The organism is Bacillus sp. FSL M8-0166 (assembly GCF_038008825.1).
GTDB classification, from domain to species: Bacteria; Bacillota; Bacilli; order Bacillales; family Bacillaceae; genus Bacillus; species Bacillus safensis.
In genome coordinates this window covers 2,010,839-2,126,181 of the sequence record NZ_JBBOZZ010000001.1, presented here as the reverse complement: position 1 = coordinate 2,126,181, position 115,343 = coordinate 2,010,839, and the positions used below count along the sequence as shown (strand labels likewise).

At 42.7% G+C, this 115,343-nt stretch carries 104 protein-coding genes and 1 pseudogene (2 of these 105 running past the window's edge); 70 read left to right on the top strand and 35 right to left on the bottom strand.

Annotated features, from left to right (window positions below):
* The 10 genes from purS to ablB all read left to right on the top strand — a co-directional run.
* On the top strand, window positions 1–106 hold the 3' end of the coding sequence (gene purS / locus NSS92_RS11145; protein ID WP_003214349.1) for a phosphoribosylformylglycinamidine synthase subunit PurS. Its footprint begins 149 nt before the window's first position; the window shows 106 of its 255 coding nt (coding positions 150–255); the start codon falls outside the window, past its left edge; its stop codon occupies window positions 104–106.
* On the top strand, window positions 103–786 hold the full coding sequence (purQ, locus tag NSS92_RS11140; RefSeq protein WP_024424510.1) for a phosphoribosylformylglycinamidine synthase subunit PurQ: 684 nt from the start codon (window positions 103–105) through the stop codon (window positions 784–786). Before purS ends, purQ begins: the two co-directional genes overlap by 4 nt.
* Window positions 770–3,001, top strand: a complete 2,232-nt coding sequence (purL, locus tag NSS92_RS11135) for a phosphoribosylformylglycinamidine synthase subunit PurL (RefSeq protein ID WP_025092621.1) — start codon at window positions 770–772, stop codon at window positions 2,999–3,001. Before purQ ends, purL begins: the two co-directional genes overlap by 17 nt.
* Complete coding sequence (gene purF / locus NSS92_RS11130; protein ID WP_340867956.1) at window positions 2,977–4,407, top strand: amidophosphoribosyltransferase; 1,431 nt, start codon at window positions 2,977–2,979, stop codon at window positions 4,405–4,407. Before purL ends, purF begins: the two co-directional genes overlap by 25 nt.
* A 96-nt stretch (window positions 4,408–4,503) precedes the next feature.
* Window positions 4,504–5,544: a phosphoribosylformylglycinamidine cyclo-ligase gene (gene purM, locus NSS92_RS11125; protein ID WP_048240010.1), complete on the top strand. Its 1,041-nt coding sequence runs from the start codon at window positions 4,504–4,506 to the stop codon at window positions 5,542–5,544.
* The gene (gene purN / locus NSS92_RS11120) at window positions 5,541–6,110 is read left to right on the top strand and encodes a phosphoribosylglycinamide formyltransferase (RefSeq protein WP_340867954.1); all 570 of its coding nucleotides are present in this window, start codon (window positions 5,541–5,543) and stop codon (window positions 6,108–6,110) included. The genes purM and purN overlap by 4 nt, the downstream gene beginning before the upstream one ends.
* Before the next feature lie 15 nt (window positions 6,111–6,125).
* Window positions 6,126–7,664 carry a bifunctional phosphoribosylaminoimidazolecarboxamide formyltransferase/IMP cyclohydrolase gene (gene purH, locus NSS92_RS11115; RefSeq protein ID WP_323649527.1) on the top strand — a complete coding sequence of 513 codons (1,539 nt, stop codon included), beginning with the start codon at window positions 6,126–6,128 and terminating at the stop codon, window positions 7,662–7,664.
* 12 nt (window positions 7,665–7,676) lie between these two features.
* Complete coding sequence (gene purD, locus NSS92_RS11110) at window positions 7,677–8,951, top strand: phosphoribosylamine--glycine ligase (RefSeq protein WP_340867950.1); 1,275 nt, start codon at window positions 7,677–7,679, stop codon at window positions 8,949–8,951.
* A gap of 111 nt (window positions 8,952–9,062) precedes the next feature.
* Window positions 9,063–9,263, top strand: coding sequence for a hypothetical protein (locus NSS92_RS11105; protein WP_340867948.1), 201 nt, complete (start codon window positions 9,063–9,065; stop codon window positions 9,261–9,263).
* A 15-nt stretch (window positions 9,264–9,278) separates the two neighbouring features.
* Complete coding sequence (gene ablB, locus NSS92_RS11100; RefSeq protein WP_340867946.1) at window positions 9,279–10,124, top strand: putative beta-lysine N-acetyltransferase; 846 nt, start codon at window positions 9,279–9,281, stop codon at window positions 10,122–10,124.
* Here ablB and NSS92_RS11095 read toward each other — a convergent pair.
* Window positions 10,119–11,777 carry a PucR family transcriptional regulator gene (locus tag NSS92_RS11095; RefSeq protein WP_267587922.1) on the bottom strand — a complete coding sequence of 553 codons (1,659 nt, stop codon included), beginning with the start codon at window positions 11,775–11,777 and terminating at the stop codon, window positions 10,119–10,121. The two genes, ablB and NSS92_RS11095, sit on opposite strands and share 6 nt — an antisense overlap.
* A gap of 191 nt (window positions 11,778–11,968) precedes the next feature.
* Between NSS92_RS11095 and NSS92_RS11090 the strand changes: the two genes are divergently transcribed.
* Genes NSS92_RS11090 through NSS92_RS11075 form a run of 4 tightly spaced genes read left to right on the top strand, consistent with a single transcriptional unit; the run spans window position 11,969 to window position 15,953 of the window.
* Window positions 11,969–13,333 (top strand): aspartate aminotransferase family protein, encoded by a 1,365-nt coding sequence (locus tag NSS92_RS11090; RefSeq protein ID WP_340867944.1) that lies wholly within the window; start codon window positions 11,969–11,971, stop codon window positions 13,331–13,333.
* A gap of 12 nt (window positions 13,334–13,345) precedes the next feature.
* Window positions 13,346–14,032 (top strand): CoA transferase subunit A, encoded by a 687-nt coding sequence (locus NSS92_RS11085; protein WP_340867942.1) that lies wholly within the window; start codon window positions 13,346–13,348, stop codon window positions 14,030–14,032.
* Window positions 14,008–14,673, top strand: a complete 666-nt coding sequence (locus NSS92_RS11080; RefSeq protein WP_268428398.1) for a 3-oxoacid CoA-transferase subunit B — start codon at window positions 14,008–14,010, stop codon at window positions 14,671–14,673. Before NSS92_RS11085 ends, NSS92_RS11080 begins: the two co-directional genes overlap by 25 nt.
* 14 nt (window positions 14,674–14,687) lie before the next feature.
* Window positions 14,688–15,953: a peptidase gene (locus NSS92_RS11075; protein ID WP_340867937.1), complete on the top strand. Its 1,266-nt coding sequence runs from the start codon at window positions 14,688–14,690 to the stop codon at window positions 15,951–15,953.
* 32 nt (window positions 15,954–15,985) lie between these two features.
* Here the strand turns inward: NSS92_RS11075 and NSS92_RS11070 are convergent, their stop codons facing one another.
* Window positions 15,986–16,207, bottom strand: a complete 222-nt coding sequence (locus tag NSS92_RS11070) for a YgaP family membrane protein (protein ID WP_267587926.1) — start codon at window positions 16,205–16,207, stop codon at window positions 15,986–15,988.
* 125 nt (window positions 16,208–16,332) lie between these two features.
* Between NSS92_RS11070 and NSS92_RS11065 the strand changes: the two genes are divergently transcribed.
* Together NSS92_RS11065 and NSS92_RS11060 are read left to right on the top strand one after the other, a co-directional pair.
* Entirely contained in the window at window positions 16,333–18,075 is a 1,743-nt protein-coding gene (locus NSS92_RS11065) for an adenine deaminase C-terminal domain-containing protein (protein WP_197198120.1), read from the top strand.
* A gap of 560 nt (window positions 18,076–18,635) precedes the next feature.
* The gene (locus NSS92_RS11060; RefSeq protein ID WP_024424524.1) at window positions 18,636–18,950 is read left to right on the top strand and encodes a YerC/YecD family TrpR-related protein; all 315 of its coding nucleotides are present in this window, start codon (window positions 18,636–18,638) and stop codon (window positions 18,948–18,950) included.
* Window positions 18,951–19,206: 256 nt separating this feature from the next.
* On the opposite strand, the gene NSS92_RS11055 is transcribed toward NSS92_RS11060, so the two are convergent.
* On the bottom strand, window positions 19,207–20,787 hold the full coding sequence (locus NSS92_RS11055; RefSeq protein ID WP_340867929.1) for an FMN-binding glutamate synthase family protein: 1,581 nt from the start codon (window positions 20,785–20,787) through the stop codon (window positions 19,207–19,209).
* Between the two features lie 139 nt (window positions 20,788–20,926).
* Here NSS92_RS11055 and NSS92_RS11050 point away from each other — a divergent pair, with 139 nt between their 5' ends.
* Window positions 20,927–21,157 (top strand): hypothetical protein, encoded by a 231-nt coding sequence (locus tag NSS92_RS11050; RefSeq protein ID WP_046314118.1) that lies wholly within the window; start codon window positions 20,927–20,929, stop codon window positions 21,155–21,157.
* A 45-nt stretch (window positions 21,158–21,202) separates the two neighbouring features.
* On the opposite strand, the gene NSS92_RS11045 is transcribed toward NSS92_RS11050, so the two are convergent.
* On the bottom strand, window positions 21,203–21,553 hold the full coding sequence (locus NSS92_RS11045; protein ID WP_340867925.1) for a DUF2283 domain-containing protein: 351 nt from the start codon (window positions 21,551–21,553) through the stop codon (window positions 21,203–21,205).
* 274 nt (window positions 21,554–21,827) lie between these two features.
* Here NSS92_RS11045 and NSS92_RS11040 point away from each other — a divergent pair, with 274 nt between their 5' ends.
* The 5 genes from NSS92_RS11040 to NSS92_RS11020 all read left to right on the top strand — a co-directional run bounded on the left by NSS92_RS11040 (window position 21,828) and on the right by NSS92_RS11020 (window position 29,199).
* On the top strand, window positions 21,828–22,520 hold the full coding sequence (locus tag NSS92_RS11040; protein ID WP_056767551.1) for a heptaprenylglyceryl phosphate synthase: 693 nt from the start codon (window positions 21,828–21,830) through the stop codon (window positions 22,518–22,520).
* Window positions 22,521–22,577: 57 nt separating this feature from the next.
* Window positions 22,578–24,800, top strand: a complete 2,223-nt coding sequence (gene pcrA, locus NSS92_RS11035; RefSeq protein ID WP_340867921.1) for a DNA helicase PcrA — start codon at window positions 22,578–22,580, stop codon at window positions 24,798–24,800.
* 44 nt (window positions 24,801–24,844) lie between these two features.
* The gene (gene ligA / locus NSS92_RS11030; protein WP_046314111.1) at window positions 24,845–26,851 is read left to right on the top strand and encodes an NAD-dependent DNA ligase LigA; all 2,007 of its coding nucleotides are present in this window, start codon (window positions 24,845–24,847) and stop codon (window positions 26,849–26,851) included.
* Window positions 26,852–26,866: 15 nt separating this feature from the next.
* The gene (locus NSS92_RS11025; protein WP_411353446.1) at window positions 26,867–28,063 is read left to right on the top strand and encodes a CamS family sex pheromone protein; all 1,197 of its coding nucleotides are present in this window, start codon (window positions 26,867–26,869) and stop codon (window positions 28,061–28,063) included.
* Window positions 28,064–28,191: 128 nt separating this feature from the next.
* Window positions 28,192–29,199 carry a phosphotransferase enzyme family protein gene (locus tag NSS92_RS11020; protein WP_267587931.1) on the top strand — a complete coding sequence of 336 codons (1,008 nt, stop codon included), beginning with the start codon at window positions 28,192–28,194 and terminating at the stop codon, window positions 29,197–29,199.
* Window positions 29,200–29,242: 43 nt separating this feature from the next.
* Here NSS92_RS11020 and NSS92_RS11015 read toward each other — a convergent pair whose 3' ends face one another.
* Both NSS92_RS11015 and putP read right to left on the bottom strand, forming a co-directional pair.
* The gene (locus NSS92_RS11015; RefSeq protein WP_024424547.1) at window positions 29,243–29,935 is read right to left on the bottom strand and encodes an MgtC/SapB family protein; all 693 of its coding nucleotides are present in this window, start codon (window positions 29,933–29,935) and stop codon (window positions 29,243–29,245) included.
* Window positions 29,936–30,102: 167 nt separating this feature from the next.
* On the bottom strand, window positions 30,103–31,584 hold the full coding sequence (putP, locus tag NSS92_RS11010) for a sodium/proline symporter PutP (RefSeq protein ID WP_251181374.1): 1,482 nt from the start codon (window positions 31,582–31,584) through the stop codon (window positions 30,103–30,105).
* A 421-nt stretch (window positions 31,585–32,005) separates the two neighbouring features.
* Between putP and gatC the strand changes: the two genes are divergently transcribed.
* From gatC to gatB, 3 genes are read left to right on the top strand one after another with little or no spacing between them, the layout of a single operon-like run.
* A complete protein-coding gene (gene gatC / locus NSS92_RS11005) occupies window positions 32,006–32,296 on the top strand; it encodes an Asp-tRNA(Asn)/Glu-tRNA(Gln) amidotransferase subunit GatC (RefSeq protein ID WP_024424549.1) in 291 nt (96 codons plus the stop codon).
* A gap of 14 nt (window positions 32,297–32,310) precedes the next feature.
* The gene (gene gatA / locus NSS92_RS11000; RefSeq protein WP_034282808.1) at window positions 32,311–33,768 is read left to right on the top strand and encodes an Asp-tRNA(Asn)/Glu-tRNA(Gln) amidotransferase subunit GatA; all 1,458 of its coding nucleotides are present in this window, start codon (window positions 32,311–32,313) and stop codon (window positions 33,766–33,768) included.
* Between the two features lie 13 nt (window positions 33,769–33,781).
* Window positions 33,782–35,212, top strand: coding sequence for an Asp-tRNA(Asn)/Glu-tRNA(Gln) amidotransferase subunit GatB (gene gatB / locus NSS92_RS10995; RefSeq protein WP_048239988.1), 1,431 nt, complete (start codon window positions 33,782–33,784; stop codon window positions 35,210–35,212).
* 179 nt (window positions 35,213–35,391) lie between these two features.
* Here the strand turns inward: gatB and NSS92_RS10990 are convergent, their stop codons facing one another.
* Complete coding sequence (locus NSS92_RS10990; RefSeq protein WP_340867912.1) at window positions 35,392–36,237, bottom strand: TetR/AcrR family transcriptional regulator; 846 nt, start codon at window positions 36,235–36,237, stop codon at window positions 35,392–35,394.
* Between the two features lie 131 nt (window positions 36,238–36,368).
* Between NSS92_RS10990 and NSS92_RS10985 the strand changes: the two genes are divergently transcribed.
* The gene (locus NSS92_RS10985; protein ID WP_340867910.1) at window positions 36,369–39,593 is read left to right on the top strand and encodes an efflux RND transporter permease subunit; all 3,225 of its coding nucleotides are present in this window, start codon (window positions 36,369–36,371) and stop codon (window positions 39,591–39,593) included.
* A 31-nt stretch (window positions 39,594–39,624) separates the two neighbouring features.
* Here NSS92_RS10985 and NSS92_RS10980 read toward each other — a convergent pair whose 3' ends face one another.
* A complete protein-coding gene (locus NSS92_RS10980; RefSeq protein WP_260775421.1) occupies window positions 39,625–40,578 on the bottom strand; it encodes a nucleoside hydrolase in 954 nt (317 codons plus the stop codon).
* Window positions 40,579–40,759: 181 nt separating this feature from the next.
* On the opposite strand from NSS92_RS10980, the gene NSS92_RS10975 reads away from it, so the two are divergent.
* Window positions 40,760–41,668 carry a diacylglycerol kinase gene (locus NSS92_RS10975; RefSeq protein ID WP_024424554.1) on the top strand — a complete coding sequence of 303 codons (909 nt, stop codon included), beginning with the start codon at window positions 40,760–40,762 and terminating at the stop codon, window positions 41,666–41,668.
* A 61-nt stretch (window positions 41,669–41,729) separates the two neighbouring features.
* Entirely contained in the window at window positions 41,730–43,109 is a 1,380-nt protein-coding gene (rlmD, locus tag NSS92_RS10970) for a 23S rRNA (uracil(1939)-C(5))-methyltransferase RlmD (protein ID WP_340867902.1), read from the top strand.
* A 700-nt stretch (window positions 43,110–43,809) separates the two neighbouring features.
* On the opposite strand, the gene NSS92_RS10965 is transcribed toward rlmD, so the two are convergent.
* Window positions 43,810–44,382, bottom strand: a complete 573-nt coding sequence (locus NSS92_RS10965) for a hypothetical protein (protein WP_340867900.1) — start codon at window positions 44,380–44,382, stop codon at window positions 43,810–43,812.
* Window positions 44,383–44,900: 518 nt separating this feature from the next.
* Here NSS92_RS10965 and NSS92_RS10960 point away from each other — a divergent pair.
* Window positions 44,901–45,875 (top strand): tRNA dihydrouridine synthase, encoded by a 975-nt coding sequence (locus tag NSS92_RS10960; protein ID WP_041108655.1) that lies wholly within the window; start codon window positions 44,901–44,903, stop codon window positions 45,873–45,875.
* Between the two features lie 107 nt (window positions 45,876–45,982).
* A pseudogene (locus NSS92_RS10955) lies at window positions 45,983–46,432 on the top strand (SMI1/KNR4 family protein); the annotation flags it as partial.
* A 143-nt stretch (window positions 46,433–46,575) separates the two neighbouring features.
* Here the strand turns inward: NSS92_RS10955 and NSS92_RS10950 are convergent.
* Entirely contained in the window at window positions 46,576–47,340 is a 765-nt protein-coding gene (locus NSS92_RS10950) for a MurR/RpiR family transcriptional regulator (protein WP_340867896.1), read from the bottom strand.
* A 148-nt stretch (window positions 47,341–47,488) separates the two neighbouring features.
* Here NSS92_RS10950 and NSS92_RS10945 point away from each other — a divergent pair, with 148 nt between their 5' ends.
* Window positions 47,489–49,078: an alpha-glucoside-specific PTS transporter subunit IIBC gene (locus NSS92_RS10945; protein WP_340867894.1), complete on the top strand. Its 1,590-nt coding sequence runs from the start codon at window positions 47,489–47,491 to the stop codon at window positions 49,076–49,078.
* A gap of 17 nt (window positions 49,079–49,095) precedes the next feature.
* Window positions 49,096–50,421, top strand: coding sequence for a 6-phospho-alpha-glucosidase (locus NSS92_RS10940; RefSeq protein WP_324290934.1), 1,326 nt, complete (start codon window positions 49,096–49,098; stop codon window positions 50,419–50,421).
* A 116-nt stretch (window positions 50,422–50,537) separates the two neighbouring features.
* Here the strand turns inward: NSS92_RS10940 and NSS92_RS10935 are convergent, their stop codons facing one another.
* A complete protein-coding gene (locus tag NSS92_RS10935) occupies window positions 50,538–50,909 on the bottom strand; it encodes a hypothetical protein (protein WP_046314086.1) in 372 nt (123 codons plus the stop codon).
* Window positions 50,910–51,099: 190 nt separating this feature from the next.
* On the opposite strand from NSS92_RS10935, the gene NSS92_RS10930 reads away from it, so the two are divergent.
* Window positions 51,100–51,537 (top strand): Rrf2 family transcriptional regulator, encoded by a 438-nt coding sequence (locus tag NSS92_RS10930; RefSeq protein WP_034623077.1) that lies wholly within the window; start codon window positions 51,100–51,102, stop codon window positions 51,535–51,537.
* 64 nt (window positions 51,538–51,601) lie between these two features.
* Entirely contained in the window at window positions 51,602–52,513 is a 912-nt protein-coding gene (locus tag NSS92_RS10925; RefSeq protein WP_340867885.1) for an NAD(P)/FAD-dependent oxidoreductase, read from the top strand.
* Between the two features lie 10 nt (window positions 52,514–52,523).
* Here NSS92_RS10925 and NSS92_RS10920 read toward each other — a convergent pair whose 3' ends face one another.
* Window positions 52,524–52,730 carry a hypothetical protein gene (locus NSS92_RS10920; protein ID WP_340867883.1) on the bottom strand — a complete coding sequence of 69 codons (207 nt, stop codon included), beginning with the start codon at window positions 52,728–52,730 and terminating at the stop codon, window positions 52,524–52,526.
* Between the two features lie 113 nt (window positions 52,731–52,843).
* Between NSS92_RS10920 and NSS92_RS10915 the strand changes: the two genes are divergently transcribed.
* Window positions 52,844–53,491, top strand: a complete 648-nt coding sequence (locus tag NSS92_RS10915; RefSeq protein ID WP_340867881.1) for a DUF3885 domain-containing protein — start codon at window positions 52,844–52,846, stop codon at window positions 53,489–53,491.
* 32 nt (window positions 53,492–53,523) lie between these two features.
* Here NSS92_RS10915 and NSS92_RS10910 read toward each other — a convergent pair whose 3' ends face one another.
* Window positions 53,524–54,852 (bottom strand): 6-phospho-beta-glucosidase, encoded by a 1,329-nt coding sequence (locus tag NSS92_RS10910; RefSeq protein WP_041116119.1) that lies wholly within the window; start codon window positions 54,850–54,852, stop codon window positions 53,524–53,526.
* Window positions 54,853–55,049: 197 nt separating this feature from the next.
* On the opposite strand from NSS92_RS10910, the gene NSS92_RS10905 reads away from it, so the two are divergent.
* Window positions 55,050–55,781: a MurR/RpiR family transcriptional regulator gene (locus NSS92_RS10905; protein WP_039177027.1), complete on the top strand. Its 732-nt coding sequence runs from the start codon at window positions 55,050–55,052 to the stop codon at window positions 55,779–55,781.
* A 17-nt stretch (window positions 55,782–55,798) separates the two neighbouring features.
* On the opposite strand, the gene NSS92_RS10900 is transcribed toward NSS92_RS10905, so the two are convergent.
* Window positions 55,799–56,998: an MFS transporter gene (locus tag NSS92_RS10900; RefSeq protein ID WP_340867876.1), complete on the bottom strand. Its 1,200-nt coding sequence runs from the start codon at window positions 56,996–56,998 to the stop codon at window positions 55,799–55,801.
* A 145-nt stretch (window positions 56,999–57,143) separates the two neighbouring features.
* Here NSS92_RS10900 and NSS92_RS10895 point away from each other — a divergent pair, with 145 nt between their 5' ends.
* Entirely contained in the window at window positions 57,144–57,623 is a 480-nt protein-coding gene (locus NSS92_RS10895; protein WP_024424568.1) for an aminoacyl-tRNA deacylase, read from the top strand.
* Between the two features lie 34 nt (window positions 57,624–57,657).
* On the opposite strand, the gene NSS92_RS10890 is transcribed toward NSS92_RS10895, so the two are convergent.
* Window positions 57,658–58,566, bottom strand: a complete 909-nt coding sequence (locus tag NSS92_RS10890; RefSeq protein WP_340867872.1) for a LysR family transcriptional regulator — start codon at window positions 58,564–58,566, stop codon at window positions 57,658–57,660.
* 103 nt (window positions 58,567–58,669) lie between these two features.
* Here NSS92_RS10890 and NSS92_RS10885 point away from each other — a divergent pair, with 103 nt between their 5' ends.
* Window positions 58,670–59,872 carry an MFS transporter gene (locus tag NSS92_RS10885; RefSeq protein ID WP_340867870.1) on the top strand — a complete coding sequence of 401 codons (1,203 nt, stop codon included), beginning with the start codon at window positions 58,670–58,672 and terminating at the stop codon, window positions 59,870–59,872.
* 63 nt (window positions 59,873–59,935) lie between these two features.
* On the opposite strand, the gene NSS92_RS10880 is transcribed toward NSS92_RS10885, so the two are convergent.
* Together NSS92_RS10880 and NSS92_RS10875 are read right to left on the bottom strand one after the other, a co-directional pair.
* Window positions 59,936–61,015, bottom strand: a complete 1,080-nt coding sequence (locus NSS92_RS10880) for a DUF3900 domain-containing protein (protein ID WP_142946400.1) — start codon at window positions 61,013–61,015, stop codon at window positions 59,936–59,938.
* 200 nt (window positions 61,016–61,215) lie between these two features.
* On the bottom strand, window positions 61,216–61,365 hold the full coding sequence (locus tag NSS92_RS10875; RefSeq protein WP_072367870.1) for a DUF1540 domain-containing protein: 150 nt from the start codon (window positions 61,363–61,365) through the stop codon (window positions 61,216–61,218).
* Window positions 61,366–61,719: 354 nt separating this feature from the next.
* Here NSS92_RS10875 and rfbF point away from each other — a divergent pair, with 354 nt between their 5' ends.
* The 5 genes from rfbF to NSS92_RS10850 are packed head-to-tail and all read left to right on the top strand — an operon-like array spanning window position 61,720 to window position 66,501.
* Window positions 61,720–62,484 carry a glucose-1-phosphate cytidylyltransferase gene (rfbF, locus tag NSS92_RS10870; RefSeq protein WP_267587947.1) on the top strand — a complete coding sequence of 255 codons (765 nt, stop codon included), beginning with the start codon at window positions 61,720–61,722 and terminating at the stop codon, window positions 62,482–62,484.
* A 4-nt stretch (window positions 62,485–62,488) separates the two neighbouring features.
* On the top strand, window positions 62,489–63,460 hold the full coding sequence (locus NSS92_RS10865; RefSeq protein ID WP_025092661.1) for a GDP-mannose 4,6-dehydratase: 972 nt from the start codon (window positions 62,489–62,491) through the stop codon (window positions 63,458–63,460).
* A gap of 12 nt (window positions 63,461–63,472) precedes the next feature.
* Window positions 63,473–64,384: a putative nucleotide-diphospho-sugar transferase gene (locus NSS92_RS10860; RefSeq protein ID WP_340867864.1), complete on the top strand. Its 912-nt coding sequence runs from the start codon at window positions 63,473–63,475 to the stop codon at window positions 64,382–64,384.
* Entirely contained in the window at window positions 64,381–65,571 is a 1,191-nt protein-coding gene (locus NSS92_RS10855) for a glycosyltransferase family 2 protein (RefSeq protein WP_340867861.1), read from the top strand. The genes NSS92_RS10860 and NSS92_RS10855 overlap by 4 nt, the downstream gene beginning before the upstream one ends.
* Window positions 65,572–66,501 (top strand): putative nucleotide-diphospho-sugar transferase, encoded by a 930-nt coding sequence (locus NSS92_RS10850; RefSeq protein WP_267587950.1) that lies wholly within the window; start codon window positions 65,572–65,574, stop codon window positions 66,499–66,501. It abuts the gene before it with no gap.
* Between the two features lie 31 nt (window positions 66,502–66,532).
* On the opposite strand, the gene NSS92_RS10845 is transcribed toward NSS92_RS10850, so the two are convergent.
* Both NSS92_RS10845 and pbp4 read right to left on the bottom strand, forming a co-directional pair.
* A complete protein-coding gene (locus NSS92_RS10845; protein WP_111291767.1) occupies window positions 66,533–67,771 on the bottom strand; it encodes an MFS transporter in 1,239 nt (412 codons plus the stop codon).
* A 147-nt stretch (window positions 67,772–67,918) separates the two neighbouring features.
* Window positions 67,919–69,961 (bottom strand): penicillin-binding protein PBP4(5), encoded by a 2,043-nt coding sequence (gene pbp4 / locus NSS92_RS10840; RefSeq protein WP_267587951.1) that lies wholly within the window; start codon window positions 69,959–69,961, stop codon window positions 67,919–67,921.
* 238 nt (window positions 69,962–70,199) lie between these two features.
* On the opposite strand from pbp4, the gene NSS92_RS10835 reads away from it, so the two are divergent.
* Complete coding sequence (locus NSS92_RS10835) at window positions 70,200–71,645, top strand: SLC13 family permease (RefSeq protein WP_340867854.1); 1,446 nt, start codon at window positions 70,200–70,202, stop codon at window positions 71,643–71,645.
* Window positions 71,646–71,650: 5 nt separating this feature from the next.
* On the opposite strand, the gene NSS92_RS10830 is transcribed toward NSS92_RS10835, so the two are convergent.
* Window positions 71,651–72,007, bottom strand: a complete 357-nt coding sequence (locus NSS92_RS10830; protein ID WP_445661641.1) for a hypothetical protein — start codon at window positions 72,005–72,007, stop codon at window positions 71,651–71,653.
* Window positions 72,008–72,090: 83 nt separating this feature from the next.
* Between NSS92_RS10830 and NSS92_RS10825 the strand changes: the two genes are divergently transcribed.
* The gene (locus NSS92_RS10825; RefSeq protein ID WP_039177063.1) at window positions 72,091–72,318 is read left to right on the top strand and encodes a hypothetical protein; all 228 of its coding nucleotides are present in this window, start codon (window positions 72,091–72,093) and stop codon (window positions 72,316–72,318) included.
* Here the strand turns inward: NSS92_RS10825 and NSS92_RS10820 are convergent.
* Entirely contained in the window at window positions 72,299–72,778 is a 480-nt protein-coding gene (locus NSS92_RS10820; protein ID WP_024424582.1) for an Hsp20/alpha crystallin family protein, read from the bottom strand. The genes NSS92_RS10825 and NSS92_RS10820 overlap by 20 nt on opposite strands.
* Before the next feature lie 65 nt (window positions 72,779–72,843).
* On the opposite strand from NSS92_RS10820, the gene NSS92_RS10815 reads away from it, so the two are divergent.
* Both NSS92_RS10815 and NSS92_RS10810 read left to right on the top strand, forming a co-directional pair.
* Window positions 72,844–73,101, top strand: a complete 258-nt coding sequence (locus NSS92_RS10815) for a hypothetical protein (RefSeq protein ID WP_003213975.1) — start codon at window positions 72,844–72,846, stop codon at window positions 73,099–73,101.
* Between the two features lie 6 nt (window positions 73,102–73,107).
* Window positions 73,108–73,341, top strand: a complete 234-nt coding sequence (locus NSS92_RS10810) for a hypothetical protein (RefSeq protein ID WP_034282744.1) — start codon at window positions 73,108–73,110, stop codon at window positions 73,339–73,341.
* Between the two features lie 35 nt (window positions 73,342–73,376).
* Here NSS92_RS10810 and NSS92_RS10805 read toward each other — a convergent pair whose 3' ends face one another.
* Both NSS92_RS10805 and NSS92_RS10800 read right to left on the bottom strand, forming a co-directional pair.
* Entirely contained in the window at window positions 73,377–74,768 is a 1,392-nt protein-coding gene (locus NSS92_RS10805; protein WP_340867845.1) for an amino acid permease, read from the bottom strand.
* 180 nt (window positions 74,769–74,948) lie between these two features.
* Window positions 74,949–76,022, bottom strand: a complete 1,074-nt coding sequence (locus tag NSS92_RS10800) for a tetratricopeptide repeat-containing glycosyltransferase family 2 protein (protein WP_267587956.1) — start codon at window positions 76,020–76,022, stop codon at window positions 74,949–74,951.
* Between the two features lie 132 nt (window positions 76,023–76,154).
* Here NSS92_RS10800 and NSS92_RS10795 point away from each other — a divergent pair, with 132 nt between their 5' ends.
* A complete protein-coding gene (locus NSS92_RS10795) occupies window positions 76,155–78,038 on the top strand; it encodes an ABC-F family ATP-binding cassette domain-containing protein (RefSeq protein ID WP_340867842.1) in 1,884 nt (627 codons plus the stop codon).
* Window positions 78,039–78,070: 32 nt separating this feature from the next.
* Here NSS92_RS10795 and folE2 read toward each other — a convergent pair whose 3' ends face one another.
* Complete coding sequence (gene folE2 / locus NSS92_RS10790; RefSeq protein WP_340867840.1) at window positions 78,071–78,967, bottom strand: GTP cyclohydrolase FolE2; 897 nt, start codon at window positions 78,965–78,967, stop codon at window positions 78,071–78,073.
* A gap of 143 nt (window positions 78,968–79,110) precedes the next feature.
* Between folE2 and NSS92_RS10785 the strand changes: the two genes are divergently transcribed.
* Both NSS92_RS10785 and NSS92_RS10780 read left to right on the top strand, forming a co-directional pair.
* Entirely contained in the window at window positions 79,111–79,536 is a 426-nt protein-coding gene (locus NSS92_RS10785) for a MerR family transcriptional regulator (protein WP_142946385.1), read from the top strand.
* Window positions 79,537–79,792: 256 nt separating this feature from the next.
* Complete coding sequence (locus NSS92_RS10780) at window positions 79,793–80,983, top strand: MFS transporter (RefSeq protein ID WP_340867836.1); 1,191 nt, start codon at window positions 79,793–79,795, stop codon at window positions 80,981–80,983.
* A gap of 46 nt (window positions 80,984–81,029) precedes the next feature.
* Here the strand turns inward: NSS92_RS10780 and NSS92_RS10775 are convergent, their stop codons facing one another.
* Window positions 81,030–82,583: an ABC-F family ATP-binding cassette domain-containing protein gene (locus NSS92_RS10775; protein ID WP_024426645.1), complete on the bottom strand. Its 1,554-nt coding sequence runs from the start codon at window positions 82,581–82,583 to the stop codon at window positions 81,030–81,032.
* A gap of 152 nt (window positions 82,584–82,735) precedes the next feature.
* Here NSS92_RS10775 and NSS92_RS10770 point away from each other — a divergent pair, with 152 nt between their 5' ends.
* Window positions 82,736–83,878 (top strand): DEAD/DEAH box helicase, encoded by a 1,143-nt coding sequence (locus NSS92_RS10770; protein ID WP_024426644.1) that lies wholly within the window; start codon window positions 82,736–82,738, stop codon window positions 83,876–83,878.
* A gap of 35 nt (window positions 83,879–83,913) precedes the next feature.
* On the opposite strand, the gene NSS92_RS10765 is transcribed toward NSS92_RS10770, so the two are convergent.
* Together NSS92_RS10765 and NSS92_RS10760 are read right to left on the bottom strand one after the other, a co-directional pair.
* Window positions 83,914–84,918, bottom strand: a complete 1,005-nt coding sequence (locus NSS92_RS10765) for an NADP-dependent oxidoreductase (RefSeq protein ID WP_041108604.1) — start codon at window positions 84,916–84,918, stop codon at window positions 83,914–83,916.
* A 121-nt stretch (window positions 84,919–85,039) separates the two neighbouring features.
* On the bottom strand, window positions 85,040–85,417 hold the full coding sequence (locus NSS92_RS10760; RefSeq protein ID WP_039177083.1) for a YfmB family protein: 378 nt from the start codon (window positions 85,415–85,417) through the stop codon (window positions 85,040–85,042).
* 221 nt (window positions 85,418–85,638) lie between these two features.
* Here NSS92_RS10760 and NSS92_RS10755 point away from each other — a divergent pair, with 221 nt between their 5' ends.
* From NSS92_RS10755 to NSS92_RS10700, 12 genes are all read left to right on the top strand, one after another.
* Entirely contained in the window at window positions 85,639–85,986 is a 348-nt protein-coding gene (locus tag NSS92_RS10755) for a general stress protein (RefSeq protein WP_034282732.1), read from the top strand.
* A 971-nt stretch (window positions 85,987–86,957) separates the two neighbouring features.
* A complete protein-coding gene (locus NSS92_RS10750) occupies window positions 86,958–87,614 on the top strand; it encodes a class I SAM-dependent methyltransferase (RefSeq protein WP_087978292.1) in 657 nt (218 codons plus the stop codon).
* 281 nt (window positions 87,615–87,895) lie between these two features.
* Entirely contained in the window at window positions 87,896–88,621 is a 726-nt protein-coding gene (locus NSS92_RS10745; protein ID WP_034282729.1) for a GTP cyclohydrolase II, read from the top strand.
* 32 nt (window positions 88,622–88,653) lie between these two features.
* A complete protein-coding gene (locus tag NSS92_RS10740) occupies window positions 88,654–89,457 on the top strand; it encodes a formylglycine-generating enzyme family protein (RefSeq protein WP_251217055.1) in 804 nt (267 codons plus the stop codon).
* A gap of 4 nt (window positions 89,458–89,461) precedes the next feature.
* Window positions 89,462–91,219 (top strand): WD40 repeat domain-containing protein, encoded by a 1,758-nt coding sequence (locus NSS92_RS10735; RefSeq protein ID WP_340867820.1) that lies wholly within the window; start codon window positions 89,462–89,464, stop codon window positions 91,217–91,219.
* A 283-nt stretch (window positions 91,220–91,502) separates the two neighbouring features.
* Window positions 91,503–92,585, top strand: a complete 1,083-nt coding sequence (gene ribD, locus NSS92_RS10730; protein ID WP_267587960.1) for a bifunctional diaminohydroxyphosphoribosylaminopyrimidine deaminase/5-amino-6-(5-phosphoribosylamino)uracil reductase RibD — start codon at window positions 91,503–91,505, stop codon at window positions 92,583–92,585.
* Window positions 92,586–92,697: 112 nt separating this feature from the next.
* Entirely contained in the window at window positions 92,698–95,232 is a 2,535-nt protein-coding gene (locus tag NSS92_RS10725) for an exosporium glycoprotein BclB-related protein (protein WP_340867818.1), read from the top strand.
* 140 nt (window positions 95,233–95,372) lie between these two features.
* Window positions 95,373–96,968 (top strand): sensor histidine kinase, encoded by a 1,596-nt coding sequence (locus NSS92_RS10720; RefSeq protein ID WP_340867816.1) that lies wholly within the window; start codon window positions 95,373–95,375, stop codon window positions 96,966–96,968.
* 3 nt (window positions 96,969–96,971) lie between these two features.
* The gene (locus NSS92_RS10715) at window positions 96,972–97,667 is read left to right on the top strand and encodes a response regulator (protein WP_025092679.1); all 696 of its coding nucleotides are present in this window, start codon (window positions 96,972–96,974) and stop codon (window positions 97,665–97,667) included.
* 3 nt (window positions 97,668–97,670) lie between these two features.
* The gene (locus tag NSS92_RS10710) at window positions 97,671–98,648 is read left to right on the top strand and encodes a tripartite tricarboxylate transporter substrate-binding protein (protein WP_340867815.1); all 978 of its coding nucleotides are present in this window, start codon (window positions 97,671–97,673) and stop codon (window positions 98,646–98,648) included.
* Between the two features lie 191 nt (window positions 98,649–98,839).
* Entirely contained in the window at window positions 98,840–100,138 is a 1,299-nt protein-coding gene (locus tag NSS92_RS10705; RefSeq protein WP_340867813.1) for a citrate:proton symporter, read from the top strand.
* A 177-nt stretch (window positions 100,139–100,315) separates the two neighbouring features.
* Window positions 100,316–101,947: a M14 family metallopeptidase gene (locus tag NSS92_RS10700; protein ID WP_340867811.1), complete on the top strand. Its 1,632-nt coding sequence runs from the start codon at window positions 100,316–100,318 to the stop codon at window positions 101,945–101,947.
* Between the two features lie 72 nt (window positions 101,948–102,019).
* Here the strand turns inward: NSS92_RS10700 and NSS92_RS10695 are convergent, their stop codons facing one another.
* The gene (locus NSS92_RS10695; protein ID WP_008341777.1) at window positions 102,020–102,505 is read right to left on the bottom strand and encodes a phenolic acid decarboxylase; all 486 of its coding nucleotides are present in this window, start codon (window positions 102,503–102,505) and stop codon (window positions 102,020–102,022) included.
* Between the two features lie 112 nt (window positions 102,506–102,617).
* On the opposite strand from NSS92_RS10695, the gene NSS92_RS10690 reads away from it, so the two are divergent.
* Both NSS92_RS10690 and NSS92_RS10685 read left to right on the top strand, forming a co-directional pair.
* The gene (locus NSS92_RS10690; protein WP_267587969.1) at window positions 102,618–103,175 is read left to right on the top strand and encodes a PadR family transcriptional regulator; all 558 of its coding nucleotides are present in this window, start codon (window positions 102,618–102,620) and stop codon (window positions 103,173–103,175) included.
* Between the two features lie 104 nt (window positions 103,176–103,279).
* Entirely contained in the window at window positions 103,280–104,386 is a 1,107-nt protein-coding gene (locus NSS92_RS10685; protein WP_267587970.1) for a nitric oxide synthase oxygenase, read from the top strand.
* Between the two features lie 16 nt (window positions 104,387–104,402).
* Here the strand turns inward: NSS92_RS10685 and NSS92_RS10680 are convergent, their stop codons facing one another.
* The gene (locus tag NSS92_RS10680) at window positions 104,403–104,675 is read right to left on the bottom strand and encodes an acylphosphatase (protein WP_267587971.1); all 273 of its coding nucleotides are present in this window, start codon (window positions 104,673–104,675) and stop codon (window positions 104,403–104,405) included.
* 122 nt (window positions 104,676–104,797) lie between these two features.
* Here NSS92_RS10680 and NSS92_RS10675 point away from each other — a divergent pair, with 122 nt between their 5' ends.
* Window positions 104,798–105,448, top strand: coding sequence for an MOSC domain-containing protein (locus NSS92_RS10675; RefSeq protein ID WP_340867806.1), 651 nt, complete (start codon window positions 104,798–104,800; stop codon window positions 105,446–105,448).
* 42 nt (window positions 105,449–105,490) lie between these two features.
* Here the strand turns inward: NSS92_RS10675 and NSS92_RS10670 are convergent, their stop codons facing one another.
* From NSS92_RS10670 to map, 3 genes are all read right to left on the bottom strand, one after another.
* A complete protein-coding gene (locus NSS92_RS10670; protein WP_064497716.1) occupies window positions 105,491–105,628 on the bottom strand; it encodes a YflJ family protein in 138 nt (45 codons plus the stop codon).
* Window positions 105,629–105,762: 134 nt separating this feature from the next.
* The gene (locus tag NSS92_RS10665) at window positions 105,763–105,924 is read right to left on the bottom strand and encodes a hypothetical protein (protein ID WP_087976421.1); all 162 of its coding nucleotides are present in this window, start codon (window positions 105,922–105,924) and stop codon (window positions 105,763–105,765) included.
* A 124-nt stretch (window positions 105,925–106,048) separates the two neighbouring features.
* On the bottom strand, window positions 106,049–106,798 hold the full coding sequence (gene map / locus NSS92_RS10660; RefSeq protein ID WP_267587973.1) for a type I methionyl aminopeptidase: 750 nt from the start codon (window positions 106,796–106,798) through the stop codon (window positions 106,049–106,051).
* Between the two features lie 186 nt (window positions 106,799–106,984).
* Here map and nagE point away from each other — a divergent pair, with 186 nt between their 5' ends.
* On the top strand, window positions 106,985–108,352 hold the full coding sequence (nagE, locus tag NSS92_RS10655) for an N-acetylglucosamine-specific PTS transporter subunit IIBC (protein WP_340867800.1): 1,368 nt from the start codon (window positions 106,985–106,987) through the stop codon (window positions 108,350–108,352).
* An 18-nt stretch (window positions 108,353–108,370) separates the two neighbouring features.
* Here nagE and NSS92_RS10650 read toward each other — a convergent pair whose 3' ends face one another.
* Window positions 108,371–109,129 (bottom strand): DUF817 domain-containing protein, encoded by a 759-nt coding sequence (locus NSS92_RS10650; protein ID WP_340867798.1) that lies wholly within the window; start codon window positions 109,127–109,129, stop codon window positions 108,371–108,373.
* Window positions 109,130–109,324: 195 nt separating this feature from the next.
* On the opposite strand from NSS92_RS10650, the gene NSS92_RS10645 reads away from it, so the two are divergent.
* On the top strand, window positions 109,325–109,831 hold the full coding sequence (locus NSS92_RS10645) for a DoxX family protein (protein WP_340867796.1): 507 nt from the start codon (window positions 109,325–109,327) through the stop codon (window positions 109,829–109,831).
* Window positions 109,832–109,871: 40 nt separating this feature from the next.
* Here the strand turns inward: NSS92_RS10645 and NSS92_RS10640 are convergent, their stop codons facing one another.
* Both NSS92_RS10640 and NSS92_RS10635 read right to left on the bottom strand, forming a co-directional pair.
* Window positions 109,872–110,459 carry a YjgB family protein gene (locus NSS92_RS10640; RefSeq protein WP_340867794.1) on the bottom strand — a complete coding sequence of 196 codons (588 nt, stop codon included), beginning with the start codon at window positions 110,457–110,459 and terminating at the stop codon, window positions 109,872–109,874.
* Between the two features lie 98 nt (window positions 110,460–110,557).
* Entirely contained in the window at window positions 110,558–112,540 is a 1,983-nt protein-coding gene (locus NSS92_RS10635) for an LTA synthase family protein (protein ID WP_340867792.1), read from the bottom strand.
* Between the two features lie 579 nt (window positions 112,541–113,119).
* Here NSS92_RS10635 and NSS92_RS10630 point away from each other — a divergent pair.
* Together NSS92_RS10630 and NSS92_RS10625 are read left to right on the top strand one after the other, a co-directional pair.
* Window positions 113,120–114,778: a pyridoxal phosphate-dependent decarboxylase family protein gene (locus NSS92_RS10630; RefSeq protein ID WP_267587979.1), complete on the top strand. Its 1,659-nt coding sequence runs from the start codon at window positions 113,120–113,122 to the stop codon at window positions 114,776–114,778.
* Window positions 114,779–114,809: 31 nt separating this feature from the next.
* A protein-coding gene (locus NSS92_RS10625; protein WP_340867789.1) for a methyl-accepting chemotaxis protein crosses the window boundary here: on the top strand, window positions 114,810–115,343 show its 5' portion. Its footprint extends 1,191 nt past the window's final position; 534 of the gene's 1,725 nt are visible here — the first part of the coding sequence; its start codon is at window positions 114,810–114,812; the stop codon falls past the right edge of the window.

Here is a 115,343-nt window from a genome sequence, read left to right as displayed (position 1 = left end):
AGATCGTGATTTAGACACAGTCGTCAAAGAAATGTGCGAAAAATTACTTGCCAACACGGTGATTGAAGATTACCGCTATGAGGTGGAGGAGGTTGTCGCACAGTGAAGTTTGCAGTGATCGTCTTGCCTGGCTCTAACTGTGATATCGATATGTACCATGCGATTCAAGATGAGCTAGGTGAACAAGTTGAATATGTATGGCACGACGAAACGAGTCTTGACGGATTTGACGGTGTACTCGTACCAGGCGGTTTCTCTTATGGGGATTACTTAAGATGTGGTGCGATCGCCCGCTTCTCAAACATCATGCCGGCGGTGAAAAAAGCAGCTGAGGAAGGAAAACCTGTTCTTGGTGTTTGTAACGGGTTCCAAATTCTTCAGGAGCTTGGCATTCTTCCGGGTGCGATGAGACGAAATAAAGACTTGAAGTTTATCTGTCGTCCAGTTGAACTCATTGTAGAAAACAACGAAACGCAATTTACAAGCGGTTATCAAAAAGGCGAATCCATTACGATTCCTGTAGCGCACGGTGAAGGCAACTTCTACTGTGACGAAGACACTTTAGCGAAGCTCATTGAACGCGGCCAAATCGCTTTCACTTATGGAGACGATATTAACGGCAGTGTGAATCGTATTGCAGGTGTAACGAATGAAGAGGGCAATGTACTCGGCATGATGCCGCACCCTGAGCGCGCGGTTGATTCATTACTAGGCAGCGCAGACGGACTTAAATTGTTTCAATCTATCGTGAAAAATTGGAGGGACACTCATGTCACTACTGCTTGAACCAAGTCACAAGCAAATTAAAGAAGAGAAATTGTATCAGCAAATGGGATTGAGTGATGAAGAATTCGCTTTAATCGAATCCATTATTGGCAGGCTGCCAAACTACACAGAAACGGGCATTTTTTCTGTCATGTGGTCAGAGCATTGCAGTTATAAAAACTCAAAGCCTGTTTTAAGCAAATTCCCGACAAAAGGAGAGCACGTCCTTCAAGGTCCTGGGGAAGGCGCTGGCATCGTTGATATTGGAGACAACCAAGCGGTTGTATTTAAAATCGAATCACATAACCATCCATCTGCGATTGAACCGTATCAAGGAGCGGCGACAGGTGTCGGCGGAATTATCCGTGATGTATTCTCCATGGGTGCGCGTCCAATTGCTGTATTAAACTCTCTTCGTTTTGGTGAACTGACTTCACCGCGTGTGAAGTACTTGTTTGAAGAAGTAGTGGCAGGGATCGCAGGCTATGGAAACTGTATCGGAATTCCAACAGTCGGCGGAGAGGTTCATTTCGATCAAAGCTATGAAGGCAACCCGCTTGTGAATGCGATGTGTGTTGGATTAATCAACCATGAAGACATCAAAAAAGGGCAGGCAAAAGGTGTCGGCAACACGGTCATGTACGTTGGTGCCAAAACGGGACGTGACGGGATTCACGGTGCAACATTTGCATCTGAGGAATTTTCTGATGAATCAGAAGAAAAACGCTCAGCTGTTCAAGTCGGTGATCCGTTCATGGAAAAACTGCTGCTTGAAGCGTGCCTTGAAGTCATCAAAAACGATGCACTCGTTGGAATTCAGGATATGGGAGCGGCTGGCTTAACAAGCTCAAGTGCGGAAATGGCGAGCAAAGCAGGTTCTGGTATCGAGATGAATCTAGACCTTATCCCGCAGCGTGAAACAGGCATGTCAGCATATGAAATGATGCTGTCTGAATCTCAAGAGAGAATGCTTTTGGTCATTGAAAAAGGCCGTGAACAAGAAATCATTGATATTTTTGAAAAATACGATCTTGAAGCAGTATCAGTCGGTCATGTGACAGACGACAAAATGCTTCGTTTACTTCACCAAGGTGAAGTGGTATGTGAGCTTCCTGTTGATGCACTTGCAGAAGAAGCACCGGTTTATCACAAACCGTCAAGTGAGCCTGCCTACTACCGTGAGTTTTTAGAAACAAAAGTGGAAGCACCTGCTATCACAGATGCAGCCGAAACGTTAAAGCAGCTCCTTCAGCAGCCAACAATTGCAAGTAAAGAATGGGTTTATGATCAATATGACTACATGGTTCGGACAAATACAGTGGTTGCACCAGGCTCTGATGCGGGCGTACTAAGAATCCGTGGAACGAAAAAAGCCCTTGCGATGACAACCGATTGTAACGCACGTTATCTGTACCTTGATCCAGAGGTTGGCGGGAAAATTGCAGTCGCAGAAGCAGCTCGTAACATTGTGTGCTCAGGCGCTCGTCCGCTTGCAGTAACAGATAACCTAAACTTCGGTAATCCAGAAAAACCAGAAATTTTCTGGCAAATTGAAAAATCTGCTGACGGTATTAGCGAAGCGTGCCGCAAGCTAAGCACACCGGTTATCGGTGGGAACGTCTCTTTATATAACGAATCAAATGGAACAGCCATTTACCCAACACCGGTCATTGGGATGGTTGGTTTGGTTGAAGACACAGCTCATATTACGACGCAGTCGTTCCAGCAGGCTGGCGATGTGATTTTCGTCATTGGTGAGACGAAGGAAGAATTTGCAGGCAGTGAGCTTCAAAAGATGACAGAAGGCCGTATTTACGGAAAAGCACCAGAAATTGATTTGGATGTAGAGCTCACGCGTCAGGAAGCCCTTCTTGCTGCGATTCAAAACGGACTTGTTCAATCAGCTCACGATGTGTCTGAAGGCGGTCTTGGTGTAGCACTTGCTGAAAGTACATTTGGAACAGACGGCCTTGGCGCTCATATCCAAATTGATTTAAACAGCGAAGCTTCATTATTTAGTGAAACACAGTCACGTTTTGTCGTCACAGTGAAACCAGAGCACCGCGAAGCGTTTGCTGCGGCTGTCAAAGATGCGAAAGAAGTTGGAACGGTTACAAATGATGGTGTATTCACTGTCAAAAATCAAGAAGGACAACAATGGATTCATGCAGCGGTCAACGAGCTTGAACGCGCATGGAAAGGAGCGATCCCATGCTTGCTGAAATCAGAGGCTTAAACGAAGAGTGTGGCGTCTTTGGGGTTTGGGGACACGAAGAAGCCTCGCAAATCACATATTACGGATTGCATAGCCTTCAGCACCGCGGACAAGAAGGTGCGGGAATCATTGCAACAGATGGTGAAAACCTGACGGCACATAAAGGCCTTGGACTGATTACGGAAGTCTTTCAAAACGGTGAGCTAAAGGATTTGAAAGGAAAAGGTGCAATCGGACACGTTCGGTATGCGACAGCAGGCGGAGGCGGCTTTGAAAATGTGCAGCCCCTCTTCTTCCGCTCGCAAAACAATGGCAGCCTTGCCCTTGCTCATAATGGAAACTTAGTGAATGCAACACAGTTAAAGCAGCAGCTAGAGAACCAAGGGAGTATTTTTCAGACCTCTTCTGACACTGAAGTGCTCGCTCATTTAATTAAGCGCAGCGGCTATATGGAATTGAAAGAGCAGATCAAAAATGCCCTGTCCATGCTTAAAGGAGCCTATGCTTTCTTAATTATGACGGAAACAGAAATGATTGTGGCGCTTGATCCGAACGGCTTACGTCCGCTTTCACTTGGTATGCTTGGGGACGCGTATGTTGTTGCTTCTGAAACATGTGCATTTGATGTTGTCGGTGCCACGTATTTACGAGATGTGGAGCCTGGCGAAATGCTGATCATTAATGATGAAGGCATGAAATCTGAACGCTTCTCCATGAACATTAACCGCAGCATGTGCAGCATGGAGTACATTTATTTCTCAAGACCTGACAGCAATATCAACGGCATCAACGTGCATAGTGCGAGAAAGAACCTTGGCAAAAAGCTTGCTGAGGAAGCGCATGTTGAAGCAGATGTTGTGACAGGTGTACCAGATTCGAGTATTTCTGCAGCGATTGGTTATGCCGAAGCAACAGGTATTCCATATGAGCTCGGTTTGATTAAAAACCGTTATGTCGGACGTACCTTTATTCAGCCGTCTCAAGCATTGCGTGAGCAGGGCGTGCGCATGAAGCTGTCTGCTGTGCGCGGGGTCGTCGAAGGAAAGCGTGTCGTAATGGTAGATGATTCCATCGTACGCGGAACAACGAGTCGCCGCATTGTGACGATGCTAAGAGAAGCGGGTGCGACGGAAGTCCATGTCCGCATTAGTTCGCCGCCAATCGCACATCCGTGTTTTTATGGAATTGATACGTCCACACATGAAGAGCTGATTGCTTCTTCTCATTCAGTGGAAGAAATTAGACAGGAAATCGGAGCAGACTCCATTGCATTTTTATCTGTAGACGGTTTAATGGACGGGATTGGCAGGAAGTATGATGATCCGCAGCGCGGTCAATGTTTAGCATGCTTTACTGGGAAATACCCCACTGAAATTTATGAAGATACGGTTCTTCCGCATGTGAAGGAAACAGCACTGACGAAATAATCGAATAAAGGAGCAGCAGTCAAGATGATTTGATATGCTGCTCTTTCATTCTGCTGAAAATAAATGGAAGAGAAGCAGCTAAAAGGAGTGAATGGGATGTCAGAAGCATATAAAAACGCCGGTGTCGACATCGAAGCAGGATACGAAGCCGTCAAACGAATGAAAACACACGTAGAACGTACAAAAAGAGCAGGCGTCATGGGTGCTCTAGGCGGATTTGGCGGTATGTTTGATTTATCTGAGCTGCCATACAAAAAGCCCGTTCTTGTCTCAGGAACAGATGGTGTCGGAACAAAATTAAAGCTTGCCTTTTTAATGGATCAACACGATACGATCGGTGTTGATGCCGTGGCGATGTGTGTCAACGATGTGCTGGCACAAGGGGCAGAGCCGCTCTTTTTCTTAGATTACTTAGCAGTTGGTAAAGCAGATCCTTTGAAAATTGAATCTATTGTTAAAGGTGTGGCTGATGGCTGTGAGCAGTCTGGTTCAGCACTTGTCGGCGGAGAGACAGCAGAAATGCCGGGTCTTTACACCGAAGATGAATATGATATTGCTGGTTTTTCAGTAGGCGTCGTTGAAAAGGATGAAATCGTGACAGGAGAGAGCATCAAAGAGGGGCACTTGCTCATTGGACTCAGCTCAAGCGGAATTCATAGCAATGGGTACTCTCTCGTTCGTAAAGTATTGCTGGAAGACGCTGGTCTGGATCTGCATCAAACGTATGAACCTTTTACAAGACCGCTTGGAGAAGAGCTTCTTGAACCGACCAAAATTTATGTGAAGCCCGTCCTCAAACAAGTGAAAGCCGGCAAGATTGACGGTATGGCACATGTGACAGGCGGCGGCTTTATTGAAAATTTACCACGTATGCTGCCTGAAGGGCTTGGCGTTGAGATTGATAACGGCTCATGGCCAGTACCGCCAATTTTCTCCTTTATTCAAGAAAAAGGACAGTTAAAGGCAGAAGAAATGTTCAACGTGTTTAATATGGGTATTGGTTTTGTCTTAGCGGTAAAAGAAGATGACCTTGTCGAAGTGATCAGAGGACTTGAAGAAGACGGAGAGAAAGCATTTCTCATCGGTCGTGTTCAAAAAGGAGAAGGTGTCACATTCGGCGGTGGAAGCCTCTCATGAAGAAGTTTGCGATCTTCGCCTCTGGAAGCGGGACGAATTTTCAAGCCATTATGGATACATTAAAAAAAGAACAGTGGCAGGCAGAGGCCGCCATTGTGATTTGTGATAAACCAGGTGCAAAGGTGCTGGAGCGTGCTGAGAAAGAGGGCATTCCCTCCTTTGCATTTACCCCGAAGGCTTTTCCGAATAAAGCCGCTTTTGAACAAACGATCATTGAACAGCTTAGGCTGCATGAAGTGGAATGGGTTTTCCTTGCTGGGTATATGAGACTGATTGGTCCGACATTACTTGAAGCATTCAAAGGGAAAATTGTTAATATCCATCCGTCCTTGCTGCCAGCCTTCCCAGGGCTGGATGCCATTGGCCAAGCCTATCAAGCAGGTGTCAAAGTGGCGGGCATCACCGTCCATTTTGTCGATGAAGGCATGGATACAGGTCCGATCATTGACCAAGCGTCGATTTACATCGAACAAGGGGAAGAGCTTGAATCGATTGAAAAAAGAATGCATGAACTAGAACACACACTATATCCAAAAGTGATCAAATCACTTTTAGAATTATCTTAATGAGGTGACGAAGACATGACGATCAAACGCGCATTAATCAGTGTTTCCGATAAAACGAATCTTGTACCTTTTGTGAAAGAATTAACAGAACTTGGCGTTGAAGTGATTTCAACTGGAGGTACACACAAGCTTCTTCAAGAGAACGGCATCAATGTCATTGGGATTTCTGAAGTCACTGGATTCCCTGAAATCATGGACGGACGACTCAAAACACTTCACCCGAACATTCATGGTGGACTTTTAGCAGTGAGAGAAAACGATGAGCATATGGCACAGATTGAAAAGCATGGCATTCAGCCGATTGATCTTGTTGTCGTGAACCTTTATCCATTCAAAGAGACGATTTCAAAAGACGATGTGACGTATGAAGAAGCGATTGAAAACATTGATATCGGCGGACCGGGAATGCTTCGTGCAGCATCAAAAAACCACCAAGACGTAACCGTGATTGTCGATCCTCGTGACTATGATACAGTCATTCAGCAAATCAAAGACGGCGGCGTGTCATTAGAGAAAAAACGTGAGCTTGCTGCCAAAGTCTTCCGTCATACGGCTGCTTACGATGCTCTGATTGCCGATTACTTAACAAACTTTGTCGGCGAAACAGAGCCAGAACAGTTCACTGTCACGTTTGAGAAAAAACAATCCCTTCGTTATGGCGAAAACCCGCACCAAGCGGCGACTTTCTATGAAAATGCTCTTCCAGCCAAAGGTTCTTTGGCTACTGCAAAGCAATTACATGGAAAAGAACTTTCCTACAACAATATCAAAGATGCAGATGCCGCTCTTCAAATTGTACGTGAATTCACGGAGCCGGCCGCTGTCGCTGTGAAGCATATGAACCCGTGCGGCGTTGGTACAGGAGAAACGATTGCAGAAGCATTTGACAGAGCATTCAAGGCAGATGAAACTTCTATTTTTGGCGGCATTGTGGCACTTAACCGTGAAGTAGACAAACAAACGGCTGAGGTGCTGCATACGATTTTCTTAGAAATTGTCATCGCCCCATCGTTCAGCCAAGAAGCACTTGACGTGTTAACGGCGAAAAAGAACCTTCGTCTATTAACATTAGATGTAGAAGCGGATCTCGGGAAAAAAGAAAAGCAGCTGACAAGTGTCCACGGTGGATTGCTTGTTCAGGATATTGACACGTATGGCTTAGAGGAAGCAACGATCTCTATTCCAACGAAAAGAGAACCAACAGAGGACGAATGGAAAGACTTAAAGCTTGCTTGGAAAGTGGTCAAGCATGTGAAATCAAATGCCATTGTCCTTGCGAAAGATCAAATGACGGCAGGGATCGGTGCTGGTCAAATGAACCGTGTCGGCTCAGCTAACATTGCCATTGAACAAGCAGGTGAAAAGGCAAAAGGAAGCGCACTAGGCTCTGATGCATTCTTCCCAATGGGCGATACAGTGGAAGCTGCTGCAAAGGCAGGCGTCACAGCGATTATTCAGCCAGGCGGATCTATTCGTGACGAAGAATCGATTCAAAAAGCAGATGAATACGGCATCGCCATGGTCTTCACTGGCGTTAGACATTTCAAACATTAAGGGGGTGACAGTGTGAACGTATTAATTATCGGCAGAGGCGGAAGAGAGCATACCATCGCTTGGAAAGTGAATCAAAGTGAACTTGTCAGCCAAGTATTTGTCGCACCCGGAAATGATGGAATGACAGATGCTGCGAAGCTTGTACCAATCGACGAAGGTAATCACGAGGCATTAATTCGTTTTGCAAAAGAAAACGAGATCGGCTTAACCATTGTTGGTCCAGAGGTTCCTTTAATTGCAGGTGTCGTTGATGCATTTGAAGAAGCAGGTCTGAAAGTATTTGGACCAAATGCAAAGGCAGCGGTGATTGAGGGCTCAAAAGAATTTGCAAAAGACTTAATGAAGAATTACGATATCCCGACGGCTGCCTATGCTGCTTTTACATCGTTTGAAGAAGCAAAGGCGTATGTGGAAGAAAAGGGTGCGCCGATTGTTATTAAAGCAGACGGGCTTGCCGCAGGAAAAGGTGTGACAGTGGCCATGACGCTTGAAGAGGCGGTCGATTGTCTGCATGATTTCTTAGAGGATGAAAAGTTTGGCGATGCAAGTGCATCTGTCGTCATCGAAGAATTTTTAACAGGCGAGGAATTTTCACTCATGGCCTTTGTCAACGGAGAAAAGGTGTACCCGATGGTGATTGCGCAGGATCACAAACGGGCCTTTGAAGATGACAAAGGGCCGAATACAGGCGGAATGGGCGCTTATTCACCAGTTCCGCAAATTTCAGATGAAGTAGTTCAGAAAGCGGTGGAAGATGTCGTCAAACCGGCAGCGCGTGCGATGGTGCAGGAAGGGCGTCCGTTTACAGGCATTTTATATGCAGGTTTAATGCTGACACCAGAAGGCTCAAAGGTGATTGAATTCAATGCACGCTTTGGCGACCCTGAAACGCAGGTGGTTCTCCCTCGTCTTGAATCAGATCTAGTCCAAGTATTCCTCGATATTCTAGATGGAAAAGATGTGGACTTACAGTGGAAAGACACTGCGGCTGTCAGTGTGGTTCTTGCATCAGAAGGGTACCCAGAAGACTATGCAAAAGGGACGCCGATCGGTGCTTTGCAAACGACTGTCACTGATGTTGTGACCTTCCATGCAGGAACAAAAAAAGAAAACGATCAATTCGTCACAAATGGCGGCCGTGTAGCGAATGTGACCGCATTTGACGATACATTTGAAGCGGCAAGATCAAGAGTGTATGAAGCGGTTGAAGAAATCATACAGCCAGGTCTATTTTATCGCCGTGACATCGGTGCCCGTGCGCTGAAGGCTGCGGGGAAAAACGTTTAATCAAAACACCTTTCTATCTGACGAGATGGAAAGGTGTTTTTTGTTCATGAGAAGGGATGATGCTCGAATATGAAGAAGTAGTATGGGATGACGAGTTTATGAGGAGGCAGCATGATCATTCAAGGAATCATTCTATTTGCAATCATATTACTTATTTTATTTATACTGTTCTCAAATCTCATCATGTATGAAGCGGGAAAGCAAAACAAAGCCAAAAAAGGCTCAGCCATTAGGTATATGATCATGTCGATTTTTTCTGGTATCGTCATTGTTTCATTTTCCATTTGGATTTTTTTGTTAGCTGATTTATAAAGAGAGGATGAGTATATGGTGCAATTGAAGGAACTTGCGAACGAGCGTTTTTCTGCCTCGATCTGTATTGATTCATTTAATGAGCGAATTCGTTTAGATGACTACAGCGGCAGTGTGCGGGATGTGATTCTGTCGGTTCTAAAGGAAGCGGCGGACTGCAAGGCTTCTAAGGTCATTGTGAAAGTCAGGCGTGAGCATATGCCTCTTTTTTTAGAAAAAGGCTTTCGGCTTGAAGGCGTGTTTTCTCATTATTTCCTTGGAAGTGATGCGTATGGCATGTCTCTCTTTCTGACGGAGGATCGCATGAACAGCCCGTATTGGCTGAAGGAAGATGAAATTGTTGCGTCTATTCAAGAAAAGCCTCTCAAAAAAGATCAAGGCACGTGGCAGGATGAGTATGTGATGAGGAAAGCGGATACGCAGGATATTCACAAGCTGGCAAAGCTCTATGATACCGTCTTTGAAACGTATCCTACGCCAATGAACGAGTCAGATTATATTCAAAAGGTAATGGAGGAAGGGACAGTCTTTTATGCCGTTGAACATGACGGGCACATTGTGAGTGCGGCATCCGCTGAAATCAATGCGCCATATGGTCATGCGGAATTAACAGATTGTGCGACCCTTCCATCATACAGAAAACTAGGATTCATGCATCATTTGATTCTAGCACTCGAAAAAGAACTTCAATCCATGCACATTTATGTCTTTTATTCTCTCGCACGTGCACTGTCCTATGGAATGAATCAAGTGTTTTATCAGCTCGGCTATACGTATACCGGCCGTTTCCAAAACAACTGCTATATTTTTGACAAAATTGAAGATATGAATCTATGGGTGAAAACGCCGAATGAATCATGAAATGGTTCTCATCTGATCAAGCAGACCAGATAGGCGGTACGCCATAATACTGAGCTGCAGCTTCATCCGATCATCCGTGGATTTGAGGCTGCAGCCTGTTCTCGTTTCAATTTGTTTCAGCCGGTAGCTTAATGTATGCCTGTGAATAAACAATTCCCCCGCAGATTTTTGAATATTTTCATTGTGTGCCAAATACACTTCGAGTGTATGGATCAGGTCAGCCCCCTGTTTTTTCGTATAAAGCAAGGGACTTAACAGCTCCACGTAAAAGTCATGCAAATTCATACCCGCTTCATTCATTTCAAGAAGCATCCCGTATAAGCCGAGCTTCTGATAATGAATGATGCATTCGTCTGTTTTTAAAAGCGGAAGAAGCCTTGCTGCATACTGCGCTTCCTTCGCGCTTTTTGAAAAGAGACCGATCTGGTCATAGGCTCTCCCAATGCCAATCACAATCGGATGGACGGGAAAAAAATAAGACCATGTGCTCCGGCACTCCTCTGCTGCACGATACCACTCCGCTTCTTGAAACGGTTTTTTTCCTGCTGGTGTAAGAACAAAAATGGAATCGAGCCTTGTCTTAAGTAAAAAAGGAATATGTCTGCGTTCAAATATCGACGTGAGTAATTGAGATAGGCGCTGCATCATTTGGTGATCGAGCTGTGTGTGCTGATGCTGAAATTGAAAGTAGATGACCACCTGCTCATCGCTCATATCATATTGCAGCTTTGTTGCTTGTTCGACCACATAGCTTTCTTCTGTGTATTGCTGCTGCAAAATATCATCTAACAAATGACCTTGCATTTGGTTTTCTGTATCTTGAATGGCTTTTTGCTTCAGCCATTCAATCGCATACACCGCCCCGGCATGCTCGATGGCAATCGCGTCGAGATGATGCCACGCATCCTTTTTCTTTAAAGATACAATAAATCCGAAAATATCGCCCATCGCAATCACCGGACATGCAGCGAGGACAAACGCACCGCACGTGTCATAAACGAGCCGTCCTTTCTCCTCAGCCTGCTTGAGAAGAGGCGTCGTTTCGATTGGTTCATGATCTGTTTGAAAGCCAAAGGCAGGAGAATACATTACTTCCTCTGTTTCGAAGTGAGCTGCTGTTTGATGTAAAAAAACATCAAGCACGACGATGTTTGCCGAAGTGAGATGTGCCAGCTCATCTGTAATTTGTGTGACATTTTTATTGCTGACATTTAAATGAGTCAGTCTTTGATGAATGGCTGAAGAATATTTAAGCTGATGGAGCTGGCTGCTGACGATTTGCTCTAGGACGGCTTTTGTAATGTCTGAGAAGTTGACATGTGAAGGAATCTCGATAAGTGGAATGCCGCTGTTTTTGGCAGCTTCGATCAGTGATGCAGGAATTTCCGTTAAGTATACGCCTTTATAAATCGCAATGGCCGATAGACGATGAGATTGAATCAGCTCCTCAAGCCGGGTGCGCCTTTCCCTATTGTCTGCAAGTCCAAAGCCGGTTGTGACGAGCAGCTCCCCTTCTGAAAGCCTTGAAGTATCTTCGATAATTTCCACAATGGTCACCCACTGAATGAGGCGGTCCAGTCCATTTTCCCCAGCAAGCAGCTTTGTTTCCTTCATGATATCGAGCGAGAGTGCATCTTTGACGAGAATCGCCATAGACTCATGACCTCCTTTTGAACACTCTTATACACGATGTATAAAAAATGCGTGTGAAATTCGGGCATGTGGCGAATGGAGGATGACTGCCCTCTTGATTAAGCTAATCTTATAACAAGTATACAAAATTTTCTTGCGATTCATGAAAAAAGAAAGATGCAGCTGCTGACGAGAGAGGGAGGAATGACAAAGTGGAGACCCGGGATTACTTAATCAAACCGATGTTGAATCAGCATTATCCTGTGGCTGTGAAAGGAGAGGGGATTTATTTATATGATCGGAACGGGAAAAAATATTTAGACGGCTCATCGGGTGCTGTCACGGCAAGTATTGGACATGGCATACGAGACATCATTGATGCCATGACAGAGCAAGCGGAAAAGGTGAGCTTTACGTACAGATCACAATTCACAAATGAACCAGCAGAAGAACTTGCCTATGAATTGAGTACGCTCTGCCCAGGGAACCTGAACTGGTCTTTTTTTGTCGGAAGCGGATCAGAGGCAACAGAGACCGCCATGAAAATTGCCATTCAGCATTGGCAGGAGCAGGGGAAGGCTGAGAAGAATCACATCATTTCAAGATGGATGAGTTATCACGGCATCACACTCGGTGCGCTGTCGATGTCAGGTCATATTGCAAGGAGAGAGCGCTTTGAACCACTGCTCGAAAAACACCCGGTGCTGTCTCCGCCATACAGCTACCGTTCGTGGCTGCCAAAGGAAGAAAGCAAGCAGGTCGAATGGTATGTACAGGAATTTAAAACCGTCATCCAGCGTATAGGAAAAGAGAGGATTGCGGCTTTTATTGCAGAGCCGATTGTTGGAGCAGCGGGCGCGGCGCTTGTTCCGCCAGATGGATATTTTGAGGCGATGAAGCGAGTTTGTGAGGAAAACGATATTTTAATGATTGCAGATGAAGTCATGACAGGCTTTGGACGAACTGGGAAAATGTTTGCCATGGAACATTGGGGCGTCGTACCAGATATTATGGTACTCGGAAAAGGCATGAGCGCCGGCTATTCACCGATTGCGGCAGCTGTCTCAGCAGATCATGTGATTGCACCGATTCTCAGCGGTTCGGGTTCTGTGATGGCGGGCCACACTTATAGCGGCAATCCGCTTTCAGCAGCTGTCTCACTGGCTGTCATTCGATATATGAAAAAACACCAGCTTTCAGAACGGGCTGATTTGTCTGGCCGATATTTAATGAATGCTTTAAAGAATTTGCAAACAAATCATTCCATCATAGGAGATGTGAGAGGAAAGGGACTGCTCATTGGCATTGAGTTTGTCGCAGACCGATTATCGAAAACACCATTTCCTGCCCATGCTCAAATGACGCACTTAGTTGTGGAGACGGCCAAGCAAAATGGTTTGCTTGTTTACCCAGCAAGCGCTGGAGAGGATGGTGTGGGAGGTGCAGCGGTCATGATCGCACCGCCGCTTTCTATTACGCAGCAGGAGATGGATGAACTGATTCATTTATTCGGGCAGACAATGACGCAGGTCGAGCAAGAAGTCATCAATCGAGGGTTTTTCCCATCTGCCATGTAGGGAGGAAAGATGATGAACAAAACAGCGAACTTTGATCAAGTCATCACGCATTTTAGAGACGGAATGACCATCATGTTTGGCGGCTTTGGCGGTGTGGGGTCCCCGCCATCATTGATCGATGCCATCCTAGAAGCCAATATCAAAGACCTGACATTGATCGGAAACGATGCAGGCTTTCCGCAAATCGGTGTTGGTAGGCTGATCACAGAAGGAAGAGTGAAGAAAATCATTGCTTCTCATATTGGCTCAAATCCAATTGCCGGGCAGAAAATGCAGGCGGGTACACTAGACGTTCTTTTTTACCCGCAGGGCATCCTAGCAGAAAAGATCCGAGCAGGCGGGATGGGTTTAGCAGGCATTGTGACAGATGTCGGCATGGATAGCCTCAATCTTGATGAGAAACAATTGGTTCGGCTGGATGGAAAGAAGTATATTCTTGAGCCTGCACTGACTGCGGATATCGCGATTGTGAATGCCCTCAAAGCAGATGAAGCAGGGAACCTGATTTTTGATAAAAGTGCGCGGAATACAAACCCGATTGTGGCGATGGCAGGAGACTGGACCATTGCGGAAGTAGAAGAGATTGTGCCTGTTGGCGGGCTTCATCCAGAGGAAATCGTCACACCAGGCGTATTTGTGAACCAGATCGTGCAATCAAAAGGAGTGAACTGGACATGGGCATGGGAGACATCGATTTAAGACACCGCATAGCCAAACGCGCGGCACAGGAAATTGAAGATGGGATGATCGTCAATCTTGGGATCGGCATCCCGACCCTTGCAGCTGAATACATCCCAGCACATTACGAGGTGTGGCTGCATGCAGAAAACGGCATTATGGGGGCAGGCGGTTCACCAGTACAAGGGGAAGAAGATCCGAATTTGTGCAATGCCGGCGGTTTTCCCATTACGTTAACAAAAGGCGGCTCATATATGGATAGCACAACCGCTTTTGGCATCATTCGCAAAGGGATGCTGGATATGACCATTTTAGGTGCACTTGAAGTCAGCAGTCATGGTGATCTTGCCAATTGGATTGTGCCAGGGAAACGAGTGCCGGGTATGGGTGGAGCGATTGAACTCGCGCAAAAAGCGAAAAAGGTGGTGGTCGTGATGAGCCACCTTGATAAACAAGGAAAATCTAAGGTGAAAGCAGCCTGCACGCTGCCTTTAACAGCAAAGTCTTGTGTGGATCTGATTATTACAGATATGGCAGTCATAGAGGTCAAGTCACAGCTGCTCATTTTGCGTGAAGTCATGCCGCCGTTTCAGCCGGAAGATGTCATGAGGGCGACAGAGGCACCATTAATTTTAGCGCCTGATGTCAAATCTGTTGTGTAGAAAGGATGACCGACTTGCAGCCAACCACACGTATCAGAAACTGGATGAAAGAGCATAAGGAGGAAGCCGTGACGCTTCTTCAGCAAATGGTGCAATGTGACAGCACACAAGGAAATGAGCAAGAAGTACAGCAAATTGTAGCAAATAAACTTTCTGCCATTGGCTTTGATGTTGACGTATGGGACATTGGCGGAGATGACTTGCTGAACCACCCGTATTTTTATTCCCCAAGGCGTTCTTTTGAAGGAAGTCCCAATGTCGCCGGACGATTGAAAGGAAAAGGGGGCGGCAAATCTATTTTATTAAATGGGCATGTGGATGTTGTCCCAGCAGGAGATCACAAACAATGGACATATCCGCCTTACAGCGGGCATATCATAAACGGGAGACTTTATGGACGCGGGGCAACAGATATGAAAGGTGGAAACGTTTCTTTACTCTTTGCACTTGAGGCACTGCATGCGCTTCAGATTCCGCTGAAGGGAGATGTCGTGTTTCATAGTGTTGTCGAAGAAGAGAGCGGCGGTGCAGGCACCCTTGCAGCCATACTAAGAGGATATACCGCAGATGCAGCCATCATTCCAGAGCCAAGTCATATGAAAATCTTTCCGATTCAGCAAGGATCTAAATGGTTCAGACTGCATATTAAAGGAAGGGCTGCTCATGGCGGAACAAGATATCACGGCGTTTCTGCTATTGAAAAGAGCACGATTGTCCTTTCACATATAGCGGCACTTGAAGAAGAAAGAAATCAGCGAATCACTGAGCCGCTGTTTCAGCATATCCCAATCCCGATCCCAATCAATATCGGGAAAATTCAAGGCGGTGATTGGCCATCCTCCGTAGCAGACCTTGTCACAATGGAAGGCAGGCTCGGGGTGATGCCGGGTGAAACGGTAGAACAGGCAGAGAAGGAATTAGAAAATTGGATGGCAGGACTCGGAGAAAAAGATGAATGGTTCCAAGAGCATCCTGTTGAGGTCGAATGGTTTGGTGCAAGATGGCTTCCGGGGTCAATCGATACGGATCATCCGCTTTTAGGTTTATTGAAGGAACAATATGAAGCGGTCATGAAGCAGCCGCCGAAGATCGAAGCCGCCCCTTGGGGAACGGACGGCGGATTACTGTCACAGGCGGCTGGTATTCCGATCATCGTGTTTGGACCTGGAACAACGGAGCTTGCCCATTTTCCGAATGAATCCATCGACATTGAGCATGTGATTGAAGCAGCAGAAATTATTGCAGGGACAATGGTCGAATGGTGTGGAGCAGCGGAATGAGATGAAAATGATCACAAAAAAAGAAGGCTGCCTTACTCAGCCTTCTCTTTATGTGTGTTCTGCTGCTCACACATATATGTCACTGGACAAAAACGAAGAATGCCAGATCCCAGTTTCATACCGCCAAACATGATGCTGAAAAGCAGCATTTTACTCCATGGTTTTCTAGCATATAAGGATCCAGCCACAGTACATATTGTCATTCCGCAGGCAATTCTAATGAGCGCTTCCATTAAGCCGAGATTAGGTTTCATTGAAGGTGAATCTCCTTTTTTAAATTATTTTAAGTGTGATTTCAAGAAATTGTAACGTTTCATTAATGCGTAACGTGGTTCGTTATGTTACGATAGGGCTAATACAAATGAAGGAGAGTATGTGAATGTCCGAACGTACTTTTAATTGGAGAAACAATGACATCCGCACACAAATCGATGTAGTCGACTCAAAAATAGTTCCAACACTCCTTTTAACGAATGGACTCGTGCTTAACCCGTTTTTGAAGCAATGGGTGAAGGCAAATATTTGGATACATGATGATCGAATTGTTTATGTCGGAGCAGAGCTTCCTCAAAATAAATCAGCTAAACGTGTGATTGATTGTGAAGGGAAATACATTGTGCCTGGGTATATAGAGCCTCACGCGCACCCGTTCCATATTTATAATCCCCAATCACTTGCAGAATATGTGTCTCAATTTGGCACAACAACAATGGTCAGCGATAACTTATTTCTTCTTTTGCAAAGCAATGAAAAGAAAGCGCTTTCCACTCTATGTGAATTAAAAAAGCAGCCATTTCAGTATTTCTGGTGGTCCAGATATGATCTTCAAACGGAAGTCAGATATGAAGATGAGATGCTGCCAGTCAACTACCGGAAGGAATGGATTGATCATCCTGACGTCCTCCAAGGCGGAGAATTAACAAGCTGGCCAAGATTGATGGACGGTGATGATCTCATTTTATATTGCATGCAAGAAACAAAGAAGCAGAGAAAACGAATTGAAGGGCATTTCCCTGGAGCTTCTGAGAAAACGCTAACAAAAATGAAGCTGTTTGGCGCGGACAGTGATCATGAAGCGATGAATGCGGATGATGTGTTAAAACGCTTGTCCCTTGGCTATCATGTTTCATTGCGGCATTCTTCCATCCGTCCAGATTTAGTGAACATTTTAAGAGAACTGCATGAGCGTGACTTTAGACATTATGACCACTTTTTCTATACAACAGATGGTGCTGCCCCTCACTTTTATGAGGAAGGCATGATTAACCGCTTGATTTCAATTGCCCTTGAAGAAGGCGTGCCGATCATTGATGCGTATAATATGGCGACATTTAACATTGCAAAATACTATCAAATTGATGATTTATTAGGCGTTGTTGGCCCAGGCCGTCTGGCTTCATTGAATATTTTAGATGATCCAATGAACCCAAACCCTGAAACGGTCATATCTAAAGGGGTTATTCTCAAATTAGATGGCGAGAACCAGCATCAATTCCAAGAAACAAAATGGGAAAATGGCGGGCTGGCTCCATTAGATTTAGGCTACGACCTCACGATGAGTGATTTACAATTCTCTATGCCGCTAGGTGTCAAGATGAGAAATGCCGTTATTATGGAGCCTTATACAGTGGAAATTGATAACTCAATTAACCAGCTGTCATGTGACCATGATCAAAGTTTCTTTAGCCTGATTGACCGAAAAGGCGAGTGGCGTGTGAATACGATGCTAAAAGGGTTCGCAAACAAAGTGCAAGGCTTTGTCAGCTCATTTTCGCTCACGGGTGACATTTTAGTGATCGGGAAAAATAAAGAGGATATGATGCTTGCACATAAGCGGATGAAAGAAATTGGCGGGGGAATCGTACTCACAGAGAACGGGAAAATTTTGCACGAAATCCCGCTGCAATTATCAGGCTGTGCATCGGCTGAACCGTTTGAGACTGTTCTTCAGCAGGAACAAACATTACGTGAGCTGCTCATTGAGCGCGGCTATCCATTTGACTGCCCAATTGATACACTTGTCTTTTTTCAAAGTACACATTTGCCGTATATTCGAGTGACACCAAGAGGAATATTTGATGTCATGAAAAAAACTGTACTCTTTCCGTCTATAATGCGTTAAAATATAACAGAGTGGAGCTGTATCATCTTTGCCACATTTCTGACTGCTGTTATAGGGCAGAAGTGAGCCATGGTTCTCTTCACTGCCATTTAAGTGATCATGATCTTATGTGGAGCTGTTGACAAAGCAGAGGGCTTTGACATGACGAATGAAGTACTCTAATTGTAAAATGATTCTGTCGGTTACGCTGACCGGCCAACATATTTTGAATGATCGAGCAAGGCGGGGCGCATTTTTGTGGTCTCGCCGAGCTTTCCGCAAAGCCTGTATATGAGGGCAGAAGACCTAACCAAGCAGAAGTCATCTTTATACCGGAAGCAAACAAGTTTGTCAGATTGTCATACAAGGAAAATGACAGAACTTGTCGAATTTGTTTACGATAAAGAAGCTTCGGCTCACGAAAGAACCTGACGGCATTTTCAGCGTAGAAACAAACCTGTCATGATCTGTTCAAAGCTCATTGCTGAGGTTTTAAAAAAATTAGTCAGGAAAGATACCGCTTTCTCAGAAGAATATTGTGCGAAGCGGTGTGGCAATAGTAAAGGAGAAGATGTATTAAGATGCAAATTGATAAATTAAGGGGCAAAAGCTTAGATCAGTTATTCAACTCCATCTTATCCCTTAAAGACCTGGAAGAATGCTATCGATTCTTTGATGATTTGTGTACCATCAATGAAATCCAATCTTTATCACAGCGTCTTGAAGTAGCGCGTATGCTTCGCGAGGGAAACACGTATCATAAAATTGAGACGGAAACAGGTGCAAGCACCGCAACCATCTCACGTGTCAAACGCTGCTTGAACTACGGAAACGATGCCTATACGATGGCTCTTGACCGCGTAGCCGAACAGCAGGAAAATAACGAAACAAAATAAAGCAGCTTTCACTGTAAACAATCCTTTTCACAAAAAATGGACTTGTTTGCAGTTTTTTTATGAAAAGGCGGGCAGGGGCTGATAAAGTGTCCCTGTCTTTTTTACTTTAGCTCGCCCATAAACCATTCTTTCTCCTTCATAGAAGATGCCATCTTCGCTTGAGATGATTTCCTTAAACTCTACTGTTTGCAAATTCTTTGAAGTTCTTTATAGCGAAAATATCAACAAAAAAGGCGCGTTTCCGCACCTTTTCGAGCTAGATAGATGGCTGTGTGCCTGAGAACATCGGCACTTCGCTTGTTTCGCCATTCTCTTGTCTAAAGATAATATGTTTTTCATTAAAATGAATAGGCGATTCTATTCCCGCAGCTGCGGATAAGTTAAACAAGCCTTCTCTTAGAGACAGGATATAATTGCATACTCGGTATTTTTTTTCTTCAATCGATAAACCCTTTTGCAGCTTTGGATCAGTCGTGGCGACCCCGACTGGGCATTTATTCGTGTGGCAGACTTGTGCGCGAATGCATCCGACTGAAAACATGAGTCCTCTGGCAATATTCACAAAGTCAGCTCCCATTGAAAGGGCAATCGCAATTTTATCAGGCGAGAGAAGTTTGCCAGAAGCAAAGAGCTTCACTTGATCTCTGACACCGTATTCTTTCAATATTTGATGAACCATTGGGAGTGCCGTGAAAATGGGAAGCCCGGCAGAATCCGCCAATTCATGAAAGGACGCGCCTGTACCGCCTTCTCCGCCATCAACTGTAATGAAATCAAGGTGTTTCCCGCTTTTTTTCATATAGCTGGCAAGCTCTTCAATATTTTCTTTATGTCCGACAACAAGTTTGATTCCAACTGGCTTTCCGCCTATACTCCGCAGCTCCTCAATGAAATTAAACATGTCAGGAATGGAGTGGAACATCTCAAATCGGTTGGGGCTGTCAATGGATTGGTGAGGCGGTAATTTACGGATATTCGCAATTTCTTCCGTCACTTTTTCGCCGTCAATATGACCGCCGCGTGTTTTTGCTCCTTGTGCCAGCTTGAGTTCAAAGGCTTTGACTTCCTCGTGTTCGCTTTTTTTCTTGAATTCTTCAAAGGAAAATGCGCCATCCTCTGTTCTGACGCCAAATAAACCGGGCCCAATCTGGCAAATGATATCTGCGCCGCCTTTGAGGTGATAAGGAGAAAGACCGCCTTCACCTGTGTTCATCCACGTACCGCCGGCCATTTTTAATCCTGAGGATAGAGCTGTAATCGCCCTGTCGCCTAAGGAGCCGTAGCTCATGGCAGATTGACCGATCAGTCCTTTTACATGGAAAGGCTTTTGACATGTGTGTTTGCCAATGACTTGTACATCCTCTTGATGGAGAAAGTAAGGATTTGCTTCGACTTCTTTGACATGTTCACTTCTTCGCAGTAAATTGTCTTGATCAATCTGATATACTTTTGTTTTGATTTTTTCAGATTGATCAATGCGAAGTTCATTTCGCTGCTTTGGAAACAGGACGTTTCGAATGTAATAGCCTGGCTTGTCAAAATCACGTTTTGATCCAAAGCCCATCGTCCGGCTTTTGTATTTTCCAGACATGACCGCCTGCTCGTATTCTCTTCTTGAGAAGGGCAGCTCCTCTCGGTCATTCAGAAACAGATATTGGCGAAGCTCAGGTCCTATTTTTTCAAAGATAAACCGCAGCTTTCCAATGACCGGATAATTCCGCAGAACTGAATGTTCTTCTTGTTTTTCATCTCTCATCCAAATCCAGATCAATAGAATGATTGGGATGATCAAAAAAATGATTAGCAATGTGCCGATGATAATTAAGGTTGTGGTCATGAAGTTCCCCTCTTTTCTCTTTCGTTGCTGTTGTTATTCCACTTTTTAATGAAAGAGAAACCACATCAACATATTGTGACGTTTAGAAATGAAAAGGCGGGGTAACTTACAAATAAGATCATAAGGGGAGGGAACATACATGAATAAGCGTCCAAATGCGTATGTACTTGCAGGATTAGGGGTTGGAGGAGCTGTGTTATTAGCGGTAAAAAACAAACAGCATCTGAAAAAATGGGCAGGCATGTTCCGGTCAGATGAAAAGGTTCCTGAAAAAGCCGGCCACCCAGATCCATTAGATATCCAAGACAACAAGATGGTCGACGAAGGGGCCATGACATCCGTCCATTATTTTAATGAAGTGAGACAATAGTTTGGAAAACCGTTTTGAAAGGTCAAAACGGTTTTTTCTTGTTTATCATTTGATGTTATATCGAAGAGGATCGACAATGGTAAAACCGATCAGCCCATTGTGATCAGGTGTAGAGAATTGGAATTCAACGCCTGACAGATGATAGGTTGAGAGAACTTCCTGATCCGTCAAACGTAAAGAAAGCTCATCCTCATAAACCGGTACGTTCCGCAGGACTTCGGATTCTTCCGCAAATAACTCCAAGCCAGCCACTCGGTCCTCTTGATCGATATCTACATTGACACATTCATTGACATCTAATTCAATGGTTTCATTGATTTTCATATGCTCCGCTTGCGGGGTAATATAGATGTATCCGATGTTTATATTTTGTTCATATGTAATCGTTCTTTTCAACTGAGTCACCTCTGCTCAATAGATGGTTTTTAAATATATAGTAAAATATTCCTTTATTGTATAATAGCATGTGACAAAGTGCCAAAATATCAACCTCTTTCAGCTCCTCTTCAAGTGGATTTTTTCATCTATTCTCCAGCAATTTTATGTAAAGTCACGATCACCCATTTTCAAAAGAATGAAACTTTTAGCTGAAGGAGGTTACCCATTTTTTGCAGTCACTGATTTTGTTATAATATTTAAATGGAATGAAACGAATGGAGGAACATTTTTCATGTATGATGTTACCGAGTGGAAGCATGTCTTTAAACTCGATCCAAATAAAGAAATTTCCGATGAACAGCTAGAAGCAATTTGCGAATCTGGGACGGATGCCATATTGATTGGCGGAAGTGATCATGTGACAGAGGACAACGTGCTTCAATTGATGTCAAAGGTCCGCCGGTTTCTTGTGCCTTGTGTGCTCGAAATCTCCACACATGAGATGATTGTGCCTGGCTTTGATCTGTATTTCATCCCGACTGTCTTAAACAGCTCTCACCCTGACTGGATTGTTGGGCTCCATAAGGACGCAATGAAGGAATTCGGTGATTTGATGTCAATGGAAGAGATTGTGCCTGAAGGCTATGTCATCTTAAATGAAGATTGTAAAGCGGCCAAGCTCACAGAGGCAAATACAGCGCTGGATATTGATGACGTCAGGGCATATGCAAGAGTGGCAGAGCATTTGATGAAGCTGCCCATTTTTTATCTGGAATACAGCGGAACGCTTGGAGACATAGAGCTTGTCAAAGAAACAAAAGCAGTGCTTGATGAAACAGTTCTTTTTTATGGCGGCGGCATCGAGAACGCTAAGCAGGCAAAAGACTTCTCCCAGCATGCAGACGTCGTGGTTGTAGGAAACGTTATTTATGACAATTTCAAAGAAGCATTAAAGACAGTGGATGCAGTCAAAAAGTCATCATAGTCAAATAAGACGAAACGGGTTAAAATAGAACATAAGTTCGAATTGGCGGTGAATGGAATGAATGAAATATCGAATCATCTATTAGAAGGGCTGAATGACGCACAGAAAGAAGCAGTCAAAGCAACAGACGGTCCTTTATTGTTGATGGCAGGAGCAGGAAGCGGGAAGACACGGGTGCTCACACATCGAATTGCCTACTTAATGGCAGAAAAGCATGTGGCGCCGTGGAACATTTTAGCGATTACATTTACAAATAAAGCAGCACGTGAAATGCGTGAACGTGTTCAGGCTATTTTAGGGCCTGGCGCAGATGACATCTGGATCTCTACGTTCCACAGCATGTGTGTCCGTATTTTAAGACGCGATATTGACCGCATTGGTGTGAATCGCAACTTCTCTATTTTAGACACATCTGACCAGCTTTCAGTCATTAAAAACATTTTAAAAGAACGGAATATCGATCCTAAAAAGTTTGACCCACGCAGCATTTTAGGCTCCATCAGCAGTGCGAAAAACGAACTCATTGACGCAGAGGAATACGCCAAAACAGCCGGTGATTTCTATGATCAAGTGGTCAGCGACGTCTATACAGATTATCAAAAGCGTCTACTCAAAAATCAATCACTCGACTTTGATGATTTAATTATGATGACGATTCGTCTGTTTGAGCGCATCCCTGAAGTATTAGAACACTATCAGCGGAAATTCCAATATATTCATGTGGATGAGTATCAGGATACGAACAGAGCGCAGTACATGCTTGTGAAACTGCTCGCGCAGCGTTTTCAAAATATATGTGTTGTCGGTGACTCGGATCAGTCTATTTATCGCTGGCGCGGAGCGGATATTACAAACATTCTCTCCTTTGAAAAAGATTATCCATCCAGTGAATTGATTCTGCTTGAACAGAATTACAGATCGACGAAACGCATTTTGCATGCCGCAAATACGGTCATTCAAAACAATGCAAACCGGAAGCCGAAAAATCTTTGGACAGAAAATGATGAAGGGGCGAAGATTGCCTATTATCGCGCAGATAATGAATTTGGTGAGGGTCAATTTGTCGCTGGAAAGATTCATCAGCTTTATCAGAGCGGTAAGCGCAAATTATCCGATTTTGCGATCCTTTATCGGACCAATGCCCAATCTCGTGTCATAGAGGAAACATTATTGAAGTCAAACATTCAATACAACATTGTCGGCGGCACGAAGTTCTATGACAGAAAAGAGATCAAGGACATTTTGGCATACTTACGCCTCGTGGCAAACCCAGATGACGATATTAGTTTTGCACGAATTGTCAACGTACCAAAGCGTGGAATCGGTGCGACATCTGTTGATAAAATTGCAGCATATGCGGAGATGAATGACCTGTCTATGTTTGAAGCACTTGGTCAGGTGGATTTCATTGGACTGAGTGCAAGAGCAGCCAATGCGCTTGATGAGTTCAAACAGCTCATTGATCAAATGACGAACATGCAGGATTATTTATCTGTCACTGAATTAACAGAAGAAATTCTAGAGAAAACAGGCTATCGTGAAGCGCTGAAGCTCGAAAAAACGATTGAAGCACAAAGCCGCTTAGAAAATATTGACGAGTTTTTATCCGTCACTAAGAACTTTGAAGAACAGAATGAGGACAAGTCACTTGTGACCTTCCTGACAGATCTCGCCCTTGTCGCAGACATTGATAAGCTGGATGAGAATGAAGAAGAAGATCAGGATGCCGTCATCTTAATGACTCTTCACGCCGCAAAAGGTCTAGAATTCCCTGTTGTTTTCTTAATGGGGATGGAGGAGGGTGTCTTCCCGCACAGCCGTTCATTAATGGAAGATGCGGAGATGGAAGAAGAGCGCCGCCTCGCTTATGTAGGCATCACACGGGCTGAAGAAGAGCTTTATTTATCAAGTGCAAAAATGAGAACACTTTTCGGCCGGACGAACATGAACCTTGAATCAAGATTCATTCGAGAAATACCAGCCGATTTATTGGACAACCTAAATGAGAAAAAAGAAACAAAAACACCGTTTGGCCAAACAAGAGAAAGACCGCAACGACGGGGTCCTGTCTCACGTCCACAAACACAAACGATTCAAAACACAGGCGGCGGCAGTATTGGCTGGGCTGTGGGCGATAAAGCGGCCCATAAAAAATGGGGCGTTGGTACGGTTGTGAGTGTGAAAGGCAGCGGAGACAGTACAGAGCTTGATATTGCCTTCCCAAGCCCTACAGGCATTAAGCGTCTTCTCGCAGCATTTGCACCAATCGAGAAGCAATAAACTGATAGGACTGACAAAACGGATGAATTGAAAGGAAGAAGCAGATGGATAAAGAAGCAGCGAAACGCCGGATCGAGGAACTGCACCAGATTTTGAATCAATACAACTACGAATATCATACACTTGATCGTCCAAGTGTTCCTGACGCTGAATATGATGCGCGGATGCGTGAGCTGATTTCTCTGGAGGAAGAGCACCCTGATTTAAAAGCAGCGGATTCTCCTTCACAAAGAGTAGGCGGTGCTGTTTTAGACGCTTTCCAAAAAGTGCGTCACGGCACACCAATGCTCAGCCTTGGGAATGCGTTTAATGAACAGGACCTTCTTGATTTTGACCGCCGGGTTCGTCAAGCAGTCGGTGACGATATCGCATACAATGTCGAGCTGAAGATTGATGGACTCGCTGTTTCTCTCCGTTATGAAAATGGCGTGTTTGTCCGAGGAGCTACCCGCGGCGACGGAACAACGGGTGAGGATATTACTGAAAACCTCAAAACGATTCGTTCCATCCCGCTTAAAATCAAACGCCCTCTGTCGATTGAAGTGAGAGGCGAGGCATTTATGCCAAAACCTTCTTTTGAAGCATTAAATGAAAAAAGAATACAAAACGAAGAAGAGCCTTTTGCAAACCCGCGTAATGCGGCTGCAGGTTCACTTCGTCAGCTTGATACGAAAATTGCAGCGAAACGAAACCTTGATATATTCGTCTACAGTATAGCGGAGCTTGATGAAATTGGTGTTGAAACGCAAAGCGCAGGACTTGATCTTCTCGACGAACTTGGCTTTAAAACAAACAAAGAAAGACGGATGTGCCAAACGATCGAAGAAGTCATCGACCTCATTGAAACATTAAAAGTAAAGCGTGCCGATTTTTCATATGAAATCGATGGAATTGTCATTAAAGTCGATTCACTCGCTCAGCAGGAAGAACTCGGCTTTACAGCAAAAAGCCCGCGCTGGGCGGTTGCGTACAAGTTTCCGGCTGAAGAGGTCGTAACGAAGCTGCTTGATATTGAACTAAGCGTCGGGCGAACAGGCGTGATTACACCAACAGCGATTCTTGAGCCTGTCAAAGTAGCAGGGACGACAGTGCAGCGTGCGTCTCTTCATAATGAAGATTTGATCAAAGAAAAGGATATTCGCTATTTTGATCAGGTGATTGTGAAAAAAGCCGGCGATATTATTCCTGAAGTCGCAGGTGTCCTTGTCGATCAGCGTACAGGTGAAGAAAAGCCGTTTCACATGCCAACTGAATGTCCAGAGTGTCATAGTGAACTGGTGCGAATCGAAGGCGAAGTGGCCTTGCGATGCATCAATCCAGAATGTCCTGCCCAAATACGTGAGGGACTCATTCACTTCGTTTCCCGTAATGCAATGAATATTGATGGGCTTGGCGAGCGGGTCATTACACAGCTCTTCAAGGAACAGCTCGTCTCTCGTGTGTCAGACCTTTACCGATTAACGAAAGAAGAGCTGATTCAGCTTGAACGAATGGGCGAAAAATCTGTCGACAATTTACTGCGTTCGATTGAGCAGTCGAAAGAAAACTCTCTTGAGCGTTTACTATTTGGACTCGGCATTCGATTTATTGGCTCAAAAGCGGCAAAGACCTTGGCAATGCATTTCGAAAACATCGATCAATTAAAGCAAGCGACGAAAGAACAATTACTTGAAGTCGACGAAATTGGTGAAAAAATGGCTGATGCCGTCGTCACGTACTTTGAGAAAGAAGAAATACTCGATCTGCTGAACGAACTAAAAGAGCTTGGAGTCAATATGACCTACACAGGGCCAAAGCCGGTAAAGGCAGAAGAGAGTGATTCCTACTTTGCAGGAAAAACCATTGTGCTGACAGGAAAATTAGAAGAAATGGCTCGAAACGATGCAAAAGCAGCGATCGAAGCGTTAGGCGGCAAGCTGGCAGGTAGTGTGAGTAAAAAAACAGATCTAGTCATTGCCGGAGAAGCAGCGGGAAGCAAGCTGACAAAGGCAGAAGAACTCAATATTGAAATTTGGGACGAAGCTAAAATGCTCGAGGAGCTAAAGAAATAAGAGGAGTGTTTTCTATTGAAAAAGTTGTTATTGCTGCTGACAATGCTCACACTGGTATTGTCAGCGTGTGCACCTTTTGGGGGAAAGGAAGAGGAAGAGGTCACACAAAAAACGGATGAAACGAAGGAAACAAAGGAAACAGCCATCATCCCGATGTACAATATCTCAGACTCCTATTACAAAATGGTGCTGCCGTTTAAACAAGGAGCTGCGAGAGGTTTAACAGCGGAGCGTCTCAACACACGCTTGGACATTGATGAATTTGAAACAGGACTCATGCGCCTCGCAACAGAGTCATTTAATACAAACGACTATCTTTTCCAAGAAGGACAGCATTTAGATGAGGACACCGTTCTCAGCTGGCTGGCACGCAAAAAAACAGGCAGTGATCTGAAAAAGGCAGAAAAAGAAGATAAAGACTTTAAGAATCTAGGCTTAAATCCTGCTCTTCCAAACTCAGGTTCAACAAAGTCTAAAAATGAAAATAGTCCAATTTACTTAGCTTCAATGCTAGAGCATAATTACTTGATTCGAAAAGACAAAAACAGCTTACAGCTTGGCGGAGTTGTCATTGGTCTTGCGCTGAACTCTGTTTATTATTACCGTGAAAAGATCGGTGACCCGCAGCAAGAGGTGACCATCGATTCATCGAAAAATTCAAAGAAACTTTTGGCAGAGGGTGAAAAAATCGCTGAACAAGTGATCAAGCGCATTCGTCAAATGGACGGACTGCAAAAAGTGCCTGTCATGATTGCCCTTTATAAGCAAGCACCAAAATCATCTATCGTTCCAGGTAACTTTATCGCCAAAACGGATGTGAAAGCAGGCTCCGCTGATATCGGAAATTGGGATACGATCAAAGAGGAGAATGTATTCTTCCCTTCAGATAATGCGAAAAGCAGCTACAAAGATGATTCAGAGCGATTTGACCGCTTCAAGACAAAGGTCGAAGACTACTTCCCGAATTACACTGGTGTTGTAGGAAAAGGTTTTTACAAGAACGGCAACCTGCAAAAAATGAAAATCGAAATTCCAATGCAGTTCTATGGAAAAACGGAAGTCGTAGCCTTCACACAATATTTAACTGGGGAAGTTATGGATTACTACAAGAGTACCAATATCGAAATCAACATCACATCTTCTGATCAACAAGAAGCCCTGATCACGAAAAATGCTGAAGACAAAGAACCAACTGTTCATATATATGACTAAATAAGAGGGATTTCCAAACTCTTGTCAAAATATTAGTAGAAACCAAGAAGAAAGGCAGGTATGTTGATGCTCGTATAATGCTGATTACCGTCAAAAACATGTAAAAAGACGATAAAAGGAGAATCAGCATGCATAAAGAAGTAAAAGCACGATACGATGAACAGAAAGTCTTAAAGAAAGCGGCTCATTTGTATGACTTTCAGCTTGACCAAGTCACATTTCTAGCCGATGCAGAAAATTATGTGTATGAATATAAGGCAATGAATGGGGAGAATTATATATTAAAAATCACCCATACCATTCGTCGTTCACCCACATATATTTTAGGAGAAATGGACTGGATTCGATTCCTGTCTCATCATGGTATTTCCGTAGCAAAGCCGATTTCATCAGCTAGAGGAAAAGACGTTGAAACCATTCCTGATCAAGCCGGAGGCGCATTTTTACTCCGTGTGTATGAAAAAGCACCGGGGAGAAAAGTGAATGAAGGAGATTGGAATGGGCAGCTGTTTGAAGCGTTAGGGTCCTATACAGGTCGAATGCATCAAATAACAAAACGATATCAAGTAAAAGATCCTCGCTGTAAGCGTCAAGAGTGGTATGAAGAGGAGCAATTAAAGCTTGATCAATATATTCCATCTGATCAAACGGTTGTGTTGCGAAGAAAAGATGAACTGATGCAAAAGCTTCACCAGCTCCGAATTTCGAAGGATGTGTATGGGCTGGTGCATGCCGATTTGCATCACGGGAACTTTCATTATCATCAAGGAGAGATTATCGCATTTGATTTTGATGATATTGGATATCACTGGTTTATCAATGATATTAGTATTTTGCTATACAATGTTCTTTGGTATCCAGTGATTCCATATGATGATAAAGCTGAATTTACGGCAGAATTTATGAGTCATTTTCTAAAAGGCTATCGACAGGAGAATGAGCTTGATGACGCGTGGCTGGCAACAATCCCTGATTTTCTCATGCTGCGTCATATGCTTATTTATGGGCTTTTACATCAAGCATTTGATCTCCAAACATTGACTTCTGACGAAAAAGCCATGCTGTCATGTTTTCGAAAGGAAATTGAGCAAAAAACACCAATTACTCCTTTTGACTTTCAACAGCTGGCACGATAAAAGAAACCCCTTGCTATGTCAAACAGCAAGGGGTTTTTTATGACTACACCGTATCACACTTCACGCCAACGACGCCTTCTAGATCTTTAATATCAAAGTACACATCGGTTGTATAGCGGTCTTTATGCACGCGTACGCGTACTTCCATAATCGGATAGTCCTTTTCTTTTAAATCATCAATTCGTACAGAATGAATGCGGATATTGAGGGCTTTCATTTCTTTTAAAATATCGGTCATGCGGTTTCGGTCAGAAAGAGACATTCTGATGCGGATTTCTTTTTCCTGCAGGCGAATCGGTCCGATTCGCTGGAAGAGCCATGGTAGAAATTCGACACTAATCAGAATAAAGAAAAGACTGAGGAAGGCTTCTTTATAAAATCCTGCACCTGTTGCAACCCCAAGTCCTGCTGCTCCCCAGATCATCGCAGAAGTCGTGAGTCCTGAGATGACATCATTGCTTTTTCGAAGAATCACACCTGCTCCAATAAAACCAACACCAGATATAATTTGCGCCGGTAACCTGAGTGGGTCCATTTGAAGCTTAGAGACTCGAGGGAAATTGTAGGCTGCATCAATGCTGATGATGGTTAAGACGCAGGAGCTGACAGCAATGACAATACACGTTTTTAAGCCGAGGGGCTTTTTCTTCAGCTCTCGTTCAAGCCCGATAATCAGACCGATTAAGGTGGCCACGGCTAATTTTAAGACTGTATCCCATTCAATTGTCCAAAACATGCGTATCGCTCCTTCACTTCATGTACGTTTCACAACATGTATATGATCTTCTCACAGCCCATATGGCTGCACAACTCTTATTTTATTCAGTTTCTGGAGAAAGAAAAGCTTTTTATTTTATTTAAAAAGAGAGTCATCCGCATAGGGCAGATGACTCTTCATGTTCTTTATTTTGTTTCTTCTTCAAGATGATCTTCCATTTTGTGAAATAGCTGTTTTGATGCTTTTGACGGCTTACTTGTCAATAAGCTCACAATAATGGCAGCTAATCCGCTTAGCGTAAAGCCTGGAATCATTTCATAAATACCTGTGGCATGGTTGAGGCCTGTCGTAATCCATGTGAGAACGACAACCGCACCAACGATCATTCCTACTAGGGCACCATGATGATTCATTCGTTTCCAGTATAGGCAAAGCAAGATGACTGGACCGAATGAAGAACCAAATCCTGCCCAAGCATAACCGACAAGGTCAAGAATGGTGTCACTTGGGTTAAGTGAAAGGCATAAGGCAATCACAGCGACAACGAGTACAGACATCCGGCCAATCATGACGAGCTCTTTGTCTGATGCTTTTTTTCTAAAGAACGTTCTGTATAAATCCTCTGTCATCGCACTTGCTGTGACAAGCAGCTGAGACGAAATTGAACTCATAATCGCAGCTAAAATGGCAGAAAGTAAAAATCCAGTGATATATGGGTGGAACAATACTTTCGAAAAGACGATAAAGATGGTTTCAGGGTCAGCAAGGTTCATACCCGTTTCATGAACATATGCAACACCAACTAAACCGACAGACAGTGAACCAATCACTGAAATAATCATCCAGCTCATTCCGATTCGGCGTGCTGGTTTTAAATCTTTTACAGACGTAATGGCCATAAAGCGCACGATAATATGCGGCTGTCCAAAGTAACCTAGTCCCCAAGCAAGGAAGGAAATAATGCCAATGACGCTCGTTCCTCTAAAAATATCTAGCAATTTAGGGTCAATCTGTTGAATATCTTGGAATGTAGCAACAGGTCCGCCTAATTGTGTAAAGGCAACGATCGGCACGAGCACTAATGCTAAAAACATGATAGCTCCTTGGACAAAGTCCGTTAAGCTCACTGCCAAAAATCCGCCGAACAATGTATACAAAATGACAATACTTGATGTCAAAATCAGTCCAAACATGTAGTGAGCACCGAATGCTGACTCAAATAAACGTCCGCCTGATACCATCCCAGACGATGTATACAGCGTAAAGAAAATTAAAATGATGACGGCTGAAACAGCTTTTAATAAAGCAGAAGATCCTTTGAATCGTTTATCAAAGAAATCAGGAATCGTAATCGCATCATCCGCAATTTCTGTATAAGAACGTAAACGAGGTGCAAGAATGAGGTAGTTCAAGTAAGCACCAACGATTAAACCAATGGCAAGCCAGGCTGTCGATAAACCGGTTTTATACATTTCACCTGGAACACCCATCAGCATCCAGCCGCTCATATCCGCAGCACCTGCTGAAAGGGCTGTAACGAATGGGCCAAGCCCGCGTCCACCAAGCATATAATCATTTAAATCATGTGTTTTCCTGAATGCATACCAGCCAATGGCAAGCATTCCGATAAAATAAATAGATAAGGAAATTGTAACTTCAATACTCATTTTGTGTTCTCACCTTTTTCGTATTAATTTGACATCACCTCAATCAAAATATACAGAAGTGCGATGGCAGCATTTTGCTTGACTGTCCAGCTCACTGCTATGGTTACTTAACCTAACAGAGTATTCCCAAGTGATCAACCTGCCTAAACCTCTTCATTTTGAAGAAAAAATGTAAAGATTGGTGATAAGAATCAATGTGTAAACGTTTACAAAAATAAACAAAAGTAAAAATTTTCTGAAAAATAAAAGTCACCTGATGAATATTTCCTTTATCGGTTTGATAATAAAGATATTTCAATAGAATGGCCCTTTCACTGCACCTGCGTAAAGTTGCTTTAGAACAGTAAAATTTGATATGATAAAGTGTATATGACTTATGATCATGACCACGAGCACGCATCATTTTTGGAGGTGAACCTGCATGTCAAGAATTTCAATAGAAGAAGTCAAGCACGTTGCGCATTTAGCAAGGCTTGCCATTACAGAAGAAGAAGCTGAGATGTTTACAGAACAGCTTGATAGCATCATTTCATTTGCAGAGCAGTTAAACGAGGTAGATACGGAAAACGTTGAACCTACTACACACGTATTAAAAATGAAAAACGTCATGAGAGAAGATGTTCCGAATAAAGGTCTTTCCATTGAGGCAGTCGTCAAAAACGCGCCTGATCATAAAGACGGCTATATTCGTGTGCCATCAATTTTGGACTAAAGGAGGCCCGAGACATGTCACTGTTTGATCACAAAATTTCTGAATTAAAAGAGCTTTTACATAAAAAGGAACTGTCTGTTTCTGATTTAGTGGACGAGTCTTATAAACGAATCAATGAAGTAGACGGGAAAGTACAAGCATTCCTTGCACTGGACGAAGAAAAAGCACGTGCGTATGCAAAGGAATTGGACGAGGCAGTTGGTGAAAAGGACGAGCTTGGTCTATTGTTTGGTATGCCGATCGGTGTGAAAGATAACATTGTTACAAAGGATTTGCGTACAACAGCTTCAAGTAAAATCCTGCAAAACTTTGATCCGATTTATGATGCTACCGTTGTGAACCGTTTAAGAGAGGCTGAAGCAGTCACAATCGGTAAATTAAACATGGACGAATTCGCAATGGGATCTTCTACGGAGAACTCAGGCTACAAAGCGACGAAAAACCCATGGAATTTAAACACCGTTCCAGGCGGATCAAGCGGTGGATCAGCAGCTTCTGTTGCAGCAGGTGAAGTACCGTTCTCACTTGGTTCAGATACAGGCGGTTCTATTCGTCAGCCAGCATCTTTCTGCGGGGTTGTGGGTCTTAAGCCGACATATGGCCGTGTATCCAGATACGGATTAATCGCATTTGCTTCATCATTAGATCAAATTGGTCCGATTACACGTAATGTAGAGGACAACGCCTATGTTCTTCAAGCGATTGCTGGTGTCGATCAAATGGACGCAACAAGCGCAAATGTCGATGTTCCAGATTTTCTTTCTTCATTAACTGGCGACATCAAAGGTCTGAAAATCGCTGTGCCGAAAGAATATCTAGGAGAAGGCGTTGGCGAGGAAGCAAAAGAGTCTGTTCTTCAAGCGTTAAAAGTATTAGAAGGACTTGGTGCTTCGTGGGAAGAAGTGTCTCTTCCGCATTCTAAATATGCGCTTGCGACTTACTACTTGCTGTCTTCTTCAGAAGCATCTGCAAACCTTGCACGTTTTGACGGCATCCGCTATGGCTACCGTACAGATAATGCAGACAATCTCATTGATTTATACAAAAATACTCGTTCTGAAGGTTTCGGAGACGAAGTGAAGCGCCGCATCATGCTTGGTACATTCGCGCTAAGCTCAGGGTATTACGATGCGTACTATAAAAAAGCGCAAAAAGTCCGTACATTGATCAAAAAAGACTTTGAAGATGTTTTCGAAAAGTATGATGTCATTGTAGGACCAACAACACCAACTCCTGCATTTAACATTGGTGAAAAGACAAGCGATCCGCTGACCATGTATGCAAACGATATTTTAACGATCCCTGTTAACCTTGCAGGCGTTCCAGGAATCAGTGTGCCTTGTGGATTTGCAAATGGCCTTCCGTTAGGACTGCAAATCATCGGCAAGCACTTTGACGAAGGAACAGTGTACCGCGTGGCTCACGCTTTTGAGCAAGCAACAGATCATCATAAAGCAAAACCTGAACTGTAAGGGGTGAATTAGAATGAACTTTGAAACGGTAATTGGACTTGAAGTCCACGTAGAGCTAAAAACACAATCGAAAATTTTCTCAAGCTCGCCGACACCTTTTGGTGCAGCTGCCAACACGCAAACAAGTGTCATCGATCTTGGGTATCCTGGCGTACTGCCTGTACTGAACAAAGAAGCGGTGAACTTTGCGATGAAAGCGGCCATGGCGCTGAACTGTGAAATCGCAACAGATACAAAATTTGACCGTAAAAACTACTTCTATCCTGATAACCCAAAGGCGTATCAAATTTCTCAATTTGATAAACCGATCGGTGAAAACGGCTGGATTGAAATTGAAGTAGAAGGCAAAACAAAACGAATCGGTATTACGCGTCTCCATTTGGAAGAGGATGCAGGGAAACTGACGCACACAGGCGACGGTTACTCACTCGTCGATTTCAACCGTCAAGGCACACCGCTTGTTGAAATCGTATCTGAGCCAGACATTCGTACTCCAGAAGAAGCGTATGCTTACTTAGAAAAATTAAAATCCATTATTCAATATACAGGCGTTTCTGACTGTAAGATGGAAGAAGGCTCACTTCGCTGTGATGCCAACATTTCTCTTCGCCCAATTGGCCGTGAAGAGTTTGGTACAAAGACAGAGCTCAAAAACTTGAACTCATTCGCTTTCGTACAAAAAGGCCTTGAATTCGAAGAAAAGCGTCAAGAGCAAGTATTGCTTTCTGGCGGATTGATCGAACAGGAAACCCGCCGTTATGACGAAGCGTCTAAAAAGACGATCCTGATGCGTGTCAAAGAGGGCTCTGATGATTACCGCTACTTCCCAGAACCGGATTTGGTGGAGCTGTACATTGATGACGAGTGGAAAGAACGCGTAAGAGCATCTATCCCAGAGCTTCCAGACGAGCGCCGCAAACGCTACATCGATGAGCTTGGACTTCCTGCATACGATGCAATGGTACTCACGCTGACGAAAGAAATGTCTGATTTCTTTGAAGCGACCATTTCAGAAGGTGCAGAAGCGAAGCAAGCATCGAACTGGCTCATGGGTGAAGTATCTGCTTACTTAAACTCTGCTCAAAAAGAGCTGGACGATACAAAGCTAACGCCGCAAGGACTTGCTGGCATGATCCAACTCATTGAAAAAGGAACGATTTCCTCTAAGATTGCGAAAAAGGTATTCAAAGAGCTCATTGAAAATGGGGGAGATGCAGAAACAATCGTCAAAGAAAAAGGACTTGTCCAAATTTCTGACGAAGGTGCGCTGCTCAAACTTGTCACAGAAGCACTTGATAACAACCCGCAATCAATTGAAGACTTTAAAAATGGTAAAGACCGCGCGATTGGTTTCTTAGTCGGACAAATCATGAAAGCATCGAAGGGCCAAGCTAACCCGCCGATGGTGAACAAGATTCTCCTTGAAGAAATCAAAAAACGTTAAATAGCAAAAAACCGCCTGATGAAATAGGCGGTTTTTTTTGCTTGAAATGACAGGGTCTTATCATAGATTCAGACCACCGCCGTATATCAATTTAGAGAATCTTTTCTTATAATGAAGCATAAGCGAAAGTGCACATTCGAAGGGGAAAGGTGAGCTAAATCAAAAAACAGCACGTCATGTTACTGAAGAAACAGCTTCAATTGCTCCACTGCTCTTAGAACAGCAGGCTCCTCACACTTTTCTAAATTCGTCAGCATTCCTTGGATGACTGGCTTACGAGGTTCAGCTTTTGCCAGCTCTTCTTCAATCACTTCAATGGATACAACAGTATCTTCAGAAAGCAGATGCTTCAGCTTTAACAAACGAAGCTCCTCTTGAAGGGAAGCAGCACTCGGCGCTTCATCGTCCCAAATGGTTTTCTTCAAAATTGGCTTCGTCTGAGAACGAAGCAAGCCTTGGACCAGATCATCAAACCGTTCGAGTATAAAGGATGATAGCTCATCAAATGATAATTGCATTTGATCCTGTAAAAGCAGAACCTGCACATACGATTGAATAATTCCTTGAATCATGACTGACAGGTCAGTTATATATGGTTCGATCTCCTGTCCATAAGTGGTCAAGATAGAAATTTGAATTTCATCGTTCATTTGCTTTTTCACAGTTTTTGAATACTTTTTAATTTGCTGGTTTTCCGGAATAATGTTCTCGCTGAGGATCAGAATGATAAAATCCTTGTTCTCAGCAAAGTGCTGAAACTGTTCAGAGATTTGTTTCTGAAAGATCTCTCTCGGCGCGAGATGCTGATTCTCTTTTCGAATCATTTCGATAGTTTGCATCGAACTGTCGATATAATATTCAAACGCTCGGTTGAAAAGCTGTTCTTTTGATTTGAAATGTAAATAAAATGCGCCTTTTGATATTCCGCATTCATCTGCAATTTCCTGAATGGTCGTAGAAGAAAAACCCTTTTTCGCAAACAATTGGATGCTCGCTTTAATGATTTTTTCTTTTTTTTCGTTCATGAAATAAGGCCCCTTCAGCTTTAGAATGTTACGTCAAACGCAAGTGAAATGGTTGACGGCATTGTATATCACCGTTTATTATGATATAGAATGACCAGTCAGTCAATACATAAAGGAAAATGGAGGACATAATGAATTCGATCATCAATTTTGTATTAAAGAATAAGTTCGCTGTATGGCTCATGACGATTATCGTAACAGTTGCTGGTCTATATGCCGGATTGAATATGAAACAAGAATCAATCCCAAATATCAACACTCCAGTCATTACGGTTTCTACAACGTACCCTGGCGCAACGCCGGACGAAGTATCAGATAAGGTGACAGATCCAATTGAAAAGTCGATTCAAAACCTCAATGGGGTCAACGTGGTCACTTCTAATTCTTTTGAAAATGCATCATCCATTCAAATCGAGTACGATTACAACAAAGACATGGATGAAGCAAAGAAGGAAATCGAAGACGCTATTAACAATATCGATTTTCCTGAAAATGCAGAAAAACCTAAAATCGCACGCTTTAGTATTAACGCGATTCCAATTTTAGCTCTTAGTGTCTCTGGTGATAAAGAATCATTACAAGACCTTACACAAAAAGTAGAAAATGACCTCGTTCCTACACTTGAAGGATTAGACGGTGTCTCTTCTGTCGAAGCTTCAGGACAGCAAATCAAAGAAGTGGAATTTTCGTTTAAAGAAAAGAAACTAAAAGAATACGGTTTAGATGAAGAAACCGTCCAAAACATGATCAAAGGCTCTGATGTGAATGTGCCATTAGGTTTATACACATTTGGCAACAAACAAAAATCAGTTGTCGTGGACGGCAATATTTTAAGCGTCAAAGATTTGAAAAACATGCGAATTCCAGTCACACCAAGTGCAGGCGGCGGTGCGGGAAGCGCTGGAGCTGGAGCACCTTCTAGCGGTTCAGAAAACGCAGGTGCGCAAGGTGCGGAGCAGCAGGCTGGAAGTGCAAGTCAGCAGCAAGCAGCAGCTCAGCAGCCAACAGGTGGAGGTGCAGCAAGCAGTCAATCTGTAGAGCTGCCGACGATCAAGCTATCTGAGATAGCAGATATTAAAGTCGTAAAAGATGCAGAATCGATCTCTAGAACGAATGGTAAAGACAGTATCGGTCTGCAAATTGTCAAAGGCTCTGATGCCAACACAGTGAGTGTAGCAGAAGAAGTCACAAAAGAGCTTGAGAAATTCAAAAAAGACAACAAAGGCATCAAAGTAAGCACCACATATGATCAAGCAGAGCCGATTAAAGAGTCTGTTAGCACAATGCTGAACAAGGCGATCATCGGAGCAATCTTTGCGATCATTATCATTATGTTGTTCCTTCGAGATATCAAATCAACATTAATTTCGGTCATTTCCATTCCGTTATCTCTGTTGATTGCTGTTTTATTATTAAATCAGTTGGATATTACATTAAATATCATGACACTTGGTGCCATGACCGTCGCCATCGGGCGTGTGGTCGATGACTCGATAGTGGTCATAGAAAACATCTATCGACGAATGGCGTTAAAGGATGAACCTTTAAAAGGCAAGGCACTCGTCAGAGAAGCCACAAAAGAAATGTTTATCCCAATTATGTCTTCGACGATTGTGACTATTGCAGTATTCTTACCGTTAGCATTAGTAGGTGGAATGATTGGTGAACTATTCATCCCATTTGCCCTAACAATTGTGTTTGCGTTGCTTGCTTCACTGCTAGTCGCTATTACAATTGTTCCAATGATGGCACACACTCTATTTAAAAAGAACCTGTACGGCACAGCGAAAAAGGTAAAAGAACATAAACCAAGCAAGCTTGCTGGCGGTTATAGACGTGTACTTAATTGGACACTCAACCATAAATGGATCACATCAGGAATTGCCATTCTTATGCTTGTCGGAAGCTTATTCTTAGCACCACTTGTCGGTGTCAGCTTCTTACCACAGGAAGCAGAGAAAACGGCCATGGTGACATACACGCCAGAGCCTGGACAAACGAGAGAACAAGCAATTGATGAAACGAAAAAAGCTGAAGAATATTTGATGAAACGGGACCATGTCAATACAGTTCAGTATTCACTAGGCTCTTCAAATGCCATGACAGCAAGTGTTGGCGGTAACTCTAACGGTGCATTATTCTTCGTACAATATGATGATGACACGCCAAACTTTGATAAAGAAAAAGATCGCGTGGTCAAAGCTCTGCAAGATAAAGCATCTAAAGGGGAATGGAAATCACAAGACTTCTCATCTGCTGGTGCAAGCAATACTGTGACGTACTATGTGTACGGGGATAAAGCAAGTGATATTGAAGGCACAGTAAAAGATGTTGAGAACATCTTAAAAGATGAGAAAAACCTGAAAAATGTCAGCACAAGCTTATCAGAGAAATACGATGAATATACGTTTAATGCAGATCAAGAAAAACTAGCGAAACTAGGTCTAACTGCTTCACAAATCGCTCAAGCGATTGCACCTCAAAATAGTGAAACAACACTGACGAAAGTCACAGAGGACGGCAAAGAACTTGATGTGAAGCTTCAAACGGAAAAAGATGAATATAAGAGCAAAAAAGATTTAGAAAATAAAAAGATCACCACACCAACAGGGCAAGAAGTCCGAATTGGTGATGTCGTCAAAGTAAAAGATGGTACGACAGCAAATACGGTGACAAAACGTGATGGGAAAATCTACGCAGAAGTGTCTGGTGACATGACAACAGACAACGTCTCAAGTGTAACGCAGGATGTTCAGAAGAAAGTCGACAAGCTTGATCTGAAATCTGGCGTAACGATTGACACAGGAGGCGTAAGTGCGGATATTGAGGAATCCTTTACACAGCTTGGTCTCGCAATGCTTGCAGCAATTGCCATTGTGTACCTCGTTCTCGTCATCACATTTGGCGGAGGTCTTGCACCATTTGCGATTCTATTCTCACTACCATTTACGGTAATTGGTGCGCTGCTTGGATTGTTTATAGCAAAAGAAACCATCAGCTTAAATGCCATGATTGGATTGCTTATGCTGATCGGGATCGTTGTGACCAATGCCATTGTCTTCATTGACCGCGTCATTCATAAAGAAAACGAAGGTCTTTCAACAAGAGAAGCATTACTGGAAGCAGGTACAACAAGATTACGACCAATCTTAATGACGGCACTTGCAACGATTGGTGCACTGCTGCCACTCGCATTAGGATTTGAAGGCGGAAGCCAGATCGTATCAAAAGGACTTGGTGTTACCGTAATTGGCGGTTTAACAAGTTCTACACTTCTCACATTGGTTATCGTCCCAATCGTGTATGAAATGTTAAGCAAGTTTAGACGTAAGAAAAAGTACGCAGATGAAGAATAAGAGGAAGCCCCGCCAATGAGCGGGGCTTTTTTTATTTTGAAATCTGACAAACAGCTTTTCTCATAAGCTCTTCAAATGCGTGGAAAAAGGCATCACGATCGACATGGTCAATCACTTGAATTGATTTTCCATCTGGATGCTCTTCAGTGCGACCTTGCTTTGGCGTCTCGGTATAAACGATCGCATTAACTTCTTTTGAACGGGTAAATGATGTAGATGCAAGAGTAATCGTTGTCAGCACATCCCATAAGTAATACGTTGAATTGGTTTCATGATGAATGAGCGGCGGACAAAAGGCGTAGCACTGTCCGATAAAATCTATTCCAATATGAGAACGAAGGGAAGCCCAGCGCTGACGTACATCAAGTGTAAGCGGGACTTGATTTGTACTTTCAAGTGCAACCATTTCAATAGGAAACGGTTCCTGAAAGACAGTGCTCACAGCATAAGGGTCCCAAAATGCATTCCATTCTGCTGTCCCGTCATGCTCGGGCTCTTCAACATTGCCTTTTTTAAGGAACGTGCCGCCCATCCACACCAATTTCTCAATTTTATTAGAGATAGAAGGATCTTCTTCTAAAGCGCGTGCAAGGTCTGTGAGCGGACCAGTAAAGAGCAGGGTGACAGGTTCTTTTGCCTTCTTAACGGTTTCAATCAGGTGAAGGTGTGCTGGCAGCTTGGACACCTTTGTATCAACAGTGCCTTTTTCGTTTAAAATTGGCAGAGCATCTACATAAAAAGCATGCATGCGCCACTCCTTCGGAAATGGATTGACGCCTCTAGAAGTTGAAGCAGCGACTTCAATTTCATAAGGGCTGAATCGATCAATGATTTTTTGAGATGCACTGAGAGCAGGCTCTAAATAACAATCAGCAGGAATCACAGACATTCCGATGACTTTCAGATGTTCCATTTGAAGGAGAAGAAATAAAGAGACGAGGTCATCAACACCGCCGTCATGATTAAAATAGACAGGCTTTTTCATCGCATATCATCCTTTACAGCGTTTTCTTTTATCTTATCAGAATGCTTTCTTGCTGCGGGAAATGTGGTAGGAGATTTCACATATTAGGTGGTTGTTTTGTTGCCATTTTCAAATCTCATAGTATAATTAAAGGTTGTTAGTGGTGAAAATAGATTGCATAATGAATATAGGATGATGATGAATGAAACGTGCTCGAATTATATACAATCCGACATCTGGGCGTGAACTCTTCAAAAAGAATTTGCCGCAGGTTTTGCAAAAATTTGAACAAGCTGGCTATGAAACTTCTTGTCATGCGACGACATGTGCAGGAGATGCCACGCAAGCAGCAGAAAAAGCCGCACAGAGAGATTTTGATTTAATTGTAGCAGCAGGTGGAGACGGCACGATCAATGAAGTCGTCAACGGACTAGCACCGCTTGAAAAAAGACCAAAACTAGGAATTATTCCAGTTGGAACAACAAATGACTTCGCAAGAGCACTTGGAATTCCACGAGAAGGTGTTTTGAAAGCGACAGATGCCATTATTGAGGGTGTAGCGAAGCCGCTTGATATCGGTAAAGTCAATGGCCATTATTTTATTAATATTGCTGGCGGCGGCCGGTTAACAGAGCTCACCTATGAGGTGCCTAGTAAACTGAAGACCATGCTTGGACAGCTTGCTTATTATTTAAAAGGCATGGAGATGCTTCCTTCTATCCGCCCGACAGAAGTCGAAATTGAATATGACGGCAAATTGTTTCATGGAGAAATCATGCTGTTTCTTGTTTCACTCACAAACTCAGTAGGCGGCTTTGAAAAACTAGCGCCAGATTCCATTTTAGATGATGGGATGTTTGACCTGATCATTCTAAAGAAGGTCAATCTAGCAGAAGCCATTCGAGTGGTCAGCCTTGCACTGCGAGGCGAGCATATTCATGATAACAATGTCATCTACGCAAAAGCGAATCGCGTGAAGGTAGATGTAAAAGATAAAATGCAATTGAATTTAGATGGTGAATACGGCGGCATGCTGCCAGGTGAATTTGAAAACCTGTATCGCCATATTGAATTTATTGTGCCAAAAGCAACAGCTGAAAAAATAGGGTGAAGACTGAACTTGGTTCCTTATGGCGGCCAAGTTTTTCTTTGCAAATGAGGTGATAAAATTGGTGAAAATGAAACCGCCTGTTGAAAAGAATGAATACTACAATGTAACCTTCGAAGACTTAACGCATGAAGGTGCAGGTGTAGCAAAAATTGAAGGATTCCCTGTCTTTGTACCGAATGCCCTTCCCGAGGAACAAGGGAAAATCAAAGTCACACGAGTCAAAAAAGGATTTGCTTTTGGACGACTCATGGAGCTGACAAAGGAAAGTCAGCACAGGCAAGATGCGCCATGTCCCATTTACAAGCAGTGCGGCGGCTGTCAAATTCAGCATATGAGCTATGAAGGCCAGCTGCTATTTAAACAGAAACAAGTAAAGGACGTTTTAGAGCGGATCGGCAAGCTTGATATGAGCCGTGTAAAAGTTCATCCTGTACTCGGCATGGAAGACCCTTGGAATTACCGAAACAAAGCACAAGTTCCAGTTGGTGAACGAGAAGGCGGACTTGTTGCAGGATTTTATCAGCAGCGTACCCATGAAATCATTGATATGGAAAAATGTTTGATTCAGCAGTCAGAAAACGACGAAGTGGTACAGGCAGTAAAAGACATATGCAATGCGTTTGGCATCAAAGCATATAACGAAGAGCGGCACAAAGGCTGGCTGCGTCATGTGATGGTTCGCAACGGTATTACAACAGGTGAAATGATGGTTGTGTTTGTGACTAGAACGGCTGACTTTCCGCAAAAGCAGCAGGTGATTGAGCAGATTATAGCACGCTTCCCACATGTTCGGTCAATTGTACAAAACGTGAATTCAAAGAAAACAAATGTCATTTTCGGTGACGAAACAACCGTTTTATGGGGCGAAGAATACATTTATGACACGATTGGCGACATCAAATTTGCCATTTCAGCCCGCTCATTTTATCAAGTGAACCCCGCCCAAACAAAGGTGCTTTACGACAAAGCGCTTGAATATGCAGAGCTGCAAGGCGAAGAAACCGTGATTGATGCCTACTGCGGAATCGGTACGATTTCCTTATTTCTCGCACAAAAAGCAGGCAGAGTATATGGGGTTGAAATTGTCCCAGAAGCAATTGAAGATGCAAAACGCAACGCTGCCTTAAACGGAATCAATAATGTTGAATTCGCAGTCGGCGAAGCAGAAGCCGTCATCCCAAACTGGTACAAAGAAGGCATCAAAGCAGACACCCTCGTCGTCGATCCGCCAAGAAAAGGCTGTGACGAAGCACTGCTTGACACCATTTTAAAGATGAAACCAAAACGAGTTGTTTACGTCTCCTGTAACCCAGGAACGCTAGCTCGTGATTTGCGCATTCTTGAAGATGGCGGGTATGTTACAGAGGAAGTGCAGCCTGTGGATATGTTTCCGCATACCTCACATGTGGAATGTGTAGCAAGTCTTGTGATTAATCAGTAATTGAGACATCCCGATTTCGTGAAAAACATCGATATCGGGATGTTTTTATTTTTGCTTTCCCTCCGTTAGAATGAAAAATTCACTCCTATAATTTGAAGAGTCAAACAGAAATTTGGTAAAACAAATTCTCTTTGAAAAGTAGTTTTATCTAAATTACGTAATTTGTAACGTTCCAATAAAGGCTTTATATGTTTTTCAATTGTAATTTTACGGTCGTATTTAGAATTTTTAACCTGTTACCTCGCCTTTTCTTGCTCCAGTGGAAGCTAGAAAGAGGATCATAGAATATTGTGTGTCCCCACAAGCTGTTTGAAACAGTTTCAAAGTCGGAATCAACTATTACTCACACAAGTAAAAAACCGACTGTTAAACCAATAAAAGCAGTAACATCCAAAACAGTATTAAAGCCTGCTAAAAATTCATATGGATTGCTAACAAACATTTTAAAAGTCACAAAGCTTCTTACTAAGAGATCAGCTGTAAAAATCTGTATAGAAAGCGTTTACTACAACCCGGACAAATGGCGCTATTATGGACAATAGGGGATGTGGTCAAACATAGAAGTTGATGCATGGTTTTGCTGCTGATGGCATCTATGGTCTGAAGACTAAAGCAGTTTTAGAAATTCTATTAAAATAAAACTCAATAGACATATCAATATAGATAGAAAAAGCTATGAATTAAATAACCCCCCTCCTCTTTATTGGATGGGGGGATCTTCTTCTATGTTCTGATTCTTTTGATCAAGTGCAGAGGATATGATATCAAGACCAATGTATAAAAAGCTAACAAAGAAAGATAAAATTAATACACCATTCCCCCATATAGAAACTTCAATTATCTTTAAATTTAGTACATATTTAATCGTGAAGTAAATAAGAGCCCACGAAGCAAAAAATTCTAAAATATAAGTTATCCATTTTGGGAACTTCAACAAAAAAATGATTCCCTTCCCTATAAATAAAATGATAAATGACCAAAAAATCACGATAATGCTAACTAACAACGAAAAGGTGATCAAAGAAAGTAATGAATCATAAGTGATGTATTCACTGAAAAGAAAATTCACTCCCAATGATACTAGGTAAAGCATGACAGTTGGAAGGGCAATAACAATACTAAGGGAAAAACATATTAGTAAAATAAGAAGAACGGCAACAAAAGCGCCAGGTGCTTCATCTACAATGTTTTTCTTTTTGAAAAAAGTATAGAGCATGATAGATACTAAAAGGAGCACTAAAAAAGTCATTAAAATAACGTAAGAAAAAGACATGTTGACCCTCCATAAAAAGCACTGTTTAGCACTTATTGTTTATTTAAAGAAGATTAATAATGAATTTGCCATAGTTTTAGCAAATTTTAATAAAAGCATAGTGAACTGTTTTTATGTCCACTTTTCTCCTTTATCCATATAGATCTTTACTATAAGATAATAATTACTCCTTTCTATAAAATACACAAAAAACGTAATAATATCCATATTAAGGTTGAATGGTATTTTTGCTATTTTTATAATGTGATATTTGTCGATTTCAATTATGAAATAATTGAGGTTTCTTTTCATTAGTTTGGCGAATGCCTTACCTTCTGCCATTGAATGACACGTTTCCCAGCAGCACTTTTGAAAGGCGTTTACGTCTCCTCAAATTTTTGATATTTTATAAAGTGCTGATAGCATTTTGTGATTGTTCATTTTATGCTCCTTTTGCGTTGAATCCTAACTAAAGTATATAATGATAAAAGAAGGACATGCCCTTTAGGCGCTATGTCATGAGAGGAATTGGATGAAAGATGAGTAAAAATTTCTGGCGTGATTTACCGCGGCCATTTTTTATATTAGCACCAATGGAAGAAGTGACAGATGTTGTGTTTCGTCATGTTGTGAGTGAGGCGGCGAGACCGGATGTGTTTTTTACAGAGTTTACGAACAGTGAGAGCTATTGCCATCCTGATGGCATTCAAAGTGTGAAAGGGCGTTTAACGTTTACAGAGGATGAGCAGCCGATTGTTGCTCATATTTGGGGAGACAAGCCTGAGAACTTTAGACAAATGAGCATTGGAATGGCGGAAATGGGATTTCAGGGGCTTGATATTAATATGGGCTGTCCTGTCCCGAATGTCACGCAAAACGGAAAGGGCAGCGGCTTGATTCTTCGTCCAGACGTTGCGGCAGAGCTGATTCAAGCGGCAAAAGCAGGGGGATTACCTGTCAGCGTCAAAACAAGACTTGGTTTTACAGAAGTCGATGAATGGCGCGGGTGGCTTAGACATATTTTGGAGCAAGATATTGTGAATTTATCGATCCACCTTCGTACAAGAAAGGAAATGAGCCAGGTGGATGCGCATTGGGAACTCATTCCTGAGATCAAAAAACTTCGTGATGAAGTAGCACCTGATACTCTTTTGACGATCAATGGCGATATTCCTGATCGTCAAACAGGCTTAAAGCTTGCTGAACAGTATGGAGTGGACGGCGTGATGATTGGGCGCGGGATTTTCCATAACCCATTTGCTTTTGAAAAAGAGCCGAAGGAACATACAAGTGATGAACTGCTTGGTCTATTAAGATTACATCTTGACCTTCATGATCAATACTCATCACTAGGTTTGCGTCCATTCAAGGCACTGCACCGTTTCTTTAAGATTTATGTAAAAGGATTCAGAGGAGCGAGTTTCTTAAGAAATCAATTAATGAACACATCATCAACAGATGAAGTGCGTGCAATGCTGGATGAGTTTGAAGCGAGAAATCAAGAACAATCATGACCAACAAGAGGAGGGGAAACCCTTCTCTTTTTTTATTAAATAGGACTATTAAACTAGTTCGCTTAAATGGTAAAATGAGATAGAAATAACAATTGGAGGTATTTTATTTGAAACCATTTTGGGATAAAGACAGAGAAAGTGAAGAAACATTTAAGAAAATCAATGAGAAAGGCATTGCAAAAGCGGAAAAGAAGCTAGGCGTCATCTTGCCGGATACATATAAGAAACTTATCCTCGAACAAAATGGCGGGTATACCCTGCATAACGCTTTTCCAACGGACCAGCCGAATGGGTGGGCAGAGGATCATGTATCATTTGATCATTTAAGAGGAATTGCCAAAGATGAAGGCATTATGGATAGTGATTATTTAATAGAAGAATGGGAGTTGCCTGAGGGACTTGTGCTCATTTGTGGGGATGGTCATACGTGGATTGCATTGGATTACAGAGAAACGAAGGAACATCCACCGATTCACTACTTTGATCTAGAAGATGAGACGGATTTTAAATTAGCGGATTCGTTTGATGAACTGATTGCGGGGCATTATACTGCTGAATAACATGAAAAGGTCAAGGCAGCCGCATGTAGATATATTTCATTAAATCTGTTGTTATACAGTGTTTTTTGAGAGAGACAAAAGAGTCTCTCTTTTTTTGCGAAGCAACATTGAATCTCTCTCTAAAACTGTATCTGTTATGTTTAAGTCTTATTATTCAATTGGTTCACTTTCCACTCACTAAATTTTCTGACGATAATATCTGCCACAATGTAAAATGGCAGAAAGCTGGAGTTGTCCACTTTGTTATATAAGTGAAACGGGGTGCTGCTTACATAGATGTTAAACATGGCATTTTGTGCAAGAAGGTTATTTCTTAATGTGGTCATGCTGATAAATTTGATATGTCTCGTTTTCACCAATTGAATGATTTCATCTAAATTCTTCGATTCACCCGATAAAGAAATGATAAATAAAAGGTCATCCTCACCAAATTCAATGATTCCATCTGTTAAGTCTCGCTTGCTTCGTAATACTTGAGATTTCTTATGCAGTGACCATAGCTGCCGTTGTACATCATTGGCCAAATCGAGCTGTGCAGTTCCTGTACCATAAATATAAATATACGGTGCGCGATCAATCAGTTGATTTAATTGATGAAAGTCAAGCTGCTCCATATATTTTCTTGTCTGCTGGATATCTTGATCGAGCAGCTTCATTAAATCCTGTGTTGTCTCTTCAGTGAAAGCATTTAATTTCACATAAGACTTTAAGTCACTGTAGCCGTCGAACCCTATTTTCTTGGCAAGCCGATGAATGGATGAGATGGAAGTATGAGCATAACGAGCAAGGTCCTGAATTTTCATTGTCTTCATTTCTTCAAGATGATCATGGATCGTTTTAATAATGTGCAGGTCATTCTTATTTAAATCTTCGAAGTATTCATTTACCAGCTTGTCCAGTATCATGCGATGTGCCCTCCAACATGAAAATATTTTCTTCCTGTGAAAATATAATCTAATGTTACAACTTGATTTCTAAATACGTCAAACCTATTGGTTTTTGTAAGCGCTCCCTTTACAGTGATGTTATGGATCAAGCAAAGGGGTTATGCTTATGAATGCAATCAAGCGGTTTGGCAGTGCGATGGTAGTTCCTGTACTTTTATTCGCGTTTTTTGGTATTGTTGTCGGCCTCGCGACTTTATGTAAGAATCCAGCGATTATGGGGGAAATGGCTGCAGAAGGTACGATGTGGTACAAGGTTTGGTCACTGATTGAAAGCGGGGGATGGACGATTTTCAATCATATGGAACTAGCCTTTGTGATTGGATTGCCCATCTCACTTGCAAAAAAAGCGCAAGCACGTGCGACGCTCGCAGCTTTGATGATTTATCTCGTATTTAACAATTATATACATGCTATTTTGACACTTTGGCCGTCTACTTTTGGTGTTGATTTATCGCAAGGTGTCGAGAACGTAGCGGGTGTAAAAGAAATTGCGGGAATACCTACACTGGATACAAGTATCATTGGTGCGGTGATGATATCTGGAATCGTCATTTGGATCCATAATCGTTTTTATGATCAAAAGTTGCCTGAGATGCTCGGGATTTTTCAGGGGCTTGTATTTGTTGTCATCATCGGATTCTTTGTGATGATTCCTATTGCTTTTATCGTTGCTTTTGTATGGCCCTATGTTCAGCAGGGGATTCAATCTCTCCAAGGGTTCATGGCACAGTCTGGTTATATTGGTGTCTGGCTGTTTCATTTCTTGGAAAGGGTGTTAATTCCAACAGGACTTCACCATTTTATTTATACACCTTTTGAGTTTGGTCCAGCGGCTGTAAATGGGGGGTTAAAACCATATTGGATTGCTCACTTAAATGAATTTGCGTCCTCCACTTCCGATTTGAAGGATCTTTATCCATACGGATTTTTATTGCATGGGAATATTAAGATGTTCGGCTGTTTAGGGATAGCTTTAGCCATGTATTTTTCTACACCGAAAGAAAACAGAAAAAAGGTTTTGGCATTGGTATTACCCGCCACATTAACAGCCATATTTGCCGGAATTACAGAACCGCTTGAATTTACATTTCTATTTCTCGCGCCTTATTTATTTGTGATACATGCACTTTTTGGAGCGACCATGGTGACAATCATGAATATGTTTGGTGTTGTGGGCATGATGGGTTCCGGGCTTATTGAGATAGCTGCATTGAACTGGATTCCGCTCTCTTCAAATCATGGAGGGGTTTATCTGATCCAAGCAATGATTGGACTTCTCTTTACAGCATTGTATTTTGTCATATTTAGATGGATGATTGTGAAATTTGATATTCCATTACCGGGACGAAAACATGAGGAGGAGACGAGGCTATATACAAAACAAGATTATGAGAATGCTCATAAAAAAGCTCATGACAAAAAGGAAGCGCCCGTTTATGCGTCTGAGTATGAAGAGAAAGCCGTTTATTTCTTAGAAGGCCTTGGCGGTAAAGAAAACATTAAAGATGTGACAAACTGTGCCACACGTCTGCGTATTACAGTGATTGACCCCGGCTTGGTGAAAGATAGGGAATACTTTACAAAAAATAAACTCGCACACGGCATGGCGAAGAGTGGTCAAAGCATTCAAATCATTGTTGGCTTAAGTGTACCGCAAGTAAGAGAGTCCTTTGAGACAAAACTTTCATTAGATTGAAAAAGGAGCTGGATATGATGAAAAAATTTAATATTACCATCGCTGGAGGCGGAAGTACATTTACACCAGGGATCATTTTGATGCTGTTAGACTATTTAGATGAGTTCCCAATTCATACAATTAAACTCTATGATAATGATGAAACTAGACAAAAGACGATCGCAGATGCATGTGAGATTATGTTAAAAGAACGAGCACCAGAAGTACGATTACTGGCAAGCACGGACCCAGAAGAAGCCTTTACTCAAGTCGATTTTGTGATGGCACATATTCGTGTCGGCAAATATGCAATGCGAGAATTAGATGAGAAAATTCCATTGAAGCATGGAGTCGTCGGACAGGAAACATGCGGCCCAGGCGGGATAGCTTACGGAATGCGGTCCATTCCAGGTGTATTAGAACTTGTCGATTATATGGAAAAATACTCACCTGAAGCTTGGATGTTAAACTATTCGAACCCTGCAGCGATAGTAGCAGAGGCAACACGTAAGCTAAGACCTAATTCCAAGATTTTAAACATATGTGATATGCCAATTGGCATCGAAGAATTAATTGCAAAAAATTTAGGCTTATCTTCGCGGAAAGAACTAGAAGTCGATTACTATGGTTTGAATCATTTTGGCTGGTGGACAGATATTCGAGATAAATCAGGAAATAGCTTAATGCCTGAGGTAATTAAGCATGTAAGCCAGCATGGTTATGCAACAGATGGAACATCTGAATTAGAACAGCAGAAGAGCTGGAACAGCACATTAAAAAAGGCCAAAGATATTCAAGCACTTGATCCAAAAACGGTACCGAATACGTATTTAAAATACTATCTATTTCCAGATGAAGAAGTGGCACATTCAAATATCGAGTTCACACGTGCCAATGAAGTGATGGCGGGGCGGGAAGCTTTTGTTTTTAGTGAATGTCAGGCCATCATTGATAAAGGAACTGCAAAGGAAACAAAGCTGACCATTGATGAGCACGCTTCCTATATCGTTGATTTGGCACGAGCCATTGCTTTTAATAAAAAGGAACGGATGCTGATGATCGTAGAGAACAATGGCGCCATTAGGAACTTTGATCCAACAGCCATGGTCGAAATTCCTTGTATTGTTGGCAGCAATGGTCCAGAAAAATTAGTAGTTGGAGAGATTCCAAGATTTCAAAAAAGTCTCATGGAGCAGCAAGTTGGCGTAGAAAAATTAGTAGTAGAAGCATTTGAAGAAGGGTCCTATCAAAAACTATGGCAGGCCATCACATTATCGAAAACGGTGCCGAGTGCTAAAGTAGCAAAAGATATTTTAGACGACTTAATTGTGGCAAATCAAGCATTTTGGCCAGAGTTAACATAACAAAAGAATAAGCAATATGGGCGTCACAGCGCTCATATTGCTTATTTGTTTTTTTCAAACGATGTATTGTAATGGAGACGAAAAGCCCCCCTTACCAAAAGGGGGCCGCCATTTCCTTACTCTGCACTCTCCTCAACCTCACGGCTATCCTCTGTTTCACCAATATAAATAGGGCCGTTTGCGTGGTCGATTCGGATTGGCCATTCGTATGGGATTTGAAGTCGTCTAGCAATGGCTCTCCAGAATTTTGTGGAATCCAATTCGAATTCTTGGAAGTCTTTTAATAAGTCTTTGTAAGACGAGCCATCAAATTGAATGAACATATCTTGAAGGCGCATGAACGCGACATGTCTCACTTCTAGTGCTGCCGCGGCTTCCATTTCTTCTTCTGTTGCTTCTCCGATGATTGTACCTGCGGGCGGAAGCATGTCGTATACGTTAAATTCCTCTTCTTCTTCGTGTGCTGCATTGTGCTGTTGATCTGACATTGTTCTTCACTCCTTCTCGTTCTCAATCAAAACTTTATTCCGTGCTTACTTCTATTATCGGAAGGAAATGTGAAATGTGGAATGAAAAGTGGAGCAGATCCACAACATTTGCTTTTTTCTCTTGAATCATCTATGATCAATATCGATTACAGATATAAAAGGTCTACAATAGATAGAAAGGAGTTTCCTCATGAAATATTCTAAAGCGACCAACTATGCGCTGCATACGATGGTGTTTTTAACTCTTGCGCCAAAGGGTAAAGCGATTGGCGTTGAGCCTCTTGCTAAGATGCAAGATCTTTCACCAACCTATTTATCCAAAATTTTAACAAAGCTTGTGAAGGCGGGATTGATTGAATCAACACCTGGTGCAAAGGGAGGTTACACCCTTATCAAACGAAAGGAAGACATTTCGTTTTTAGATGTCATTCAGGCTGTAGAAGGACAAACGAATTTATTTCGCTGCTCTTTAGAGCATGACTCCTTCATGCCTCATGATGGCTGTTTGATTGAACAAGTCATGCAGGATGTGGAAACGAAAATGCAGGAGACGTTAAGTCAAAAACGGTTAATTGATATTGCGAACCAAATTGAGCAGACAGAAAAAAATCCATTTTTCAACATGTGATTTTTTTGAATTAATTATAGATATTAAGAGTCTTTAAAGTCTTGAATAAAAAGGAGAGATTGATATGTTATTAGATTGTGCCATTATCGGAGGCGGGCCAGCCGGATTAAGTGCAGCACTTGTTGTAGGAAGAGGCAGAAAGCAGGTCATTGTATTCGATGATGAGCTGCCAAGAAATCGAGTGACGCAGGAATCACATGGATTTATTACAAACGATGGAATGACACCATTTGAGATTAGACAAGCCGGAGAGGCAGATCTTCAAAAATACCCTCATATCCAAATGAAACGAAGTAGAATTGTTGATATACAAAAGAAAGAGGAAAGCTTTACGTTACTGACACACGAGGGGGATACATTCGAAGCGAAAAAAATCATCTTAGCAACTGGACTTCAGGATATACTGCCAGAAATCGAAGGAATTCATGATGTATACGGAAAAACGTTGTTTAGCTGTCCTTTCTGTGATGGATGGGAATTAAAGGACAAAGCACTTGCCCTCATTGCAGAGAATCAGCGAGCCTTGCATATGGCTAAGCTTCTTTCCAATTGGACAAAGGATTTGATCGTGTTTACGAATGGGCACATGTTAGCTGAAGAAGACAAGGCACTTCTGACGGCACATTCTATTCAAGTCATTGATGTGCCAATTGTGTCGATTGATCATGACAATGGCCAGCTGCGCTCTCTACAGCTTGCGAATGGGGAGATAGTGAATAGGAAAGGCGGTTTTGTCGCAAGTGAATTCAAGCAGTCAGCCCCATTTGCGGAAAAGCTTGGCTGTCAAATGACGAAGAATGCGGGTATTGAAACAGATATTCTTGGACGTACAACCGTCAGTGGAGTCTTTGCATGTGGTGATAATTTAGGCGGTCCTGCTCAGTTAGTTCTCGCAGCAGCAGCTGGAAGCCAGGCAGGAATGGGCGTCATTCATGAACTTGTGCAAGAAGAATTTCAAGAAATCACATCTCTATGAAAAGAGATGTTCAGTGGTGAGCGGTTTTCCGTTTTGCTAAGACGTGAGCTGTCCATTCAAAAAGTGAGTAGATAACAAAGAAGATCAGGATCCAGCTGCTGACATCGACCCATACATTGGTGATCTGAATGATGTTCGTTTGATCAAGTCCAGCCTGTATCCACATGGTGATCAGTGCTGTAAGGAACACTTGTAAAAACCATTTTGATGTTTTCAATTGGCCACACCTCCATCTCTTTCTATCATATAAGAAATGACAGTTTATTTCCAATTGTTTTCCTATATGTTTCAACGGTAAAATAAAAAATAAAACGAGTGAAAGGGAAGCAAATGAGCGATCAAACCAATAGATTTTTAAAAAATCATTTTCCTCATCTTATCCTCACGCCGCCGCTTTTTTATGGGTGGCCTATTGGGCTTCGGTTTGAAGTGGCAGATTGGTCATTAGGAAAGGAAACGGTTGTATTAGAAAAAGCGGGGGATCGTGCTTTCGAGATTGTGAAATATGCTTTTGATCCAGAAGACGAGATGCTGCTTGTAACGGATGTGTATACAGAACATGAACATGAATTAACGAAGCGTAAGCTCTTGGTTTATCAAAAATATGTCAATCGGAAAATGCGTTACCGATTGCGTCACGAGCTTTTGACCTATGTACACCCAGAAATTGAAGAGAGCATGAAGTTAGAGCGGTTTACAATCAACTGCTGTCTGCGAGATATTCGGTTGCGCCCTTTGCTTCATGCGATGTGCCAAGAAGATTTTTTTACGCCAAATCAGATTTTGAAGGGAAAACTGGGGTATGAAATCTATCTTATCAATCTCTCAAAACAGATGATTTTTCACTTATATGATGATCGAGGCTGTGATCTCATTGCAGCAGAGCCAGAGTGTTTAAGACCAGTCTATGAAGGCTTACAGCACTGGCTATTAGACTATGATCGCCCTAAGATGGACCGCCTGTTTGCAGCCAAATAAAAAACCGCACTTTCGACAAGTGCGGCTTCTTTTTATGCTTCTACTTTATTGAAGAACTGTGGCAAATATTCTTTGTGTGCTTCTAGCATTTCATCTAGGATGCTTTTTGCAATGGCATCTGATGGGACAAGCGGGTTGATGGTCATTGCGACAAGAGCTGTGTTGTAATCGCCTGTCACGGCTGCTTCAGCAGCTACACGTTCAAAGGATTTAATTTGAGAAATGAGTCCTTTGACAGCGACTGGCATTTCACCAACAGCGATTGGTTTAGGACCGTCTTTTGTGATAACGCAGTTGAGTTCAACGGCAGAATCATTTGGAATGTCACTAATTGCCCCATTATTAATGGTGTTTACAGGCTGAATGTCATGCTTGTCGTTATAAATGGATGCAATCAAGTTACAAGCTGCATCACTGTAATAGGCACCGCCTCGTTTTTCAAGCTGTGGCGGCTTGATGTCGAGATCAGGGTCTTTGTAAAGCTCGAAAAGATCATTTTCTAATGCGCGAACGACTTCTGCACGAGTTCCTTCGTTTGCTGCTGCTTTCTTTTCCTCAGCCAGCATATCACTTGTTTTGTAGTAGTAACGGTGATACGGACAAGGAATGACGCCAAGCCCTTTTAAGAAATCAGCATCCCACGGAATCGCTTGAATGTTGTTCATCGACATGCTGGAGTTTGGATCAGCCATGTCTTCGATAACTTGGTCCATGATGCTTTTGCCGTCTAAGAATACATTGAGTCCAAAGACCATATGGTTTAATCCAGCAAAGCTGACTTCGACTCTGCTTGCGTCGACATCAAGTCCTTTGGCGATTCCCATGCGAATGCCGATAGGCACGTTGCATAAACCAACGACTTTGCGATGGTTTGAATAACGAAGAACGGCTTCAGTGACCATACCAGCTGGATTTGTGAAATTCACAAGCCATGCATTCGGGCAAAGCTCTTCAATATCTTTGACAATATCAAGAATGACAGGAATGGTGCGAAGTCCTTTGAATAGACCTCCTGGACCATTTGTTTCTTGACCAATGACATCATATTTTAAAGGAATGCGTTCATCCTTCATACGTGCTTCAAGAAGTCCGACACGGAATTGTGTTGTGACAAAATCAGCATCTACAAGTGCTTTCCTGCGATCTAAAGTTAAATGAACCTCGATCGGAAGACCTGCTTTTTTGACCATGCGTTTTGCAAGATTTCCGACGATTTCAAGCTTTTCTTTTCCCGCTTCAATATCAACGAGCCAAAGCTCGCTAATCGGAAATTCATCGTACCGTTTAATGAATCCTTCTACAAGCTCTGGTGTATAGCTTGATCCTCCGCCAATTGTGACAACCTTTAATCCTTTTGCCATGTTCTGCACCTCCGAATAATGTAACGCGCAATGTTATAATAGAGAAAAGTCTTTTTTATTGTGTACATCTATAGCTTATCGTGAGAGCATCTCGTGCGTAAATGACTTCAGCGTCTTTAGGCAAGGGTGCCCTATTTAGAGATTTGTTACATAAAAGAAACACATTGTGACATGGTGTTGGAGAAAGGGGAAGTCAGATGTTTTCAAGTGAGGTCATTTCCAGCTTTAATGAACTAGAAAGCGCTTTATACCGATATATCATGGAAAACAGTGAAAAGGTCGTGTATATGAGAATTCGAGACCTTGCAGATGCTGCGCATATTTCCACCTCGTCTGTCCTTCGCTTTTGCCGAAAAGTAAATTGTGAAGGCTTTTCAGAGTTTAAAGTGAAGCTTAAAATGTATTTGGAATCAGAGCAGACACCTTCTTTAAAAAGCACACAGCACTTTCTATATGAATTTATTGAACGAACATTGAAGGGGGACTTTGAGGGGAAAATTAAGGAGGCAGCGAAGCTCATTGCTGAGGCAAAAAATGTGCTGTTTATCGGGACTGGCAGTTCTGGCATTTTGGCGCAGTATGGGGCGAGGTACTTTTCAAGTCTTGAGAAATTTTCATTTTACATCAATGATCCGTTTTTCCCGATGAATATGCAGTATTTAGACAATAGTGTCACCATTGTGCTGTCTGTATCAGGAGAGAACAGTATTACGATTGATCATATTTCGAAGTTAAAAAGAGAAGGTAGCACAATCATTAGTATTACGAATAACCAGCACTGCACGATTTCACGCATTTCAGATTTAAATATTGCCTACTACGTCACAGATGAGCGGGTCCACAGAGCCAATATCACCACACAGACGCCAGTTGTGTATATTTTAGAAGCAATGGCCCGTGACATGTTTGCGATGTTAAAAGAAAAGTAAAAGAGCCGCTGCATACATCAGCTGCTCTCTTTTTTCTGCTTCATAAAAGCAAGGATGGCAATGCCGGAACAGACGAGCACAAACAGACCGCCCAGCAAATACACAGACCTCGCCCCGTATGCATCTGCAATCAATCCAACAAAGAAAATAGATAAACCAACAGATACAGAAGAAAGGACATAGTGAGCCGAATACACCTTTGATAAATCACGTACTGGCGTTGCCGTTTGAAGAATGGTTTGCTGCGAAACATCTCGGATTTGGTAGGCAGGCCCCATCAAAATACAAAGCACCAAAGCAAGCCACGGCAGGCTGTTCAGTGAATAGACAATGGTCAGCACTGCATAAATGAATGAACCAGCTGCCATATAGAGGAGAAGCTGTTTTTGAATAAACTGACTCATCCATGCAGCTAAGAGCCCGCCTATGATGGCACCTGTATAATAAGCGGCATTGATAAAACCCCACCATTCCTCACCTTGCTTTAAATCATGTGTGACAAAGGCAAGCGTAATCGCCCCGATCCACACAGCACCCGCAATATTTTCACAAACATCCATAAAGGTCAGGGTGCGCACCGTTTTATTTTTCCAAATGATCGTCCAGCCATCTTTGAAGCTGTTCATCTTATTTGCTTTTCGAACCGTCTCTTCTTGCTTGAGAAGAGGAAAGACAGGGATGAAAAATAGATAAGACAACACAATCATGACACAAGTAATCCACATTAAAGAAAATGGCCCGATCCATAGGACGAGCATTCCAGTGAACGAATAGCCGGCGATTTGAACCATTTGATGAAAAATGGAGGCTGTACTGTTTGCTTTCACAAGCTGATTTGCTGGCACAAGCATCGGCATGATGGCCTGCATTAAAGGACTGATGAACCCGCCTGTGAGGGAAATCAAAATGAGCGCACTAAACAGCCAGACCATATGCTGCTGAAAGAAGTGAAATTGGGCTGTAAACACGATGAGCATCCCAAGACGTAAAAGCGGGACCCATTTCAATAGCCGGCCAGCTTGAAAGTAATCGGTTAAAACAGGAGAGAAGAGCCCAGCCAATAGCTGGCATATTGTTCTGATCAGCGGAAATACAGCCGCATAGGCAACAGATTGTGTATCTTGATAAATGACAAACGTGATCGTCATGACAAATAGAATATCACTCAGCATGAGAAGGCTTTTACTGCTTGTATAACACCAAAACTTGTTTCCCATATCAAACCGGCTCCTTTTCAAAAACAAGTTTAGTATAGCATGGTGATGGTGTGTCCAGAGGCTTTCCATTGAAAAATACATCTTAAGGATGAGAAGATTGTGATAAGCTAAATGAAGGACATTGGAAGGAAAGGGGTTCAATCGATTGAAAAAATTACCGGCACATGACTTTTTGGACAAACACGGCATCCCATATGAGATCAAAACATTTTCTGCCGAAACAGAAAAGGGAGCAGCAAATGTAGCGGCAGCCCTTGGTTTTCGTGAAAGACAAATGATTAAAACATTGATTTTTGAAACAGGAGAAGGGGAGCAGCTGCTTGTGATGGTTGGTGCTGACCAGCATATTAAGTCAGGGAAACTAAAGAAAGCGGCCGGCTCCCGTAATATTAAAATGGCTTCACCGGAGAAGGTTCTTGAAGTGACGGGCTATCGAATTGGTTCGATTCCGCCGTTTTGCTGGCAGCCAGAAGGATTCCGCACCATTATTGAGGCTTCGTTATTAGAAGAGGAGATATTAGGTGTTGGGGCAGGCGAATGGGGAAATGAAATCCTCATCACACCAGAACAATTAGTGAAAGCCTCAAAAGCTGTACCGTTTGACATCGTGCAGCCAGCCGAATAGAAAAAAAGTGCCTGTTTCTGAAGCAGGCACTTTTTTAATTGGCAGCAGGCGTAGTAAATGGACCGATACCTTTCATTTGAAGGAAGGCATCCACGGTTCTATTTTCTTCAAGATCATTCGCCCGTTTGCACACAACAACCGGTCTGACGATCTCAATGCCTTCAATGTACACGCGCCCAATTTCTTGCCGCTTGAGACTGCCTTGAACCGCATCACGGGGAACAAGTGTGATGCCATATCCAGCTTTGATCATTTGAATCGCTTCATGAACACCGCTGAATTGTAAATCAACGGTCGGTTTTTTGATCCCTTTCGATGTAAATAATGAAAAGAGCTTATCTCTTGTGGAACTGCCTTCTTCACGCATCAAAAAAGGCTCCTGGCTCAGGCGCTCTAGCGGGACAGTTTTTCCGTTCAACGGATGGTCTGCCGGCACAATAAAATCATAGCTTAAATTCGTTAAATGAGAGGTGAGAATTTCCTCATGGTGCAGATCCTCGATCACAGCGATGGCCACATCTGATTCATATTGAAGCAGGCTCTCTAAAACTTGAGCGGAGTTTCCGCTTTTTAATTCAATTTCTGTCTGTGGTGAAGATGTTTTAAAAGCAGCAAGCCAATCTGGAAGTAAAAAGTTAAGTGGTACATAGGTAGAAGCGATGCGGAGCCGCCCCTTTTTTCCGTTTTGTAAAAGTGTGATCTGATATTCTACTTCTTTTTCAGCCTCGAACACTTGCCGGGCATAAGGATATAGAATTTTCCCCATTTCCGTAAGTGTAATGCCTCTGCCATTTCGTTTAAAAAGACGGAAACCGATCTCACTTTCAATGCTTCTAAGTTGAGCCGTCACAGCTGGCTGTGTCAAAGATAGCGCGTCTGCTGTTTGTGTAACGCTTTTTGTCTCTGCGACCTTTGCAAAAATCCGAAGGGCATGTAAATTCAATTTTGCACCACCTATCAATTATTTTGATGGTTTAATCAAAAACATTCATTAGATTTATTATAAGGCATCCCTTATCGTAAAGATAGCGAAGGGGGAAGGGAAAATGGATCATCGTCAAAAGCAAGTGGTGTCAATATCGCTTATCACAGCATTTGCACTGATTGGAGATTCAATGCTTTATATTGTTCTTCCGATCTATTGGAAAGAGATTGGTTTATCATCTATTTGGGAGGTCGGGCTGCTGCTGTCCATTAACCGATTCATCCGCATCCCGCTAACGCCTGTCGTTTGGTGGCTTTATCGATTTGTCCCAATGAAGACCGGTGTATTGATCGCTATTTTGATTGCGTCCGTGACCACAGTGCTTTATGGTGTGAGCGGCTTTTGGCTGCTGCTGATCTGCCGCTGCGCTTGGGGGCTGGCATGGACGTTATTGCGTATGAGTGGAATGAGATTACTTGCTGAGATGGAGGAAGGCTCACAAGGGCATTATACGGGTATTTATAATGGGCTTTACCGGCTTGGCAGTTTATTTGGCATGTTATTTGGCGGAATATTCGCCAGCCTGATCGGATTCCAATCCATGACGCTTGTCTTTGGTTTACTCACATTGCTTGGGCTCATCTTTTATGTCTCTTTGGATGAGATTGAAAAGGGCGAAGACGGGCAGGTGTATCAAGTCATCAAACAGAGATGGCTTGCACGAGATGTTGTGAAAGTATTGATGACAGGTATGCTGATTGCGCTTGTGATACAAGGGTTATTCGCATCAACGCTGAGCCATGTCATTGAAGCAAGGATCGGTCATGGTGAATTTGCTCTGTTCGGCTTTGTCATCGGAGCTTCGGCATTAAGTGGAATCATTCAAGCGCTCAGATGGGGATGGGAACCATTTGTAGCACCGAAAACAGGCAGATGGTTTGATCGTCTTGTGATGAAGGAACGAATGCTTTGCTGGATGTTTCTTTCGTTTGGAGGTCTCAGTCTTCTTGCGGTCATGCTGAAGGTAAGCGGCTGGTTTCTTGTGATGCTGCTTTTGATCCAGCTGCTGTCAACGATCTTAACGACATTAACGGATACACTTGCCTTTCAAAAAGCCTCTGCTCAAACAGATAAAAATCGCTTCCTCGCAAGCTATTCCTTTGTTCAAGATATGGGAGCGGCTTTAGGACCCTTGTGCGGGTATACGATGATTCAGTTTTTTGGATCAAGCAGCGTCTTTTGGCTGATGCTCATCATAAGCTTATTGCTTGTCAGCATGTGGGCAAGAGGCAGGGAGCTGCATGTTTCTTCTGATCCAGCGTAAAAAATCAATCATTATACTAAAAAACTGCCTCATGCGCTGAATGCAAGAGGCAGTCATGGTTTCTTATTCTACATCTGAATCATAGGCTTTTTGCGTCAGCTGGCTGACCACCTCTTTTAAACCATTTGGTTTATGAAATTCAACAGGTGTGCTTCCTTTTTCGAAGACGATTTGGTCTGCTTCAACGAGCACGACATATCGATTGTTGACCTTTGCAATATGGATCGAGTGGCCAAAGTCTGCTAGAAGACCTTTGATTTCCGTTTCGCCTAGACGCATTTTCATTGTGATATCAGGGGTTTGTTCAACAATATGGGAGGCCGCTAACGTGACCTGTTCTGTATCGAGTGTTTCTCTAATTTCTCGCTTTTCACTCGCTTCCCATATTTCAAGATCCTCTTCAAACTGCTTTAATTCTTCACTTTCATCCTGTAATGTTTCAAAAACCTGTTCCTGTACCATATTCATAACCTGTGATTTCATAATTTCAGGCATGGATTCACCGTATTCGACGAACTTCAAAAAGTCCTCAAAATAACGAGCGTGTGACGATTGGTGAATTTTCACTTCAGCTTCCTCTGTCATGCCCTCTTCTGGCATGAACGGGTATTGAATCGATTTCATGTTTTTTGTCGTAATGGCCATTTCGACTTTTCTGATCAAAGTAGATGTATCAGCGATGGAAGCCACTTTCTGTTCGAAATCGCATTTCATAATAAAGACAAAGGAATCATCGAAATACTTTTTAGGAACAGCAGAAGCAACTAAAAAAACGCCGCCTCTGACAGCACTTGTATCTAAATATGTGCGAACAAACTGTTCACTGCATTCATTAAACAATTCTTTTGTATCTGCAAATCTCGTTTGATGAAATAGATTGTAGTTTGGATTTGAATCGAGCTCATGACCGGGTTCTACAATAAATCGGCCAATTTTGGTCGGTACTTGTTCAGATTTAGGGTGTCTGTCCACTTTTCGTTTGACGATTTTTTTCAGCTCACCGTCTAAAAAGTCCTTCAGCTCACTTTGTTCAAATTCTTCTTGATCTAGTGTTTGATAATGTTTAAACCGTTTATTTGCTTGTTCATCTTTGCCTTCGATTTCCACGACAAAGAATGATAGAAAACGTATCGTAAAATCCATTGATTGGTCACCACTTTTTCTTCTTCGGATATGTTGAGTATAGAAAAAGGAGTGAAAATCGTCAACGAATGGAGAAATATCGTGTCATTATTTCCCGAGAAATGTTTATTGAAAAACACTTGATAATAATTATCATTCTTGATAGAATGATAAAAGAAAAGAAGGAACCTGCCAGTTCCTTCATCTCAGAGAAAAATAGATTATTTTGTTTCAAATGTTTCGCAATCAGTTTCAGTATTGCGAGTCACTTCAGTCATCGTGTTTTTACCAATTTTAATGGTAGAAGCGGTACAGCTGTTTTCAGCCCAAAAACGGCAAGAGTTCACTTCACAAAGAACGTTTTGTGCCATGGGAATTCACCTCCGTAATTCATATTGAGAATGAAGCAAGCTGCCACTTGAATTCATTCAATCTAGTAGTCTCTTTGTAGAAAGAGGCTGTTTGTGCTGGTTATGCACATGTTTATCATACCATCTACCCTGAAAATATACAATTTAAACTTTGGAAGAGCGAGAATATGAATCTCGCTCTTTTTTTGTTTGTAAAAATAGTTAAATGCTAGGTGGCACACTCTCTCATTTCGACATATGAATAGAGTAGATTCAAAACCTGATGTCGGACAAAGTATGGGGGTACATGTACTGATTTTCCGCATAAAGATAGGGTTTTAATCAAAAATATTCATAGAGAGATGAGGGGAGAAGATGAAAGCAGTCATTCTCTGCGGAGGAAAGGGAACGAGAATGAGTGAGGTCACACAAGCGCTTCCTAAACCACTTGCTATGATCGGAGATCGGCCTATTCTATGGCATATTATGAAAATCTATCAGTATTACGGTGTAGACGAATTTATCCTATTGCTTGGATATAAAGGAGAGAAGATCAAAGAGTATTTTCTGAACTACGACTGGCAGCACCACAGCATGCAGCTCGATATGGCGACAGGAGAAATGAAGCTATTAGGGAAATCGGAGAACTGGAAAATCACCTTTTTAGATACAGGTGAAGATACGATGACAGGCGGACGTTTAAAGCAGGCACAGGATTACATTGGTGATGAGACCTTTATGATGACGTATGGTGATGGACTGGCCAATATCAATATGTTTCATTTGCTTAAACGTCATCAGGATCTTGGAGCAGCTGCGACTGTCACAGGAATTGAAAAGAAGTCCCAGTATGGGACACTGAAGGTGTATAACGGGATGGCACAATCCTTCTCTGAGAAGACAGACAGTATCGGGATGATCAATGGAGGATTTTTTGTGTTGTCGTCAAAGGTATTTGATTATTTGACAGACGATGATCAATGCGTGTTTGAAGCAGAACCCCTTCAAAACCTGGCGAATGATGGAGAGCTTGCCGTTTATGAGCATCACGGATTTTGGACAGCAATTGATACGTATAAAAACCTGAAGGAAATCAATGACATGTGGACAGATGGAAAACAACCATGGAAGGTTTGGTGACAGCATGAGCGGATTTTGGAATGGAAAGAACGTATTTGTAACTGGATGTACAGGGCTGTTAGGGAGCTATCTCGTCAAGGAATTGATTGATCAAGGGGCAAACGTGACTGGACTTGTGCGTGATCAGGTGCCTCGATCGAATTTATATCAAGGCAGTCAATTTGAAAAAATGAATGTGGTGCAAGGCGCATTAGAGGATATGCAGACAATTGAACGTGCGTTAGGAGAATATGAAATTGACACCGTCTTCCATTTGGCTGCCCAAGCCATTGTTGGGGTCGCGAATAGACATCCTGTTTCTACATTTGAAGCGAATATCTTAGGGACATGGAATGTGCTGGAGGCTTGCAGAAGACAGCCGCTCATCAAACGAGTGATCGTGGCATCAAGTGACAAAGCATACGGTGATCAAGAGCAGCTTCCATATGATGAAGACATGCCGTTAAACGGGAAACATCCGTATGATGTCTCGAAGAGCTGTGCAGATCTTATTTCTCATACGTACTACAACACATATGGTCTTCCGGTTTGTATAACACGCTGCGGTAATTTATATGGAGGCGGGGATTTGAATTTCAACAGAATCATTCCGCAAACCATTCAGCTTGTGCTTGAAGGAAAGGCGCCGGAAATTAGAAGTGACGGGACATTTATTCGTGATTACTTCTACATTGAAGATGCAGTGAAGGCTTATTTGCTGCTAGCTGAGAAGATGGAGGAAAAAGGGCTGGCGGGAGAAGCCTTTAACTTTAGTAACGAAATTCAGCTGACAGTGCTTGAGCTTGTGGATAAGATTTTAAAGGCAATGGGAAGTGAGCTGAAGCCTCGTATTTTGAACCAAGGAACACATGAAATTAAGCATCAATATTTGTCGGCAGAGAAAGCGAGAAAGCTGCTTGATTGGAAGCCTGACTACTCCATTGATGAAGGTTTAGAGAAGACGATTGAATGGTACCGCGAATTTTTTCAAAAATAGAGGTGTAAAAAGATGAACAGCATATATTGTACGGTTCTTTCAAGTGGAAGACTTTATCAAGCCATTGCGTTTTTCTTATCGTTGAAGCAAGTAGAAGATGATGCTGTCATCAAGACGTTATGTATGGATGATGCTGCATTTGATTTGCTTCATCAAATGAATTTCCCGCATGTGGAGCTTGTTCATGTACGGGAGCTCGAAACACCAGAGCTGCTGGAGAAAAAAGAGGAACGGGATGCATCGGAATATTGCTGGACCTTAAAGCCGATTTGGATTGAGTGGTTATTTGAACAGGAGCAGGCAGAGAGCGTGACCTATCTTGATGCGGATTTGTTCTTTTATGAGAGCCCTCAGGTTATTTTTCAACATCAGCCGAATGCTTCTGTTTTAATTTCGAGAGGGGATATTGTCATTCCAAGCTTTGATGCAGAGGAAGTGAAGATGCTTCAGAAGCTTTTAGGACGCTATAACTCTGGCTTTCTGCATTTTAAAGGAGATGAAGCCGGACGAAAATGCCTCAGCTGGTGGAAAGAAGAATGTCTAAAAGAATGTAAAAATGCACCGGGAGAAGGCAAGTTTGGCGATCAAGGATATCTAGATCATATGCCGAGGCTGTTTGACAAAGTAGAAGATATTGAGACAAAAGGCGTGAATATTGGTCATTGGAACTATGGGCAGCATTCTTATCGGGAGGAGAATGGACGTATTCTTCTGGAGGATGGGCACCCGCTCATTTGCTATCATTTCAGCGGCTTTCGGATTGTGAGCAAGGATGAGATGCAGCAAATTCATGAAAAAGGACGAAATGACCTGCCGTTTTTCCAAGAAGCCTATCGGGAAGTGCTTCGCCATGTGATTGAATCTGTGGAGCAGGTTGATCCGCTGTTTAACGGCTATGCCAAAGGGGAGGAGGGTGACGCATGAATGAAAAGCCAAAGGTAAGCGTCATTATTCCAAGCTATAATGCCAAAGAGCGTTTAGAAGGAAGCCTTTTTTCCTTAACACTTCAGGAAACAGATATTCCATTTGAGGTCATTGTTGCCGATAATGGCTCAACGGATGGCACGATGGAAATGCTTGAGAACATTGAGGTGAACTTCCCGTTTAAAAAGGTGCGTATTCCTGTCAATCAAGGAATTGCAAAGGGGCGTAATCATGCCATTCGCGAGGCGGAGGGAGATCTGCTCATTTTTCATGACAGTGATATGCTGGCAGAACCGAGATTTATTCAAAAGCATGCAGAGGCCCATGCTGATCGAGAGGATCTCGTTATTTGCGGTGTGTGCTGGAAGCGGATTTATCGCTATTTTTACACAGCATTTGATAAAGATCATATGAAGCGGCTGAAAAAGCAAGGGCTGTATAAGCGGAAAATGGAGGACAAAACGCCTCTTTTATCAATGGAAGAAGTCGAAAATGGTGCATTTCTAGAGAAAAGCTTCGATTTGCAGTCTGAGTTTATTGATATCCTGAAAGACATTTTGGAAACGTACCACTACGATTTAGGTTCTTATGAGCTGCCATGGCGATTTTTTATTACAAATAACTCCTCTGTTAAACGAAAGCATGTCATGGCACTAGGGATGTTTGATGAAGATATCGTTCGGTACGGATTTGAGGATTATGATTTAGGGATTCGACTGAATCAGCTTGGTCTCTCCTTTGAATTGCGAGAGGATATCATGAGTGTGCATCAAGAGCATCCAAGTAATTTAACGTCGTTTGATGACATCAAATACAACATTTTGTATATGTGTGAGAAGTACAACAATATTGATGCCATTGATGTCCATTTGGCTTTCTCTGGTCCGTTTTCTCACACTGTGACAAATGATATTGTGAAAGAAGTTCGCCAGCTGCGTGAGAATCCAGCATTTGATGACCTGTTATCCTATTTTTTAGAGCTGCTTCATTTGATCACAGAGCGGAATGTAGGCATCAAACGGGATAAAAAAGATATGCTGACAGCCAAGCAAGTTCCTTTAAAAAAGCTGGCAGAAGCGGCGCAGCTTGCACGTCAGGAGTATGGCTGCATGGTGCTTGTAGAAGCCATTCAAGGGCTGACGAAAGAGCTGTTACGTGTTGATTTGTTCCAAGTGGATGTGTTGTAAATGGCGTCTTATCACTTTACAACCATTGTGTCGAATACCCATGTTTTTAAGCTTTTGGCGCTGATTCATTCGCTTGAACAAAACGCTCATGCATTCAAGCTGTCCGTTTTATGTGCAGACCCTTTGGCTTATAAGGTATTAAAGGAGTTCCCTCACCCGCATGTTCAATATGAACAGCTTGAGGACATTGAAGATGACACGCTGCGAAAGGCAAAAGAAGATCGTACGTTTCATGAGTATTGCTGGACGTTAAAGCCTGCTTTTCTGCTCAAAATTCTTGAGTCCTCAGATGTGGATTATCTTGCCCATCTGGATACGGATTTGTATTTTTATCATGATCCAGAGGCGATTTTTGCAGAGAATCCAAGCGCTCATTTATTTTTGACGGATCATATGAATTCCAAGCGGTTCTATCATTTTTATGAGTTGTCTGGCCGCTTTAATACTGGGTTTGTAGGCTGCCGCAACACAGATGTTGCCAAACAGGCAGTCACGCAATGGAAAGAAAACTGTCTTGCACATTGTACAGTAGAAATGGATACAGAAAAAAAGACGTACGGAGATCAGCGGTATGTGGAAAGATGGGTTGATGATTTTGAAGGGGTTCATATCGTTGCATCTAAAGGAGCCAATGCGGCGATTTGGAACATTGAAAACTACAAGCTTTCAGTTGTAAAAGGAGATATGTATCTCGACGAATGTCCACTTTTGTTCTATCATTTTTCTGCCTTTACGATCATTGATGAGAATACCTTTAACCTTAATTGGTATTATTATATGAAAGAACAGAAGCTTGTGGATCATTTGTATATTCCATATGCCGACTTGGTTCATCAAAAGATTAAACAGGTACAAAAGGTATTTCCAGAATTTAAGCAAGGATTTATTGCGAAGAAGCATGTTCCTGACACGCATTTTTATGAGAGATGAAAAAACCGCTCATTATTGAGCGGTTTTCTTTTTATGATTCATTCCATTTGGAAATGGTTTGGTCGCTAGGAAGTAAGAAGGCTAGGATGCCTAATATCGGTAAAAAGGCAACACCGATCATGGTAGGCGTTAAGCCGAAGGCATCAATGAATGAGCCGAGGGCAACCGATCCGATTGCACCCATACCAAACGCAAGCCCAACAGTTAAACCAGACATTGTGCCAATTTTCCCGGGAAATAGTTCTTGGGCATAGACCACGGTGACAGAGAAGCTTGATGTCAGAATGAGCCCAATCAGTCCGAGTAAAACATAAGCAAAAACGGGTCCGGCAAATGGCAGCAGCAGGGCAAGTGGGAAGGATGCCAATAAGGAAACTAAAATGACGTTTTTCTTGCCAAAGCGGTCTGCAAGCGGCCCGCCTAAAAATGTCCCAATTGCACCTAGAATGAGAAATAAGAAAATATAAGTCTGTGATTCTTTAATCGTCAAACCGTATTGTTCAATGGCATAAAACGCATAGAAATTCGAAATGGCATTTCCATACCAAGAGCGGGCAAAGATGAGAAAGACGATAATGCCAAGTGCAATGAGTGCTGATTTACGATGAATATCAGATCTGGCAGCTTTTGCAGGAGCTTTTTTCGCTTCGGCCCGAATGGTTTGAAGCCTTCCTGCGTACCATCTTGAAATATAAAGAAGGAAACCGACCGCCATCATTCCAACAATCGTAAACCACGCCACGCCTGTCTGACCGAGCGGGACGAGCATTAATGCAGCGATAAGCGGAGCAAAGGCTTGACCTGTATTCCCGCCTACTTGATAGATGGACTGTGCAAGTCCTCGTCTTGGACCAGCTGCCATGTTGGCAACACGGGAGCCCTCTGGATGGAAGATCGCAGAGCCAAGTCCGATAAAGACAACACAAAGCAGAATGGTGGCAAAGGATGGAGCAAACGCGAGTCCGAATATACCGACAGCACTTGAAAATAAAGCAATCGGAAGTGCATAAGGCATCGGCCGTTTATCTGTGTACCACCCAATTGCAGGCTGCATCACGGAGGAGACCATATTTAATGTAAAGGCAATCAGCCCTAATTGTGTAAAGGTCAGCCCCATTGATCGTTCTAAAATAGGGAACATCGCAGGAATAACGGCTTGCAATGTGTCGTTCAGCATATGACAAATACCAATAATCAATAAGATGGGATAAACCGTTGAGCCGGTAACAGAATGTTGAGGTTTATCCTTTGTACGAGCAGCAATGGCCAATGAGACTTCCTCCCTTCATTTATCTGTTTTCTGTTTTTTGCATTCTTCTCATTTTATTCATAAGGTGAACTATAAAACAATAGCAAATTGTCATGATTTAGAAAAAAAGAGACACAAGCGCTTGATGAAGCGTGTGTCTCTAAAGTGTTATTTATAAAAAGAAGCGATCACAGGCTTCATTTTTTGAACGACGAGTCCACTGCCGCCCCGGTTTTTCACACCTTCGATCATGCCGACGAGGACGTAATCTTCTTTTTTAGGATTAAACGCTAGTAAAAATCCATTTTCAGTGCCGTCTGTTGCACCTTGTTTGCTTTTTAATTCTGCCGTTCCCGTTTTAGCGGCAATATCCGCTCCTTCGATTTGTAAGGAGTGGGCTGTACCGTTTGGACTGGTCACGACCTTAGTCAATGCGTCTTTCACTGTGTTTGCCGAGTCTTCTTTGATGATTTGTTTTGGTGATGCTGTTTTTTCATCTTGAATCACCCGTGGGTAGACAAGCTTGCCTCCTGTGGCAAATGGAGAATAGGCATGTACTTGTTCAATCGGTGACATGAGTAATTCGCCTTGGCCATACGCTGAGTCAGCCAGTAAGATATCTGATTGAATGCCATCGTTCGATACTTGTGCAGGCTTCATTGTAAATGGCATGTGTAAGTCTTCGCCAAATCCAAATGCTTTTACTTTTTTCTCGTAGGTGTCTTTGCCGATTTCGAGTGCTTCCTGTCCAAAATAAATATTGTCTGAGTACACAAGGGCATCGACCATATTTACTTTTTCTTTATCGTGAACCCGTGTGATGCGATAATTTCCCCAAGATTGATCCTTTTGCCATTTCAGTCCGTGAATGGTGCGCACTTTGTCAGGCTTTGTGACACCTGTTTCCAGCCCAATGGCTGCTGTAATAGTTTTAAATGTGGACCCTGGTGCATACCGGCTCGCATATCGAGCTTGGAATGGAAGGTCTGGGTTTTCACTGTATGCCTGATATTGCTTAGGTGTGATCCCGTTTGTCATGAGATTGACATCGTAGGAAGGGGCGCTGACAAGCGCTAATAGATCACCTGATGATGGATTCATGATTGTGACGGCCCCTTTTTCACCTTTCAGCTGATCATAGGCTTTTTTCTGTAAAGATGCATCAATCGTCAGCTTCACTGTTTTTCCATCTTTTCGATTTGATTTTTGCAATGTTTCTTCAATGCCTGTTTCATCATGGACGATGAGAATGCTTCCGCCATCCTGGCCGCGTAAGTTTTTATCAAATGTGAATTCAAGTCCGGTTTTGCCGATGATTTGATCCGCTTTTAATGCTGGATTTCTTTTGATATCATCCGCATTTGCTTTTCCGACATACCCGGTGAGATGAGCGGCGGCTTCGTTATATGGATAGTAGCGCATTTCCTTTGATTGATAGGTGACGCCATTTACATCCTTTGGAATTGGCTTCTGTTTTAACATCGATTTGAGCGGGACAAACGTGTCGTCTGTGACCCATGCTTGTTTCAGCTGATTGTTGATTAGTTCTTCCTCTATATCAAAAGCTTTGCTGATTTTTTTGATATTGCGTTTTTTTTCTTCACCTGTTCCGAGCTTTCCTGGAATGATGCCAAGTGCGTTTCCACCAGTTGTTTCTGCCAACGTACGTCCTTTTCGGTCGACAATGTTTCCGCGGACAGCAGGGTCTGATTTGACCTTGATGGTATCTCCTTTCTCCATTTGCGGGAAGATGAGATTTGGTTTCCAGTCCACTTTCCACTTGTCATCTTCTTCGGAGAGAGTGCCCTTGTAAGACAGCTTATGCAGCTTGCCAAGAGACGTTTTCATCGTTACATCATAAGAGAATTGATACCCATTTCCTTTGTCCTGTTTTTCAACGTTGAGCTTTGATATGTTCAGATCATAAGCACCAATGCCGTTGAAAATATTATCGTATTTTTCGGCTAGTTGTTTTTTTGAAAAGTCATTGGCTTTCAAAGATGCACTTGTCACCTCATCTGCCAGCTTCGAAAAGTCTTTCTTCTCCATATGTTTCGTAAAGTTTTGAGCGGCTTTTAAAGCCTCTTTTTCTTTTGAGAAAAGAGTATCTTTTAAGAAAAAGAAAGCAGCAGCAACTAAGATGATGCTAAGAAGAGGGATGATGACTTTTTTCTGTTTCCAAAATGATTTTTTTTGATCTGTATACTTCAATGAAAACACCTCAATTTTAGATTAGATCCTCTATATTTTACAGTGATTGGTCGTGATTTGTATAGTTTCTCATAGAAACCTTGCTCGTGAGATGAGACAAATGAACCGTGATTTTGTCATTTGGGGTGCCGAATTTCCCTGTGTTAAACATGTCTTTCTACCTGTTCTTCAGAAAAAGGAAATCACTTCATATCATCGAAGGACCTTAAGGAAGAATTCGCTAGAAAGTGATGACAAAATGGAGGGATGTTTCATCGCATATCAAAAAGTCAATATCATAGGATTACTGCTTGGACCGTGTTTATTTCTCATCCTCATGCTGTTCATCCCAGAGACTGAACTGGCCTATGCGCCTAAGGTGGTACTTGCCGTCACAGCATGGACAGCTGCTTGGTGGGTGACAGAAGCCTTGCCAATTCCAGCAACATCTCTTTTGCCGATTATTTTGCTGCCAACACTTGGAGGGCTGCCGATGGATGCAGCGGCAAAATCTTATGGTGATCCGATTGTTTTTATGTATATGGGCGGTTTTATGATTGCGATTGCGATTGAGAAGTGGCACTTGCATCGACGAATGGCGCTGCATATCCTCAGCTTCATTGGTACAAGAAGTGATCGTATCGTCCTTGGTATCATGGTATCGACGGCTTTCTTATCGTTATGGATCTCAAATGCAGCGACTGCTTTAATGATGCTTCCTGTGGCACTGGCGATCATTAAAGAGGTGAAAGCGAATCAGATGTTGACAGGGCTTTCACTTGAAAAATTTAGTAAGAGCATACTGCTGTCCGTTGCGTATTCTGCTTCCATCGGCGGTTTGGCCACACTCGTTGGCACAGTACCAAATGCAGTGTTTGCCGCAATGTCCAAAAAGTTATTGGATCGTGAAATTATGTTTTTTGAATGGTTTTTATTTGGCTTCCCTGTCACGGTCGTCATGCTGCTTCTTTTATATGTGTATTTAACAAAGATTCAGTTTCGAGTGGAGCATCGGAGTGATATGACAGCACATTTCATTCAAAAGGATTTGAAGGAATTGGGAAGGATTAAACAAGAGGAGAAGTGGGTTCTTGCGGTATTTCTCATGACAGCGTGTTTATGGATTTTTAAATCCTTTTTGTTTGGAAATCTCTATGTATCTGATACATCCATTGCGATTTTTGGTGCGATGCTGCTTTTCCTCATTCCATCAACTACTGGTGAGAGAATCCTAGAATGGCCTGATATGAAACAGCTTCCTTGGGGATTGCTGCTTTTATTCGGGGGCGGTTTGTCGCTTGCTACTGGATTTGCAGAAACCGATTTGACGGGCTGGATGGGGGAGAAGCTTCAACTGTTAAACGGTCTTTCTTATTTCATGATCGTTGTCATTTTAACAGCGGCTGTTCTTTTTATGACTGAATTTATGTCTAATACGGCTGTTGCCAATATGGTAATTCCAATCACTGTGGGGCTTGGTTTGGCAATTGGCATAGAGCCGTATGGGTTAATGGCCGCGGCTGCTTTGGCTTCCTCCTGTGCGTTTATGCTGCCGATTTCCACACCGCCAAACGCCGCTGTCTTTAGTGCGGACGTGCTGAAAATATCTGATATGGTCAGGGCAGGCTTTTGGCTAAACATCATCAGTATTGTGGCGATAGTTCTTGCAGTCTATTTCTGGCTGCCGATTGTGCTGAAAAGCTGAGCGCATTAAGAAGAGGAAGGCTTTGATCGAATCGAGACAACCGGTGTTTTTGTTTCTTTTGGCTTCGGTGCTTGTGTGGATTTTTTGATGCGCGTGTCCTTCGGCGTGTAATAGGTTGCCCCAATATTGAGCCTGCCTTGAAGCTGGTCAATAGAAAGCTCCCCAAATTCTAAATGGTAATCAATTTTGTCCACGCGCAGGGATTCGATATGGATATGTGTATCCTCTGAGACAGGAGCAGCTGGTGCAGACATTTTTTGCTCAAGAGCGGCGAGTCTTTTTTCTAGCTCAACGACAGATGGGGATGGACTGGATTCAGTTTTTTTTAAGAGTGATTGAATGAAATGTTTCAAGTAGACCACAACCTTTTCTTCCGCCTTGCTCTAGTCTATGGAAAAGCTGCCCCGTATATACTTATAGAGATGACAAGAAAGGGGAGACGCACATGCTGCCTACTCAGATTCACATTGCCCATATGAAAACGAATTCGATTGGCACAGGATCATCTATGACGTTCGGCTCGACGTTTGTTCGCAATCATTGCAGTACGATCAAACGAAACAATGGCTTTGGGGAACAGAATGCTGATGGCGTGATCACGATCCTGCCGATTGAAACAATTGATGATCGTGATCAAATAGACGCAGTGAGTATCAATATTCGTCATCTATGATGATAGCAGTCGCTTTTCCTTCATCCTTTTGCAGGCGGATGTAAAGTACACCGTCTTTAAAGGCAGCATTCATTTGACCAAGAATCATTTCTGGAAGGCGGATTTTCTTTTCAAACGGACCATACTTCCCTTGCTTTTGGCGAAAGTCCTGCTCGTTAAAAAAGGAAAAACGCTGTCCTTTCACAACCAAATATTCACCATATGATAACACCTGAACATCTTCCTTTCGGTAGCCAGGCAAGTAAATTAAGTATTGAATTTCTGCATGGGTTTCCACCATGTCGATTGGAGGAAACGACGCATCTGATCCCCGCTGATCCTGCTGTGTGAATGTAAATGGAGATGGACCGTTTGCCATAAAGGGGGATCTTTGCTCATCATCGAAGATCATTTTCCAAAAATCATCTCCATGCATTTGCTGGGCAATATCCATCCACTGCTTCATTTTTTCGAAGTCCATGTGAAGACCTCCCGTTAACATACTTGATGGGTGCTTGCATATACCTATAAAAAGGAGGTTTATCTGTGGTTCAACCAACTCCGTATATCAATATTAATATTTTCATGTTAAAAATTAATTCCTTTGAAAATGCGTCGGCGGTGAATGTCGGACAAAATTTGTTAGCAGAGTGGCAAAACTCAGATAAAAAAAATCAGGGTTACGGACAGAATTTTGGAGATGCCAGCGGTTTTGTCGGTACAAAAAGCCATGTAGATGATCGAGATCAAGTGGACTCACCTGCCTCTTTTTCACCAGCAGCTAAACCCATTCAAAGGAAGTGACGTGTGATGTTATTCTCACCCTCAGTCGTCAATGTCGGTGCTTTTAAAATCAATGCAATGGATCGGGGTGCATCACTGACGCTAGGACCTTATCAGCAGATTGATTATTTTCTCTCAATGAAAATGAACCAAGGTTTTGGTGAGGACAATGGAGATTGTTCACCGCTTGTCATTCCGATTTCAAGCGTGCTAGATCCAGATATGGTGGACTCAAATTCAGTCAAAAACAGCGTGATTTAAGAGAAAAAGAGACCGGGAATTCCCGTGTCTCTTTTCTAATGTGTTTCATTGAGATGGCTTTTTCGTCTTGCATAGGTGAAATAGACAACAACACCGATGGCGATCCAGATGAGGAAGGCTCTCCATGTTTCCCATTTCAGTGTGGCAGCCAAGATCATACAAATGACCGCACTAATTATAGGAAAGACAGGGACAAAGGGCACTTTAAAAGCTGTATTCATATTCGGATGTTTTTTCCGGAGTACGATCACAGCGATAGAGATCACCGTAAAGGCCGCAAGTGTACCGATGCTGACTAAATTAGCAAGTGTTGATAAGTTGACGAATCCAACGATACATGACGCAACAGCGCCTGTCAGCCAAGTGTTGGCAACTGGTGTCTTAGATTTTGGATGAACGTTTGAAAAGATTTTCGGCATGAGTCCATCTCGGCTCATGGCAAAGGTTAAACGAACCTGAGCGTAGACAAGTGCAATTAACACTGTCGTAATCCCGATAATAGCACCTGCGGATATAATGCCAGCGACACTATTCAGGCCAACCACTTGAAGAGCAAAAGCGACAGGATCACTGACATTCAGCTTCGTATAGTGAACTATGCCTGTTAAGACGAATGAAACCCCGATGTATAAAATCGTACAAACACCGAGCGCACCGATGATTCCAATTGGCATCGCTTTTTGCGGGTTTTTGACTTCTTCAGATGCATTAGCAATTGCATCGAATCCAAGGTAAGCAAAAAAGACAGTTGCCGCTCCAGCAATCACGCCATGGAAGCCCATTGGCATAAAGGGTGTCCAGTTTTCAGGTTTGACGTAAGCAAAGCCTGAAATGATAAAGAGCAGGACGATGGCAATTTTGATCAGCACAATAATGTTATTCAGCTTTGTGCTTTCTTTGACGCCTCTTGAGACGATAAAGGTGATGAGCAAAATAATGAGTGCGCCTGGAAGGTTAAAGACGGCCCCATCAGCGGCTCCAGGTGCAGCTGATAAAGCCTTCGGAATGTGCAGACCGAATCCGCTGAGCAGTGATTGAAAATAGGACGACCATCCACTTGCTACAGCAGAGAGTGCAATGACATATTCAAGCATGAGATCCCAGCCCATTAAGAAGGCGAGAAATTCCCCAAGTGTTGCGTAGGAATACGTATAGACGCTTCCTGACACAGGAATGGACGAGGAAAATTCAGCGTAGCAAAAAGCAGCAAGGGCGCATGCAATCGCAGCCAAAATAAAAGATATAATAATCGCAGGTCCCGCATCATTTGCCGCAGCAACCCCCGTAATGACAAAGATTCCAGTCCCGACCACACAGCCAATGCCAAGCAAGATTAAATCAAACGTATTCAACGAACGGCTGAGCCGCTTTGTTTGACTTTCAAGCATGAGCTGGTCGAGAGATTTTTTTCGAAATAAAGAACTCATGTTGACCTCCTAATGGATAAATCTTTTCGTAAGACGAATGTTAGTATATGCGCAAATGACAATTTAGTCAATTGGTTGAAAAACGCTTTAAATCACTAAAGTGTTAAACGTCACAACCGAATAAGCGTATAAAAAGAGACATCCGCCGGGAGATGGAAGGCGGATGTGGTGACAGAAGATTTATATCTGTTCAGCAAATATTTTTTCATTGTACAGGACACTTGGATGAGTCGGATGATGGGCGGAGGAGGCACGGTGATGAGTTTTGGCTTGCTCTAGGTCACCGAGCTGATAATAACAGTAGCAAAGCTGAAGGTGAGGATACCATGTTTTATATTGTGTAAGTGTGAAGGCTGTTTCATTTTCAGGAGCCTTCAGCGCCTGCTCATACCAAAAGATGGCCGCCTGATGTTTATTTTGTATTTTTAGATGATCCCCGATCCGGCAGCAAAATTCTGGCCGTGGCTGATCATATAAGAAGGAACGTAATAATGAGGATAAGGCCGCTTCCTCAAAGCCTGCCGCATAATAGCAGTCCGCTAAATATTGGCATGTGCGAATTTCATCCTCAATCCAGCACTGTTTTGTGTTTAAAAATTCATGATAAAAACGAATCGCCCTGACATGCTGCCCGTTGTCTCTTAATTCATTGGCAAAATAAAAGAGATCACGGGGCGTCATGTCCTCTCCTTTTGCCAGCATGTCTTCATAAATTCGCAAGTTGCGCCCAGGCTCACCAGCAGTTGTTTTCTTGCGCTTTTGATGTGTGACGGCGATATCTGCTGGAAGGATGTTGCCATACACTTGAAGAAACTCATGAACGGCTCCGTACCACTGAAAGTTCAACGAACGCTTCACAAGGCGATTTCTTCTATATTTGAAATTTACCTGACCGTCCTCATCGAATCCCACATGATAAAACATCGAAACGGCATCCACTGAGGGATCAAGTGTCTGCTTGAGCTGAAGCAGTTTTTGGCGGTCTTCTTCAAGCAGAACATCGTCAGCATCAAGCCATAAAATATACTCTTTCGCTGCATGTGAGAAAGCAAAGTTACGTGCTTTTGCAAAATGCTGGACCCATTCAAAATCCAGCACCTTTGCTGAAAAGGAATGAGCGATCTCCTTCGTTTGATCTGTTGATCCCGTATCAACGATGATCATTTCATCGACGATGTCTTGAACAGAAGAAAGACAGTCTGCCAGCACTTCCTCTTCATTTTTCACAATCATACATAAGCTAATGGTTATCATCTTTAGATCACCTCTTCATAGTGTATCGAGCATCAAAAGGAAACATTCTTTTCAGCAGCGGGTTTTTTAAAACTAGTTTTCTGCTACTGGCTGATTTAAAATAAAGGAAGAATCTATGTAAGGGCTGATAAAATGAGTTTATTGAATGTTGAAGGATTATATAAAACCTATGGCGAGAAAACGCTGTTTGATCATATTTCTTTTCATATAGAACCAAAAGAACGCATCGGATTGATTGGACCAAATGGAACAGGGAAGTCAACGCTTCTAAAGGTCATCGCAGGACTTGAATCGTTTGAGGAAGGTGACATCACGAAAGCAGGGACACTTGATATTGAATTTCTTGAGCAAGATCCTGAAATGAGCGGAAATGAAACGATTCTTGACTATATTTTTTCTGGAACGGCACCAATGATTCAAACGATGAAGGCGTATGAACAGGCACTCGCCGATTTAGAGCATGATCCGCAAAATGAGGCAAAACAAGAGGCGCTGATGCGCATGCAAAACCGAATGGACCAAGAAGACGCTTGGGATGCGAACCTTTCAGCAAAAACGATTTTGACAAAGCTTGGCGTGAAAGATGTGAGCCGCTCTGTTCATGCATTATCAGGCGGACAGAAAAAACGTGTCGCCATTGCTAAAAATTTAATTCAGCCTGCAGGTTTGCTGATTTTAGATGAGCCAACCAACCACCTTGATAATGCCACCATTGAATGGCTTGAAGGATACTTAAGCCAATATAGCGGTGCTGTCATCCTCGTGACGCACGATCGTTATTTCTTAAACCGGGTGGCCAATCGGATTTATGAGTTAAATCAAGGGCAGCTTTATACGTATAAAGGAAATTATGAAGTCTTTTTAGAAAAAAGAGCGGAGCGGGAAGCAGAGGCTCATGTGAAAGAAACGAAGCGTCAAAACTTGCTTAGACGAGAGCTTGCATGGCTGAGACGAGGAGCAAAAGCAAGAACGACAAAGCAGAAAGCACGTATCGGCAGAGTCGAAGAGCTGAAGGATCAAAAAGGACCTGATGCGAAGGGAGAGCTTGATTTTGCCATCGGCTCGCACCGCCTGGGAAAACAAGTGATAGAGGCAGAAGACCTATCGATTTTATTTGCTGGCCAGACCCTTGTGGAGCGGTTTACAGATTTAGTCGTGCCGGGCGATCGTATCGGTTTTATCGGACCGAATGGAGTCGGCAAAACCACTTTACTAAACTGTTTAGCGGGTAAAATCGAACCGACCTCAGGACAATTGACCATTGGACAAACCGTTCGTATTGGCTATTACACGCAGGATCACAAGGAAATGAATGATGAACTGACCATCATTGAGTATATCAAGGAAACAGCTGAGATCGTCAAGACGTCTGATGGCGTCATTGTGACAGCAGAGCAGATGCTGGAGCGCTTTCTTTTCCCAAGATCGATGCAGCGGACGTATATTCGTAAGCTGTCAGGGGGAGAACGCCGCAGATTGTACTTATTGAAGGTCTTAATGGAAGAGCCGAATGTTCTCTTTTTAGATGAGCCGACGAACGACCTTGATACAGAGACCCTCAGTATTTTAGAGGATTATTTAGAGCAGTTCCCTGGCGTCGTCATCACCGTGTCCCATGATCGATATTTCTTAGACCGAGTGGTTCATCGCCTGCTTGTCTTTGAAGGAAATGGCCGCATTTCACACTTCCAAGGTGCTTACAGCGATTATATGGAACAGGAAAAAGAGCAGAAGCGGACAGAGACAAAGCCTGCTGAGAAACAAGTAGAAGCCGCACCTAAAAAGAGAAAAAAACTTTCTTATAAAGACCAGCTTGAATGGGACGGGATTGAAGACCGGATACAGGCATTAGAGGAAAAACATCAGCAGCTCGAAGCCAGCATTGCAGAGGCAGGCAGTGATTTTGGAAAAATTCAAGAGCTGATGGACGAACAAAAAGCCGTCGCGGAAGAATTAGAACAAGCAATGGACCGCTGGACAGAACTGTCGCTTATGATTGAGGAATTAAATGAATAAAGAAGTGAAATTAAAAAACCTGTAGAGTTGCTCTACAGGCTTTTTTGATAGGAGCATTTGGCATACGCATCATGCTGGTGAATGGATTCCTCATTACGGCACTCGATTTGAAAGCTTTTAATCCATGGCTGCTCATATAATTCGATGGCAATTAATCTTGTGATATCTTCTACAAAGCGCGGATTTTCATAAGCCTCTTCCGTCACTTTCTTTTCATCAGGTCTTTTGAGCACGGGATAAAGCGGTGCGCTCGCATTAGACTCAATGATATGTAAAAGAGCGGCCTTGATGTCGTCAGGAAGCAAAGCTTGTTCAAACAACCCTACTAGAATGGAAACAGATCCGCGCTGATTATGTGCACCATATTCACTGATTTCCTTGGAACAGGGACATAATGTCGTGACCTGTGCATCACGGCCGACGTGACAGGTCCATCCGTCCTTTTCATGAAAATGGACGTCATATGTGATAGTCGCATGCATCAAGCCTGACTGCCCGGTGACTGGGCTCTGTTTTTCTATGTACCATGGAAAGGAAACTTGAACGGAAGCAGAGGATTGATTCATTTTCCGGGCGAGCGCTGCCGACAATTCTTTTAGGGCATTCACATCAAGCGGCTTGCTGCTCTCATAAAACGAGTGCAGCTGTTCAGTGAGACGGCTCATATGAATGCCTTTTTGGTGAGCTGGCAGGGATGTACACAGTGTAAATTCAGCAGTAGTTGTCTGGCGCTGTGGTGCCATTTTAGACACGATATGTACCGGATAGGACATGCGGCAGATCCCGACTTGTTCAAGATGAAAATAAAAATCCTGTTCTGTTTTTTGAATGTCCGTCATGTCCTCTTTTTGCAAAGGTTTTGTGCCAAGAGTTGGCGGTACAGATCCGAATGGCTGGTGCCGTTCTTCTTTAGATGGAAATGAGCGCATATAGTACCTCCTATAAATCGTAATTATTCTTATTTATTTTGCAATAAAATAAGAGGGTAATCAAGGATTAAAACTTTGACGTTTACGTTAAGGTTATAAAGGTGTATAATAAAACATGAATTGATGAGCAGGAGGCACTGGCGATGGAATGGATGAAAATTGATCAAGTGGCGAAAAGAAGCGGACTGACAAAACGGACGATTCGTTTCTATGAAGAGATTGGTTTATTATCAGCACCAAAGCGGACAGAGGGCGGCGTCAGACTTTACTCAGAAGACGACATGGAAGAGCTAGAGAAAGTGATGCAGGCAAAAGAGGTACTCGGCTTTTCTTTACAGGAGCTTCAATCGTTTATGGAAATCGGAAAGCAGCTAGAGCTCAATAAAGAAGGTTACTTGCTGTCGCTTGATCCGAAGGAACGATTAGAGAAGCTGTTAGATATTGATGCTCAGTTGGCTATCCAGCATCAATTGATTACAAAAAAGCTTGAAACGATTCAATCCTTTAAAAAGGATCTTGAAGCGATGAAAGAAAGAGCGGCTCATGCAATTGAGCAATTACAAAAATAAACACCTCTGCGTGTTTATTTCAGCGTGTAGACAAACCCTCGCATTCGTTGTCAGTCCTGCGCGCTGGTGCTCACGAATGTCAAATTCGCTCCGCGCCAGTGCTCGTTCTTCCTAGACTGCAAAGGTTTTCTACCACGCTGAAAAGAAGACAAAGGGCTAAAATAAAAATCATTTTAGCCCTTTGTCAACAATCTGAATAAACACCTCTGCGTGTTTATTTTATTTTGTCAACATTTGAAGGAAAGGTTCTGATGGAATGAAGGAAGAAGAAGTGTTGAAACAGCGTACAAGTCTGCTTAGGCAGCCAAAAGCCGTTTGGGCTGTTGCTTTTGCGTGTGTGATTTCGTTTATGGGAATAGGACTCGTGGATCCGATCCTGCCAGCCATTGCATCGCAGTTACATGCATCTCCAAGCCAGGTGTCTCTTTTATTTACAAGTTATTTACTTGTGACCGGCTTTGTGATGTTTTTTACCGGCTTTATTTCTAGTCGGATTGGTGCGAAATGGACGTTATTAGTAGGACTCATTTTTATTATTGTTTTTTCTGCATTAGGAGGTACTTCTTCAACGATTAATGAATTAATTGGCTTTAGAGGCGGATGGGGCATTGGGAATGCTTTATTTATTTCAACTGCACTCTCTGTCATTGTCGGTGTGTCTGTTGGAGGAAGTGCGAAGGCCATTATTTTATACGAGGCAGCACTAGGTCTTGGGATATCGGTTGGGCCGCTGCTTGGCGGTGAGCTTGGAACAATTTCTTGGCGCGGGCCTTTCTTTGGCGTTGCCGTGTTAATGCTTATTGCTCTTTTAGCGATTACCTTTATGCTTCCACCTATGCAAAAGCCGCAGAAAAAAGTGAAATTTTTCGAGGCTGTCGGAGCATTAAAATATAAAGGACTTTTAACGATGGCATCTGCCGCTTTCTTATACAATTTTGGTTTCTTTGTGCTTTTAGCGTATTCGCCATTTGTGCTCCATCTTGATGAGCATGGACTTGGTTATGTCTTTTTTGGATGGGGGCTATTTTTGGCAGTGACATCCGTCTTCTCAGCGCCGGTCATTCATCGCAAGCTTGGGACATTGACCTCGCTTGTGGTTCTGTTTGCTTCGTTTGCTGTGATTTTATTCGGCATTGGGGTATGGACGGCTCATGTTGTGATCGTGATCTGCGGAATTGTCATTGCTGGGGGAATTCTCGGTATGATCAATACGGTGCTCACGACAGCTGTGATGGGATCAGCACCGGTTGAACGTTCAATTGCTTCATCCTCTTACAGTGCTGTACGGTTTATTGGGGGCGCGATTGCTCCTTGGATTGCCGGAGTTCTCGCTGAATCCTATACAGCAAGTACACCTTACTATGTCGGGGCTGCTGTTGTTCTTTTAGGCATGATCATCCTGCTCCTTGGACGTAAGCATTTAGTGAATATCCAAGCAGGTCATTAATTAGAAAAAAGCCTTATATCTGCAAAAGATATAAGGCTTTTTGTCGTTATAATACTTTTGTCGTCCAAGATTCGCAATTCCAAGTTTCAGTTGCCACATCTTGATAAAATTCAGGCTCGTGAGAAATCAATAAGACGCTGCCTTTATATTCTTTTAACGCGCGTTTTAGTTCTTCTTTTGCATCGACATCTAAGTGGTTTGTCGGCTCATCGAGAACAAGTAAGTTGGTTTCTTCGTTGATCAGCTTGCAAAGACGGACCTTTGCTTTTTCTCCTCCGCTTAAAACAGACACACGGCTTTCAATATGTTTTGTCGTTAATCCGCATTTTGCAAGAGCGGCTCTGACTTCATATTGCGTGTAAGAAGGGAAGGTGCTCCACACTTCTTCAATACAAGTATTGCTGTTTTGCTCTTTTACTTCTTGCTCAAAGTAGCCAATATGCAAGAATTCTCCACGTTCCACCTCACCAGAGATAGGTGTGATTTCACCAAGAAGACTTCGGAGCAGCGTCGTTTTTCCAATACCGTTAGCGCCGTACAACGCAATTTTTTGCCCGCGTTCCATTTTTAAATTCAATGGGCGAGAGAGTGGTTCATCATAACCGATGACTAAATCTTTCGTTTCAAAAATCAGTTTCCCAGAAGTACGTGCCGGTTTAAAGTGGAATTCTGGTTTTGGCTTCTCTGCTGCCAGTTCAATCATATCCATCTTATCCAGTTTCTTTTGACGGGACATCGCCATATTTCTTGTGCTGACACGTGCTTTGTTTCTTGCGACAAAATCCTTTAGTTCAGCCACTTCCTGCTGCTGTCTTTTATAGGCCGCTTCAAGCTGCTGCTTTTTGACTTCGTACACTTGTTTAAATTGGTCGTAATCACCAACATAGCGCGTGAGCTCTTGATTTTCAACATGATAAATCAAGTTGATGACACTGTTTAAAAATGGGATATCATGTGAAATGAGGATAAACGCATTTTCATATTCCTGTAAATAACGCTTCAGCCACTCAATATGCTGCTCATCCAAATAGTTGGTCGGCTCATCGAGAAGGAGAATTTCTGGCTTCTCTAACAGCAATTTCGCTAGCAGCACCTTCGTACGCTGACCGCCGCTGAGCTCCGTCACATCACGGTCCAGTCCGAGATCCGTTAACCCAAGACCTCTTGCAATCTCCTCGACCTTAGAATCAATGATATAGAAATCATTGTTTGTCAGTGCGTCCTGAATGACGCCAACTTCCTCTAACAGCTTTTCCAGCTCATCAGGATCGGCTTCACCCATTTTGCCATAAATGTCATTCATCGCGGCTTCCATGGAAAATAAATAATGGAATGCATCCTGAAGGACTTCACGGATCGTTCTGCCCTTTTCTAGCACGGTATGCTGATCAAGGTAGCCGACACGGACATTTTTCGCCCATTCAACTTTTCCTGCATCTGGCTCCAGCTTGCCAGTAATAATATTCATAAACGTTGACTTTCCTTCACCGTTGGCGCCGATTAAGCCGACATGCTCGCCTTTTAATAAACGGAAGGACACTTCGTGGAAAATGGCTCTGTCACCAAAGCCATGACTTAAATCTTTAACAGATAATATCATTTTTTACACCTCAAATAGATTCAAAACGGCTAGTGCCTCTCATGATTATATCGAACTGTCCGGCTCGATAAAAGCATCAAAAGAAAAATTGCGTTTCAAAGCTGATTTTGAGATACTAAAGGATAGATTGAATGAGGATAAAGGAGATCGACATGACGGAAAATTGGGCATTTTTGAAAGAAGCTAAGCCATTTATTCAAGAGAACTTTCAAGCGGCTGGCTTCGAAAAACCAACAGCTATACAAGAAAAAACAGCAGAGTGGATTACGGAGAAGCGTGATGTGATCGCAGAATCACCAACTGGTACGGGGAAGACACTTGCGTATGTACTGCCGCTTTTAAATAAAATTGATGTCAATATCAAGCATCCCCAAGTCTTAATCTTGGCACCTTCAAGAGAGCTTGTGATGCAAATCTTTGATGTCGTGCAAGAGTTCAAACAAGGATCAGACATCAAAGCGGTTTCCTTGATTGGTGGAGCGAACATCAAGAAGCAGCAAGAAAAACTAAAGAAACATCCGAACATCGTTGTGGCGACACCGGGCCGAGTACAAGAATTAATCAAAATCAAGAAACTGAAAATGCATGAAGTCAAAACGATTGTATTAGACGAAGCAGATCAGCTTCTTGTGCCTGAGCATATGAAAACGATCCAAGGGATCATTAAGTCCACATTAAAAGAAAGACAAATCCTTTGTTTTTCTGCAACGTTGAAAGAAGAAACCGTTCAGCTGATCAAAGAAATGACATCTGAACCAGAAGTATTGAAAATTGCTAGAAGCGAGGAAGAAGCGCAGAAAGTGGGTCACTATTATCTGTTATGTGATCAGCGTGACAAAGTGAAACTGCTGCAAAAGCTATCACGGCTTGAGGACATGCAGGCGCTCGTTTTTGTGCGTGACATTACGAACTTAAGCATTTATGCAGAGAAATTAGCGTATCATCATGTCGACCTTGGTGTCCTTCATAGTGAAGCAAAAAAAGCTGAGCGTGCTGTAATTTTAAAATCATTTGAACAGCGTGAATTTCCGCTCCTTCTTGCAACAGATATTGCAGCAAGAGGAATCGATATTGATGATCTGCCATATGTCATTCATGCAGATATGCCAAATGAAGAGGGCTACATCCACCGTTCAGGCAGAACCGGACGCGCTGGAAAAGAAGGCGCAGTCATCAGTCTTGTTACACCTCAAGAGCAATCAATGCTGAAAAAAATGGCGAAAAAGCTGAATCTTTCGCTTGAAGAAATTGTGTATAAGCAAGGCCAGCTGCACCTTGCGCCCAAGCAGGCATAAGAAAAGGACCCTCCCACATGGAGGGTCCTTTTTTGTTATGAAATTTTGACAAGCTGTTTTCCGACATTTTCCCCTTTGAATAGTCCAAGGAATGCATCAGGAATGTTGTCGAAGCCTTCAATGATTGTTTCTTTATATGTGAGTTTGTCTTCTTTTACCCATTGTGCGAGATCCTTCGCTGCCTCTCCAAAACGATCTGAATAGTTGGCAACGATGAAGCCTTGCATCAATGCGCTTGTTTTGATGAGTTTTGTTTGCACACGCGGTCCGATGTCCTCGCTTGCGCTAATATTATAAGAAGAAATGGCGCCGCACACTGGAATGCGTGCAAAACGGTTTAAATGATTCATCACCGCATCTGAAATCTCGCCGCCTACATTGTCAAAGTACACATCAACGCCGTTAGGACAGGCTTTTGCAATCGCATCATCTAAATCATTTGTTGTTTTATAATTAATCGTTTCATCAAAGCCCAATTCTTTTAAATAAGCGAGTTTATCATCAGATCCGGCAATTCCCACGACGTGTGCGCCTTTGATCTTAGCGATTTGTCCCACAACGGAACCAACGGCACCTGCGGCTCCAGAAATGACAACCGTCTCGCCTTCTTTTGGCTGGCCAATCGCAAGCAGGCCGAAGTAAGCGGTTTGCCCTGGCATGCCCAAAATCCCTAAATAATAGGACAATGGCGCAATGGACGGATCAATTTTAGTCAGTGATTCAGCTTTGGCAGTGGAGTATTCTTGCCAGCCCAGGAATCCAAGGACAAAATCACCTTTTTCAAATTGAGGCGATTTCGACTCAACGACTTCTCCGACAACACCGCCTTGAATCACTTCATTTAGCTTGAACGGAGGTGTATAGGATTTTGTATCCTGCATTCGCCCTCTCATATAAGGATCTACAGAAACATATTTCGTTTGAATCAAGACCTCTCCATCTTGCGGCACAGGTATATCGACTGTTTCAAAATGAAAAACATCTTTTGTAGGTAATCCTTTTGGACGTTTAGCTAATTGAATTTGCTTTTGTTGACTCATGTCAAATCCTCCCTTTCACTTACAGCCTAGATTTACATTAACATGATGCTTCTTTTCGTTCAAAACATACGGTCTTTTCAAAACACACACAAAAAAGCAGCCGCCATCTCATCGAAGGGGACTACTTTTTCTGAAAAGATACAGAGAGGAGCGGCGGGAGACAGCCAAACAGCTGATACACATCCGCATCACGTTCTTTTAACAAATATTCGTTTGCATTTTGCATGGAGGCTTTCATCATATCGCGCGTCACAAAAGGGAAAAGGATATTCAAGTATGAGGACAACAGGTCTTGTGGATCTTGTTCAATTGACTCGATATCTCCAATGTTAATAATGATGGAAAAGAGATAATCAATGGAGATGCGAAAGTGCTGTTCGGCAAACAATGTAAGCGGCTTTGTATTTGCTTCTTCAGGATTCCACTTTTGAAAAAGCTGTTTCACCAAATCACTGACAACCCAAGCATTAAACTGCTGCTCCGCTGAAAAGTAATACATCAGCTCTCCCTCATTTCTAGCCTCCAGTATAAGAATTGTACAACAAATCCACAGGAATGAACACGATATTTCAGAAAATTTAGTCATTTTTACGGGCTTTTTGTCAAAAATAAGCCAATAGGCACGGTCAGTACAACATGTAAATTGGATGTGCTCGTGGAAGGTTTAATGTCAAAAGTGACGGGTAAAAGATTCGTAAGACGTTAAAGGAGGAATATAAAATGAAACCTGTTGTAAGAGAGTATTCAAATGATGAAACACTTCAAAAAGATGTAGAGCAATTAAAGGCACTCGGTGTTGCAAGAGAGGACATTTATGTTCTGTCCCATGACGATGATCGAACAGAGCGTATTGCAAATAATGCAGATGCCAATACGATTGGCTCAAGAGAAGTTGGACTCAAACATGCGGTTGGGAACATCTTTAGTAAAAAGGGCGATGAGCTCCGCAATAAAATTCATGAAATTGGTTTCTCAAAAGAAGAAGCTGAGACATTTGAAGAACATTTAGATGAAGGGAAAGTGCTTCTCTTTGTTACAGATCATGAAAAAGTGAAAAACTGGGCGTAAACGCCAGCTGAAAAAGCCTCTTACTTTTGTAAGGGGCTTTTTTTCATGCCGCCATGTCTGAAGGAGAGACACACATCTTTTTTACTATAATAAATAAATACTGAAGTATGGAATAAATAGTAAACCCTCTAATTGAAAATGCAGTTATACCAAAGAAAATCATGGGGAATCAGAAAAAAATAGTCGGAATATCACAAAAAACCATTCGGGAAATAATCATTGTATCTTTCTATTTTGAATTAAAATTAAATAAAAACCTTGTGTAATTTAGTAGATAAATTTCTTAGTTCTATTGGTTTAAATTGTATTTTTATGTAGAAATAAGTGTTTTGAGGTCAAAAAACCACGAAAAATACCTGTATTTTCAATTAGAAAATTCATTTTAATGTTTAGGAAATAATTTGTTGACAAAATAAACTAAAAACAATATATTTGGCTTAATCCAGTCGTTATGGAATTAGTTGTTAAATTTCTGGCGGGTTTATTTGGAGCATAATCTAGTAAAGGGGGTGGCAGGAACCAGGGCGTAAGCGCCTTTAAAAGAAAAGCTTGTTAGAAAAAAACGTCTACTAAAACAGAGCAAATCGTCGTTTACTTGAAGAAAAAATGATAGCCATTCTAAACAGTAGATTGATCTTTCTACTATGAGCACTTTGCAAGAGATATTCAAAAGACGTTAAGTCCTTATAAAAAAGAGAAAGCGGTTTCAATGAAAATTGTGAGTTGATCGAACGGTGAAGGAGGTGAACTCATATGAAAAAAAGAGAGAACAAGCTGAGGCGATGCGGCCTTCGAACGGCTGCATATGAGGATGAATGCTGAAAAAGAAGAGTGAACATGTGGGATGCTTCTCTCCTTTTTCAGAAAAACAGATTTTCCTAAAAAATCCATCTTTCATTTTAACATAAGGTTTTTGGCTTGAAAACCACCTTTGCCCGAAAAGAAGATTGTGAATTGAAGGAGGTTTCATGATGAAAAAGGCTTTGTACCATGAAGACAGTGGGCTTTATTTAGAAAAGATGCGCACGGCATTCCAAGAGCATTATGAGCAAAGAACAGATATGTGGTCCACTGATCCATCCTTAACAGACGCAGCAGTGATGTCATTAAAGGCATGGCGTTCAAGAGAAAAGAATGCACTTGCTTCTGTGCTGGATATCGGATGCGGCAACGGCCGTGCACTTGAACATTTAAGCGGGCTTTCCGCATATGTCGGTATCGACCTGTATGAGCATGAGGAGTGGGAAGGGTTACAGAAAAGAGAAACGGTTCCTGTCCACTTTGTTCATCAAGATTTTATGTCGTGGTCCATGGATCAGGGACGCGGGATGCAGTTTGATTTAATTTTAGATCATGGCTGCTTTCATCATCAACATCCTGATGATCATGAACGTTATTTAAAACAGGTCTCTTCTTTACTTCATGAAGGCGGTGTCTTTTCACTTGTTGTCTGGGGAGAGCAGTGGAAAACAGGATTAATCGGAGAAGATGGCCGTTTCCATTTTTCATTTTCAGATTCTCAGCTTGGAGAAAAAATTTGTACATCAGGTCTTGAGCTTGTATCCATATCACCACTACAAGCGAAGGCCGGAATAAGCCAGCATCATGTCATTGCCGTCAAAATCTAGTACAAAGGTGAATGATTCAAAGCTAGCAGAGGTGTTCATGGTAAGAAAGAGCGACTGCCAATCAAGGGCGTTTGCTGCTCTGACAGAAAATAAAGCATATGAACCAAGATTTCTGCTCCTTTGTACTGGAAAAGGACAAGGTCTAAAACGATGAGAGACACTGCACATCCATTTCCTTCTGCGGGAACACACAGGCTGAGGGAGTGCGTACACATATTCATCACTCCATCACTGCGCTATGGGAGTCGATTTGGGTGCAGTGATGAATAGGGGGGAGACAAATGAACAAGTTTGTAGATGAATTACAGTCAATGATTCATCATTTTACCTTTCAAGAAAAACACTATTTGCTCGTGGGGCCTGTGAATTTGCCAATTTCCATTCAACATGAAGAAGTGCCATTTAAGTGGTATGCCTTCGCGCCTGTTGAACGGGATACAAAGCCAACGATCGAATCTATTGTCCAAATGAGTACTGCGCAGCAAACCTTTTCCTCTTGTCTCTTATTTGGCGACTTTGAAAATGAACGGCCGCCGCTTGTGCGAATCCATAGTGTCTGCCAAACAGGGGATGTGTTTGGGTCACTGAAATGTGATTGTGGTCCACAGCTTGCGTTATCGCTGAAGAAAATCACCGATTATGGAAAAGGCATGCTTGTGTATATGGCCAATCAAGAAGGGCGGTCTATTGGGCTGATGGCAAAAGCATTGACGTATAAATTACAGGAAATGCAGCTGGATACTTTTGAAGCCAACCGCCTGATCGGATGCGGGGATGATGATCGACATTACGAGGAAGCAGCAGCTGTTTTGCACTATTTAAACAAAGGGAAACCATTGCATTTACTAACGAACAATCCAGATAAAGTCGATTCTATTGCAGCTTACGGTCTTCCAGTTTTGCGGTTTGATCATACGGTCGAAGCCTCTCTCTACAATGAAGCCTATTTAAAGGCAAAAGCAGCCTCAGGGCATATGGTCGATGAGAAGAAATTAATTAATCAATAGACGAGTTTATTGAAAGAAGGCGGGAGAAAAGCGTGAAACCTGATATCAATTGGATTAAAATCCCAAGCGGCTATGCAACGATTGGAAGTAATGAAGAAGATATGAAAAAGGCATCAGAATTCTGGAAGGACAAGCTGCTCAATCCAACCTATGGCCGGGAGAAAAAATTTCAAAAATGGCTGTACAAAGAATTTCCTTCCTATCAGCCGTATATCAACGAATTTTTTATCTCAGATACGGTCGTAAGCAATGAACTGTATCAAAGCTATTGTGATGAAACAGGCCAGACATACCCGGAGAGTTTAACGAACGAAGAGCTTGGCGGGGGAAAAGATCATCCAGCTTGGGGTATGGACATTGAGGAAGCCTTCTCGTTCTGTCAGTGGCTGAGCGGGAAACTTGGGATTGATGTTTCGATTCCTACTGAAGAAGAATGGGAGTATGCTGCCCGGGGAAACACGAGAAATCAATACCCGTGGGGAGATGAGTTTGATCCTTCTTACTGCAATACACATGAATCAAATATTGAAAAAACGACGCCTGTCCGTCATTACGAAAAGGGCCGATCCTTATTTGGTCTTTATGATATGGGGGGCAACGTCGAGGAATGGGTCAACACCAAATATCACGTATATGAAGGCGGCATCGAGGTCGTCGATGATTTAACGGAAACACTAGGAAGTGATTACTACATTTTAAAAGGCGGCTCCTTCGCAAGAGGCGGAGATTTATGCAGAGTCGCAAGAAGACACGGGAAGCACCCAGATCCCGTTTTTCGATTTACTGGTTTTCGTTTAGTGACTCGTCAAAAACAACATATAAAGGTGGGAGTGTAAAACCATGCATAGAGGACCAATTACATCTGTTTTATCAACTCAGCACGACCAAATTGTTTACACTGGCGGCTATGACCGCTGTATTTATCAGTGGAACCGGGCGACGGGAGAAGGAACGTTTATTGGCAGTCACGAGCATATCATTAACTCTTTATCTCTTTCTGAAAACGGAAAGTATTTAGCGAGTGCATCGTCAGACTATACGATTCAATTGTATGATACAGGCACACATGCCCGAATCCGCACGTTGTTTGGTCATGCAGATGATGTAGAAGCCGTTGCTTTTGCGAAGCAGGATACTTTGCTTGTATCCGTGTCCAGAGATAGAAGATGCTTAGTCTGGGATATTGAAACGGGCGCTATTTTAAGAGAATTCCATGGCCATAGCAAAGATGTATTAGCTGTATGGATACATGGTGATAAAGCTTATACAACAGGTGATGATGGATATGTCCTTGTATGGCTGTATGAGACCGGAGAAATTGTAGGGGAAATCGGCCCGTTTGATTATGAGCTGGATACGATCAGCGGCAGCAATCAAAAAGAAGTATTCGCACTTGGAAGAGATGATGGCACCGTTATTATTTACGATGCAGCTACTTTACAGGAGAAGAAAATCATCAAAGCCCATTTACAGGGCGTCAAGCGCGTGAATTTTTCTCCAAGCGGCAATTACTTGCTGACAGCAGGCTACGACCATTTAATTAAGCTGTGGAATTATGAAACAGGTGATTTAGTCGATACGCTGCTGCCTCATAAATATCAGTGGGAGCGCTCGCTTGTCTGGACAGAGGATGAGAAGTCAATACTAGGAGCCAGCTTTGGAAAAACATATTGTGAATGGTCGATCGAAAAGGGCAAAGTCATATCAGATGAGATCGAAATGGCGACACCATCTATCAATGATATTGCGCTGACTGATGCGGGTGATATTATTACCGCATCCGATGATGGAAAATTCAGAAAAAACGGGATTGAAATTGCCAAATCGACGGGCGTTTTAACAAATGGAGTAGCTGTTGCACGGGATGGAAGCTATTATGCGTGGGGAGACCATGCAAGTCAAGTGCATATTGTTCATGAATCATTACAGCAAATGGTTTCGTTTGATCTCAACACAGGTCCGGTCAACAGCGTGTATTTCCACGAGGAGGATCGTCAATTTTATATTGGAACTTACGGCGGATATGTCCATGTCATTTCGACAGAACACCTAAAGGAAATCGGCCGTTCCAAAGCACACGATTGTGCGGTCAAAGCATTAAAGGTAGAAGGAGATCATATCATCACAGCAGCAGTTGAAGGAACCATCTGTCTTTTAGATAAAAAGAGTTTGTCTTTAAAAGCGGAATACATCGGTGCGACAGAGCTGTTAAATGATGTCTTTATTGATAGTAAACGAGACCGTATCGCCATTGTCAGCCGTGACAAGAATGTGAGATTGTTTGATTTGCATACAGGAAGAATTTTAGACCAGCATAACGAACACCAGTATTCGATTAAATCGGTCACAGTTACAGACTCTGGCTATATTGTAAGCGGTGATTATTGGGGCTATATCGTTGTGTGGAATCCAGAGCTTGATGTCAACACCGGCCCAATTAGAATTGCCCAAAATGGGATTAGTGCCATCAGACAGTTAGGCAATGATGTATATGCAAGCTCATATGACGGCGGGATTTATCACGTTCGAGAAGATGGGACGCATACCGAAGTACTACGCTTATTTGAACAATTTCCGAAAGAAGTAATCTCTCATTAAGAAAAAGAATGTAAGCGGGGGATTCTCATGATAAGTGTTTGCAAGGAACATATGAAAAAAGGTCTGTCTGTACTCAATTGTCCGCATGTGCTCCTCATTAATAAATATGAATGTCGCAAATGCTGTTTTTGTAAACAACGAGCATCTTATAAACTTTTTTATTCCTTGCCTTACTATGATCGATCTGAAAAGAAACGGATGGAAAAAATATAGCACATGAGAATAGAACTCCTTCATTTCCTGAAGGAGTTCTTTCCCTTGAAAGAGAGGAAAGGAGACTTACATGAAAGACGATGTTTTTTATATGAAGCTAGCGATTGCCAACGCAAAGGCCATGAAAGGACAAACCTCGCCAAATCCGCTTGTCGGAGCAGTGGTAGTTAAAAAAGGTGAGATCGTTGGAATTGGTGCTCACATGAAGGCGGGCGAACCGCATGCTGAAATTCATGCGCTGCAAATGGCAGGAGAAAAGGCGAAGGGAGCTCATCTGTATGTGACGCTCGAACCTTGTTCGCATCATGGGAAAACAGGTCCTTGCTCAGAAGCCATTATAAAGAGCGGGGTGAAACGTGTGGTCATTGCTACTCAAGACCCAAATCCACTTGTAGCAGGTAAAGGGGTCACGATGTTGAAACAAGCAGGGATAGAAGTAGAAGAAGGGATATGTAAGCGGGAAGCGGACAGCTTAAATCTTCCTTTTTTTCATTCCATACAATCAGACCTTCCTTATGTCATATTAAAAACAGCCATTTCATTAGACGGGAAAATTGCAACAGCTCATCAAGAAAGCAAGTGGATTACAGGAACAGAAGCGAGGAAAGAAGTGCAGCAATTACGTCAAGAAGCAGATGCTGTGATAACAGGCGTCGAAACCATTATTCAAGATGATGCAGGTCTTATTGTGAAAGATTCAATCGTGACACAGCCCATTCGTGTCATTTTAGATTCCACCTTAAGGATTCCGCTTCATGCGAAATGTTTAAATGATCATATGGCAGAAACCATTATTTGTACCTCAAACAAGTACGATCAAAAAAAATATCATCAACTGGTGCAAAAAGGACATCAAGTATTTGTCACAAGCGGAGAAAATCGGACAGATCTTCATGCGGTGTTACGTATGCTGAAAAAGCGTTCTGTGATGTCGGTGCTTGTAGAGGCGGGAGGAAGTGTGAGCGCATCCTTTTTAGAAGCGTCACTTGTGAACGAAGTCATTATTTATATGGCACCTTTATTAATTGGAGGGAAAGATGCACCTACTTTCTTTGAAGGAGAAGGTACGAAAACATTAAAAGAAGCCATCCGGCCGGTAGATATGGATTATAGTATGGTAGGAAAAGATTTAAAAATGACGATGAGACTTTAATGAAAGAAGGACCTTGTGCATAAAGTGCAAGGTCTTTTTAATTATTTAAAAAAATAAAAGTGTACATACACCTTTCCAAGTCATGATGAATACGATGGATGGGGGTGATTCCATGAAAAGATGTAGGCAATGTGGTAAGACATATCCAACTCATTCGACAGACCACTACCAAAAAGGAAGCTGGTATGATGCGTATAAGGATGATGGCTGGGAATGTGATAGTTGTAAAAAAGGGAAATCAGAAAAGCCTAGGAAACCAGTGAAAAATCCTTGCTGCGGAAAAGATCCTTGTGTTTGTGTGATTCAAGGTCCGCCAGGCGGGAGAGGAAGAAGAGGCCCAGCAGGTCCTGCGGGTGCAGTGGGTCCAGTGGGTCCGGCAGGCCCAGCAGGTCCAGCAGGTCCAACAGGCGTAGGTTTAACAGGCATCTTGGCATTTGATCCAGCAGTAGCACCAACCTACCCAGTAGGCCAAGTGGTGACATACGATGGCAGTACGTATGTAGTCAATTCAGCACCGCCATTAGGTACGCCGGATACGTCGGCAGATTATACATTATTAGCCGCAGCGGGGGAAACAGGTACAGGGCCAACAGGTGTCACAGGAGATCCAGGTCCAACTGGAGCCACAGGAGCCACCGGTGTGGGTTTAACTGGAGTCGTACCGTATGATGCTGCAGCAGCGCCAGGATATCCATTGGGGCAAGTAGTGACATATGAAGGTGGAACATATCTTGTGAATACAGCATCACCAACAGGTACACCAGATACATCACCAGATTATACGTTATTAGCCGCCGCAGGCGCGACTGGCGTTACAGGTGCTACCGGTACGGGTGCAACTGGAGAAACGGGAGCCACCGGCGTCACGGGAGCAACAGGAGCAATTGGTCCAACCGGATCCACTGGCTTCACAGGAGCAACGGGAGAAATTGGTCCAACCGGATCCACTGGTGTCACGGGAGCGACGGGGGAAATTGGTCCAACCGGAGCTACTGGCACAGGAGCAACTGGAGCCACCGGTGCAACAGGAGTTACAGGAGCAACGGGGGAAATTGGTCCAACCGGAGTTACTGGCGTCACAGGAGCAACAGGAGAAATTGGTCCAACCGGAGCCACAGGTGTCACGGGAGCGACGGGAGAAATTGGCCCAACCGGAGCTACTGGCACAGGAGCAACTGGAGCCACCGGCGCAACAGGAGTTACAGGAGCAACGGGAGCAATCGGTGTCACAGGTGCAACTGGGGTAACTGGTGAGACGGGCGCAACAGGGATTACAGGAGCGACGGGAGTCGGCCTAGCCGGAGTCACAGCGTTTGATCCAGCGGCAGCCCCAACATATCCAGTAGGTCAAGTCGTGACGTATGAAGGTGGAACCTATATCGTGAACACAGCACCACCAACAGGCACACCAGATACGTCACCAGATTATACGTTATTAGCCGCCGCAGGCGCGACAGGCGTTACAGGTGCAACCGGTACAGGAGCGACGGGAGCAACAGGAGTTACAGGAGCAACGGGGGAAATTGGTCCAACCGGAGTTACTGGCGTCACAGGAGAAATTGGCCCAACCGGAGCTACTGGCACAGGAGCAACTGGAGCCACCGGCGCAACAGGAGTTACAGGAGCAACGGGGGAAACAGGCGTTACCGGAGCAACGGGAGAAACAGGCGTTACCGGAGCAACTGGATTAACCGGAGCAACGGGAGAAGCAGGCGTTACCGGAGCAACTGGATTAACCGGAGCAACGGGGGAAACAGGCGTTACCGGAGCGACCGGAGCAACTGGATTAACCGGAGCAACGGGAGAAGCAGGCGTTACCGGAGCAACGGGAGAAACAGGCGTTACTGGAGCAACAGGTGTCACAGGAGCGACCGGAGCAACTGGATTAACCGGCGTTACTGGAGCAACAGGTGTCACAGGAGCGACCGGAGCAACGGGAGAAACAGGCGTTACCGGAGCAACAGGTGTCACAGGAGCGACCGGTGTAACGGGTATTACAGGTTTAACCGGAGCCACGGGAGTTACAGGAGGGACTGGAGCGACAGGCGCAACGGGTGTAACCGGTGCAACAGGCGCTACCGGAGTCACAGGTACAGGAGCAACAGGCGCCACAGGTCCAACAGGAGTGACAGGATCAAGTGCGATCATTCCGTTTGCATCAGGTACACCTGCTGTCCTGACAACAATTGCAGGCGGTCTTGTTGGAACATCCAGTTTGATCGGATTTGGCAGCTCAGCGACAGGTGTCAGTATTTTAGGCGGAGTGATTGATTTAACAGGCGCTGCAGGGACCTTGCTGAACATGGCGTTCTCAGTTCCAAGAGCTGGAACGATCACATCATTTGCCGGCTATTTCAGTACGACAGCTGCTCTTTCTTTGCTTGGCACGAGTATTACTGTCACAGCTAGTCTGTTTGCTTCACCAACACCGAATAACAGCTTTACCCAAGTAGCAAGCGTCACATTAGCTCCAGCCTTATCCGGGGTTTTAACGCTGGGTGCGATTGCAAACGGTATTGCAACTGGTCTAAATGTACCAGTCACACCGGAAACACGATTGCTGGTTGTATTCTCCGCATCAGCTACAGGTCTATCCTTAGTGAATACCGTAGCAGGCTATGCGAGTGCTGGTTTATCGATCACGTAATAGGCATACAGGGACGACTCGATTTTGAGTCGTCTTTTTTGTTTGAAAGAATTTTCTCTTAACTTCGTAAGAAAAAATGATATCATTTTCTTAGAGTCTATTCGGGTGAATCTACTGAATTAGGGGTTGTGGCGGTGAGGATGGGCAAAAGGAAAGTTACTTTACAAACGAAAATTTTGGGGTTAATTATCGGGCTTTTGCTTGTTGTCATTGCGTTATTAACCGTTTGTTTTGGTTTTCTGCAGACATCAGAAAGGCAGGGACAAGCTGAACAGCTGGCGGTGCAGACCGCTAGAACGATATCATATATGCCGCCCATTAAAGCATCGGTGGCTCTATCAGCGTCCCAAAATGAAGAACAGGCAGTGCTTGAGCAAATGAAGGAGCAAGTAAGAGCACATGCCATCTTCATTACCAATCGAAAAGGAAAGGTCCTTGTTCATACGAATCATGAGGACGTAGGGAAAACCATCAGTGTTTCGGAAGGAAGAAGTACCCTCTTATTTGGAGGAACCTCCATATCAACTGATGATTCTAATGGTGAAACCGTTGTCAGAGGCAGTGCACCCATTATGAAAGAAACAGAAGGACATGAAGAAATTATTGGGACAGTCACCGTCGAATTTTTAAAAAAAGAAATCGATCAAGCGACAGCTCATCAGCTATTGAAACTTAGCTATATTGCCCTTCTTGTGCTCTTGCCGGGCATATTTGGTGCGATTTTTTTAACGAAGAGTATTCGCAAAGATACATTAGGGCTTGAGCCGCATGAAATTGCTTCGTTGTATCGAGAAAGAGAAGCGATGCTGCTCGCTATAAAAGAAGGGATCATTGCGTTTGACCAGAAAGGCGCGATTACGATGATGAATATATCAGCTGAGCATATGCTGCGCGTCTCATCAGAGCTGCCACTTCATATTGATCAAGTCTTGCCAAATGCCAAACTTCTTCTCTATTTAAAGGCAGAGACGATTGAACCTAACATCGAAACCGTCGTCAATGATAAAACCTATGTCTTAAATGTGAAAAAAGTAATGCAGGACAATCGAGTATTCGGAGGGATTGTGAGCTTCAGGGAGAAAACAGAGCTGACGAAACTGCTGGATACATTAACAGAGGTCAGCCAATATTCAGAAGACCTGAGGGCACAAACGCACGAATTCTCAAATAAGCTGTATGCCATCTTAGGTCTGCTTGAGCTGAAGCAAGTCGATGAAGCTATCGACTTAATTAAAGAAGAATATCATCTGCAAAACCGTCAGCACGATTTACTCATGAAGCAGATTCGTTCTCCTAAAATACAAGCCATCTTACTTGGCAAGTTAGGGAAAGCATCTGAGAAAAAAGTCCATTTCCACATTGATGAAAATAGCTCACTTGAGCCGCTCCCAGCTCATTTAAGTCTATCTCACTTTATCACCATCATTGGCAATCTCGTAGATAATGCCTTTGAAGCTGTATTAAATAAGGAGAAACGCGAGGTAGACCTGTTCATCACAGATATTGGGTTTGATATTATCATAGAAGTGTCAGATTCAGGGGATGGAGTGAATGAAGAGGAACTGTCACAGATTTTCACAAGAGGCCATTCGTCAAAGGGAGAAGGACGAGGCTATGGGCTTGCGAATGTGAAAGAAGTATTGGACGAGCTTGGGGGCTGGATTGAAGTTGCGAACCAAAAAGAAGGCGGTGCCATCTTCACTGTATACATACCGAAAGGCACAAAGGGGGAATAGATGGTGATTAAGGTACTCATTGCGGAGGATGATTTTCGAATCGCTGCCATTCATGAATCTTATATACAAAAGATAGAAGGATTTAAGGTCGCCGGAAAGGCAAAGAGTGCAAAGGATATGTGGGAGGCGCTCCAGAGGGAACAAGTTGATCTTATCTTGCTTGATGTCTATATGCCTGATGAGCTCGGCACAAACCTGCTGCCGCTTTTAAGAGAACGCTGTCCTGAAGTAGATGTGATCATTATCACGGCTGCAACAGAAACGACGCTTTTAAGAGATGCGCTTCACTACGGAGTGGTTCATTATTTAATCAAACCGGTGACCGCACAAAAGTTTGCACAAGTCTTAACCGAATATAAAGAGAAGAAAGACATCATCAATTCAAAGGATGAAGTCAATCAAACGATGATCGATCTGTTTTTTGGGCAGATGCAGGAAGAGCCAAAACAAAGGGATGACAGAGATCTCCCCACAGGCATCAATTCACTGACCTTGGATAAAGTGAAAACATTGATGGCATCAGAGAATAGCGGAATTACAGCAGAAGAACTCGGGGAAAAGATGGGCGCATCACGTACAACTGCGAGACGGTACGTAGAGTATCTTGTGACAACAGGGGAATGCCGGGCAGAGCTTGCATACGGAATCATTGGCAGACCTGAACGGAAATATTATCCTGCCAAACAAGCGGAGTCTTAAAAGATGAATAAAGGAATACTTTTTGTTATCGTGCTCTGCCTTTGTATGACGCTCACCTTTAATGAAAAAAAGGCCGGAGATTCTTTTCTGCAGCAAAGCTCCTTATATATTGTGGTGTCGGGTGTACCAGAGGGGGGATTTGACCAAACGGCTCAGGTGATGAAATCAGTGCTTGAACAAGAGAAGCTGGTGAAACGGCCTGTGAACATTCTTTATCAAAGAGGCGGAACGGTGGATAAAGGATGGACATACATGATGGAGCGAGAAGCCAACTATATCAGTTTAAATTCAAGCTTATTGTTAAGCCGTAATTTGCTTGGCAGCAGTAACGTGACGATGAATGATGTGACACCGCTGGCAATTCTTGCAGAAGAGTGGCAGGTCGTCGCAGTCCCAGTGGATTCTCCTTTTTCAAATGGGAAGGAGCTGTTACACGCACTCAAGAAAAAACCAGATTCCTTAAAAATTGGGTTTGCCCCTGACTTTGGAAATGATGATCAAATCTCATTCGCTCGGGCAGCAGAAATGGCAGGGATTGATCCATATCGCATTCAATTTTTGAAATTTGACAGTGCAGATGATTTATTTCAGGCGCTCATTAACCATGAGGTGGATGCAGCAACGACTACCATTACAGAGGTTCGTCATGATTATGAAAAAAAGAGGCTGAAGCTCGTAGCGACGACAACCAGCCAGCGCTTAGATGGATTTGAAGATGTGCCGACATGGAAAGAGCAGGGCATTCCGCTCATCTTTTCCCATTGGCGCGGTGTGATGGGCCCAAAACAAATGAGTCAGCATGACATTCGTGAATGGGATCAGCTTCTTCAAAAAATGACGAAAACGAAGTCCTGGAAAAAGCGATTAAAGCAAAAGGGCTGGACAAGTCGTTATATGAACAGCAAAGAGGCAAAGATCTTTATGGAAGATCAATTAAGGCAATATGAGCAATTAATACAAGGAGAACAAGCGGTCGAATAAGACCGCTTTTTTTCATGGAATCAAAAAGCCCAATGGTTGAACAAAATGAACAAAAAGCATTTATCGACCGAAAAAGAATTAAAATTCATAATATTTACTTCAATTCCCACCTCAGATATGATGACAAAAAGGGTTGGAAATGGGATACCAACACATTAATGAAAGCGTATACAAAATAAGGGGTGAACAATATGTTAGCGATCTTAGGATTTCTTATGATGATTGTATTTATGATTTTGATTATGACGAAACGTATGTCTGTTTTAACGGCTTTGGTGTTAACACCGATTGCATTTGCTCTTATTGCAGGTTTTCATTTTACTGAAATTTCAGACATGATTGTCAAAGGCGTGCAGCAAGTCGCACCAACAGCGGTCATGATTATGTTTGCGATTTTGTACTTTGGTATTATGATTGATGCGGGTTTATTTGACCCAATGGTGGCGAAGATTTTAAAAATCGTCAAAGGCGATCCATTAAAAATCGTGGTCGGAACAGCTGTCCTGACGATGCTTGTTGCACTTGATGGTGACGGGACAACGACGTATATGATTACAACAACAGCGATGCTTCCACTATTTACGCTGCTTGGCATCCGTCCAATTATTTTAGCGGGAATTGCCGGAGTTGGCATGGGAATTATGAATACAATTCCATGGGGAGGAGCCACACCTAGAGCGGCGAGTGCACTTGGCGTCGATCCTTCACTTTTATTTGGCCCGATGATTCCAGTCATTGGTGCAGGGGTTCTCAGTATGATTATTGTCTCTTATTTTCTTGGAAAAGCCGAAAGAAAACGTCTCGGTGTCATTGAACTTGACCAGCCGATTCATGCAAATGAAATGGCAGCGGCACTGCAAGATGACATTAAACGGCCGAAGCTTTGGTGGTTTAACCTGGCGCTGACTTTGTTATTGGTGCTGCTGCTTGTATCAGGTAAAGTCAGCTTAACTGTTCTATTTGTTCTTGCTTTCTGTGTGGCGATTATCGTGAACTATCCGAACTTGGACCAGCAGCGTGAGCGAATTGCGGCTCACTCAACAAACGTTTTAGCCATTGCTTCGATGATTTTTGCGGCAGGTGTTTTTACAGGTATTCTAACTGGAACGAAAATGGTCGATGAAATGGCGATTTCGATTGTATCTGCAATTCCAGAGCAGCTTGGCGGCTTTATTCCAGTCATTGTCGCATTAACAAGCGGGATCTTTACTTTCTTTATGCCGAATGATGCATACTTTTATGGCGTACTGCCGATCCTATCAGAAACAGCGGCAGCATACGGTGTCGATAAAATTGAGATTGCGAGAGCCTCTATTATTGGTCAACCGATTCATATGTTAAGTCCACTTGTTCCATCGACTCATTTACTTGTTGGACTTGTTGGCGTATCACTGGATCAGCATCAGAAATTTGGGATGAAATGGGCTGTGCTGGCAGTCGTCGCTATGACTGTCGTGGCCGTTCTCATTGGGGCTATTTCCATCTGGTAAATAATTAAGTGTCTGCTGTGAGCAGGCACTTTTTTTAGGTCATATTGCCGGGCAGGTTCCATTCATTTGCCCTAGACAAAGATATGCCTGTTCCTCCAAAAGATTTATTTTTGAAAAATACTGACACTTTTGCTGTTTTTTTCTTTATAATGCAAATCAACGAAGGGAGAGGATAGCATGTCCAAACGAAAAGGCACGATTCTTTTTGCTGCTGTATGCCTCATGGCAGGAATTTTGTCGATGGTGAGCCCAGCTTCAGCTCATGCAGAAACCCCTTATTATGGAAAGAGTTATGAACAGCCGGCTTCAGTGAAAAAGCTATACCCTGAGACTGGCGAGAATTTTGATACCCCTGCCTTTCAGAAAAAAGGAGAAGCATTTACGACACAAGAAGAGCTTCAAGCTTTCTTAAGAGACATTGTCCGCAAAAGCCCATATGCCACGCAGAAACAGATTGGAACATCCATTGAAGGCAGGTCCATTCCGGCCCTGTACTTTACAAAGGATCGCTCCATCACGCCACTTTCAAAAAAGCCAACAATCTGGCTCCAAGCACAAATACACGGAAATGAACCAGCCTCAGGTGAATCTGCTCTCGTCATTGCAAAACGATTAGCAGGTGAAGAAGGAGAGCGTATACTCAATCATGTCAATATCATCATTGTCCCAAGAATTAATCCTGATGGTTCTTATGCATTTGACCGCAGACTGGCAAACGGATTAGACGGAAACCGTGATCATATGACATTAGAATCTCCAGAACTGACAGCCCTGCATCAAGAATTTAATCGGTATGCGCCAGAGGTGGTGATTGATGCCCATGAATACGATGTGGGTCAAAAGCAGTTTGAAAATATCGGCTCATCAGGCGCTCTCAAATATCATGATTTGCTTATTCTTTCAGGGAAGAATTTAAACATTCCAGAAAGTATCCGGCTGACATCAAATGAGTTATATGTTAACGGAGTTCGTGAAACGCTGACGAATAAAGGGTTTTCTAACGATTTGTACTATACAAACACAAGAGGAAAGGATGGAAAGATCGACATCTACGAAGGTGGAACGGATGCGCGAATTGGCCGTAATGCCCTTGCACTTTCGCCAGCCCTGTCATTTCTTGTAGAAAGCAGAGGGATTGGGATTGGAAGAGAGGATTTTGCCCGCCGCGTCGCTGCACAAGTAGCCACCCATGAAAAAATCATTGAGACCACGGTGAAACATGCCAAGCAGGTGAAGCAGCAAATGGTGACGGAGCGGCTGAAGCTGGTCAAAAAAGGACTGCAGCCAAATGATGATGATCAAGTGGTCATTCAAGATGATTTCGAAACACCTGTCAATGACTCGCTGGAAATGGTTGATATTGAGAAAGGACAAACGACTCAAGTTCCTGTACGCTTTCACAGTGCGAGCGATGCTGTTCCCGTCTTAACAAGAGAACGGCCGACAGCTTATCTCATTCTTCCAAGGCATGAAGGAGTAGAAAGGAAACTCAGAACATTAGGATTAAAAAGTGTCACATTGCCGGCTGGTATGAAAGTGCCGGTACAAGCCTATCAGGTGACAAAGCGAGAGGAAAAGAGCAAAACAGATATTCAGCTTGAAACAAAACTCGTTGACAAGAAACGCCAGTTGCCAAAAGGAACAAAGGTATATGTCACGGCACAGCCGCAAACCAATTTGCTGTCACTTGCCCTTGAACCAGAATCAAAGGACAGCTATATGTCATCAGGGTTTATTGCTTCAAAAGCAGGTGATGAACTGCCAGTCTATCGTTTCGTGCTTCCTCAAAAGACGTTAGGCATTCAATAAAAAAGGGCTAAAATAAAGATCATTTTAGCCCTTTGTCAACAATCTAAAGCGGCACAAGGCGTGCCGCTTTTTTTATTTTCGTCCAGCTCTTATTTCATCTGTCATGCCTTCATATGGTGCTTCTGCAATAATGGTTTCGTCATTCACACCTGCATGATGGATATACGTAATGTCCGCAAATTCTGGGACAACATATTTCGGATAGGTTTCGTATTTTTCACGAGATTCTTTCATGAGATCGATGTAGTCATTTTGATAGCAAACCGTGATGTCTGGACGTTCATGCACCCATTTTGGGAAAAAGATGACGCCATGCATGCGTTTTTCTTCTGGCATAAAGTTCAGAGAGACGTCTGTCCCAGTTGGTTCTGTCCAAGAGACTTTGTATACGCCTTTTGTCAGCTTCACAATATTTACTTCTTGATCACGGACCCAGCGTCCTCCAACCATTCCGCTATGAATGCGGTAATCAATGGTGTGATCGTTTTTAATGTAAATCTCATATTCCCAGCCATTTTCATACGTATAAATCATATGAAGTCCAACGAATTGATCCATGTTTATTCCTTCTTTCATTAGAATGATGTTTTTTCAAACATGTTGTGATTTACATGTTTATTTTAAAGTCTATGGTATACTAATGTCAAAGAATAAGCGTTGGAGGCCCATCATGAGAGTACTAAAATATGCCATTCTTGGCTTACTAGATCAGCGGGAGCTGACGGGATACGATATCACGAAACATTTTAAGGATTCCCTTGGACAGTTTTGGAGTGCGAAGCACAGTCAGATTTACCCTGAGCTGAAGCGTCTTACAGAGGAAGGATTTATTGAATTTGATATTCACATACAAGGAAAAAAGCTGGAGAAGAAGGTCTATCAAATCACAGCGGAAGGAAAAGAAGAATTGCGTCAGTGGTTAAAAACAAAAGATCCGATTCCAGAAACAACAAAGGATGAATTCATGCTCAAAACCTTTTTCATCTCCTCCATGGACAAAAAAGAAGCGGCTGACCTGTTTGCATATCAACTGCTAGAGCGCTCCAAGAAAGTAGATATGCTGGAACAGAAGCTGCACGCTTTGACAGAGGAAGACCCTTCTGCTGAATCGCTGCATTCAGCTCAATTTGGGCATTACTTAGTGCTGACAAGGGCAATTGAAAGAGAAAAAGGCTATGTCCGATGGCTCCAAAAGACCCTTAAACGTATTGATTCATCTAAGGTCTAAGGACAATGGTCGGATGATATGATAAAAAATGGTTTGAAACGAGTGTATTTATTAATAGAAACCGCTACAATGGATATATTCGTATTAAAGTGAGGCGAGTATGTTTGAGTAATCAAGAAGCGTTGTGGAATGAAGCAGAAGCTTTTATTTCTGTATGCTATGAAGAATTAAACAAGTCAAATGAAGAGAAAGCAGCACGTCTGCATGAAATAAAAAAAGAAATTGAGTCTGAAGGTATTTATACGCATACGCTAGAGGAATTAGCTCACGGAGCGAAAATGGCTTGGCGTAACAGTAACCGCTGCATTGGCCGTTTGTTTTGGTCGACTTTGCATGTGCATGACTGCCGGCATGTAAAGACTGAGGATGAGGTGAAAGAGGCACTCTTTCATCATATTGAGTATGCGACAAATGGCGGGAAAATCAAACCGTCCATCACGATCTTTCCCCCAGAGAATAACAGGCAGAAGGAAGTCGTCATTTATAATCATCAGCTCGTTCGTTATGCAGGCTATGAGACGGAATATGGCATCATCGGCGACGAGGCATCTCTTGAATTAACAAAATTATGTGAAGCCCATGGCTGGAAAGGGGAGGGTACACATTTTGATATTCTGCCTCTCATGTTTCAGCTAAAGGATCAGCCGCCTGTTCTGTATGAGCTTCCGAAAGAAATCGTCCAAGAGGTAGAGATCACCCATCCTGAATACGATGCATTCCGTGATTTAGGACTGAAATGGTATGCGGTTCCGATTATTGCTGATATGAAATTAGAGATTGGCGGTATTCATTACAACGCTGCACCGTTCAATGGCTGGTATATGGGCACAGAAATTGGCGCACGTAACCTAGCAGATGAAAACCGCTACAATATGCTGAGAAAAGTCGCTTCTCTTTTAGGACTGGACACAACAAAGAATTCGTCCCTTTGGAAGGATAAAGCTATTGTCGAATTGAATGTGGCGGTTCTCCATTCTTATCGCGAAGCAGGGGTGACCATTGTCGATCACCATACAGCAGCACATCAATTCAAGCAGTTTGAAAAGCAGGAAGAAAAGGCTGACCGCAAGCTGACTGGGGACTGGACATGGCTGATTCCCCCAGTATCACCAGCTGCTACCCACATATTCCACAAGCATTACGACAATACCATTGTGAAACCAAACTATTTTTATCAAGACAAGCCCTATCACGTGACAGAAAAAGCCTAGCGAGAGCTAGGTTTTTTTATGACCGTATTCGAAAATCCTTATAATGAGCAAGCTCAGTGAGCGGCTCCATTTGCATGTCGGTGACTTTTGAAAAAGGACTTCCTTTCCGGACAGTCTCTAAGAAATCAATCACTTTCTGCTGCTCACCCTCTACCTTTAATTCGACATGACCTTCATCTGTGTTGCGTACCCAGCCTTTCATCCCGCGATTGACAGCTTCTCCCTGAACAAAATACCGAAAGCCGACTCCTTGCACACGTCCTTTTACAATGGCGTGATAATGAATCATGGTCATCTCTCCTTTTTTCACATCGTACCATAGCCTGCATCTGATCTTCACGCCTCGACTATGATTTGATTGTCAAACGATGTAAAATAAAAGCCAGTAGACAACCAAAGGAGATGGCCATCGTGGGACAAAAGAGATATGACATAGAAGGAATCCAAGTGGGACAGCCTATCATCACCTATGCGAATGGAAAAGAAATCAAAACAGCCATCAACAAAAGGCGAATTCATGAGCCTGTGTATTTAAGTCAGGTCAATTTTGAAGGAGATGGTCAGGGGGATTTGGTTCATCATGGGGGCTATGATAAAGCCGTCTGTGTCTTTCCATATGATCATTATGCTCACTTTGAACAATTTTTAGGGGTTCCATTACAGGAAGCTGCCTTTGGCGAGAATGTAACAGTACGCCAGCTAGTCGAGACGAATGTGCGTATTGGCGATGTTTTTCAGCTTGGAGATGCATTTGTTGAGGTGAGCCAGCCAAGACAGCCTTGTGTGAAATTATCTTTTAAGCATGGCAACATGAAAATTGTAAAAGAAGTGCAGAAAACAGGGTATACAGGCTTTTATTTACGTGTACTGAAAGAAGGTATGGTGCCGCCTGATGCATCGCTAGTACTAGTAGAAAAAGCGTCCCATCAGATTACGGTCCATGAAGTCAATGAAGTCAAATATCGTCAAACAAGTCCAGAGAGACTGAAAGCGGTTCTTGAAGTAGATGCCTTAGCAGATGTGGTCAGGAAGTCTTTAGAAAAACGAATTCAGCACATTTAAAAAAAGCCGTACATGATCTTAAGATGTACGGCTTTTCAGCGCTTATGAGCTGCGTTTCTTTTGCTCAAGAAGATTTGCAAGGAAATATGTTTTTAAGCTTTGAAGCTTTCTTCCTTCATGCTTGGTCACACCAAGCTTCTTTAATTCTTCTACATACCAGCCTTTGCTACCATAATGCATGATAGAAAACTCCTTTCAATTGAAACTGCCTGCATTGTAACATCTCAAAAAAGGACGTGAAAAGTGTGCAGGTGTCAAGAAATGAAAACTGATTCTATCTGCCCATGATCCATGTATATGCTGGAAATATTGATTTATGAATTTGGCGGGTTGAGGGTAACGAGGATCATGCCGACCGTCATAATCATGATGATAACACCAAGATAGGTCATCATGGATTGTTTTTTCTTAATCCCTACAACCGTTAAGATAATACTTTCGATGAAAAAGATAACACCTATGATGATGAACCACATATCAAATAAGACCCCTTTCGCATATCTTTGCCTATTTTACCACAGGCATTTTTGTTTAGTCGTGACAGATTCGTGAAACGGGCATGAAAAAATCCCCTCCAGTGAAGAAGGGGACCCGCTTGGCTTACAGCTTAGTTAAAATAATCGGTTCATCTTTTGTGATCACAATGGTATGTTCAATCTGTGCCACTAGACTTTTATCTGGTGTTTTAAATGTCCACCCATCATCAGCCTGATAAACCGATTCAGCATTTGTTGAAATGAAAGGTTCGAAGGCAATGACTGTTCCATTTTTAAACAAAGCATTATCGAATGAATCATAGTAGTTCAAAATATGGTTGGGGGCTTCATGCAGATTTTTCCCTATGCCGTGTCCTGTCAGGTTTTTAATGACGGTAAATCCTTGTTCTTTAGCCGTATTGTAGACCGCACGGCCAATTTGGTTTTGTCTTTTACCAGCCTTTGCATGCTTTAATCCTTCAAGGAACGCATCCTCCGCACACTGGCATAATGCTTCAAGACGAGCATCACCTGTACCTAAAACGAATGAAATGCCCGTATCTGAATAATAGCCGTCCAGTTCTGCTGAGATATCAATGTTCACGAGGTCGCCCTCTTGTAAAATGGTTTTTTCACTTGGGATACCGTGTGCAACTTCATCGTTCACGCTGATACAAGTGGTACCAGGGAAGTCGTATTCCTTTTCAGGTGCTGAATTGGCCCCATGCTCTTCTAATATTTTTTTCCCAATCAAATCTAATTCTTTTGTAGACATGCCTGGTTTCGCTTGGCTTTTCATTTCTTCTCTTGCCATAGCGACAATTCGGCCGACTTTTTTTAAGGCTTCTAACTCATGATCATGTTTGACAATCACTGTTCATTCCCGCTTTCTATATCTTCATTCTATTCAATAGCTTACCACATTTTACGCAAAAAGAGTAAAGAGCGGAATTCAAATGGATGTGGACAAATTGGTATAGATAACTAGATGTGCATATGATATATTTTTTATGAACATCATGAATATTTGGTCATGATGATGACAAAGGGGGGAAATCAGATGGTGTTTCAGTTTTTTCAAAAGCTAGGAAAATCATTTATGCTTCCAATTGCTGTACTTCCAGCAGCAGGGATTATTTTGGCCATTGGACGGGAGGATGTATTCAATATCCCGTTTATTCATGCGGCAGGGAATGCAATTTTTGCGAACTTGGCTTTAATTTTTGCAATGGGTGTAGCGATTGGTATTTCAAAGGATGGGAACGGGGCAGCGGCATTATCAGGTGCGATCTCTTATTTTATTTTGTCTGCAGGTACAACGTCCATTAACTCAACCAACAATATGGGGGTATTAGGCGGTATTTTATGCGGGCTTTTGGCAGGTTATGTTTACAATAAATTTAAGGATACGAAACTGCCGGAATACTTAGGTTTCTTTAGCGGAAGGCGGCTTGTGCCTATTATGACCGCACTTTTCACCATTCTATTAGCAGCCGTTTTCGGATATGTATGGCCTCCGATTCAAAGTGTGATCAATGATTTAGGGGAATGGATTTTAAGTCTTGGTGCAACAGGTGCAGGGCTGTTTGGTTTCTTTAACCGATTGCTCATTCCATTAGGACTTCACCATGTCTTGAATAACTTATTTTGGTTTCAATTCGGGGAATTCAGCGGGGCAACAGGGGATTTAGCGCGATTCTTTAAAGGAGATCCAAGCGCAGGTGTCTTTATGACAGGATTCTTCCCAGTGATGATGTTTGGCCTGCCAGCGGCATGCCTAGCCATGATTGTGACTGCAAAGCCTGAGAAACGAAAGGCAACAGCTGGTCTGATGATTGGGATGGCGCTTACATCATTTATTACAGGGATTACTGAACCAATTGAATTTTCTTTTATGTTTTTATCTCCACTATTATATGGTGTCCATGCTATTTTAACGGGTCTTTCGCTCTTTATTGTAAACACCCTTGGGATTCATAGCGGCTTTGCCTTTTCAGCAGGTGCGATTGATTACGTCTTAAGCTTCGGTATTGCGCAAAAGCCGATCATGCTTCTTATAGTAGGAATTATTTATGGCGTCTTGTACTTTGTCGTTTTCTATTTCCTCATTAAACTATTAAAGCTGAAAACACCAGGCAGGGAAGATGATGACATGGAAGATATCGCAGCAGATGATGCGGTGACGGCAGGAGGAGCGAGTATGTTCGTAGAGGGACTTGGCGGCAAAGACAATATCACCACCATTGATCATTGTGCCACACGTCTTCGCTTAACAGTAAAGGATACAAATTTATTAAATGAAGGAACATTGAAAAAAGCAGGTGCCAAAGGAATCCTGACTTCTGGAAAAACATCCGTACAAATCATCATTGGAACGAATGTAGAATTTGTCGCAGATGATCTCCGTAAGGAAGTCGATCGAGATTAAAAAAAGCGTTCAGCCAGGTCAAATGGGCTGAACGTTTTTTTGTTTACGCTGTTCGATCACTAGCACAATACTGATCACGACGAGTAAGAACCATGAACTAATTTTCCCTAGATGAACAATGGACCAAGCATGCTGCTGATTTGGATATTGCCATGCTCCTAAAAAGGTGGTGACATTTTCGGCAATCCAAATGAAAAAGCCAATTAGGAGAAATGAAACAACAAGCGGCATTCGAAAGGAAGATGGACCAACCTGAAACGAAACCGACGTTTTCCGAAACACAACAACAAGCAGTAATGTCAGCCACCATCTGACATCATAGAGCCAGTGATGCGTAAAGAAATTGAGATAAATGCACAAACTGATGCCAATTGAAAGAAATGGATGAGGCCAGTCGGCCACTTTTACATGAAGCCGTGAAAATGCCTGATAAATATAACTAGCCACACTCGCATACATAAAGCCGCTATAAAGTGGAACCCCAAATATTTTTGTATAAGCTTCTTCCGGGTAGGACCAAGAGCCCATATGTACTTTATACACTTCTAAACAGATTCCTATGAGATGAAATAGACAAATGACCTTTAGCTCTGTCCAAGTCTCCAGCCGCAGCGTCAGCATCAGGATCTGAGCCGCAAGACAAAGCAATAGAATGAAATCATACCGGTGAAGAAAAGGAATAGACACCGTCTTTGATAGGGCAAGCGCCGCAAAGATCATGACGGGGAATAGACATGAGATGGCCTGTAAATAACCAAAATGAAATAGTGTTTTCATACAAAATTAAACCCCTTTTCATTGTCTGAAATGACTTAGACGGTTTTAGCAAGGGAAAAGTTTACCTCAACTAGATATTCATGAACAATTTGTGAATATATATGTGAAAAAGATCACAAATAACATATTGCATAGTATAATAAGATCATAAAGAAAATGTGAAATATTTCACATAATTTAAAAGGAGGCATCATCATGTTTACAAAATTCTTACAAACGAATGTATGGGCAGCCGTTATCCTTTTGGCAGCAAGACTTTATATCGGATGGACTTGGCTGACATCTGGTATTGGAAAACTAACAGGTGGATTTGATGCATCAGGCTATTTGCAATTTGCGATATCTGAACCTGTCGTCAAAGATGGTCATCTTGTGTATCCGTTCTATGTATGGTTTTTAGAAAATGTCGCTTTGCCGAATGCCGGACTATTCAGTACCATGGTCATGTGGGGAGAAATCTTAGTAGGCCTAGGATTAATTGTTGGATTGTTTACAACAACGGCAGCCTTTTTTGGAAGCGTGATGAATGTCTCTTTCTTACTAGCTGGAACTGTCTCTGTGAACCCGCTGCTTCTGCTCATTGCCATCGTTATCATGGCAGCGAAAGGGAATGCAGGCAAATTTGGACTAGATTATGTCGCAGGTCCAATCTTCAAAAGAACAATGAAAAGAAAGCCGCAGTTAGAAGTGGCATCATCATAAAGAAAAGCATCCAGAGCCTCTGCTCAGGATGCTTTTTTATTTAAGAATCGGCTTTAATGAGATTGATATGCAGGACGGTGAGCTCATGCTGGCTCATATCTGGATCATATCCGGCGATAAATTCGAGTTCATAATTACCGGTTCGATACACATATTTTTTCTCTTTTGTCTGCGGAATGGTGCTCACTGAATCCGCTGGTCCAAGCTGTTTCTTTAGTAACGAAGGGGTCATACCGCCGATATTCGTTTCTTTTTCTACATTTGTACCGAAATAACGGATTTCGTCAATTTTGCCTTTTGCATCATAGTGAAAAGCAAATCCAGGATTCCCCATTTCAGTATGATACAAATCAAAGCTGCTGTGACCTGTTTCTGGATATGGATTTCCGAGCTGATGATGAACGTCTTTTTTGGTTTGAACGCCTATTTTCAGTCCTTTAGCATAGTAGGGCATTTGTCCTTTATGTGCCAGCTTATAAATGCTGTTAAGCGCGTCTTTTGGACCTTGAGGAACGGATTGTTCTGCTGCTGGTTTGGCCATGACGTGTGCTGAGACCGCAGGGCTGAAACTGAATAGGGCGGACGAAGCAAGTGAGGCAGTCACGACAAAAGCTGCTGTTTTCTTCATGATAAATCCCTCCTTCTTCTCCTATACCCGGTGCAATCATGATCAAACGTGAAAAGAACCAGCTGATCAAGGATCGGCTGGTTCTTAGCATGAGAAAGTTATTTTGAAGAAGAGCTGGATTCATCTTTGGCGGAAGAGGAATCCTTTTCATCCTGTACTTTCTTTGTATAGTCATAGTCGTTGCGGTCAATCGGTGTAAAGCCTTTAGGCTTGTAGAAACGGAGTAAATCTTCGGTGACAATCTTATCAGATGTCTCCAGCATCTTTTTCACCGTTTCATTTTCTTGTGATGCCTTGTCAGTTGGCTCGATTTTCTCGCCTGTTTTGTTGCTGTAATAGTTATTGCCTACTTTCGTGTAGTCCTTAGACACGAAGTCACCGTTTCTAAATGGCACAAGCTCTTTAAAGTTCTTCGATAAGATATCAGAACCAGACATTAAATAGTTCTTTGTATCATCGCCAAGCAGGTGCAGAAGGGTTGGTGCGACATCGACTTCACCAGAGTATTTATGAATCTGTCCGCCTTTTACGCCAGGAACATGGATAAAGAGCGGCACACGCATGAGCTGCGCATTTTCATAATCTCCGATTTTTTGCCCTGTCACTTTTTCCATCGCTTCATTGTGATTTTCAGAAATGCCGTAATGATCTCCGTACATAATGACGACTGTATTGTCATAGAGACCTGACTTTTTCAAATCGTTGAAGAACTGTTCAATCGCTTCATCTAAATAATGAGCCGATTGGAAGTAGTTATCGACGACAGAGTCTCCGAAGTCACCAGGTTCGAAATCAGTATCACCTTCATCCATTCCAAATGGGAAATGGTTCGATAATGTAATGAATTTCGAATAAAACGGCTGCTTCATGTTTTTAAGGATTGGCATGGATTCTTTGAAAAACGGTTTGTCTTTCAGTCCATAGTTCTTCGTATCCTGTTCGTTCATATCGTAGTACTCAGAATCGTAAAATCTGTCATATCCAAAGGACTTAAACATTTCATTACGGTTCCAGAAGGTTTTCGTATTGCCATGGAATTCTGCTGACGTATATTGATCCTTCTTCAAAATACCAGGAAGTGCTTGATATGTGTTTTGCGCTTTGTTAATAAAAACAGAGCCCTGTGATAATGGGAATAATCCGGTATCCATCATAAATTCAGCATCAGACGTTTTTCCTTGACCTGTTTGATGGAAGAAGTTATCAAAGTAAAACGTTTTGTTGTCGTGTGCCAATGAGTTAAGGAATGGCGTTACCTCTTTTCCATTCACCTTATAATCAATGACAAAGTTTTGCAGAGATTCAAGAGAAATTGTAATGACGTTCATGCCTTTCGCTTTCCCGTAATAAGCAGGGTTAGGATCAGCGCTGTTCGCTTTTAAATAGTTCTCTACATCTGTCACGTCATTTGAATTTGCCAGAGCACGCTGGCTGTTTGATTTCACATTTTGAATGGCATCAAACACAGTAAAGTTATAAGCACCTAAATATTTAACTAAATAATTGCGGTCGAACGATCTTGATAAAAGCTCTGGACGATCGATCTCTGCAGCAACTAAGTTTAAAACAAAGATCACAACAGAGGACACAAGGACGAGTCTAAACGATTTTGACTTTTGAACAGGTACAGTGGCTGTACTTGTTTGCTGCTGCCTTTTCATGCGGACTGCGAGTACGATCAAAATGATTGTATCTATAAAGTAAAACACATCAGTCCAACGCATGAGTGAAAATGCACTATCACCTAATTGTCCGCCATTCGTTCCTGCCTGCATCACTGTAGGCAGCGTGATAAAGTCATTGAAGAATCGATAGTACACGATGTTTGCATATAGTAAAAAAGACATGAAAAAGTGAATCACAATGATAGCGGCAGGCTGCCATTTTTTCTTGAACAATAAAGCAAAGCCAAGAAAGAACAAGCTGGAGCTAATAGGATTCACGAAAAGCAAAATATGCTGAAGCACATTTGATATACCAAGTTTAAATTCGATTAAATACGCTGAATACGTTTTGAGCCACAGTAAGATGGCTGCAATCACAAAGAAGCCGAGACCTCTTTTTTGAATAAATGTTTTCATATAAACACTCCTTTTCTCCGATACACGGAAGAGGCGGAACGAAAGAAAACGAACCATTAGAATATACCACGAAATGCACAAATAGAAAAGTCATAACCGGTGAAGAGCCTTTGCAAGCCTGTCCGAGCAATAAAAGGGGAGAAAATGAAAATATTCGCCCATCGAAAAACTTTTTATGAAAATCGACCTATTATTGACAGAAAATTCAGCAATTTTCCAGTTGCTATATCAATAAAACAGGTAAAAAGGCACAAGTCTAAAGAATTAGTTTGATTTCTACAATGGTCATTTAGAGAGTATTTCCAGTGTTTCTTAATGTTTATGCAGGTTAAGCAAAAAAAATGAGCAATGGAATGGAACAAAACCATGGATAAAAATTCCTCTCGTATGATATATCAATATATTTTGTTGTTACATCAACATAATGCTTTTGATGTGTTTTGTAAGGGTTTTATTTATTTTGATGAATGAACAAATTATCTAAATATACTTAAGTGAACACTTCGAGACTATAAACTTCTGAATTGGGGTCGATATAGACAGTGACAGGAAATCTTCCATTGAAAGGATTGATAGTATATGACTGTACGAGCAGAGAACCTCGTTCAGAACTGGTTTCCGAGTGAGGACGGAAATGCAGGAGAGCGTAAAGAACTCGTCAAATTGATGGAGCAGATCATTTCAGGGGTCGATGACCTGAAGGATCCCAACCGTGCACACCTTAAAGGTGAAAAGAATCGTGGGGAGGACTTTTACAAAAAGCTCACTGAAACAAGCCACATTCCGATGAACGGCCAGCAAGCGGAACTTGTGAATGAAGAATTACTGAAGCTTTTACATAACCATCCATACCACACCAAGTATTTCTTCACGAACATTTTGCCAATGGCAAGTACACCAGGAATTTTAGGCATGCTGACGGCGATGCTGGTAAATGGAAACAACCTATGGGATGTTTATGGACCAGCAGGAGCGGAAGCTGAGGTCAGAGTGGTCTCAATGATGTCTAAGCTCATCGGATATGATCCAAATGTGAGCGGGGGATACACAACATGGGGAGGTCAAGGAGCGATTTTTTCAGGACTTCGTTTAGCGATCGCAAAAGCTGCGCCGGAGTCACTGCGAAAAGGAGTTCCGCAAAATCTTTATGCGTTTTGTTCTGATGCTGCACATTACAGCTTATTTAAGTCAATGGAAGCAACAGGACTTGGCACAAACAACTTAATCAGAATTAAGACGAATAAAGATCATTCAATGGATATGGAAGATTTGCGTTGTCAAATGGAACGTGTTGCACAAAATGGCGGGATTCCCGTTTATATTGTGGCAACAACCGGAACAACAGATGCCATTGCAATTGATGATGTAAAAGGGGTACGTGAAACAGCAGAAGCGATTGCTGAAAAGTATGATCTGAAGGTGCCGCATATTCATGCAGATTCGGCGCTGGGTGGATTCTTTGCTTTCTTTAATGAGTATGATGTATCGGAAAACCCGCTGCAATTCTCAGACGGTGTTATTCGTATGCTAAAAGAAATCAAAGCGAAATTCCAGCATCTTTCTCTTGCAGACTCGATGTGCTTTGATTTTCAAAAGCTCGGCCAAACCCCTTACACATCCAGTTTATTCTTAGTGAAAAACGCAGCTGACTTAAAGCGTTTGGACTTGGAAGAACAAGAGACACCATATGTTGGCCATAGAGGCTACGGTGAATACCATACGGGTTATACGCTTGAGTGCTCAAGAATGGGAAGCTCGATCAGTATGCTGAGTGTGCTCTTAACGTTTGGGATTGAAGGCTATCAGCGCTTGCTCGGTCAATTCTTAGAAGTGAACCTTGCCTTCAGAGAAGCACTTAGTAGGGAAATTCCGCAAGCAGAAGTCGTGAATGATGACAACGTCGGAATGGCTACATTATTTAGAATTTACCTAGACGGCTCACCGCGTTTTCAAGAAGAGATTTCTGGCGAAGCGACTTCAATGGAAATTGAGCGGAACAATGAATTGAACAAAATGCTGTTTGAAAAGCTTGGAGAGAAAAGAGACGAGATGTTCTTTGGTGATACAACGAAGTTTTTACTTGTAAACTCGAAAGAAGGTCAAGACTTCTATCTAAGTGTTAGTAAGTTTTTTGTCATCTCACCTTATACGTTACCAGAGCATATCCCTCATATCGTATCTTATTTAAAAGATGTGATTGCATCTGTTTGTGGACAATTTGAACATGTACATGCTTAAATCAAATCTGAGAGTGGAGATGTAGGAAAAAATGGCGAAACAAAGGAAATTTGGAGGATACACGATATCCTCTAAAATCATGTCAGTCGTTGTCGTAACATTACTCGCAACCGTTGCATTATTCGTTCTAACCTTTTATCTAGTCAGCCAGGATTTATCATCCCAGTTATTAAAGCAATTTGATTATCGATTAACAACAGATATTGATACAGCCAAAAAAGAAATCGATAACATCGATGGGAACGTGCTCAGCATTAGCGGGAAGGATGATCCCATTTATGTCGAGATCAAAAAGAAATTCACAGAGCTTCAAGAAGATCATACGCTTGAGAACTTATACGTGTTGTCTAATAAAGGCGGTAAAGAAAGAATTATCGTATTAACTGGGGAAGACAATGATTTTGACCAGGATTATGCATTCTCAGATGAGATGAAACAAGCTCTTTCTGAAGATAAAATGGTCAAAAGTGATATTTACCATGATTCATATGGAACACATAAATCCGTCTTTTTGCCAATCAAAGATTCAGGCGGTGAACTGACAGGGATTCTAGGAATTGATTTA

Coding starts and splice junctions, on each gene's coding strand:
- purL (WP_025092621.1), top strand. CDS start 770: ATGTCACTACTGCTTGAACCAAGTCACAAGCAAATTAAAGAAGAGAAA.
- purF (WP_340867956.1), top strand. CDS start 2,977: ATGCTTGCTGAAATCAGAGGCTTAAACGAAGAGTGTGGCGTCTTTGGG.
- purM (WP_048240010.1), top strand. CDS start 4,504: ATGTCAGAAGCATATAAAAACGCCGGTGTCGACATCGAAGCAGGATAC.
- purN (WP_340867954.1), top strand. CDS start 5,541: ATGAAGAAGTTTGCGATCTTCGCCTCTGGAAGCGGGACGAATTTTCAA.
- purH (WP_323649527.1), top strand. CDS start 6,126: ATGACGATCAAACGCGCATTAATCAGTGTTTCCGATAAAACGAATCTT.
- NSS92_RS11105 (WP_340867948.1), top strand. CDS start 9,063: ATGATCATTCAAGGAATCATTCTATTTGCAATCATATTACTTATTTTA.
- ablB (WP_340867946.1), top strand. CDS start 9,279: ATGGTGCAATTGAAGGAACTTGCGAACGAGCGTTTTTCTGCCTCGATC.
- NSS92_RS11095 (WP_267587922.1), bottom strand. CDS start 11,777: ATGGCGATTCTCGTCAAAGATGCACTCTCGCTCGATATCATGAAGGAA.
- NSS92_RS11085 (WP_340867942.1), top strand. CDS start 13,346: ATGAACAAAACAGCGAACTTTGATCAAGTCATCACGCATTTTAGAGAC.
- NSS92_RS11080 (WP_268428398.1), top strand. CDS start 14,008: ATGGGCATGGGAGACATCGATTTAAGACACCGCATAGCCAAACGCGCG.
- NSS92_RS11070 (WP_267587926.1), bottom strand. CDS start 16,207: ATGAAACCTAATCTCGGCTTAATGGAAGCGCTCATTAGAATTGCCTGC.
- NSS92_RS11065 (WP_197198120.1), top strand. CDS start 16,333: ATGTCCGAACGTACTTTTAATTGGAGAAACAATGACATCCGCACACAA.
- NSS92_RS11060 (WP_024424524.1), top strand. CDS start 18,636: ATGCAAATTGATAAATTAAGGGGCAAAAGCTTAGATCAGTTATTCAAC.
- NSS92_RS11055 (WP_340867929.1), bottom strand. CDS start 20,787: ATGACCACAACCTTAATTATCATCGGCACATTGCTAATCATTTTTTTG.
- NSS92_RS11050 (WP_046314118.1), top strand. CDS start 20,927: ATGAATAAGCGTCCAAATGCGTATGTACTTGCAGGATTAGGGGTTGGA.
- NSS92_RS11040 (WP_056767551.1), top strand. CDS start 21,828: ATGTATGATGTTACCGAGTGGAAGCATGTCTTTAAACTCGATCCAAAT.
- pcrA (WP_340867921.1), top strand. CDS start 22,578: ATGAATGAAATATCGAATCATCTATTAGAAGGGCTGAATGACGCACAG.
- ligA (WP_046314111.1), top strand. CDS start 24,845: ATGGATAAAGAAGCAGCGAAACGCCGGATCGAGGAACTGCACCAGATT.
- NSS92_RS11020 (WP_267587931.1), top strand. CDS start 28,192: ATGCATAAAGAAGTAAAAGCACGATACGATGAACAGAAAGTCTTAAAG.
- NSS92_RS11015 (WP_024424547.1), bottom strand. CDS start 29,935: ATGTTTTGGACAATTGAATGGGATACAGTCTTAAAATTAGCCGTGGCC.
- putP (WP_251181374.1), bottom strand. CDS start 31,584: ATGAGTATTGAAGTTACAATTTCCTTATCTATTTATTTTATCGGAATG.
- gatC (WP_024424549.1), top strand. CDS start 32,006: ATGTCAAGAATTTCAATAGAAGAAGTCAAGCACGTTGCGCATTTAGCA.
- gatA (WP_034282808.1), top strand. CDS start 32,311: ATGTCACTGTTTGATCACAAAATTTCTGAATTAAAAGAGCTTTTACAT.
- gatB (WP_048239988.1), top strand. CDS start 33,782: ATGAACTTTGAAACGGTAATTGGACTTGAAGTCCACGTAGAGCTAAAA.
- NSS92_RS10990 (WP_340867912.1), bottom strand. CDS start 36,237: ATGAACGAAAAAAAAGAAAAAATCATTAAAGCGAGCATCCAATTGTTT.
- NSS92_RS10985 (WP_340867910.1), top strand. CDS start 36,369: ATGAATTCGATCATCAATTTTGTATTAAAGAATAAGTTCGCTGTATGG.
- NSS92_RS10980 (WP_260775421.1), bottom strand. CDS start 40,578: ATGAAAAAGCCTGTCTATTTTAATCATGACGGCGGTGTTGATGACCTC.
- NSS92_RS10975 (WP_024424554.1), top strand. CDS start 40,760: ATGAAACGTGCTCGAATTATATACAATCCGACATCTGGGCGTGAACTC.
- NSS92_RS10965 (WP_340867900.1), bottom strand. CDS start 44,382: ATGTCTTTTTCTTACGTTATTTTAATGACTTTTTTAGTGCTCCTTTTA.
- NSS92_RS10960 (WP_041108655.1), top strand. CDS start 44,901: ATGAGTAAAAATTTCTGGCGTGATTTACCGCGGCCATTTTTTATATTA.
- NSS92_RS10950 (WP_340867896.1), bottom strand. CDS start 47,340: ATGATACTGGACAAGCTGGTAAATGAATACTTCGAAGATTTAAATAAG.
- NSS92_RS10945 (WP_340867894.1), top strand. CDS start 47,489: ATGAATGCAATCAAGCGGTTTGGCAGTGCGATGGTAGTTCCTGTACTT.
- NSS92_RS10940 (WP_324290934.1), top strand. CDS start 49,096: ATGAAAAAATTTAATATTACCATCGCTGGAGGCGGAAGTACATTTACA.
- NSS92_RS10935 (WP_046314086.1), bottom strand. CDS start 50,909: ATGTCAGATCAACAGCACAATGCAGCACACGAAGAAGAAGAGGAATTT.
- NSS92_RS10930 (WP_034623077.1), top strand. CDS start 51,100: ATGAAATATTCTAAAGCGACCAACTATGCGCTGCATACGATGGTGTTT.
- NSS92_RS10925 (WP_340867885.1), top strand. CDS start 51,602: ATGTTATTAGATTGTGCCATTATCGGAGGCGGGCCAGCCGGATTAAGT.
- NSS92_RS10915 (WP_340867881.1), top strand. CDS start 52,844: ATGAGCGATCAAACCAATAGATTTTTAAAAAATCATTTTCCTCATCTT.
- NSS92_RS10910 (WP_041116119.1), bottom strand. CDS start 54,852: ATGGCAAAAGGATTAAAGGTTGTCACAATTGGCGGAGGATCAAGCTAT.
- NSS92_RS10905 (WP_039177027.1), top strand. CDS start 55,050: ATGTTTTCAAGTGAGGTCATTTCCAGCTTTAATGAACTAGAAAGCGCT.
- NSS92_RS10900 (WP_340867876.1), bottom strand. CDS start 56,998: ATGGGAAACAAGTTTTGGTGTTATACAAGCAGTAAAAGCCTTCTCATG.
- NSS92_RS10885 (WP_340867870.1), top strand. CDS start 58,670: ATGGATCATCGTCAAAAGCAAGTGGTGTCAATATCGCTTATCACAGCA.
- NSS92_RS10880 (WP_142946400.1), bottom strand. CDS start 61,015: ATGGATTTTACGATACGTTTTCTATCATTCTTTGTCGTGGAAATCGAA.
- NSS92_RS10875 (WP_072367870.1), bottom strand. CDS start 61,365: ATGGCACAAAACGTTCTTTGTGAAGTGAACTCTTGCCGTTTTTGGGCT.
- rfbF (WP_267587947.1), top strand. CDS start 61,720: ATGAAAGCAGTCATTCTCTGCGGAGGAAAGGGAACGAGAATGAGTGAG.
- NSS92_RS10865 (WP_025092661.1), top strand. CDS start 62,489: ATGAGCGGATTTTGGAATGGAAAGAACGTATTTGTAACTGGATGTACA.
- NSS92_RS10860 (WP_340867864.1), top strand. CDS start 63,473: ATGAACAGCATATATTGTACGGTTCTTTCAAGTGGAAGACTTTATCAA.
- NSS92_RS10855 (WP_340867861.1), top strand. CDS start 64,381: ATGAATGAAAAGCCAAAGGTAAGCGTCATTATTCCAAGCTATAATGCC.
- NSS92_RS10850 (WP_267587950.1), top strand. CDS start 65,572: ATGGCGTCTTATCACTTTACAACCATTGTGTCGAATACCCATGTTTTT.
- NSS92_RS10835 (WP_340867854.1), top strand. CDS start 70,200: ATGGAGGGATGTTTCATCGCATATCAAAAAGTCAATATCATAGGATTA.
- NSS92_RS10825 (WP_039177063.1), top strand. CDS start 72,091: ATGCTGCCTACTCAGATTCACATTGCCCATATGAAAACGAATTCGATT.
- NSS92_RS10820 (WP_024424582.1), bottom strand. CDS start 72,778: ATGGACTTCGAAAAAATGAAGCAGTGGATGGATATTGCCCAGCAAATG.
- NSS92_RS10810 (WP_034282744.1), top strand. CDS start 73,108: ATGTTATTCTCACCCTCAGTCGTCAATGTCGGTGCTTTTAAAATCAAT.
- NSS92_RS10805 (WP_340867845.1), bottom strand. CDS start 74,768: ATGAGTTCTTTATTTCGAAAAAAATCTCTCGACCAGCTCATGCTTGAA.
- NSS92_RS10800 (WP_267587956.1), bottom strand. CDS start 76,022: ATGATAACCATTAGCTTATGTATGATTGTGAAAAATGAAGAGGAAGTG.
- NSS92_RS10795 (WP_340867842.1), top strand. CDS start 76,155: ATGAGTTTATTGAATGTTGAAGGATTATATAAAACCTATGGCGAGAAA.
- folE2 (WP_340867840.1), bottom strand. CDS start 78,967: ATGCGCTCATTTCCATCTAAAGAAGAACGGCACCAGCCATTCGGATCT.
- NSS92_RS10785 (WP_142946385.1), top strand. CDS start 79,111: ATGGAATGGATGAAAATTGATCAAGTGGCGAAAAGAAGCGGACTGACA.
- NSS92_RS10780 (WP_340867836.1), top strand. CDS start 79,793: ATGAAGGAAGAAGAAGTGTTGAAACAGCGTACAAGTCTGCTTAGGCAG.
- NSS92_RS10775 (WP_024426645.1), bottom strand. CDS start 82,583: ATGATATTATCTGTTAAAGATTTAAGTCATGGCTTTGGTGACAGAGCC.
- NSS92_RS10770 (WP_024426644.1), top strand. CDS start 82,736: ATGACGGAAAATTGGGCATTTTTGAAAGAAGCTAAGCCATTTATTCAA.
- NSS92_RS10765 (WP_041108604.1), bottom strand. CDS start 84,918: ATGAGTCAACAAAAGCAAATTCAATTAGCTAAACGTCCAAAAGGATTA.
- NSS92_RS10760 (WP_039177083.1), bottom strand. CDS start 85,417: ATGTATTACTTTTCAGCGGAGCAGCAGTTTAATGCTTGGGTTGTCAGT.
- NSS92_RS10755 (WP_034282732.1), top strand. CDS start 85,639: ATGAAACCTGTTGTAAGAGAGTATTCAAATGATGAAACACTTCAAAAA.
- NSS92_RS10750 (WP_087978292.1), top strand. CDS start 86,958: ATGAAAAAGGCTTTGTACCATGAAGACAGTGGGCTTTATTTAGAAAAG.
- NSS92_RS10745 (WP_034282729.1), top strand. CDS start 87,896: ATGAACAAGTTTGTAGATGAATTACAGTCAATGATTCATCATTTTACC.
- NSS92_RS10735 (WP_340867820.1), top strand. CDS start 89,462: ATGCATAGAGGACCAATTACATCTGTTTTATCAACTCAGCACGACCAA.
- ribD (WP_267587960.1), top strand. CDS start 91,503: ATGAAAGACGATGTTTTTTATATGAAGCTAGCGATTGCCAACGCAAAG.
- NSS92_RS10725 (WP_340867818.1), top strand. CDS start 92,698: ATGAAAAGATGTAGGCAATGTGGTAAGACATATCCAACTCATTCGACA.
- NSS92_RS10720 (WP_340867816.1), top strand. CDS start 95,373: ATGGGCAAAAGGAAAGTTACTTTACAAACGAAAATTTTGGGGTTAATT.
- NSS92_RS10710 (WP_340867815.1), top strand. CDS start 97,671: ATGAATAAAGGAATACTTTTTGTTATCGTGCTCTGCCTTTGTATGACG.
- NSS92_RS10705 (WP_340867813.1), top strand. CDS start 98,840: ATGTTAGCGATCTTAGGATTTCTTATGATGATTGTATTTATGATTTTG.
- NSS92_RS10700 (WP_340867811.1), top strand. CDS start 100,316: ATGTCCAAACGAAAAGGCACGATTCTTTTTGCTGCTGTATGCCTCATG.
- NSS92_RS10695 (WP_008341777.1), bottom strand. CDS start 102,505: ATGGATCAATTCGTTGGACTTCATATGATTTATACGTATGAAAATGGC.
- NSS92_RS10690 (WP_267587969.1), top strand. CDS start 102,618: ATGAGAGTACTAAAATATGCCATTCTTGGCTTACTAGATCAGCGGGAG.
- NSS92_RS10680 (WP_267587971.1), bottom strand. CDS start 104,675: ATGATTCATTATCACGCCATTGTAAAAGGACGTGTGCAAGGAGTCGGC.
- NSS92_RS10670 (WP_064497716.1), bottom strand. CDS start 105,628: ATGCATTATGGTAGCAAAGGCTGGTATGTAGAAGAATTAAAGAAGCTT.
- NSS92_RS10665 (WP_087976421.1), bottom strand. CDS start 105,924: ATGTGGTTCATCATCATAGGTGTTATCTTTTTCATCGAAAGTATTATC.
- nagE (WP_340867800.1), top strand. CDS start 106,985: ATGGTGTTTCAGTTTTTTCAAAAGCTAGGAAAATCATTTATGCTTCCA.
- NSS92_RS10650 (WP_340867798.1), bottom strand. CDS start 109,129: ATGAAAACACTATTTCATTTTGGTTATTTACAGGCCATCTCATGTCTA.
- NSS92_RS10645 (WP_340867796.1), top strand. CDS start 109,325: ATGTTTACAAAATTCTTACAAACGAATGTATGGGCAGCCGTTATCCTT.
- NSS92_RS10640 (WP_340867794.1), bottom strand. CDS start 110,459: ATGAAGAAAACAGCAGCTTTTGTCGTGACTGCCTCACTTGCTTCGTCC.
- NSS92_RS10635 (WP_340867792.1), bottom strand. CDS start 112,540: ATGAAAACATTTATTCAAAAAAGAGGTCTCGGCTTCTTTGTGATTGCA.
- NSS92_RS10630 (WP_267587979.1), top strand. CDS start 113,120: ATGACTGTACGAGCAGAGAACCTCGTTCAGAACTGGTTTCCGAGTGAG.